General features: G+C 65.5%; 110 protein-coding genes, 1 tRNA gene and 2 pseudogenes (2 of these 113 only partly in view). 63 read left to right on the top strand and 50 right to left on the bottom strand.

Going from position 1 to position 113,067, the window contains the following annotated elements:
* On the top strand, positions 1-989 hold the 3' portion of the coding sequence (gene glyA / locus PHA81_RS03885; protein WP_005044487.1) for a serine hydroxymethyltransferase. It extends 259 nt beyond the left edge of the window; 989 of the gene's 1,248 nt are visible here — the last part of the coding sequence; its start codon lies beyond the left edge, outside the window; it ends in the stop codon at positions 987-989.
* Complete coding sequence (locus PHA81_RS03890; RefSeq protein WP_273835354.1) at positions 986-1,528, top strand: NUDIX hydrolase; 543 nt, start codon at positions 986-988, stop codon at positions 1,526-1,528. Before glyA ends, PHA81_RS03890 begins: the two co-directional genes overlap by 4 nt.
* A 45-nt stretch (positions 1,529-1,573) precedes the next feature.
* On the opposite strand, the gene PHA81_RS03895 is transcribed toward PHA81_RS03890, so the two are convergent.
* Positions 1,574-2,308 (bottom strand): TFIIB-type zinc ribbon-containing protein, encoded by a 735-nt coding sequence (locus tag PHA81_RS03895; RefSeq protein ID WP_273835356.1) that lies wholly within the window; start codon positions 2,306-2,308, stop codon positions 1,574-1,576.
* Between the two features lie 108 nt (positions 2,309-2,416).
* Here PHA81_RS03895 and PHA81_RS03900 point away from each other — a divergent pair, with 108 nt between their 5' ends.
* Entirely contained in the window at positions 2,417-2,908 is a 492-nt protein-coding gene (locus PHA81_RS03900) for a hypothetical protein (protein WP_337958925.1), read from the top strand.
* Between the two features lie 15 nt (positions 2,909-2,923).
* Here PHA81_RS03900 and PHA81_RS03905 read toward each other — a convergent pair whose 3' ends face one another.
* Positions 2,924-4,324: a hypothetical protein gene (locus tag PHA81_RS03905; RefSeq protein WP_273835360.1), complete on the bottom strand. Its 1,401-nt coding sequence runs from the start codon at positions 4,322-4,324 to the stop codon at positions 2,924-2,926.
* A gap of 352 nt (positions 4,325-4,676) precedes the next feature.
* On the opposite strand from PHA81_RS03905, the gene PHA81_RS03910 reads away from it, so the two are divergent.
* The 4 genes from PHA81_RS03910 (at position 4,677) to PHA81_RS03925 (ending at position 8,149) form a co-directional block, all read left to right on the top strand.
* The gene (locus tag PHA81_RS03910) at positions 4,677-5,606 is read left to right on the top strand and encodes a DUF1028 domain-containing protein (protein ID WP_273835361.1); all 930 of its coding nucleotides are present in this window, start codon (positions 4,677-4,679) and stop codon (positions 5,604-5,606) included.
* A gap of 365 nt (positions 5,607-5,971) precedes the next feature.
* Positions 5,972-6,118, top strand: a complete 147-nt coding sequence (locus PHA81_RS03915; RefSeq protein WP_005044493.1) for a hypothetical protein — start codon at positions 5,972-5,974, stop codon at positions 6,116-6,118.
* A gap of 367 nt (positions 6,119-6,485) precedes the next feature.
* Positions 6,486-6,761 (top strand): PadR family transcriptional regulator, encoded by a 276-nt coding sequence (locus PHA81_RS03920; RefSeq protein ID WP_005044495.1) that lies wholly within the window; start codon positions 6,486-6,488, stop codon positions 6,759-6,761.
* A 59-nt stretch (positions 6,762-6,820) separates the two neighbouring features.
* Positions 6,821-8,149 (top strand): aminotransferase class III-fold pyridoxal phosphate-dependent enzyme, encoded by a 1,329-nt coding sequence (locus tag PHA81_RS03925; protein WP_273835363.1) that lies wholly within the window; start codon positions 6,821-6,823, stop codon positions 8,147-8,149.
* 1 nt (position 8,150) lies between these two features.
* On the opposite strand, the gene PHA81_RS03930 is transcribed toward PHA81_RS03925, so the two are convergent.
* Genes PHA81_RS03930 through PHA81_RS03940 form a run of 3 tightly spaced genes read right to left on the bottom strand, consistent with a single transcriptional unit; the run spans position 8,151 to position 10,675 of the window.
* Entirely contained in the window at positions 8,151-8,558 is a 408-nt protein-coding gene (locus tag PHA81_RS03930) for a hypothetical protein (RefSeq protein ID WP_273835364.1), read from the bottom strand.
* A gap of 51 nt (positions 8,559-8,609) precedes the next feature.
* Positions 8,610-10,124, bottom strand: a complete 1,515-nt coding sequence (gene cysS, locus PHA81_RS03935; protein WP_273835365.1) for a cysteine--tRNA ligase — start codon at positions 10,122-10,124, stop codon at positions 8,610-8,612.
* Between the two features lie 26 nt (positions 10,125-10,150).
* Complete coding sequence (locus tag PHA81_RS03940) at positions 10,151-10,675, bottom strand: hypothetical protein (protein ID WP_273835366.1); 525 nt, start codon at positions 10,673-10,675, stop codon at positions 10,151-10,153.
* A gap of 407 nt (positions 10,676-11,082) precedes the next feature.
* Here PHA81_RS03940 and PHA81_RS03945 point away from each other — a divergent pair, with 407 nt between their 5' ends.
* Both PHA81_RS03945 and PHA81_RS03950 read left to right on the top strand, forming a co-directional pair.
* Positions 11,083-11,958: a CbiX/SirB N-terminal domain-containing protein gene (locus tag PHA81_RS03945; protein WP_273835367.1), complete on the top strand. Its 876-nt coding sequence runs from the start codon at positions 11,083-11,085 to the stop codon at positions 11,956-11,958.
* Entirely contained in the window at positions 11,959-13,020 is a 1,062-nt protein-coding gene (locus PHA81_RS03950; protein ID WP_273835368.1) for a DR2241 family protein, read from the top strand.
* On the opposite strand, the gene PHA81_RS03955 is transcribed toward PHA81_RS03950, so the two are convergent.
* From PHA81_RS03955 to PHA81_RS03980, 6 genes are all read right to left on the bottom strand, one after another.
* Positions 13,014-13,694 carry a hypothetical protein gene (locus PHA81_RS03955; RefSeq protein WP_005044503.1) on the bottom strand — a complete coding sequence of 227 codons (681 nt, stop codon included), beginning with the start codon at positions 13,692-13,694 and terminating at the stop codon, positions 13,014-13,016. The genes PHA81_RS03950 and PHA81_RS03955 overlap by 7 nt on opposite strands.
* A gap of 18 nt (positions 13,695-13,712) precedes the next feature.
* Positions 13,713-13,907 (bottom strand): methytransferase partner Trm112, encoded by a 195-nt coding sequence (locus PHA81_RS03960; RefSeq protein WP_193790519.1) that lies wholly within the window; start codon positions 13,905-13,907, stop codon positions 13,713-13,715.
* A 564-nt stretch (positions 13,908-14,471) separates the two neighbouring features.
* On the bottom strand, positions 14,472-15,623 hold the full coding sequence (gene citZ / locus PHA81_RS03965; RefSeq protein ID WP_273835369.1) for a citrate synthase: 1,152 nt from the start codon (positions 15,621-15,623) through the stop codon (positions 14,472-14,474).
* A gap of 65 nt (positions 15,624-15,688) precedes the next feature.
* Positions 15,689-16,090: a PIN domain-containing protein gene (locus tag PHA81_RS03970; protein WP_273835370.1), complete on the bottom strand. Its 402-nt coding sequence runs from the start codon at positions 16,088-16,090 to the stop codon at positions 15,689-15,691.
* Positions 16,087-16,317: an antitoxin VapB family protein gene (locus PHA81_RS03975; RefSeq protein WP_005044508.1), complete on the bottom strand. Its 231-nt coding sequence runs from the start codon at positions 16,315-16,317 to the stop codon at positions 16,087-16,089. Before PHA81_RS03975 ends, PHA81_RS03970 begins: the two co-directional genes overlap by 4 nt.
* Positions 16,318-16,628: 311 nt before the next feature.
* A tRNA-Ala gene (locus tag PHA81_RS03980) sits at positions 16,629-16,700 on the bottom strand.
* 186 nt (positions 16,701-16,886) lie between these two features.
* On the opposite strand from PHA81_RS03980, the gene PHA81_RS03985 reads away from it, so the two are divergent.
* The 4 genes from PHA81_RS03985 to PHA81_RS04000 are packed head-to-tail and all read left to right on the top strand — an operon-like array spanning position 16,887 to position 19,485.
* The gene (locus tag PHA81_RS03985) at positions 16,887-17,348 is read left to right on the top strand and encodes a 30S ribosomal protein S15 (RefSeq protein ID WP_005044509.1); all 462 of its coding nucleotides are present in this window, start codon (positions 16,887-16,889) and stop codon (positions 17,346-17,348) included.
* Positions 17,349-18,515, top strand: coding sequence for an exonuclease RecJ (locus tag PHA81_RS03990; RefSeq protein WP_273835376.1), 1,167 nt, complete (start codon positions 17,349-17,351; stop codon positions 18,513-18,515).
* Positions 18,512-18,853: a KEOPS complex subunit Pcc1 gene (locus PHA81_RS20920; RefSeq protein ID WP_337958926.1), complete on the top strand. Its 342-nt coding sequence runs from the start codon at positions 18,512-18,514 to the stop codon at positions 18,851-18,853. The genes PHA81_RS03990 and PHA81_RS20920 overlap by 4 nt, the downstream gene beginning before the upstream one ends.
* Complete coding sequence (locus PHA81_RS04000; protein ID WP_005044512.1) at positions 18,850-19,485, top strand: 30S ribosomal protein S3ae; 636 nt, start codon at positions 18,850-18,852, stop codon at positions 19,483-19,485. The genes PHA81_RS20920 and PHA81_RS04000 overlap by 4 nt, the downstream gene beginning before the upstream one ends.
* A 17-nt stretch (positions 19,486-19,502) precedes the next feature.
* Here the strand turns inward: PHA81_RS04000 and PHA81_RS04005 are convergent, their stop codons facing one another.
* Positions 19,503-19,919 carry a plastocyanin/azurin family copper-binding protein gene (locus PHA81_RS04005; protein WP_005044513.1) on the bottom strand — a complete coding sequence of 139 codons (417 nt, stop codon included), beginning with the start codon at positions 19,917-19,919 and terminating at the stop codon, positions 19,503-19,505.
* A 117-nt stretch (positions 19,920-20,036) separates the two neighbouring features.
* Here PHA81_RS04005 and PHA81_RS04010 point away from each other — a divergent pair, with 117 nt between their 5' ends.
* From PHA81_RS04010 to PHA81_RS04020, 3 genes are all read left to right on the top strand, one after another.
* Complete coding sequence (locus PHA81_RS04010; RefSeq protein ID WP_005044514.1) at positions 20,037-20,744, top strand: protein sorting system archaetidylserine synthase; 708 nt, start codon at positions 20,037-20,039, stop codon at positions 20,742-20,744.
* 23 nt (positions 20,745-20,767) lie between these two features.
* On the top strand, positions 20,768-22,234 hold the full coding sequence (locus PHA81_RS04015) for a HEAT repeat domain-containing protein (RefSeq protein WP_273835382.1): 1,467 nt from the start codon (positions 20,768-20,770) through the stop codon (positions 22,232-22,234).
* Between the two features lie 71 nt (positions 22,235-22,305).
* Entirely contained in the window at positions 22,306-23,952 is a 1,647-nt protein-coding gene (locus tag PHA81_RS04020) for a phospholipase D-like domain-containing protein (protein ID WP_005044516.1), read from the top strand.
* A gap of 28 nt (positions 23,953-23,980) precedes the next feature.
* Here PHA81_RS04020 and PHA81_RS04025 read toward each other — a convergent pair whose 3' ends face one another.
* Complete coding sequence (locus PHA81_RS04025) at positions 23,981-25,894, bottom strand: OB-fold nucleic acid binding domain-containing protein (RefSeq protein WP_005044517.1); 1,914 nt, start codon at positions 25,892-25,894, stop codon at positions 23,981-23,983.
* A gap of 93 nt (positions 25,895-25,987) precedes the next feature.
* Here PHA81_RS04025 and PHA81_RS04030 point away from each other — a divergent pair, with 93 nt between their 5' ends.
* The 3 genes from PHA81_RS04030 to PHA81_RS04040 all read left to right on the top strand — a co-directional run bounded on the left by PHA81_RS04030 (position 25,988) and on the right by PHA81_RS04040 (position 28,666).
* The gene (locus PHA81_RS04030; protein WP_049910249.1) at positions 25,988-26,470 is read left to right on the top strand and encodes a Mov34/MPN/PAD-1 family protein; all 483 of its coding nucleotides are present in this window, start codon (positions 25,988-25,990) and stop codon (positions 26,468-26,470) included.
* Entirely contained in the window at positions 26,467-27,021 is a 555-nt protein-coding gene (locus PHA81_RS04035) for an adenylyltransferase/cytidyltransferase family protein (RefSeq protein WP_005044519.1), read from the top strand. The genes PHA81_RS04030 and PHA81_RS04035 overlap by 4 nt, the downstream gene beginning before the upstream one ends.
* Positions 27,022-27,115: 94 nt before the next feature.
* A complete protein-coding gene (locus PHA81_RS04040) occupies positions 27,116-28,666 on the top strand; it encodes a formate/nitrite transporter family protein (protein ID WP_005044522.1) in 1,551 nt (516 codons plus the stop codon).
* Positions 28,667-28,735: 69 nt separating this feature from the next.
* On the opposite strand, the gene PHA81_RS04045 is transcribed toward PHA81_RS04040, so the two are convergent.
* Both PHA81_RS04045 and ribH read right to left on the bottom strand, forming a co-directional pair.
* On the bottom strand, positions 28,736-29,881 hold the full coding sequence (locus PHA81_RS04045) for a pyridoxal phosphate-dependent aminotransferase (RefSeq protein ID WP_005044523.1): 1,146 nt from the start codon (positions 29,879-29,881) through the stop codon (positions 28,736-28,738).
* Positions 29,878-30,282, bottom strand: coding sequence for a 6,7-dimethyl-8-ribityllumazine synthase (gene ribH, locus PHA81_RS04050; protein WP_005044524.1), 405 nt, complete (start codon positions 30,280-30,282; stop codon positions 29,878-29,880). Before ribH ends, PHA81_RS04045 begins: the two co-directional genes overlap by 4 nt.
* 104 nt (positions 30,283-30,386) lie before the next feature.
* On the opposite strand from ribH, the gene PHA81_RS04055 reads away from it, so the two are divergent.
* The 16 genes and pseudogenes from PHA81_RS04055 to PHA81_RS04130 all read left to right on the top strand — a co-directional run bounded on the left by PHA81_RS04055 (position 30,387) and on the right by PHA81_RS04130 (position 46,588).
* On the top strand, positions 30,387-32,108 hold the full coding sequence (locus PHA81_RS04055) for a flippase activity-associated protein Agl23 (RefSeq protein WP_049910255.1): 1,722 nt from the start codon (positions 30,387-30,389) through the stop codon (positions 32,106-32,108).
* Positions 32,109-32,134: 26 nt separating this feature from the next.
* Positions 32,135-33,289 (top strand): 5-(carboxyamino)imidazole ribonucleotide synthase, encoded by a 1,155-nt coding sequence (locus tag PHA81_RS04060; RefSeq protein ID WP_005044526.1) that lies wholly within the window; start codon positions 32,135-32,137, stop codon positions 33,287-33,289.
* Positions 33,286-33,939, top strand: coding sequence for a 5-(carboxyamino)imidazole ribonucleotide mutase (gene purE / locus PHA81_RS04065; protein ID WP_005044527.1), 654 nt, complete (start codon positions 33,286-33,288; stop codon positions 33,937-33,939). Before PHA81_RS04060 ends, purE begins: the two co-directional genes overlap by 4 nt.
* 115 nt (positions 33,940-34,054) lie before the next feature.
* Positions 34,055-34,462 carry an NADH-quinone oxidoreductase subunit A gene (locus PHA81_RS04070; RefSeq protein WP_005044528.1) on the top strand — a complete coding sequence of 136 codons (408 nt, stop codon included), beginning with the start codon at positions 34,055-34,057 and terminating at the stop codon, positions 34,460-34,462.
* Positions 34,462-35,157 carry an NADH-quinone oxidoreductase subunit B gene (locus PHA81_RS04075; RefSeq protein ID WP_005044529.1) on the top strand — a complete coding sequence of 232 codons (696 nt, stop codon included), beginning with the start codon at positions 34,462-34,464 and terminating at the stop codon, positions 35,155-35,157. Before PHA81_RS04070 ends, PHA81_RS04075 begins: the two co-directional genes overlap by 1 nt.
* Positions 35,154-36,830 (top strand): NADH-quinone oxidoreductase subunit D, encoded by a 1,677-nt coding sequence (locus PHA81_RS04080; protein WP_273835398.1) that lies wholly within the window; start codon positions 35,154-35,156, stop codon positions 36,828-36,830. Before PHA81_RS04075 ends, PHA81_RS04080 begins: the two co-directional genes overlap by 4 nt.
* Complete coding sequence (locus PHA81_RS04085) at positions 36,827-38,020, top strand: complex I subunit 1 family protein (RefSeq protein WP_005044530.1); 1,194 nt, start codon at positions 36,827-36,829, stop codon at positions 38,018-38,020. The genes PHA81_RS04080 and PHA81_RS04085 overlap by 4 nt, the downstream gene beginning before the upstream one ends.
* 37 nt (positions 38,021-38,057) lie before the next feature.
* The gene (locus PHA81_RS04090; RefSeq protein ID WP_005044531.1) at positions 38,058-38,519 is read left to right on the top strand and encodes an NADH-quinone oxidoreductase subunit I; all 462 of its coding nucleotides are present in this window, start codon (positions 38,058-38,060) and stop codon (positions 38,517-38,519) included.
* Positions 38,520-38,656: 137 nt separating this feature from the next.
* Positions 38,657-38,740 (top strand): annotated as a pseudogene (locus PHA81_RS04095) (NADH-quinone oxidoreductase subunit I); the annotation flags it as partial.
* Between the two features lie 207 nt (positions 38,741-38,947).
* Positions 38,948-40,456 carry a DUF302 domain-containing protein gene (locus tag PHA81_RS04100; protein WP_273835401.1) on the top strand — a complete coding sequence of 503 codons (1,509 nt, stop codon included), beginning with the start codon at positions 38,948-38,950 and terminating at the stop codon, positions 40,454-40,456.
* A 145-nt stretch (positions 40,457-40,601) separates the two neighbouring features.
* Positions 40,602-40,874, top strand: coding sequence for an NADH-quinone oxidoreductase subunit J (locus tag PHA81_RS04105; RefSeq protein ID WP_006077166.1), 273 nt, complete (start codon positions 40,602-40,604; stop codon positions 40,872-40,874).
* Positions 40,871-41,275, top strand: a complete 405-nt coding sequence (locus PHA81_RS04110) for an NADH-quinone oxidoreductase subunit J (protein ID WP_005044535.1) — start codon at positions 40,871-40,873, stop codon at positions 41,273-41,275. The genes PHA81_RS04105 and PHA81_RS04110 overlap by 4 nt, the downstream gene beginning before the upstream one ends.
* Positions 41,275-41,577 (top strand): NADH-quinone oxidoreductase subunit NuoK, encoded by a 303-nt coding sequence (gene nuoK, locus PHA81_RS04115; protein WP_005044536.1) that lies wholly within the window; start codon positions 41,275-41,277, stop codon positions 41,575-41,577. The genes PHA81_RS04110 and nuoK overlap by 1 nt, the downstream gene beginning before the upstream one ends.
* A 1-nt stretch (position 41,578) precedes the next feature.
* Positions 41,579-43,591, top strand: coding sequence for an NADH-quinone oxidoreductase subunit L (gene nuoL, locus PHA81_RS04120; RefSeq protein ID WP_005044537.1), 2,013 nt, complete (start codon positions 41,579-41,581; stop codon positions 43,589-43,591).
* On the top strand, positions 43,592-45,115 hold the full coding sequence (locus PHA81_RS04125; RefSeq protein WP_005044538.1) for a NuoM family protein: 1,524 nt from the start codon (positions 43,592-43,594) through the stop codon (positions 45,113-45,115).
* The gene (locus tag PHA81_RS04130) at positions 45,116-46,588 is read left to right on the top strand and encodes an NADH-quinone oxidoreductase subunit N (RefSeq protein WP_005044539.1); all 1,473 of its coding nucleotides are present in this window, start codon (positions 45,116-45,118) and stop codon (positions 46,586-46,588) included.
* Positions 46,589-47,214: 626 nt separating this feature from the next.
* Here PHA81_RS04130 and PHA81_RS04135 read toward each other — a convergent pair.
* A complete protein-coding gene (locus PHA81_RS04135; RefSeq protein WP_005044541.1) occupies positions 47,215-48,471 on the bottom strand; it encodes a Glu/Leu/Phe/Val dehydrogenase in 1,257 nt (418 codons plus the stop codon).
* A 77-nt stretch (positions 48,472-48,548) separates the two neighbouring features.
* The gene (locus PHA81_RS04140; RefSeq protein WP_049910229.1) at positions 48,549-49,397 is read right to left on the bottom strand and encodes a CoA ester lyase; all 849 of its coding nucleotides are present in this window, start codon (positions 49,395-49,397) and stop codon (positions 48,549-48,551) included.
* Positions 49,398-49,514: 117 nt separating this feature from the next.
* On the opposite strand from PHA81_RS04140, the gene PHA81_RS04145 reads away from it, so the two are divergent.
* From PHA81_RS04145 to PHA81_RS04155, 3 genes are all read left to right on the top strand, one after another.
* Entirely contained in the window at positions 49,515-49,970 is a 456-nt protein-coding gene (locus PHA81_RS04145; protein ID WP_005044544.1) for a MaoC family dehydratase, read from the top strand.
* Between the two features lie 223 nt (positions 49,971-50,193).
* A complete protein-coding gene (locus PHA81_RS04150) occupies positions 50,194-51,630 on the top strand; it encodes a PGF-CTERM sorting domain-containing protein (RefSeq protein ID WP_273835416.1) in 1,437 nt (478 codons plus the stop codon).
* Between the two features lie 280 nt (positions 51,631-51,910).
* Complete coding sequence (locus PHA81_RS04155; RefSeq protein ID WP_273835418.1) at positions 51,911-52,810, top strand: PGF-CTERM sorting domain-containing protein; 900 nt, start codon at positions 51,911-51,913, stop codon at positions 52,808-52,810.
* A 190-nt stretch (positions 52,811-53,000) separates the two neighbouring features.
* On the opposite strand, the gene PHA81_RS04160 is transcribed toward PHA81_RS04155, so the two are convergent.
* From PHA81_RS04160 to PHA81_RS04170, 3 genes are all read right to left on the bottom strand, one after another.
* Complete coding sequence (locus tag PHA81_RS04160) at positions 53,001-53,750, bottom strand: ribonuclease H-like domain-containing protein (RefSeq protein WP_005044547.1); 750 nt, start codon at positions 53,748-53,750, stop codon at positions 53,001-53,003.
* Between the two features lie 80 nt (positions 53,751-53,830).
* Entirely contained in the window at positions 53,831-55,606 is a 1,776-nt protein-coding gene (locus tag PHA81_RS04165; protein ID WP_005044548.1) for an acyl-CoA carboxylase subunit beta, read from the bottom strand.
* 86 nt (positions 55,607-55,692) lie between these two features.
* The gene (locus PHA81_RS04170; RefSeq protein WP_005044550.1) at positions 55,693-56,910 is read right to left on the bottom strand and encodes a hypothetical protein; all 1,218 of its coding nucleotides are present in this window, start codon (positions 56,908-56,910) and stop codon (positions 55,693-55,695) included.
* 135 nt (positions 56,911-57,045) lie between these two features.
* Between PHA81_RS04170 and PHA81_RS04175 the strand changes: the two are divergent.
* Positions 57,046-57,765 (top strand): annotated as a pseudogene (locus PHA81_RS04175) (ABC transporter ATP-binding protein); the annotation flags it as partial.
* 149 nt (positions 57,766-57,914) lie between these two features.
* Complete coding sequence (locus PHA81_RS04180) at positions 57,915-59,171, top strand: ABC transporter permease (protein WP_049910231.1); 1,257 nt, start codon at positions 57,915-57,917, stop codon at positions 59,169-59,171.
* A 62-nt stretch (positions 59,172-59,233) separates the two neighbouring features.
* On the opposite strand, the gene PHA81_RS04185 is transcribed toward PHA81_RS04180, so the two are convergent.
* The 6 genes from PHA81_RS04185 to PHA81_RS04210 all read right to left on the bottom strand — a co-directional run bounded on the left by PHA81_RS04185 (position 59,234) and on the right by PHA81_RS04210 (position 63,392).
* Complete coding sequence (locus PHA81_RS04185) at positions 59,234-59,710, bottom strand: hypothetical protein (protein WP_152424509.1); 477 nt, start codon at positions 59,708-59,710, stop codon at positions 59,234-59,236.
* The gene (locus PHA81_RS04190; protein ID WP_005044553.1) at positions 59,707-60,120 is read right to left on the bottom strand and encodes a hypothetical protein; all 414 of its coding nucleotides are present in this window, start codon (positions 60,118-60,120) and stop codon (positions 59,707-59,709) included. The genes PHA81_RS04185 and PHA81_RS04190 overlap by 4 nt, the downstream gene beginning before the upstream one ends.
* Positions 60,121-60,237: 117 nt before the next feature.
* A complete protein-coding gene (locus PHA81_RS04195; protein WP_005044554.1) occupies positions 60,238-60,411 on the bottom strand; it encodes a hypothetical protein in 174 nt (57 codons plus the stop codon).
* A 1-nt stretch (position 60,412) separates the two neighbouring features.
* Entirely contained in the window at positions 60,413-61,306 is an 894-nt protein-coding gene (locus tag PHA81_RS04200; protein WP_005044555.1) for a fructose-bisphosphatase class I, read from the bottom strand.
* Between the two features lie 4 nt (positions 61,307-61,310).
* Positions 61,311-62,105, bottom strand: a complete 795-nt coding sequence (locus PHA81_RS04205) for a class I fructose-bisphosphate aldolase (RefSeq protein WP_005044557.1) — start codon at positions 62,103-62,105, stop codon at positions 61,311-61,313.
* 648 nt (positions 62,106-62,753) lie between these two features.
* Positions 62,754-63,392, bottom strand: coding sequence for a helix-turn-helix domain-containing protein (locus PHA81_RS04210; protein ID WP_005044558.1), 639 nt, complete (start codon positions 63,390-63,392; stop codon positions 62,754-62,756).
* An 88-nt stretch (positions 63,393-63,480) separates the two neighbouring features.
* Here PHA81_RS04210 and paaA point away from each other — a divergent pair, with 88 nt between their 5' ends.
* The 5 genes from paaA to paaE are packed head-to-tail and all read left to right on the top strand — an operon-like array spanning position 63,481 to position 66,193.
* The gene (paaA, locus tag PHA81_RS04215) at positions 63,481-64,425 is read left to right on the top strand and encodes a 1,2-phenylacetyl-CoA epoxidase subunit PaaA (protein WP_005044559.1); all 945 of its coding nucleotides are present in this window, start codon (positions 63,481-63,483) and stop codon (positions 64,423-64,425) included.
* 2 nt (positions 64,426-64,427) lie between these two features.
* Positions 64,428-64,742, top strand: a complete 315-nt coding sequence (gene paaB / locus PHA81_RS04220) for a 1,2-phenylacetyl-CoA epoxidase subunit PaaB (protein WP_005044560.1) — start codon at positions 64,428-64,430, stop codon at positions 64,740-64,742.
* Entirely contained in the window at positions 64,742-65,602 is an 861-nt protein-coding gene (gene paaC / locus PHA81_RS04225; RefSeq protein ID WP_005044561.1) for a 1,2-phenylacetyl-CoA epoxidase subunit PaaC, read from the top strand. Before paaB ends, paaC begins: the two co-directional genes overlap by 1 nt.
* Positions 65,595-66,017 (top strand): 1,2-phenylacetyl-CoA epoxidase subunit PaaD, encoded by a 423-nt coding sequence (gene paaD, locus PHA81_RS04230; protein ID WP_005044562.1) that lies wholly within the window; start codon positions 65,595-65,597, stop codon positions 66,015-66,017. The genes paaC and paaD overlap by 8 nt, the downstream gene beginning before the upstream one ends.
* A gap of 2 nt (positions 66,018-66,019) precedes the next feature.
* Positions 66,020-66,193 (top strand): 1,2-phenylacetyl-CoA epoxidase subunit PaaE, encoded by a 174-nt coding sequence (gene paaE / locus PHA81_RS04235; protein WP_005044563.1) that lies wholly within the window; start codon positions 66,020-66,022, stop codon positions 66,191-66,193.
* 1,014 nt (positions 66,194-67,207) lie between these two features.
* Here the strand turns inward: paaE and PHA81_RS04240 are convergent.
* The 3 genes from PHA81_RS04240 to pdhA all read right to left on the bottom strand — a co-directional run bounded on the left by PHA81_RS04240 (position 67,208) and on the right by pdhA (position 69,726).
* Complete coding sequence (locus PHA81_RS04240; protein WP_005044564.1) at positions 67,208-67,444, bottom strand: hypothetical protein; 237 nt, start codon at positions 67,442-67,444, stop codon at positions 67,208-67,210.
* Between the two features lie 120 nt (positions 67,445-67,564).
* Positions 67,565-68,581, bottom strand: coding sequence for an alpha-ketoacid dehydrogenase subunit beta (locus tag PHA81_RS04245; protein WP_005044565.1), 1,017 nt, complete (start codon positions 68,579-68,581; stop codon positions 67,565-67,567).
* The gene (gene pdhA / locus PHA81_RS04250) at positions 68,578-69,726 is read right to left on the bottom strand and encodes a pyruvate dehydrogenase (acetyl-transferring) E1 component subunit alpha (protein ID WP_005044566.1); all 1,149 of its coding nucleotides are present in this window, start codon (positions 69,724-69,726) and stop codon (positions 68,578-68,580) included. The genes PHA81_RS04245 and pdhA overlap by 4 nt, the downstream gene beginning before the upstream one ends.
* Positions 69,727-70,295: 569 nt before the next feature.
* Here pdhA and PHA81_RS04255 point away from each other — a divergent pair.
* A complete protein-coding gene (locus PHA81_RS04255; protein ID WP_005044567.1) occupies positions 70,296-71,138 on the top strand; it encodes an MBL fold metallo-hydrolase in 843 nt (280 codons plus the stop codon).
* Positions 71,139-71,199: 61 nt separating this feature from the next.
* On the opposite strand, the gene PHA81_RS04260 is transcribed toward PHA81_RS04255, so the two are convergent.
* Entirely contained in the window at positions 71,200-72,564 is a 1,365-nt protein-coding gene (locus tag PHA81_RS04260; RefSeq protein ID WP_005044569.1) for an Nramp family divalent metal transporter, read from the bottom strand.
* A 258-nt stretch (positions 72,565-72,822) separates the two neighbouring features.
* Between PHA81_RS04260 and PHA81_RS04265 the strand changes: the two genes are divergently transcribed.
* Both PHA81_RS04265 and PHA81_RS04270 read left to right on the top strand, forming a co-directional pair.
* A complete protein-coding gene (locus tag PHA81_RS04265; RefSeq protein ID WP_005044570.1) occupies positions 72,823-74,523 on the top strand; it encodes a thiamine pyrophosphate-binding protein in 1,701 nt (566 codons plus the stop codon).
* Positions 74,524-74,591: 68 nt separating this feature from the next.
* Complete coding sequence (locus tag PHA81_RS04270) at positions 74,592-75,566, top strand: NAD(P)-dependent oxidoreductase (RefSeq protein WP_005044572.1); 975 nt, start codon at positions 74,592-74,594, stop codon at positions 75,564-75,566.
* A gap of 38 nt (positions 75,567-75,604) precedes the next feature.
* Here PHA81_RS04270 and PHA81_RS04275 read toward each other — a convergent pair whose 3' ends face one another.
* Complete coding sequence (locus PHA81_RS04275) at positions 75,605-76,204, bottom strand: HD domain-containing protein (RefSeq protein ID WP_005044573.1); 600 nt, start codon at positions 76,202-76,204, stop codon at positions 75,605-75,607.
* Position 76,205: 1 nt separating this feature from the next.
* A complete protein-coding gene (locus tag PHA81_RS04280) occupies positions 76,206-76,940 on the bottom strand; it encodes an EthD domain-containing protein (RefSeq protein WP_005044574.1) in 735 nt (244 codons plus the stop codon).
* A 151-nt stretch (positions 76,941-77,091) separates the two neighbouring features.
* Between PHA81_RS04280 and PHA81_RS04285 the strand changes: the two genes are divergently transcribed.
* On the top strand, positions 77,092-78,360 hold the full coding sequence (locus PHA81_RS04285; RefSeq protein WP_005044575.1) for a M24 family metallopeptidase: 1,269 nt from the start codon (positions 77,092-77,094) through the stop codon (positions 78,358-78,360).
* A 336-nt stretch (positions 78,361-78,696) separates the two neighbouring features.
* Positions 78,697-79,701: an LLM class flavin-dependent oxidoreductase gene (locus PHA81_RS04290; protein ID WP_005044576.1), complete on the top strand. Its 1,005-nt coding sequence runs from the start codon at positions 78,697-78,699 to the stop codon at positions 79,699-79,701.
* A 27-nt stretch (positions 79,702-79,728) separates the two neighbouring features.
* Here PHA81_RS04290 and PHA81_RS04295 read toward each other — a convergent pair whose 3' ends face one another.
* From PHA81_RS04295 to PHA81_RS04335, 9 genes are all read right to left on the bottom strand, one after another.
* The gene (locus tag PHA81_RS04295; protein WP_005044577.1) at positions 79,729-80,526 is read right to left on the bottom strand and encodes an IclR family transcriptional regulator; all 798 of its coding nucleotides are present in this window, start codon (positions 80,524-80,526) and stop codon (positions 79,729-79,731) included.
* A gap of 98 nt (positions 80,527-80,624) precedes the next feature.
* Complete coding sequence (locus PHA81_RS04300; protein ID WP_005044578.1) at positions 80,625-82,052, bottom strand: sodium-dependent transporter; 1,428 nt, start codon at positions 82,050-82,052, stop codon at positions 80,625-80,627.
* A 165-nt stretch (positions 82,053-82,217) separates the two neighbouring features.
* A complete protein-coding gene (locus PHA81_RS04305) occupies positions 82,218-82,715 on the bottom strand; it encodes a VOC family protein (RefSeq protein ID WP_005044579.1) in 498 nt (165 codons plus the stop codon).
* Between the two features lie 144 nt (positions 82,716-82,859).
* Entirely contained in the window at positions 82,860-83,582 is a 723-nt protein-coding gene (locus PHA81_RS04310) for an ABC transporter ATP-binding protein (protein ID WP_005044581.1), read from the bottom strand.
* Complete coding sequence (locus PHA81_RS04315; RefSeq protein ID WP_005044582.1) at positions 83,579-84,343, bottom strand: ABC transporter ATP-binding protein; 765 nt, start codon at positions 84,341-84,343, stop codon at positions 83,579-83,581. The genes PHA81_RS04310 and PHA81_RS04315 overlap by 4 nt, the downstream gene beginning before the upstream one ends.
* Positions 84,336-86,321, bottom strand: a complete 1,986-nt coding sequence (locus PHA81_RS04320; protein ID WP_005044583.1) for an ABC transporter permease — start codon at positions 86,319-86,321, stop codon at positions 84,336-84,338. Before PHA81_RS04320 ends, PHA81_RS04315 begins: the two co-directional genes overlap by 8 nt.
* 6 nt (positions 86,322-86,327) lie before the next feature.
* Positions 86,328-87,758: an ABC transporter substrate-binding protein gene (locus tag PHA81_RS04325; protein ID WP_273835555.1), complete on the bottom strand. Its 1,431-nt coding sequence runs from the start codon at positions 87,756-87,758 to the stop codon at positions 86,328-86,330.
* Between the two features lie 208 nt (positions 87,759-87,966).
* The gene (locus tag PHA81_RS04330; protein WP_005044585.1) at positions 87,967-88,350 is read right to left on the bottom strand and encodes a PaaI family thioesterase; all 384 of its coding nucleotides are present in this window, start codon (positions 88,348-88,350) and stop codon (positions 87,967-87,969) included.
* Between the two features lie 572 nt (positions 88,351-88,922).
* Positions 88,923-90,176, bottom strand: coding sequence for an NUDIX domain-containing protein (locus PHA81_RS04335; protein ID WP_005044587.1), 1,254 nt, complete (start codon positions 90,174-90,176; stop codon positions 88,923-88,925).
* A gap of 72 nt (positions 90,177-90,248) precedes the next feature.
* On the opposite strand from PHA81_RS04335, the gene PHA81_RS04340 reads away from it, so the two are divergent.
* The 3 genes from PHA81_RS04340 (at position 90,249) to PHA81_RS04350 (ending at position 92,534) form a co-directional block, all read left to right on the top strand.
* Positions 90,249-90,746, top strand: coding sequence for a metallophosphoesterase family protein (locus tag PHA81_RS04340; protein ID WP_005044588.1), 498 nt, complete (start codon positions 90,249-90,251; stop codon positions 90,744-90,746).
* 65 nt (positions 90,747-90,811) lie between these two features.
* Positions 90,812-91,567: a coenzyme F420-0:L-glutamate ligase gene (locus PHA81_RS04345; protein WP_005044589.1), complete on the top strand. Its 756-nt coding sequence runs from the start codon at positions 90,812-90,814 to the stop codon at positions 91,565-91,567.
* Entirely contained in the window at positions 91,554-92,534 is a 981-nt protein-coding gene (locus tag PHA81_RS04350) for a 5,10-methylenetetrahydromethanopterin reductase (RefSeq protein WP_005044590.1), read from the top strand. The genes PHA81_RS04345 and PHA81_RS04350 overlap by 14 nt, the downstream gene beginning before the upstream one ends.
* On the opposite strand, the gene PHA81_RS04355 is transcribed toward PHA81_RS04350, so the two are convergent.
* Positions 92,488-92,709, bottom strand: a complete 222-nt coding sequence (locus tag PHA81_RS04355) for a hypothetical protein (protein ID WP_005044591.1) — start codon at positions 92,707-92,709, stop codon at positions 92,488-92,490. The two genes, PHA81_RS04350 and PHA81_RS04355, sit on opposite strands and share 47 nt — an antisense overlap.
* Before the next feature lie 75 nt (positions 92,710-92,784).
* On the opposite strand from PHA81_RS04355, the gene PHA81_RS04360 reads away from it, so the two are divergent.
* Entirely contained in the window at positions 92,785-92,967 is a 183-nt protein-coding gene (locus PHA81_RS04360) for a hypothetical protein (protein WP_005044592.1), read from the top strand.
* Between the two features lie 176 nt (positions 92,968-93,143).
* Here PHA81_RS04360 and PHA81_RS04365 read toward each other — a convergent pair whose 3' ends face one another.
* Entirely contained in the window at positions 93,144-93,542 is a 399-nt protein-coding gene (locus PHA81_RS04365; protein ID WP_005044593.1) for a MaoC/PaaZ C-terminal domain-containing protein, read from the bottom strand.
* A gap of 132 nt (positions 93,543-93,674) precedes the next feature.
* On the opposite strand from PHA81_RS04365, the gene PHA81_RS04370 reads away from it, so the two are divergent.
* The 4 genes from PHA81_RS04370 to PHA81_RS04385 all read left to right on the top strand — a co-directional run bounded on the left by PHA81_RS04370 (position 93,675) and on the right by PHA81_RS04385 (position 97,062).
* Positions 93,675-94,091, top strand: a complete 417-nt coding sequence (locus PHA81_RS04370) for a hypothetical protein (protein WP_005044594.1) — start codon at positions 93,675-93,677, stop codon at positions 94,089-94,091.
* Positions 94,088-94,297, top strand: coding sequence for a helix-turn-helix transcriptional regulator (locus tag PHA81_RS04375; RefSeq protein WP_005044595.1), 210 nt, complete (start codon positions 94,088-94,090; stop codon positions 94,295-94,297). The genes PHA81_RS04370 and PHA81_RS04375 overlap by 4 nt, the downstream gene beginning before the upstream one ends.
* 229 nt (positions 94,298-94,526) lie before the next feature.
* Complete coding sequence (locus PHA81_RS04380; RefSeq protein ID WP_049910258.1) at positions 94,527-95,321, top strand: ABC transporter ATP-binding protein; 795 nt, start codon at positions 94,527-94,529, stop codon at positions 95,319-95,321.
* Positions 95,314-97,062, top strand: a complete 1,749-nt coding sequence (locus tag PHA81_RS04385; RefSeq protein WP_005044597.1) for a hypothetical protein — start codon at positions 95,314-95,316, stop codon at positions 97,060-97,062. The genes PHA81_RS04380 and PHA81_RS04385 overlap by 8 nt, the downstream gene beginning before the upstream one ends.
* A gap of 165 nt (positions 97,063-97,227) precedes the next feature.
* Here the strand turns inward: PHA81_RS04385 and PHA81_RS04390 are convergent, their stop codons facing one another.
* Positions 97,228-98,280, bottom strand: coding sequence for a hypothetical protein (locus PHA81_RS04390; protein ID WP_005044598.1), 1,053 nt, complete (start codon positions 98,278-98,280; stop codon positions 97,228-97,230).
* Between the two features lie 165 nt (positions 98,281-98,445).
* On the opposite strand from PHA81_RS04390, the gene PHA81_RS04395 reads away from it, so the two are divergent.
* Positions 98,446-99,519, top strand: coding sequence for a ferritin-like domain-containing protein (locus PHA81_RS04395; RefSeq protein ID WP_273835443.1), 1,074 nt, complete (start codon positions 98,446-98,448; stop codon positions 99,517-99,519).
* Positions 99,520-99,609: 90 nt separating this feature from the next.
* The gene (locus PHA81_RS04400; RefSeq protein ID WP_005044603.1) at positions 99,610-100,458 is read left to right on the top strand and encodes a hypothetical protein; all 849 of its coding nucleotides are present in this window, start codon (positions 99,610-99,612) and stop codon (positions 100,456-100,458) included.
* A gap of 48 nt (positions 100,459-100,506) precedes the next feature.
* Here the strand turns inward: PHA81_RS04400 and PHA81_RS04405 are convergent, their stop codons facing one another.
* The gene (locus PHA81_RS04405; protein ID WP_005044604.1) at positions 100,507-101,754 is read right to left on the bottom strand and encodes a glycosyltransferase family 4 protein; all 1,248 of its coding nucleotides are present in this window, start codon (positions 101,752-101,754) and stop codon (positions 100,507-100,509) included.
* Between the two features lie 186 nt (positions 101,755-101,940).
* On the opposite strand from PHA81_RS04405, the gene PHA81_RS04410 reads away from it, so the two are divergent.
* Positions 101,941-102,870: a glycosyltransferase family 2 protein gene (locus tag PHA81_RS04410; protein WP_005044605.1), complete on the top strand. Its 930-nt coding sequence runs from the start codon at positions 101,941-101,943 to the stop codon at positions 102,868-102,870.
* A gap of 27 nt (positions 102,871-102,897) precedes the next feature.
* Here PHA81_RS04410 and PHA81_RS04415 read toward each other — a convergent pair whose 3' ends face one another.
* Positions 102,898-103,830, bottom strand: coding sequence for a glycosyltransferase family 2 protein (locus tag PHA81_RS04415; RefSeq protein WP_005044606.1), 933 nt, complete (start codon positions 103,828-103,830; stop codon positions 102,898-102,900).
* Between the two features lie 55 nt (positions 103,831-103,885).
* On the opposite strand from PHA81_RS04415, the gene PHA81_RS04420 reads away from it, so the two are divergent.
* Positions 103,886-105,652, top strand: a complete 1,767-nt coding sequence (locus tag PHA81_RS04420; protein WP_005044607.1) for a class I SAM-dependent methyltransferase — start codon at positions 103,886-103,888, stop codon at positions 105,650-105,652.
* On the opposite strand, the gene PHA81_RS04425 is transcribed toward PHA81_RS04420, so the two are convergent.
* The 4 genes from PHA81_RS04425 to PHA81_RS04440 all read right to left on the bottom strand — a co-directional run bounded on the left by PHA81_RS04425 (position 105,615) and on the right by PHA81_RS04440 (position 111,724).
* A complete protein-coding gene (locus tag PHA81_RS04425; RefSeq protein ID WP_005044608.1) occupies positions 105,615-106,919 on the bottom strand; it encodes a glycosyltransferase family 4 protein in 1,305 nt (434 codons plus the stop codon). The genes PHA81_RS04420 and PHA81_RS04425 overlap by 38 nt on opposite strands.
* Before the next feature lie 157 nt (positions 106,920-107,076).
* On the bottom strand, positions 107,077-108,150 hold the full coding sequence (locus PHA81_RS04430; RefSeq protein WP_273835449.1) for a glycosyltransferase family 4 protein: 1,074 nt from the start codon (positions 108,148-108,150) through the stop codon (positions 107,077-107,079).
* 3 nt (positions 108,151-108,153) lie between these two features.
* Entirely contained in the window at positions 108,154-109,746 is a 1,593-nt protein-coding gene (locus tag PHA81_RS04435; protein ID WP_005044610.1) for an alkaline phosphatase family protein, read from the bottom strand.
* Between the two features lie 118 nt (positions 109,747-109,864).
* Entirely contained in the window at positions 109,865-111,724 is a 1,860-nt protein-coding gene (locus PHA81_RS04440) for a hypothetical protein (RefSeq protein ID WP_273835453.1), read from the bottom strand.
* Positions 111,725-111,956: 232 nt separating this feature from the next.
* Between PHA81_RS04440 and PHA81_RS04445 the strand changes: the two genes are divergently transcribed.
* Positions 111,957-113,067, top strand: the 5' portion of a protein-coding gene (locus PHA81_RS04445; RefSeq protein ID WP_005044613.1) for a sulfatase-like hydrolase/transferase. 299 nt of this gene lie beyond the right edge of the window; the window shows 1,111 of its 1,410 coding nt (coding positions 1-1,111); it begins with the start codon at positions 111,957-111,959; the stop codon falls past the right edge of the window.

The following is a 113,067-nucleotide window of genomic DNA, read 5'->3' on the forward strand; positions in this document are numbered from 1 at the left end:
AGTACGTCAACGTACAGCCCCACAGCGGTTCGCAGGCCAACATGGGGGTGTACCTCGCCACCCTCGATCCCGGCGACAAGATCCTCTCGCTCGATCTGACTCACGGCGGCCACCTCTCCCACGGGCATCCGAAGAACTTCGCGGGCCAGATCTACGAGGTCGAGAACTACGAGGCCGATCCCGAGACGGGCTACATCGACTACGAGGCGCTCGCCGACCACGCCGAGGAATTCGAGCCCGACATGATCGTCTCGGGCTACTCGGCGTACCCCCGCGAAGTCGAGTGGGAGCGGATCCAAGACACCGCCGAGTCGGTCGGCGCGTACCACCTCGCGGACATCGCCCACATCACGGGCCTCGTGGCTGCGGGCGTCCATCCCTCCCCCGTTGGGATCACGGACTTCGTCACCGGCTCGACGCACAAGACCATTCGCGCGGGGCGGGGCGGGATCATCATGTCGAGCGACGAGCACGCCGATGCGATCGACTCCGCGATCATCCCGGGGATGCAGGGTGGGCCGCTGATGCACAACATCGCCGGGAAGGCTGTCGGGTTCGGTGAGGCACTCGACCCCGAGTTCGACGCGTACGCCGAGCAGGTCGTCGACAACGCCGCGGCGCTCGGCGACCGCCTCGCCGAACACGGCCTCTCGATGGTCTCGGGTGGGACCGACACCCACCTCGTGCTCGTCGATCTCCGCGATTCACACCCCGATACCACGGGCAAGGCAGTCGAGGAGGCCCTGGAGGAGGCTGGTATCGTGCTGAACGCGAACACTGTGCCAGGCGAGACGCGCTCGCCCTTTGTCGCCAGCGGCATCCGCGCCGGCACGCCCGGCCTCACCACCCGCGGGTTCGACGAAGAAGCCTGTCGGGAGGTCGCCGACTGCATCGCACGCGTCGTCGACGCTCCCGACGACGAAAGCGTTCGCGAGGAGGTCGCCGCCGATGTCGACGCGCTCACCGACCGACACCCGCTGTACGAGTGAGTCAGCATTCGGAGGACGATCCGGTAACGCGGTCGAAGCCCGATCCGGCCCCCGACGCCCTCGCTGCCGATCACGGAGACGTTCTTCGGAGCCAGAACACATTCGAGATCGACACTGAAGGACTGGAATCAGCGCGCGCTCGCGCCGAGCGGGGCTGGGGCGTCGGCGCACTCGCGGTCCACGACGGTCAGATTCTGCTCGTCCATCACGACGACCAGTGGCTCCTCCCCGGTGGGATGCTCGAAGCGGGCGAGACGCCGGACGAAGGCGCGGCCCGCGAAACGCGCGAGGAAACCGGGATCGACGTACGGATCGACGGGCTCGCGGCGATCGCCGAGCAGACGTTCACCGACGGCGACGACGCGTTCGTCTTCCACTTCGCAGTGTTCGACGCGACGCCCGGGGGTACGGTCCTGACGGACGATCCCGGGCTCGTTGACGAGGCGATCGACGACGTTGCATGGCACGACTCGCTTCCCGAGAACACGTTCGACCACGGCCTCTACGCTCGCCTGCTCGACGACGAACGAAACGGCTGACAGCGATCAAACGATCGCTATTGCCGACGGTTGTCGGCCCGGCAGCTACACCTCGTCACGGAGACGATCGAGTCGATCGCGTGTGGTCGCAAGCGCGGTCTCGTCGCCGTCGCGGAGATACCGGCCGAGGTCCTGTGCGGTCCGAACGAGTCGTTCGGCGGTCTCGGGAGCCACGTCGCCGTCGAGCGCCGCGACGCGCTTTCGGTGCTCGGTGAGCGACCCGAAGGCCGCACTCGCAGCCTCGTCGGGATGGTCGTCGAGATACGTCCCCGCCTCCCGGCGGTACGTCGCGACGGCCTCGGCGGCCGCCAGTCCGCGGGCCACGCGGAGCGATTCTGGGACCTCGTCGGGTGGTGGGCGTTCGCCCTGACCGGCCCCGCTCAGCAGCGAGAGGAAGTACCGCTCTGCCGGATCGTCCGTCCGCATCGTGCGCGCGAGCTCCTCGGCGACGTGGCGGAGCTCGAGCGCCGCGAGATACGTCGCGTCGAGCGGCTCGAACTCGCCGGCAGCGATGAACCCGTGCTGGCGGACGAACGCTCGGCACGTCTCGGCTGCACGCTCGGCCGCCGCACGGATGTCGGCATCGTCGCTGCTGCCAGCGTCGAGGCGATCACGCGCGCCCGAGAGGTCGAGCGTCGCCGCACTCGCGGTGTGACGGGTACGCTCGCCGACGCCGACGCTCCGGCGACTCCCACAATCGGGACAGCTCACGCTCCCGGTCTCGTAGTACGACCACCGCGTCCCGCAGTCCTTGCACTCGCGTTCCCCGCGGATGCGCATATCGTTTCCTTGGTCGCCAGGGTGAAAAACGGGACTATCGCGGTGTGGTGCCTGACGGACGGCCCGCCGAACGGTGATCCGACGTCTGCACGACCACGAGGGTTTATGATGATCGGCGGGGAATTCGGAGTCGTATGTCACGGAGTACTCACGCTCCTGATCGAGAAATTCTCCGGCGATGAGGTATCGGTTCGATCGGACGGCGATCGCGTCGTCGTTTCGCTTCCCGGACGGACACACACCGTCAGCAGAGATGCGGCCGCTGCGCTCCGTGCGGAGCTTGGCGAGGCGCTGACCGAGCGCTGCGAGTACGTCCACACGGTCGGCACCCACCGCGCCGACGGAAGCTACGTCGTCTCGCGCCGTGGTGCGGACTCGTCGGGTCATCGAAAGGTGTTCGACGGGTTTGCAGCGCTACGAGAACAGTACGCGACGCTACCGGCGACGTTCACCGCGGCGGACGTCGACATGCCCGGCGTGACCGGTGGCCGACGCCACCTGCTCGTGCGCCACGTCGTCGAACATCCTGTCTTCGACTGTACCCTCACCGCTCGCCAGCCGCTCACGGCCGAAAAGCGACCGTCCGAGGGAGGAGGGTGAAACGATCAAGGAGGCTCACCAGAGGTAGCCGCCGACGAGCTGCATCAGGAGTGACTGCCCGAACACCGCCGCGGCGAGCAGCCACCGCTCGCGCTCGTCAGGGTCGATCCGCTTCACCGCGGCCGCAACCGGCAGCAGCAAGAACGGGTAGAGATACATCGCGCCGCGAGCGGTCTCGCCGGTGTGATAGACCCCCGCCGCGAGCAGCGCGGCGAACGACCCGACGGCGACCCCGACGATCAGCATGGGTTCGCGCTCGGGTGCGTTCGCGGGGAGCCACCCGGCGCGACCGAGTACGTCACGCCGGAGCGCCCGCGCGCCACGGATCGCGAGCAGGCAAAGAAAGGGTGTGAAAAAGAGCGCGATCTCGGCGACGTCCTCCAGACGGGTGTAGACGTACCACGCCGGTTTGGCCGTGAGCAGGAATCCCCCGGGGTTTTGCTGGTTCGAGGCGAGCAGAAACGAGTCGAGGTAGTTGTAGCCGAGCGCGATGTCGACGAACAGGTAGAATCCGACGAGGCCGATCAGGATCGCCACGAACGGGACGCGCTTCTCGCGGCGGTGGATGGCGATGGCGGCCAACACGGGCACGAGAAAGACGGACAGGAACATCTGGAACGACACCACGAGCAAACACGCGAACGTTCCGAGGGTCGCGAGCCACGACTCGCGGGTGAAGAAGTACACGGCACCCAGCATGAGCGTGGCGATGATCGCGTCGAGCGAGGCGAGATAGTAGATCTGGACCGCGGGCAGGAGGACGAACAGGACGGTGACGTACCGCGCGACGTCGCGCTCGTAGTACGTCCCGACGAGACGGTAGAGGAGGACGGCGGAGGTCGGCAGCGAGACGAGCGCGATGGCGGCCGAAATGAGCGCGCGCGAGCCGAAAACCCGGTCGAGCAGCGTGAACGTGAGCACCGATCCCGGTGGGTGCGTGCGCGCGTGGACGACGTACGAAAGCTGGTTCGCCTCGTACATCTGGATGAACGCGAGCGGGTCGGTGATCCCAGGTGCCATCTGATAGTACCCCTCGCGGGTGGCGAGCGGCGCGACGAACCCGTGGTCGAACCCGTGGATGAGGTTCGAGAGGCCGAGCAGGACGACGCCGGCCACGACGATCGGTGCGATTCCGGTGTCTCGTCGGCGGCAGTACGCACCGGCCAGTACGAACACCACGACCGCGGCAGCCGTCGCCCCGATCGCCCAGCCTGGCTGGAGGCGACCCAGACGGACGGTGAAGATACTGATCGGCCAGTAGGTGGGCGTTGCGCCCCGAATCTTCTCGATGAGTCCGCCGTTCGTCCACCGAACGATGACGTTCAGCGCGACGACCGACGTGAGTCCGATCCACCCGATCGCGAGGATCTCGCGCCCCGAGAACAGTGATTCCGACTCATCGACACTCCCGACCATCGACCGGCGGTGCGCGCGGGGGCGGTTAATCGCTTTCGTCCCACGATTCGCGCCTACGCGTGGATTCGCTTCCGGAATCGCTCGATGGGACTGCAATTCGATACGGATGTGAGGTGCTTCGTACTCGCACGGGACAACTGAGAACCGCAGGCCACACCCTCCCCAACCGACTCCTTCGCTCGGCGGCACTCGCTACGCCCGTGCCGCTCTCGCTCAATCATCCCTCGCACGAGCGGGCGCGTCTCTGCACCGCGACGCGCCCGCCGCGCGCCGACCGCTTCCGCCAGCTGTGGTGGGTCGAGGAGTCCACGGGCAAATCAACGCTTTTGCCGGTGGCCCGCCTCGCGGTGGTATGCCGACTCCCCGACCGAGCACGTTCTCGATCGTCGCGCGCGATCCCGACCAGGATGCGGTGGGCGTCGCGGTCCAGTCGAAGTTCGTCAGCGTGGGCTCGGTGGTCCCGTTCGCGAGCGCCGACGCGGGCGCGATCGCGACCCAGAGCTTCGCGAACGTCGCCTACGGCCCCGACGGCCTCGACCTGCTGCGTGAGGGCCACACCGCGAGCGAGGTCGTCGAACGACTGACCGAAGCCGACGACGACGCACCCGATCGCCAGGTGGGCGTCGTGGGCCAGGACGGCTCGATCGCGGCGTTCACCGGCGACGACTGCTTCGCGTACGCGGGCGACATCCAGGGCGAGGACTACACCGTCCAGGGCAACATCCTCGAAAACCCCGACACCCTCGAAGCGATGGCCGAGACCTACGAAACCACCGAGGGCGGGCTGCCCGAGAAACTCATCGCCGCGTTGCAGGCGGGCAACGAGGCCGGTGGCGACAAGCGCGGCGAGCAGAGTGCGGCGCTTTACGTCGTGAAACCCGAGGGCGGCTACGACGGCGGCAACGACCGCTGGATCGATGTCCGGGTCGACGACCACGAACACCCGATCGACGAACTCGAACGCGTCTTCCGGCTCTACGACGTCACGCTTCTCGAACGCGAACCGCCAGCCGAAACGCGGAATTTGGAGGGCGAAACCGCAGAGGCGGTCGCAACAGCGCTCAACGAAGCGGGGTTCGATGGTGCGACAGCCGAGGAATCGTTCGGCGAGGCCGACCGCGAGGCGCTCGAAGCGTTCCGAGGGGCGAACAACTTCGAGAACCACTCGCTCGACCTCATCGAGGACGCGCTCGTACGCGGCTGGGACGACGCAGAGGGAGCGGGCGAGACGAGGCTCGTGAACGCAGTCTGGCACGGAATCTCGCGATTGGAGCGGGCGTGATACCGGCCTGTGACAGCCAAACGATTGTCGTAGTATCCAGCGCGCAACCGACTCAGCCGCACCGATCACGACTCAAGTGAGAGCCCGCAGGCCACTCCCTCCCCAACCGATTCGCTCCGCTCGGTCTTCGACCTCGCGTCACTCATCCCTCGCGCGAGTCGCACGCCAAAGGCGTGCTCACGGGTCGTGCCTCCCCGTTCGCATCCGCGGCCTTCCCTTCGATCGCGCCGCGCTTCGCTCCCGCGCGCCACCGCCCCCGACAAAAAACGGATCGCTGATCAACGGAGAGGGAATCCTCGCGGCGCGGGGCGGTTGACTGCGACCGACGGGTCAAGGTTCTTGACGTGCTCGCCCGTAGCCGGGGTATGCGCTCCGAAGAGGAAATTCGCGACCAGTACGAGTTTCTCATGGAGGAGTTGGACGACGAGGAGATGAACCACGAGGGCGTCAGGCAGATGTTTACCTACTACCGCCGCGCCCTCGGGTGGGCGCTCGAAGAGGAGCACATGTGAGAACCGGCCGATAGCGTTAAGTGTGACTGACCGTTGGATATGAGTGACGCTTCGCTTGGAGGGCCGAAGCGTCAGCGGGGACCAATTCAGGGCGGCAAGCCGCCGACGCGGGCTTTTCTCCCGCGCCGGCTGCTTTCCCATGATCCACGAAACAAAGTGACGACGCTCGGAATCGATCGTCACTGACATGAGCTCTCATCTCTCGTGGCGTTGATGCTGGTGAGCGGTTGATACGATCGAACCCAGTGACGGATGAAACCGCAGTAAATCGGACGTGGATCACCCATTGCTTGCGCCACCGTCGTTCCCGACGATGGACAGTTCCGATATACTTATGATAATCAAACACATACTGGCGAAACATCTCATGCACGATCTCACCGGCTTTCAGCGCGACCTGTTGTACACCATCGCGGGCCAGGACGAACCACACGGACTCGCGGTCAAGGAGGAGCTCGAAGAGTACTACGAGTCCGAGATCCACCACGGGCGGCTGTATCCGAACCTCGATACGCTGGTCGAGAAGGGACTGGTCGAGAAGGGACAGCTCGACCGGCGGACCAACTACTACGATCTCACCCGCCGCGGCCGTCGCGAGATCGACGCTCGCCGCGAGTGGGAGTCACAGTACGTCGACGCCTGACGCAAGTATTGACCGAACCACAACGAATTAGTTAAGACCCCGGCCCGTCCGACGGCTACATGGACCGTGATACTGCGGAGCCACGCGTCCGGGGGTTCCCGGGCGAGCGGGCCAAAGAGTGGGTCGATCGCCAGCACCGCGTCGCCGCGCCGAGCACTCACGTCTACGAGTTCGTCTGGGACCCGACCGCCCCCGCGGACGGCCCCTTTTGTACCGATGTCGACGGCAACGTCCTGATGGATTTCACCTGCCACGTCGGGGCCGCGCCGCTCGGGTACAACAACCCGAAGATCATGGAGCCGATGGCGGAGTTCGATCTCGTGGACCCGCTGAAGATCGCGGGCCACGACTTTTATGTGGGGTCGGGGCCGGCCGACGATCCCGACTTCCCGGGGCCGGCAGGGCTGATGGAACGGCTGACCGAGATCACCGGCGAGTACGACATGGATCAGGTGTTTCTCTCGAACTCCGGCGCGGAGGCGGTCGAGAACGCGATCAAGATCTGCTACGACGGCAGCGGGAGCTACGGCATCACCTTCGAGGGGGCGTTCCACGGCCGGACGCTCGGCGCGCTCTCGCTCAACCGCTCGAAGCAGGTGTACCGCCGCGACTTCCCCGAGATTTCAGGGGTCCACGACGTGCCGTTCTGCCGCGATCGGACGTGTGACGCCGACACCTGCTCGTGTGGCTTCTTCGCTGGCGATACCTCACAGCTCCGCCGAATGCTGAGCGAGGCCGCCGGCTCGGTCGCGGCAGAGGAGGTCGCCTACCTCATCATGGAGCCGATCCAGGGCGAAGGCGGGTATCACCCGCCGAGCGAGGCGTTCATGACCGAGGTCGCCGCGGTCTGTGAGGAGTACGACATCGCGCTCGTGGCCGACGAGATCCAGTCGGGGATGGGGCGCACAGGTGAATGGTGGGGCGCGGATCACTACCCCATCGAGCCCGACGTCATCACCGCAGCGAAAGGACTCCGGGTTGGGGCGACGATCTCGCGGTCGGACGTGTTCCCCGAGGAGGAAGGCCGGCTCTCCTCGACGTGGGGTGCTGGCGACATCCTCTCGTCGATGCAGGGCGCGCTCACGATCGACGCCATCCGGGAGCACGATCTCCTCGCGAACGCCACCGAACGCGGCCGCCAGTTCACCGAGCGCGTCGTCGACGCCGACCCCGAGCCGGTGATCGACGTGCGCGGGAAGGGCCTGATGCTGGCGCTCGAATTCGATACCCCGGAAGCCCGCGATGCCGCACTCGAACGCGCGTTCGAGCAGGGGTTGCTCACGCTGGCCTGTGGTCACAAGACGCTCCGGGTCCTCCCGCCGCTCGACGTCACCGAGCGCGAGATCGATCTCGGTGCGGACCTGCTGCTCGACGCGATCGAGGCGTAGCTCAGACGATATCGTTGTCCCGGAGCAGGTCCGCGAGGACGTGGACGTAGAGTACTGCGCCGGTCAGGATGCCGAGCCGCCGATCGATCAATCCTGTGAGCACGGTGAGGGGGCCAGCGATGAGGACGTGGCTCAGCAATCGGAGGTTCGCCATCCCGCCAGTTCCTTCGAACAGGTTCTTCTGATCGAAGAACACGCGTTTCGGGTTCCGGAGACAGTTCCGGGCGTGTCGCCAGTCGCCGACGCGGAGCCGTGCGAGCAGGAAGTGATCGAGGTCGATCAGCACGCCGAGACCCAGGCCGTAGCCCGCGAGTGCTGCCCGCTGGCGCGAGGAGTATCGATCACCGAGCGCTGCGAGCATCCACCCGACGACGGGAACGCTCAACAGGAAGTGTTCACCTGATTTCATTCGTTCGCCCAGTCACGCCGGAATACTACGGGTGTTTCGGTGTTTACTCGATCACTCGACGTCTCCGACATCGAATCGGGGACCGTCGTCGGTGTCCTCGATCGTGACGCCGAGCGCTTCGAGCTCGGCCCGGAGATCGTCGGCTCGGTCGTAGTTGCCTGCCGCGCGCTCGGATTCACGGACGTCGAGCACGAGTTCGACAAGTTCGTCGGCGAGGCGGACCTCGCCGTCTCCACCACCTGCACCGTCCGCACCGCTGCCGCCGAACACGAGGCCGAGCACCTCGCCGCCGAGTTCCTCGAACGCCTCGATGGCTGCTTTGAGTCCGCGATAGTCGTACACCCCGTTCGCGTCGAGGTGGGTGTTGAGAGCGGTCGCGATTTCGGCGAGCGCCGACAGCGCCTCGCGGGTGTTGAAATCGTCGTCCATCGCGGTTTCGAACCTTTCTTTGGCGTCTACGACCGTCTCCCGTAGCTCTCCATCCTCGACTTTCGCCCGTGCGTCGGGGCCGTCGATGGCTGCGACGGCGCGCTCGTGGGCGCGTTCGAGGCGCTCCCACCGGTCTACGGCCTCCTCGATGGTGGCGTCGCTGTAGGTCTGTCGTTGGCTGTACGACGCTGAGAGCAGGAAGGTCCGCACGACGTTCGCGCCGAGCTTCGCGACCGCTTCCTCGACGGTGGCGTAGTTCCCCAGGCTCGAACTCATCTTCTCGTCGTCGGTTTCGAGCAGCCGGACGTGGAGCCAGTAGCGCGCGAACCGTTCCCCAGTGGCGGCCTCGCTCTGTGCGATCTCGTTTTCGTTGTGCGGGAACGCGATGTCCTGGCCGGCGACGTGGATATCGAGGGTTTCGCCGAGGGTGGCCCTGCTCATTGCCGAGCATTCGATGTGCCACCCGGGACGACCCTCGCTCCACGGCGATTCCCACGTCTCGCCGCTCGCCTCGTCGAGCGACTTGGCCTCCGCTGGCCGGTGATCGGCGAGATCTTCGGGCGGCACGGCCCCGGCCTTCCAGAGTGCGAAGTCCGCAGGGTGGCGCTTCTCGCTGCGCTCGTCGGGATCGCCCTGCTCTTCGAGCTCGTCGAGGTTCTGATTCGAGAGTTTGCCGTACTCCTCGAATTCGGTGACGTCGAAGTACACTGAACCACCCGATTCGTAGGCGTACCCCTTCTCGATCAGGGTCTCGACGAGATCGATGATCTCGGGGACGTGCTCGGAGACACGTGGGTAGACCTCCGCGCGCTTGAGGTTGAGCGAGCGCATGTCACGGACGGTTTCGCGGATGAACGTTCGGGCGACTTCGTCCTCCGAGTCACCGCGCTCGTCGGCTCCGATCTGCGCGACGATCTTCTCGTTGACGTCGGTGAAGTTCTCGACGTGGCGGACGTCGTAGCCACGGGCGGAGAGCCAGCGGTCCATCACGTCGGCGTGGACCCACAGGCGCGCGTGACCGAGGTGTGCCGGGGCGGACACCGTGAGCCCACAGACGTAGAGCAACACCGACTCGGGATCGGCTGGCTCGAACGGCTCTTTCTCCCCGGACAGCGTGTTCGTCACGCGCAGCGTCATCACTCTTTCCTACGTGGGCCGGCGTTTCAATCCGTCGGAGTCCATACTTCTGGAACCGCAGACAGCGCGTCCTCGACGATCCGCACCGCATCGGGGCCGTCACGGCGCTCGACCGCCACGATCAGCGCGTCACCAGCGACGCCAGCCGCAATGACGCCGATTTCCTCGACGGCGAGCCGATCGAGTACGGTCGCAAGCGCCCGGGCGTCGACCGTGCCGGTCGCGAGAACGCCTGTCAGCGAGCCGCCGTCGACGAGCTCGGTTCCACCGACCGCGAGCAGTGGGTCCTGCTCGTCGGCAGCACCGTTCCCGGCTTCGTCCTCACTCTCGACGCCGAGACCGCTCCGCATCGTCACTCGTGCTTCGCGGGGCGCGGTCTCGTACTCGAGGAGGTCCTCGGCGTACCGCCGGAGAGCGGCCGTGACCGCGTCGGTCTCGCCCACGTCGAGAAAGTGGGCGGCAGCGGTGTAGTTCAGGATGCCAGCACGGAGTGCGTGATGGACGAACGGAGCCCGCCGGACGGCCGCGCGGGTGTCGGCTGCGAGCGACATGTCTCAACCGAGAACGGGGGTCACGAAAAATTCGACGAACCGCGAGTCACGACTGTACTCACGAGGGATGTCGATAGCTCGCAAAAAATCGTCGAAGTACACGACTCGCCGAACCGCGAATCGCGGTGCAAATGAGAGACCGCAGGCCACACCCTCCCCAGCCGACTCCTTCGCTCGGTCTTCGACCTCGCGTCACTCATCCCTCGCGCGAGTCGCGCCTCTGGCGTCTGCTCGCGGGCGATTCGCGCCCGCTCGCACGGCCTGCGGGACCGAAGGTCCCGCACTGCTCCCGCGCGCCGACCGCAACCATTCAACCCCGACAGCCGTCTCCAGACTCGTCGTTTCGACTCGCTGCTTTCCGGGAGACGAAGCCACTAAGCCCACCGCGTCCTTCGACTCAGGTAACTATGCCGGCGCTCGTCATCGCCGCCCACGGCTCGCACCTGAACCCTGGCTCGCACGACCCGGCGTTCGCCCACGCCGACACGATCCGCGCGGCCGGCGCGTTCGACGAGGTCCGCGAGGCGTTCTGGAAGGAAGAACCGTCCTTTCGCGAGGTGCTTCGCACCATCGAGAGCGAGGAGGTGTACGTCGTCCCGCTGTTCGTCTCGGAGGGGTACTTCACCGAGCAGGTCATCCCGCGCGAACTCCGCCTGGAGGGATGGGACGTCGCGGAGTGGGATTCGGACGGCACCGACGCCGACCACGTCACGCTCACCGCAGACGACGTCGAGAAAACCGTCCACTACTGCGGCCCCGTGGGAACCCACGAATCGATGACCGACGTGATTATCCAGCGCGCCGAGACCGTCACCGGCGATCCCGACGTGGGCGAGGGATTTGGGATCGCCGTCGTTGGCCACGGCACGGACCGCAACGAGAACTCCGCGAAGGCGATCGAGTACCACGCCGAGCGGGTCCGCGAGACCGAGCGGTTCGACGAGGTCCAGGCGCTGTTCATGGACGAGGAGCCCGAAGTCGACGACGTGGCCGAGTACTTCGAGGCCGAGGACGTGGTAGTAGTCCCCCTCTTCGTCGCCGATGGCTATCACACCCAAGAGGACATCCCCGAGGACATGGGGCTGACCGACGACTACCGAGAGGGGTACGACGTCCCGACCACGGTCGACGACACCCGCATCTGGTATGCCGGCGCGGTCGGGACCGAGGCGCTGTTGGCCGACGTCCTCCTCGAACGCGCGGCCGACGCGGGCGCGGACGTCGGGAACGCGCTCGATCTCGTCCGCCAGCGAACCGGTGGCACCGCCGCGGCGGGCGATTAAATGAACGACACACAGTTGAGCGCGCTCCGCGAAGCCGCCGCCGACGGCGTGTCGTGTGACGGACTTCGCGTCGAACGGATTGGCGAGGAGTACACCTTCGCGACCCCCGAGGCGACCCACGAGGGCCTCGACGAGGAGTCGTTCGACGCGCTCGCCCAGGAAAACCCGTGGCTGGTCTCGAACTGGCATTTCTGGGCGGGTGCGAGCGAGACTCGCCGGGCGTACTGCCGGTGGGTCGAGCGAGCCGACGAGTTGGGCGTGCGAGAGCGTTACGAGGCACTCGTCGAGGGGCTCTCTCGCGAGTGGGGGGAACTCCTCGTCACGGCCGGACTCGGCGAGGACGGCGAGCGCGTCTACGAGCTCCGTCACGTCGACGACGCCGACACGGAGCCCGACGCACTCGCACTCCACGACGACCCGCTCGACGCGCGTGAGATCGCCACCGCCGACGAGAACGGCCGGTATCGACCGCTGAAGACTGCTCCGACGCTCCGGCGAGGCTGGCGGTTCGCGGGCCTCGACGCTCGCGATCTCGTTCGAACTGTGGAGTTCTTCTACCCGGCGACGGTGACGAACTGGTTCCGTGAGCGCGAGGGCGATCTCGACGTGACTCACTTCCGCGAGACCGCAGACCGTCAGACCGGGATCTATCAGGTAGTCGACGAACTCGACGAAGACGGTGTCGAAAACCTCGCCGCCGCGTGCTGTGTCGACTCGCAGTGTTGCAAGCGCCGCGAGTGGGACGAGGACGAGGAAACAAAGCTCGACGTCTCACGTGGCGACGGCGCGTTCCCGTGTCGGGAGCCGTGTTCGCTCGTGATCGCCGCCGCCCGGCAGTGGGCGATCCTCGAAAACGAGGAGTCACGCACCTACGAGTTCGAGCTAACACCGAGCGAGAAGAACCAGATCGAGGATATCCTGGGTGCGGTCGCCGACGGCCGGACCGACGAGATCCGCGAGGCAGACGTCGGAGATGGCGCGAACCGCTATCGAGCACGGTATCTCCGAGCGAAGCGGACCGACGAGGACGGGAACTTCGAGAACGTGGTCGAGCGTCAGTAGAGCAGTAGATAGCCCGCGACGACGAGCCCGCCGAGTACGGCGAGCGCGCCGACGAACATCGCGATCCCTTCGAGAAACAGGAGTCCGATCCCGATCAGAATCACGAGCGACGTCCCGCCGAGCAACGCCGGCGTGTCAAGACCCGGCGATCCTCCCACGGACGACCGCGAGGACGATCGCCGTGACGAGGACTGACGGGAGGATGATCGTCGGGAAGAGGACGATCCACGCGATCCCGATCGGCCCGACGACGATCCCGTGCTCGTCGTACTCGTCGTGCTGGACGAGCGTGTCGTGGTACTGCCGCGATTCGAGCCCTGGATCAGCGACTCGTCGATCTCGACGGTCTGTTTGCCGGCGGTGGGTTCGACCGCAACCGCGATATCGTGGGTTTCGCTGCCGTAGGCGGTGGCGACGGTGAGCGTCCCTCGGACGGGGCCGGTGTCGTGGACGCTGACCGGCACTCGGGCCGTCGCGCCGGTGCGGATGTAGTGGTTGCCCGAGGGGAGCGACGCGATCTCCGCGAACCCGTTGCCGAGCCGGAGGTGGGCGTGGGCGGCCTCGCCGTGGTTCTCGATCTCGACCACGAACGAGTCGGCGGTCTCGAAGCTATCGGGAGCTTCGATCGCGTGGAGGCGGTCGCGGTTCAGGTGGACGGCGAGCGTCTCAGGCACGGTCTACTCCCCGCATGCTCAGGCCGGCGCGTCGTCGCGCATATCTGGCGGGAGGAGGTTCGGAATCCCCTCTTCGATGGGGTACTCCTCGCCACACTCGGTGCAGACGAGCCGCCCCTCGAGCACCTCGTCGTCGTCTCGCTGGATGGGTTCGAGCTCGAGCTCCTGCTTGTCCATCGGACACCGGATGATGTCCATCAGTGACTCCTTCACCGGCGCTCACCCCTACTCATACGCGAGGCGACGATCGGCGGTGATAAAAACGTGGCGCTCGCCCGCGGTGGCGCGGTGCGGCCGCGGTGGCGGCGGGTCGTGGCAGCGGCCGCGGGAGCAGTTGCAGGGCGGCAGCGGTGCGGACCTGGCGGATGAAGGGCGAGACGCGCGAGCTCCCGTTCGCTTCGCTCACGGGAACGGAGTGAGCGCGCGGCGAGGGCTTCGGCGGTGCTGTACGGTTGCGGAAAGTGCCAGCGGTTCTACCGCGAGCGACCAGGGGAGCGAGCGGGTGTTTTTCACTCATCGGAAGACTCGCTTCGCTCACGGCTCGTTCCTCGCGCCACTCGTCTTCCGAGCCTTCGTCCGCCTTCGTCTTCGCGCAGCTCCGCTGCCCGAACGGTCCGCGGGACCTCCGATCCCGCGCTACTCACGAAACCGGGTTTTGCAAGCCGAGGGGGACTGTTCCATCGTCCTGCTGGCCGTGCGAGCGGGCGCTTCGCGCCCGCGAACAGGCGGGGGTGGGCGAGCGTAGCGACGCACCCCGCAACAAAATAGTGGGGGCGTCTAGCGCTGATCGACCGGCACGAACGACTCGTCCTCCGAGCCGGTGTAGCGGGCGCGCGGACGGATCAGCCGGTTGTTCTCCTGATATTCGAGGACGTGGCCGAGCCAGCCACCGACCCGGCTCATCGCGAAGATCGGGGTGTACATGTCCATCGGGATCCCGAGCTGGTGGTAGACCGAGCCCGAGTAGAAGTCGACGTTGGGGGCGATCCCTTTCTCGATCAGCCCCTCCTCGCGGAGGTGGTTCTCGATCGCGGTGGTGGCGTCGTACCACTTGGTCTCACCGGCGGACTCGCCGAGTTCCTCCAGTCGGCTCTGGAGGATGTCCGCGCGCGGGTCCTTGACGTTGTACACGCGGTGGCCCCAGCCGGGCACCCGCCAGTCCTCGCGATTCTCGCGTGCGTCGGCGACGAACTCGACCGGGTCAGCGTCCGTCTCGTCGATCTCGTAGAGCATCTCCATCACGTCCTGGTTCGCGCCGCCGTGGAGCGGCCCCGAGAGCGCGCCCACACCACCGGTCAGCGCGCTGTAGGCGTCGGCGTACGTGCTCGCGATCACCATCGTGGTGAACGTCGAGGCGTTCAGGCCGTGGTCGGCGTGGAGCACGAGCGCCTGATCGAAGGTTTCGGCCGCGACGTCGTCGGGCTCCTCGCCGGTGAGCATGTAGAGGAAGTTCGCGGCGTAGCCCAGATCGGGATGGGGATCGACGGGCTCCTCGCCGTTGCGCAGGCGGTCGAACGCCGCGAGCACCGTGGGGACCTTCGCGGCGACGCGTCGCCCCTTCCGGAGGGTGGCCTCGCGGTCGCGTGGGTTCGCCGCCGAGTCGGGATCGCCGGCCGAGAACATCGAGACCGCCGTCCGGAGCGCGGCCATCGGCCGCTCGTCGCCCGCGAGATCGGCGAGCGTCGCGAGGATCCGGTCGTCGACCGCTCGCTCGTTCGCGAGGGCGTCCGCGAACGCGTCGAGCTCGTCGCGATCGGGGAGGTGGCCGTGCCAGAGCAGGTAGCACGCCTCCTCGTAACTCGCCTCGCGAGCGAGGTCCTCGATGGCGTAGCCCCGGTACACCAGCCGCCCCGCATCGCCGTCGATGTTGCTGAGCGAGGATTCGGCCACCAGCACACCTTCGAGACCACGTTTGAGCTCATCGGACATCGCTCCAGCATACCCAACCTGCCAGTAAAAGCATTATCGTTGCGTCCCTGTTGCACGATCCGCGCTCACCGGTACGTTTCGAGCGTGACACCGGGAATCGTCTCGAAATGTGAATCGCCGGCGAGGACGGGTTCGTCGCGTTCGATGGCGGTTGCGGCGATTGCGGCATCGGCCTTCCCGATACCGGGACCGTCGCCATCGTCGGTCATGCGCTCACCGAGGAGTCGCCCGGCACGCCGAGCAATGCGCGGGGTCGTATCCACCAACGGATACGAGTCCAACACCGTCTCGACGGCCCGACGTTCCTCAGAGGAGTTCGCTACCTTCCCGACACCGATATAGAGTTCCAGCACGGTCATCGCGGGCATGACGAGCGGGACACCCTCGGCTTCGAGTTCGCGCTCCATCGAGACCGCGGCCTCCAGGTCGTCGATGACGTCCAGCACGAAGCTCGTATCGACGATCATTCGAAGCGGTCGGCGACCTCGCGGACCGCCTCACGGTCTCGGTCGTCGGCGTCATCGATGGCCTCGCGCATTGCGGCCACCTCGCTCCCCTCGAACACGTCACGGAGGTCGCGCAACGAACGGCCACCGACGAGCCGCTCGACGGCCTCGCTGAACGATTCGTCGTCGCGCTTGCTCGACCGAATGCGTTCGTACACGTGATCTTGGAGTCGAATCTGTCGTGACATCCTTGTTGACAGCGTTGACGTTCGACGGTAATCAGCGTTCGGACGAGCGTCCGGGTTTTTCCTCGTAGCCATCTCCACCTGCAGGAGCGGTGAACGAAGTGAACAGAGTTGGACTCGTCGGGACCGAGCAAACGCGCAGCGTTTGCGAGGGTCGACGAGTTCACGACTGAACGAGCGAAGCGAGTGAAGAAGTGGACTCGTCGGGATTTGAACCCGGAGGAAGACGATCGCTTCGCTCGGCGCTGCGACTTCCAGGGGTTCAAATCCGGGCTCGACCATTCTCGCTCGCTCGTAAAACTCGCTCGCTCCGATGGACTCGCCGGGATTTGAACCCGGGGCCTTCCCCGTGCCAGGGGGATGATCTACCACTGATCTACGAGCCCGTACTCAGTACCATCGCCGTCGTTTTCATAAACCCATCGAACCCGACGCGCCGAGTCGAAACGGTTTAATCCGGCCCACGGGTGGGTGGGGATGGGAACAGCACGGCCGCAAATCTGACACGCCCTCGCGGGCTCTGAGATTGCGGTAGTGTTCGGTAGCGTTTCGTGCGATTCCTATCCTCACATATGGCACGAATGCATACACGACGCCGCGGGTCGTCCAGTTCGGACACGCCCGTGGCGGACGATCCGCCGGAGTGGAGCGACGTCGACACCGACGCCATCGAAGCGCGCGTCGTCGAACTGGCAGAAGAGGGCTACGGCCCGAGCCAGATCGGTCTCAAACTGCGCGACGAGGGCGTCCAGGGCACGCCGATCCCGGACGTCCAGCTCGCCACCGACAAGAAAGTGACCGAGATCTTGGACGACCACGACGCCAGTGGCGACCTTCCGGAAGATCTTCGGAACCTGCTCGAACGCGCGGTTCGGCTCCGCGAGCACATGGCCGACAACCCGGGCGACGCCCAGAACAAGCGCGCGCTCCAGAACGCCGAGGCGAAGGTCCGCCGGCTCGCCGACTACTACCGCGGCGACGAGCTCGACGAGGACTTCAAGTACACCTACGAGCACGCACGGGAACTCCTGTAGATGGCCGTCGCCGGTCGTTCCGAGGACGGATCGACTGCCGACAGCGCCGCCGCTGCGCTCCGTGAGGCCGGGTTCGTCCGGTTTCACGTCGCGCCCGACGGCGACGCGCTGGCGACTGCCGGGCTCCTCGCCCGGGCGCTCGCCGAGCGGGACACCCCGTTCCAGGCGAGCGTCGTCCGCAGCGGACGACCGGGAACGACCGACACTGCAGGCACCGACGACACGACCACCGTGTGTATCGGCGGCACGGAGCCCGCCGACGTCACGCTCGACCCGCCCGGATCGGCGAGCGAGGCAGCGTTCGAGGCTGCACGCGAACTCGGGAGCGATCCCGACCCGATCCTCGCGCTCGCCGGCGCGTTCACCCCTCCCGACGCCGCGCTCGAAGGGAGCGCCGCGTTCGAGGCCGCACGCGACCACGACCTCATCGAACAGCGGCCTGGAGTCGCGATCCCGGTCACGGACCTCGCCGATGGGCTCGCACACACGACGCTCGCCCACGCCGGGTTTTCGGGCGATTCCGATGCGGTGCGCGAGACGCTCGACGGCCGCGAGACCGCTGACACCGACGAGGAACGACGCGAGGTCGCCTCGATCGTCGCGCTCACGGCCGCCGGCGCGGAGGACGCGACATCGCGCGCCGCCGAGACGGTCGAGCACGTGCTCCGGCCGTACACGATCGCTGAACGCTCCAACGACGAGTCGGCCACAGCTCCCGAGTTCGCGACCGTCGGCGGGTACGCGGACGTGCTGCGTGCGTGTGCCCACGAACGACCAGGCACCGGGCTCGCGCTGGCGATCGGCCACGATGTCCGCAACGCGGCGCTATCGGCGTGGCGCGCACACGCGGAGCGGGCCCACGCCGCGGTCAGAACGGCGACGACGGCACGACACCGGAATCTCGTTGTCGCCCGCGTCGACACGGACGCGCCGCTTGCGACGACCGCGCGGCTCTTCTGTGACTTTCGATCGCCGGAACCGGTCGTGGTGGCGGTCGGCGAAACCGAGGCCGCGGCCGCCGCGACCGACGATCGAAATCTCGGTACGCGGATGCGCCAGGCCGCAGCGGCTGCCGACGGCAACGGAGCGGGCAGCGAACGCCGCGGCCGCGCGACGTTCACCGACGACGAGGCGTTCGTCGCGGCGTTCCGGGAGGCGATGGCGTGAGCCGACGCGCCCGACTCCGGACCGAGTCGACTCACGCCGGCGTCGTCGCTGCGGCGCTCGTTCCGGACAACACGCCGGAGATGGAGACGGTCGTGGCGGACGACGCCATCGAGACCACGATCGCGCGCGAGACGACCGGTGGACTCCGGACCACGGTCGACGACTACGTGGTCAATCTCTCGGTGGCCGAACGCGTCGCGCAGGCAGCCGAGCAGCGCGCAGCCGATCGAGGAATCGACCACGAGGCGGATCGAGCGACGGAGCATCGAGCGACTGACCAACCGCGATCCACGGACGACGTGGACGACACCCAGACCACGAACGACACGAACCCATGAGCGAACGATCAGTTTCACGACAGCAACAGGAGAAACGGTGGTACACCGTGTTCGCGCCCGAGGAGTTCGATCGGGCCGAACTCGGCGAGACCCCCGCGAACGAACCGAACCAGGTGCTCGATCGCACCATCGAGACCACGCTCGGCGATCTGACCGACGACGCCGGCGCGAACAACGTCAAGCTCACGTTCCGAGTCCGGGACGTGGGCAGCGACGCGGCCTACACCGAGTTCATCAAACACGAGCTCACTCGGGACTACCTCGACAGTCTCGTGCGCCGCGGGGCCTCGAAGGTCGAGGCCTACCTCACGGTGATGACCAGCGACGAGTATCGTGTTCGGATCCAGCCGGTCGCGTTCACGACCCAGAAGGCCGACGACAGCCAGGAGCGCGCGATCCGTCGGCGGATGACCGAACTCGTCGAGGAAGCCGCCAGCGAGCGGACCTTCGAGGAGCTCGTCGACAGCGTGACCCAGGGTCGGCTGTCGAGTGCGATCTACGGCGAGGCGCGCACCATCTACCCGCTCCGGCGGGTCGAGGTCGGCAAGCTCGCGCTCGACGCCCATCCCGACGAAGTCGCCGAAGAGGAAGAGACCGCGGTCGACGTCGACGAAGAAGACGTCGAGGTCTGAATCGCGGATCTTCGTCGCTACTCGACGACGGTGAACTGCGCGACCATCCCACCGCGTTCGTGTGGAATGCAGAAATAGTTATACGTCCCGGGAACCTCGAACGTCACTTCGAACGTCTCGCCGCTGGCGATCCCGCCACCACCCCGCTGGAGCCACGCGTCACGGGCCGCCTTGGTGCTCTCGAACCCGCCGGAGGCGAAAAACGTCGCTCCGTCCGGAATTCCCGATTCGTACGCGGTCACGGTGTGAGTTCGCGAGCCGGTGTTGCGCCAGACGACCGCCTCGCCGACGCGTGGCTCGAAGTTCTCTGGCTGGAGGAACGCGCTCGAACTCATTCCGATCTCGTCGTCGCCCTCCTGACGCGACTGTCCAGTACAGCCCGCGAAAACGGCGGTGACGCCCGCAGCAGCCCCGAGAAACGCGCGTCGGTTCATACCTAATCATCACACGCCGCGCGATTTAGACCCCTCGGTAGCCGCTGGACGAGGTCGCGGGGCCAGTCGGCGCGCCGAAGATAAACCCCTAAACCGCGGGTCGGCGAGTCCGGTGGTATGCAGCCCCGTTTCGTCGCACGGCTCGGGCTCGCCGACGCCGTCACGGCGACAAACGCCGGTCTCGGCTTCCTCGCAGCGGCCGCTGCGATGGTCGATCCCGGACTCGCCGCCCGGCTGATCCTGCTGGCGGCGATCGCCGACGGCCTCGACGGCGCGATCGCCCAGCACGTCGGGAGCACGCCGGTCGGGGAGTTCCTCGACTCGCTCGCGGATGTCGCCTCGTTCGGCGTCGCGCCCGCACTGTTCGTCTTCGCCACCGCGCGCACCGCGTGGGACCTCTCGCTCGCCGAACCCTCTCCGTCGGTGACACTCACACTGCTCGTGACCGGGCTGTTCGTCGTGACGGCGGTCGTCAGGCTCGGGCTCTACACCGCCTACGATATCGGACGCGAGGCGACCGAGGGCGCACAGACCACGCTGGCGGCGACGGTGCTCGCGGTCGCCTATCTCGCCGGGGTGCGGTCGCCGGCGGTGCTCCTCGGCGCGACCCTCGCCTTCGTTGGGCTGATGGTCGCACCGTTTCGGTACCCCGACCTCCGGATTCGGGACGCGCTGGCGATGGGTGTCGTTCAGGCGCTGTCGATCCTCGCTCCGGGAGCGTTCGGTCGGCTGTTTCCCCGATTGTTGCTCGCCGCCGCACTCGCGTACCTCGCGCTCGCGCCACGGCTGTATCGCCGTGGGACTCCCGAAGGGAAACGCACTTAGTAGCTTGTGCCACAGTTTTCTCCATGAGCAACGGGGACGACGAGCCCGACGCCGACACCGGCGAGGGGTCAGCGGGGGCCACGGACCAGCCTGCGGATGGGGACGACGGGGAAGCCGAAACCGACGCCATCGAAACGAAGCACACCCCCGAGTCCCTCGACGAACGACTCGACGAGATCGAGACCGCGGTCGACGAGGCCGACACCGAGTCCGATCTCGACGCTGTCGAATCCGATCTCGACGATGTGGAGACGGACATCGAGGCGGCCGATCTCCCCGAATCCGATGAGGACGAGGCGGATGACGGGGACGACGACGAGGAGAGCGAACGCACCCGCGAGGAACTCGAATCACGCGTCACGGAGCTCCGCGAGGCGATCGAGTCCCAGCGCGGTCCGTACGCCGAAGACGTCGTCGAGACGGTCGAAGGCGCAAAAACGACGATCACCGAGACGCGCTGGACCGACGAGGGCGAGCGCGAGGTGGCCGAAGCGGTCGAGCGCTTCCTCGACGGCGCTGGCGACGCGCTCGACGAAACGTTCGCCGTGGAGAGCGACGGAGCTGACTCCGAGACGGAGAACGAGACCGCAACTGACGCCGGCGACGGCGAGGAAGACGCCGACGACGGGGAAGACGCCGACGAACACGCCGAACTCGTCGCAGCGCTCGACGACGTGATCGAGTCGATCGAAACGCACGACCTCGATCCCGACGAGGACGAGGAGACCGTCGCCGACCTGCTTGACGACGCCGAGGGGCTCGCCGACGACCTCGACGACGCCGAGGAGTGGGACGATCTCACGGTCCGCGAGAAACTCACCGTCGAGGGCTTCTACGACGTGCTCGAATCGGAGAACCGCAAGGACTTCCCACCGGAGTGGAACGCGATCAAGATCTACGAGAAACGTGGCGAACCCGAGCCGATCCTCCGGGGATTGGAGATGTTCGGCTCGGAGTTCATGGAGGAGCACTGCATCGAGTCGCTGAAACGTCTGGGTGCGCCGGCGGCGTTCGACGCGATGGAGCAGCGCGCCCAGAAACGCGACAAGGCCCCGATCGCGGCGCTCGGAAAGATCGGCGACGATCGCGCGCTCGACACGCTCCACGAGTACATCGAGGGCGATAGCGATCCCGGTCTCCAGAAGGTCACGCTCAAGGCGCTCGGCGAGATTGGGAGCGAGGATTCGACACAGCCGGTCGCCGATCGCCTCGTCGCCGACAACGAAACCGTGCGCTCGAACGCGGCGCGTGCCCTCGGGCTGATCGGCGACGCGCGCGCGATCGACCCGCTCGCGGACGTGATCGACGAGGACGACTCGAATTCCGTTCGCGCGAGCGCGGCGTGGGCGCTCAATCAGATCGGGACCGAAAGCGCGCTCGACGCCGCCCGCGACCACGCCGACGACCGATCGTATCTCGTCCAAAGCGAGGCCGAGAAGGCCGAACACGCGATGGCCGACGACGGCGACGCGACCGAAACCCCGGCCTGAGACGAACTCTCCTTCGACTCCGATCGGCTTGACACGAACTCTTAAATCGGAGAACGTGACCACCGGCGGGTGTGTCTCTCCGGGTGGTCGTGCTGGCGTTCGTGGCCGTCGCACTCGTCGCGTCGCCGGTCGGGTTCGCGGTAGCGACGCCTGGCGTGACTGCCGACGGAGCCCAGCCCGACGGCCCGCACGTCGCGGCAGTGTACCCGAACCCGCTCGCCGCGGAGGACGCGGGCGAGTACGTCGTGCTCACGTTCCCTGAGGCGACGAATCTCTCCGGCTGGACGCTGAGTGACGGCGAGACGAACGTCTCGCTGCCGAACGCCACGATGGAGGGCCGGATCGCGGTCACCGCCACACCGAACGCAACCACGAACCTCACGACGGCGTCGATCGTGAGCGTGAACGAGTCGGTGAGTCTCGCCAACGGTGGCGACGAGATCACGCTCCACGACGGCGAGCGTGTCGTCGACGAGATGGCGTACGAGGACGCGCCCGAGGCCGAACGCTACAACCGGACTGCCGATGGATGGGCGTGGGAGCATCTCGGTGCGACGAACTTCTCGGCGGTGCGGACGGGTCCCGCAACGACCCGGGCGTTCGTCCTGCCCGATGCGCCAGCGGTGCCGATCGACGTCCTCGAATCGGCCGAGCGCCGAATATTGCTCGCTGGGTACACCTTCAGCTCCGAGCGTGCCACAGCGGCGCTCGAACGCGCGGCCGAACGCGGCGTCGAGGTCCGCGTGCTCGTCGACGACGCGCCCGTGGGCGGGATGACGACGCGTCAGGCGAAACTCCTCGATCGTCTCACGAGCGCGGGCGTCGCGGTCGAGGTCATCGGCGGCGAGCGCGCACGGTATGACTACCATCACCCCAAATACGCCGTGATCGACGATCGCGCGCTCGTGATGACCGAGAACTGGAAACCGTCGGGAACCGGTGGTCGGTCGAGCCGCGGGTGGGGAGCGGTGGTCCGGAGCAGCGAAACTGCCGCGGAACTCGCCGAAATCTTCCGGGCGGATATCGGCTGGCGCGACACCGTTTCGTGGGGCGAATTCCGCGCGAACGAGACGTTCGAGACCGAGGCGGCGGCGAACGGGAGCTATCCGACGAGCTTCGAGCCGAAAGAAATCGAGACCCAGGGCGTGCAGCTTCTCACCGCACCCGACAACGCCGAGCGGGTGCTCGTCGATCGGATCGACCGGGCCGACGAATCGGTCGAAATCGTCCAGGCGTCGATCGGGAGCCGTCGCCAGCCGCTGCTCGAAGCAGCGATCCGTGCGGCCGAGCGCGGTGTCGACGTCCGCATCCTGCTGAGTAGCCAGTGGTACTCCGAGGAGGAGAACTCGGAACTCGCCGACTGGCTGAACCGGAAAGCAGAGGACGAGAACCTCTCACTCGACGCCAAAGTGGCCGACCCTGGCGATCGTTTCGAGAAGATCCACGCCAAGGGCGTCGTCATCGACCGCGAGGCTGCCGTCGTTGGGAGTCTCAACTGGAACAACAACTCCGCCGACGAGAACCGCGAGATCGCGGTCGTGCTCGAAGGGACGGAAGCCGGAGAGTACTACGGGAAGGTCTTCGACGCCGACTGGGAGGGTGGCGACGGCGGGTCCGGGATCGGCGACGATTCACCGCTGCCCGTCGGGATCGTCGCCGCGGTTGCGGGGATTGTGGTGCTCGCGGTCGTCGTCGCCCGCCGGATCGAGTTCGAATAGCCTCAGTAACGGCGGACGTTCGGTGGTTTCAGTCCTCGAAGCCAGCGACCGACGCGCTGCCGAGCTCCTCGTCGATCTCGGCGTCGCCCATCTTGGCTTCGAGCGCGTCGAGCACTTCTTCGCGCATTCCTTTCACGAACTTGATCGAGCCGACGACGAGGTGGCCGCCGCCGCTCACGCCGCCGCCCGTGACCTCCTCTTCGAGCTCCTCGACCATCTGTGGGATATCGAGGCGCACGCCGTCGCTCCGGAGGACGGCGAAGTCGGGGCCGTAGCCCACCGTGATGACGGGGCTGTCGGTTTCGGCGACCTTCCGATCGTGGATCGCACCCGTCGTCTTGCCCGGTGCGGGGTAGGTGAAGCGCCTGGCGTAGCGCTCGACGTCGAGCCGGTTCAACTGTGCGCCGTTGTCGAGCGATTCGGTCTCGACGTGGGGCATCGCGGCGTCGAGCTGGCGGTCGGTGTCGCGGTCGGCGCGCTCGGAGAGATGGTCGACGAGATCGCGATGGCGCTCTTCGTCGGCGGCGTCGACACCGAGCACGTCGGTCATCAGCGCGTCGCCCGAACTGTAGCGCAGCCAGTGAGCGGCGTAATCGAGTGCGTCACCGGTCGCCTGGAGGTCCGACTCGTCGTAGCCTTCCTCCTCGGCGAGCGCGAGGTAGTCGGCCATCGCGTCGGCCTCCGAGCGGTCGGTGAGGCCCGCGACCGCCGGCACGTGGCGGAGCTCGTCGGTGATCTCGGGGTGGATCATCCGCGCGACCTCGACACACAACATTCCGGTCGTCACGCCGTAGTCCTCACCACGGAGGTAGGGGTTGACGTGCTCGTCGAGCAGCCCCTCGACGGCGTCGGGATCGGGATGGTGATGATCGACGGCCACGATCGGGATGTCGTACTGGGCGAGTGCCTCGTAGGCCGGCACGTCCTCCTCGGTGCTGCCGTTGTCGAGCATCGCCACGAGCGGGAGGCGCTGGCCGTGACGGTCGCGGTCGCCGAGCGCGAAGTTGAGATCGCGCGCGACGTCCTCCATCTCGTAGAAGGGAGCCTTGCTCGGCGATCGCTTCACGAGGTGGCGCGGGGCCGAAGCGTCGCCGTGGACGTCCTCGATGAACCGCGAGAGCGCGAGCTGGACGGGGATCGACGCACACATCCCGTCGCCGTCGGCGTGATGGCGGATCCGGATCGGTCGGTTTTCGAGGACTGCGCGACGCAGCCGCGTCGCGACGCCCTCTAGGTCGTTCCATAACTTTTCGAGCGCGTCCCACTCGATCAGCGGCGTGACGTCGCGGGCTGCCGCGCGCTCGTCGAGTGCGCTGTCGAGTCGTTCACGGAGCTCGACGGCATCATCGAGACGGGCGAGTCCGTCGACCTCGACCTGGATCGCGCCCTCGCGGCGCTCCGGTGCTCCCTCGATTCGCACGAGGTCGCCGACTTCGATGTCGGGGTACGCCCGGACCCCGGCGGCCTCGAACGCCGCACAGTCGACGACGCCCGACGCGTCGCGGAGCGCGAACACCGTCGGCCCTCCCGTTTGCTCGATTCCGACGATCTCGCCGTCGAGTGTCACGCTTTCGCCGATCGTCGCTTCGAGATCGTCGGCGGCCGTGATATCGGGTTCGTACTCGACGGCGACCGTCTCGTAATCGTCGATCGTGGCTTCGTCGAAACCGAGATCGCCGTTCGGTCTGATCTCGTCGAGGCGGACGATCAGATCGTCGCCGACCGCGTACTCGCTGTCGAGGTTCGATTCGTGGACCAGCCCCGAGATGTCGTCGGCGATGTCGACGAAGACGCCGTACTCCACGACGCCGTTGACGGTCGCGTGGTAGCGTTCGCCGGCCTCGACGGCCTCGGTCGTGTGTTCGGGCGCGAGATCGTAGACGGTCGGGAGCTCGCTCGCCCCGTCGTCCGTTCGATCGTCGGATTCGGCGGGTGTAGACATTCTTGACCGGCGTTTGCCGCGGCCGGGTTTAAGAATTGGCAAATCACACTCCCCAGCCGGAACGCTTAGATGGTCGCCGGCCGGTGTTCGGACATGGGCTTTTTCGGGTCGAGCGAGGTCGTCGGGATCGCCGCCGACACCCTCGCGTTCGCCCGCTCGGCCGCCGAAGAGAGCCACCCGAACGAGTATATGGGACTGCTCCGCAGTGAGGACGCGACCGATCTCGGGCTCGACAGATCGGGGACCGTCGTGACCGACGTGCTCGTGGTACCCGCGACCGAGTCGAACCCGGTGAGCGCCACAGTGAAAACGAGCCTCGTCCCGAACGACATGCGCGCCGCGGGGTCGATCCACTCCCATCCAAACGGTGTACTCCGCCCGAGCGACGCCGATCTGGCGACGTTCGGGAAAGGAGATGTCCACATCATCCTCGGCGCGCCCTACCGCGACCACGACTGGCAGGCGTTCGACCGCGAAGGGAAACGGCGCGACCTCCCGGTGCTCGACGTCGATCTCCCCGACGACGAGGACTTTTTCGACTTCACTCAGGCCGACATCGACGAGGAGTTACGATGACCGAGGAGCGTCGTGGGGTGGAGCGAAGTGGCTCGGAGGGGAGCGAGGGAGAGCGAAGCGACGACGAGCCGAGCGACGACCGAACCCGATCGGGAGCCGACTTGCCCGAAACGAGCGACGATCCGACGACGGTCGTCGCCCAGGGAACGTTCGACATCCTCCATCCCGGTCATCTGGAGTACCTCCGCGAGGCGGCGGCGATGGGCGACGAACTCGCCGTGATCCTCGCCCGCCGGGAGAACGTCACCCACAAGGCTAAACCGGTTCTGGCGGATCGCCAGCGCCGGGAGATGGTCGCTGCGCTCGATCCGGTCGACGACGCGGTGCTCGGCGACCGCGAGGACATCTTCGTCCCGATCGAGGCGCTCGATCCCGACGTGATCGTGCTCGGTCACGACCAGCACCACGACGAGGCCGCGATCGCGGCGGCGCTCGGCGACCGCGGGATCGACTGCGACGTGAAGCGCGCAGCGGGACGCGAGCCGAACTACGAGGGAGAGCTCCTCTCGACCGGGCAGATCATCGATCGGATCCGCGAAGAGCGGGGCTGACCGAAATTCACATACCGATCCGGAAATGGAAAGTCAGGAAAGTGATTTATAGTGTCTACTCCATCGCTCCGGCCGCTATCGACGATTACGGCCGATGAGCCGACGAGGCACGAACGGGTCCGCTTCGGGGCGGGAACTCGCCGAGCCGGTGTCCGAAGACGACCACACGCGGGGACCGGACGACGCCAGCGTCACGCTCGTCCAGTACGGCGACTTCGAGTGCCCGAACTGTGGCACCGTCCATTCGATCATCGAGCGACTGCTTGATCACCTCGACGACGAGCTCCGGTACGTCTATCGCCACTTCCCGTTGACCGAGGTGCGACCCAACGCGAAACAGGCCGCCGAGGCCGCGGAGGCAGCCGGTGCGCAGGGTGCGTTCTGGCCGATGTACGACCGGCTCTACGAACACCAGGACGCACTCGCCGCCGAGGACCTCGAAGCACACGCCGACGCGCTCGACCTCGACACTGAGCGGTTCGCCCAGGAACTCGACGACAACGATCACGAGGACCGGGTTCGTGAGGACTTCGAGAGCGGGATCGAGAGCGACGTCAACAGCGCCCCGACCTTCTTCATCGACGGCGAGCGCTACGAGGGGCGCTACAGCTTCGACGCGCTGCTCGATGCGATCGTCGACGCTGGCGATCTCACCGATGTCTCGCGCGCGACGCCCGACGGCGGCGAGGCCTCCCGGGGCGACCTGCGCGAGACGCTCGACGAGTCCGAACACGGTGCGCCGGCGGCCGGCTCCGCGGTCCGAGATCGGTTCTCGGCCGACGAGATCTTCCAGCGGGTGGTGGCGACCGCCGACGAGGAGTTCGACCGGAGCTTTCGACTGCTCTTTCTGAGCGGGCTCGCGGCTGGGTTCGCGATGAGCCTCTCCTTTGTGGGGGTCGCCGCGCTGACCGCGCTGCTCGGCGGTGACGGCTCGGCGTCGGCGGCGGGCTATCTCCTCTATCCGCTGGGCTTCCTGTTCGTCGTCCTCGGGAGCTACCAGCTGTTCACCGAGAACACGCTCACGCCCGTCACGCTGGTCCTGACGCGGATCGCCTCGATCCCCGCACTCCTCCGAGTCTGGGGCGTGGTACTCGCGGCAAATGTCTTGGGAGTGGCGGCGAGCGCGTACGTCCTCGCCAACACAGGCGTGCTCTCGCCCGAAGCGGCAGCGGCCGCGAGCGAGATCGGCCACCACTTCTTCGAGCTGTCGTGGGCCGACATCTTCTGGAAGGGCGTGTTCGCGGGCGTGCTGATCGCCGGGATGGTGTGGCTGATCCACGCCGCTCGCGACACCGCGGCCCGGGTACTGATCGTCTTCGCGCTCGCCTACGCCGTGGGGGCCGCTGAGCTCGCCCACTGCATCGTGGGGTCGGCCGAAACCCTGTACGTCGTGTTCAACGGCGAGGAGTCGCTGTGGTCGTTCTTCAGTCACTTCCTCGTGCCTGCAACTCTCGGCAACACCGTCGGCGGCGTCGTGTTCGTCGCGCTCCTGAACTACAGCCAGACCCGCGACCGCCGGATTCAGAACCGGGACTGTCGCGTGCTCGAACTCGGCTGGTCGGAATGGCTCTTTGAGAATCACATCGGTCGCCCGATCACACCCTCGTTCCCGGAGAGCGAGGACGACGGTGCCGAAGCCGACTGATCGGCTTCCGCTTCCCAAGCCGTGAATCGGTTCGCGAGAGACTCGGTTCTCTTGTGGCTCCGCGTCGGTTCAGAGCAGCTCTTCGGCAGCCAGCCGGTCGACCGCCTCACGCAGCCGTTCCTGGCTGTTGGCGTACGAGAAGCGGGCGTAGCCTGGCGCGCCGAACGCGCTTCCCGGGACGGTGGCGACGTGGGCGTTCTGGATCGCGTCCTCGCACCACTGCTGATCGTCCTCGTCGACGGGCACCATCAGATAGAACGCGCCGTCGGGCACGGACACGTCAACGCCGTGCTCGGCGAGCAGATCGACCACGAGGTCGCGACGCTCCTCGAACGCTTCGGTCATCTGGGCGACCGCCTGATCGGTGTTTTCGAGCGCCTCGACGCCCGCGTGCTGGACGAAGTTGGTCGCACACGAGACCGAGTGCGAGTGGAGTTTGGCGGCCTGATCGATGAACGCTTCGGGCGCAGCGAGATAGCCGAGCCGCCAGCCCGTCATCGAGTAGGCCTTCGAGAAGCCGTTGATCGTGACCGTCCGATCGGCCATCCCCTCCAGAGTACCGAGGCTCGTCGGTTCGACGCCGTAGGTGATCTCCTTGTAGATCTCGTCGGAGATCACGGTGATATCATGCTCGACCGCAAGGTCGCGGACGCCGCGGAGTGCCGCGTCGGTGAACACGGAGCCAGTGGGGTTCGACGGCGAGTTCACCACGAGAAGCTCGGTGTCGTCCGAGACCGCCGCACCGAGGTCGTCGAGCGCGGGTTCGAGCTGGAGATCGTACGGCGTGAGGTCGACCCGCGAGAGCGAGCCGCCGGCGAGTTTCACCATCGCCTCGTAGGAGACCCACGCCGGGTCGAGCAGACAGACCTCGCTCCCCTCGTCGATCAGGGTCTGGAACGTCTCGTAGAGCGCCTGCTTGCCGCCCGGCGTGACGATGATCTCGTCGGTGGTGTAATCGAGCCCATCATCCTGGAGCTTGTCGGCGATCGCCTCCTTGAGATCGGGGATGCCGTTCGAGGACGTGTAGCCGGTGTGGCCGGCGTCCATCGCGTCCTTTCCCGCCTCCACGATGTTCTCCGGGGTCGGGAAGTCGGGCTCGCCCACGCTGAGGTCGACGACGTCGACGCCGTCGGCTTCGAGTTCGCCGGCAAGGTTGCTGATCGCGAGCGTCGCGCTCGGCTCGACGCGCTCGACGCGGGCGGCGAACTCGCTCATGCGAGCGCCTCCACCATGTCGACGGCGGTTGTAACGGCCTCTGCACCTTTGTCGGCGCGCTCGCGTGCCTCCGCACCGCTCATTCCGGGACCGACCACGCCGAAGGTCACGGGTTTGTCCCGATCGAGGCTCACGTCGGTCAGACCCTTTGCCGCCGACCGAGCGATGACCTGGTCGTGGTCGGTGTCGCCCGAGACGATCGCGCCGAGCACCGCGACCGCCGCGATCTCGTCTCGCCGTGCGAGCCGGTCGGCCGCGAGCGGCGCGTCGTACGCACCGGGGACTGGGATCGTGTCGGTGATCTCGGCCCCGCACTCCGCCGCGGCCTCGTGTGCGTGCTCTTCCATCTCCGTCGTGAGGTCGTCGTAGAACTGGGCGACGACCAGTCCGAGACTGTGCATGTGCGGCGGGTGGCGAGCGCCCCTCAAAGACCTACCGTTCGGTGCCAGCCCTGCCGAACGGCCAACCGAAACGCTCCTATGGGATGCCCGAGCGTGAATGGGACATGAGAGCGCCAGACGGCGTCGCGGCCCACCGGAGCCGTCGAGTCACGCTCGCCGTCGTCGCTATCGCCGTGCTGGGGCTGCTCGCCCGGCTCGCCTTCCTCGGCGACCGGATCGCCCACTGGGACGAGGCCCGTGTCGGGTACTGGATCCTGAACTACGCCGAGACGGGCAGCTTCATGTATCGACCGATGATCCACGGGCCCTTCCTCCATCAGGTGAACGCCCCTCTCTTCTCCCTGCTCGGCCCGAACGATTTCACGATGCGGCTCGTGGTTGCTGTCCTCGGGGCTGCGCTCCCGCTCGCCGCGCTGCTCTTCCGTGATCGCCTTCGATCGACCGAAACGATCGCGCTCGCCGTTTTCCTCGCCGCCGATCCGGTTCTGCTCTACTACTCGCGGTTCATGCGGAGCGACCTCCCGCTCGCGGTCTTCTCGCTGTTCGCGGTCGGCTTCTTCGTCCGGGCGATCGACACCCGTCGTGCGCGCTGGTTCCACGCGAGCGTGCTCTCGCTTGCGCTCGCGTTCACGACGAAGGAGAACGTCCTCATCACGCTCGTGACGTGGCTCGGCGCGCTCGTCCTGCTCGCCGACCACCGACTGTTCCTCGATCGCGGTTTCGATCGGGGCTGGCGGACGGCGCTCCGGCGGCGTGCCACGTGGATTCGTCGCACCGTCCGGCGATGGACGCCACACCTCCTCGTTGGCGCGTTCGAATTCCTCGCGATCGTCGTGTACTTTTACGCGCCACGTCGGACCGACGCGCCGGGGTTCGACGACCTCCTCACCGATCCCACGACGCTCCCGGCGGTGGTGGGCGAGGCGACGCTCGGCTCGTGGAACGCCTTCTACTCGCTATGGGTCAAGGGGGGCCACCAAGACCACTCCTATCTGCCCTACCTCGCGGACTACCTCGAAACCCTTTCCACGGGGTCAGGGGCGCTGATCGTGCTTGCGGTGGTCGGCTTCCTCGCGGATCGGTACGCCGGCGACCGGCCGCGTGATCTCGTCGCGTTCTGTTTCTACTGGGGCGCGGTCAGCGTTCTCGGTTACCCCATCGTGACCGACATCATGGCTCCGTGGGCGACGATCCACGCGATCGTTCCGCTTGCGGTGCCGGCGGCAGTCGGCGTCGGTGTCCTCTTCGCGCGCGGTCGCGCGGCGCTCGCCGATGACAACCGGGCCGCTGTCGCTGCGGTGGCGATCGCCCTCCTCCTCGTCGTCGCACAGATCGGGATCGTTGCGACCAACGACGTCTACCTCGATTCGCAGTCCGACGGGAACGAACTCGTCCAGTACGCCCAGCCCGCTGACGACTTCCACCCCGCGATCGACGACATGGCTGCCGTGAGCGCGACCAACGAGGGGACCGACGTGTTGGTGTACGGTGAGTTCCTCGTCGCCGAGCGATCGGGCGCGAGGGAGCCGGGCTGCACCAAGTGGTTCAACCTCCTCCCGATCCCGTGGTACACCGAGAGCACCGACGCGACCGTCTCGTGTGCGCGAAACGTCTCGGCGTTCGAACGGCAGACGGCGGGGAACCCACCACCGATCGTGATCGGGCTGACCACCGATCGAGCGTTCCTCGCGGACCGCCTCGACGGGTACGACGCCCGGAGCTACGTGCTGCGGACGCGGGATACCGGGAAAACCAACACGACCTTCTTCGTGGACACGAGCCGGCTGCCGGCGAACGCGACTGGCGGAACCGAAGGGAATCCTTAACCCCACGAGTCGAAAACCGAGCCACCATGCAACCGACTGCACCAGGCCCGACGCTGGGGGTGGTCGGCGGCGGCCAGCTCGGCCGGATGCTCGGTGAGGCCGCCGCGCCGCTCGGGGTCGACGTCGTCGTGAGCGATCCGACGCCCGACCCGCCGGCCGCACCCGTCGTCCGCGACACACTCCACGGCGATTTCGACGATCCGGATGCCGTTGCCGCACTCGCAGAGCGCGCCGACGTCCTGACCTACGAGATCGAACTCGCCGATCCTGACCTGCTCGAACGAGTGAGCGAGGAGTTCGGCACACCTGTGCATCCCGCTCCCGACACGCTCCGGACGATCCAAGACAAACTCGTCCAGAAGCGTCGATTGGAAGATGCCGGCGTTCCCGTCCCGCCGTTCCGGGCGGTCGAGAACGTTGCCGAGCTTCACGACGCGCTCGACGACCTCGGCTATCCCGCGATGTTGAAGGCACGCCGCGGCGGCTACGACGGCCGCGGGAACGTCCCGATCGAATCGCCGGGCGGCGTCGAAACCGCGTTCGAGGCGATCGACGGCGACGCGATGGTCGAGGCCTTCGTTCCCTTCGATCGGGAGCTTTCGGTCATCGGCGTTCGCGGTGCGGACGACCGACGGGCGTTCACGCCCGGCGAGAACGTCCACGAAGAGGAGATCTTGCGCGAGACGATCGTCCCGGCGCGCGTTTCCGACGACGTCCGCGAGCGCGCGAAAGCGATCGCGCGGGACGTGCTCGACCTGATGGATGGCCGGGGCGTGTTCGGGATCGAATTATTTGAATCGAATGGCGAGATCTCGGTCAACGAGATCGCCCCACGGCCGCACAACTCCGGCCACTGGACCATCGAGGGTGCGCTGACCTCCCAGTTCGAACAGCACGTCCGCGCGGTGCTCGGCTGGCCGCTCGGCGCGACCGATCGCCGTGGCCGGACAGTGATGACCAATCTCCTCGGTGATGTCGAGGAACCGGAGCCTGCCGAACTCGTGGGTATCGACGACGTGCTCGCCGAACCGGGCGCGAACCTTCACTGGTACGGCAAACACGAGGCGCGGCCGCTCCGGAAGCTCGGCCACGTCACGCTCTCTGGTGGAGAGGAGACCGACACGAACGACCTGCTCGCACGCGCCCGCGAACTCCGCGACGGCTGTACCTTCGATCCATGACTGAGACACCGGAGACGACCGCAACCGAGACGACTGCCGCCACCGAACTCGACGATCTCGTCGCTTCGCTTGAACGCGAGGCCGACCGTGACCGTCCCGCCGAGACCACCCCGGACGTAGGGATCGTGATGGGGTCGGACTCGGATCTCGACACGATGTACGGCGCGTACGAGGCGCTCTTCGAGCTCGGCTTCGCCGAAGTCACGGATGTCGACGACCCGCCCGAAAACCGATTCACGTTCGAGAGCTACGTGGTCTCGGCCCACCGGACACCCGGACTGATGTACACCTACGCCGAGACCGCCCGCGACCGGGGGCTTGACGTCATCATCGCGGGCGCAGGCGGGAAGTCGGCCGATCTCCCGAACATGGTCGCCTCGATCGCGTACCCGATTCCGGTGATCGGTGTCCCGGTCCAAGAGAAGTCGGTCGACTCGGTCATCGGGATGCCGACCGGCGCGCCGATCGTCGCGGTCGACGCGGGCAAGTCGTTCAACGCCGGACTGTCGGCGGTCCAGACCCTCGCGCGCGAGCACGACGAACTGGAAGACCGACTGATCGACTACCACGAGGACCTCACGGCCGACGTCGCGCGCGTCTCGCGTGATCTCCACGATCGAGGTGTCGAGGCGTTTCGGGAGGACGAATGAGCCGAGTCGATGGGTTGGGCCGTGGAGCGCCAGCGTCCGGTACCGGACTACCGGGTGGGAAGAATCAACCCTTATGTGAGTGCGCTCCAAAGCCCGAACACGAGCCAGAAATCACATGAATCCGTGGATAGCTATCGGCGCGCTGGCGGTCGTCGGGGTCGCCGTCCCGCTGACGATGATCGTCGTATCGAGCCTGCTGCGACCCAGCGTGCCCGAGCAGGGGAAATCCGCCGTGTACGAGAGCGGCGAGGTTCCGACGGGCAACACCCGCATCCGGTTCAACATCCAGTACTACATGGTCGCGCTGCTGTTCGTGATCTTCGACATCGAGACCGTCCTGATCTTCCCGTGGACGGTCATCTACCGCGACGCCGTCGCGAACCCGGAGATCGGGTTGGTGCCGGCGCTCGTCCCCATGCTGGTGTTCATCGGTATCCTCGTCGTCGGCCTCGCGTGGGCGTGGCGTAACGGCGCGGTACAGTGGATTCGGAACGAACAGTCGAGCGGCACCCGAGCACGATAATGAGCAGCGACACACTCACGAACGCGGAGGCGGACGCACAGACCACCCAGGAGTCCCGGATGGGTGAGGGCGCTGACAACCGATTCAACTCCAAACTCCGGGAGGCGTTCGGCTCCTCGCCGTTCGTCCTCACGAAGTTCGATTCGTTCATGAACTGGGTCCGGAGCTCCTCGATGTTCATGCTCCAGTTCGGGATCGCGTGCTGTAGCATCGAGATGATGCACACCTACGCGGTGAAACACGACCTCGACCGCTTCGGTGCGGGCGTGCCGCGCGCCTCGCCCCGGCAGGCCGACGTGATCATCGTTCCCGGAACGATCGTCTCGAAGTTCGGCCCGCGGATGAAGCGGGTGTACGACCAGATGCCCGAGCCGAAGTTCGTGGTCTCGATGGGGTCGTGTACCATCTCTGGAGGTCCGTTCCAGCAGGGATACAACGTCGTGAAGGGCGCAGAAGAGATCATCCCGGTCGACATCCACGTTCCGGGGTGTCCACCCCGGCCCGAGGCGCTGGTCTACGGCGTCGCCAAGCTCCAGGAGCGTATCGGCGAGGGCGAGACTGCCCCCGTGACCGTGAAACCCTACGAGCTCGAAGAGTTCGGCGACCTCGAACGCGACGAGCTGGTCACCAAGCTCGCCGACGACATCGACGAGGACACGCTCGTGATGCGGTACAACTGGAACGATTCGCCATGAGCCTTGAACGACCACGCGACAGGACCCAAGCGGTTGGCGTCACCGACGACGGCCTCGACTACGACGCGCTTGCCGACCTGCTCGGTGACACCGTCATCGACCGAGAGACCCACCGCAACGCCGAGGCGTTCGTGGTGCGCCCGGACGAGGTTCAGGACGCGCTGTTCGCGCTGCGCGACGAGGCGGGGTTCGACCACTGTTCGAACGTCACCGCCCAGGAGTACGAGGACCGCTTCGAGTCGATCTACCACCTGAAGAAGTACGAAGACCCCACTCAGGAGGTCTCGGTCGTCGTGCCGACCTCCCGGGAGAACCCCGTGAGCCAGAGCGCGGAACCGGTCTACCGGACGGCGGACTGGCACGAGCGCGAGGCGTACGACCTCGTGGGAATCGAGTACGACGACCACCCTGACCTCCGGCGGATCTTGCTGCCCGAGACGTGGCAGGGCCACCCGATGGGGCTCGACTACAATCAGGAAAAGCCCCAGGTCGTCACCCTCGAATCACACGCCAACCCGATCGCCGACGACCACAGGGAGGACGGTTCGGACACGATGTTCCTCAACATCGGGCCCCACCACCCTGCGACCCACGGCGTGCTCCACGTCGAGACGGTGCTCTCCGGCGAGCAGGTCGTCCACGTCGATCCCGACATCGGCTACCTCCACCGGTGTGAGGAGCAGATGGCCCAGAACGGGAAATACCGCCACGAAATCATGCCCTACCCCGATCGGTGGGACTACGTCTCGGCGGGTATCCTGAACGAGTGGGCGTACGCCCGGACTGCCGAGGACCTCGCGGGCCTCGACGTCCCTGAATACGCTCAGGTCATCCGGACGATGTCGGCGGAGTTCTGCCGGATCGCGGCTCATATGCTCGCGCTCGGTACGTTCGCGCTCGATGTCTACGGCGAGTTCACCGCGACGTTCATGTACACGTTCCGGGACCGCGAGGTCGTCGAGGACATTCTCGAAGACCTCACGGGCCAGCGCCTGATGTTCAACTACATGCGGCTCGGTGGGGTGGCGTGGGATCTGCCCGAACCGCGCGAGGACTTCTTCGAGAAGATCCGGGACTTCCTCGACGGCCTCCCCGAGAAGCTCGACGAGTACCACGACCTGATCACCTCGAACGAGATCTTCCAGCTCCGGTGTGTCGACACGGGCGTGCTCGACGCCGAAACCGCCAAACAGTACGGAACGACGGGACCGGTCGCCCGCGCCTCGGGCGTCGACTACGACCTCCGACGCGACGATCCCTACGGCTACTACGACGAGCTCGACTGGGACGTCGTGACTGCCGAGGAGGGCGACAACTACGCTCGCGTGCTCTGTCGGATGCAGGAGGTCGAGCAGTCCGCACGGATCATCGAGCAGTGTGTCGACCTGCTCGAAGACTGGCCCGAGGACGATCGCGAGATCCAGTCGAACGTTCCCCGGACCCTTCGGCCGGACGAGGATGCCGAAATCTACCGGGCGGTCGAGGGCGCGAAGGGCGAGCTCGGGATCTACATCCGGAGCGATGGCACCGACAAGCCCGCGCGGTTCAAGATCCGAAGCCCGTGTTTCTCGAATCTTCAGGTCCTCCCCGAGATGGCCGAGGGCGAGTACATCCCCGACCTGATCGCCTCCCTCGCGAGTCTCGACATCGTGCTCGGTGAGGTCGATAGATGAGCCCGAGTGAGGTCCTGTTTCAGGCGGCGAACGCCTCGAACGCCACCAACGCAACGAACGGCACCGCTGGGGCGAACGCGACGAACGCGACCGGCGCAGCCAACGCCACGAACGCCTCTGCGGGCGGCGCGGTCGGGGGTGGATCGACGTTTCCGGAGACGCTGAGCCAGCTCCTCGGATTCGGTGCGAACCCCGATCCGGGGCTCCAGTTCGTCTTCGGGTTGATCGGCGCGTCGTTGATCGCGGTGATCTTCCTCACGTTCGCGGCGGTCGGAGGGATCTGGGGCAAGCGAAAGATCACGGCGGCCTTTACCGACCGGATCGCGGTCAACCGGGTCGGCCCGTTCGGCCTGCTGATCATCGTGGCCGACGCCGTCCGGCTCCTCTCGAAGGAGGTCATCATCCCCGACAGCGCCGATCGGCCAGCGTTCGACATCGCACCGTTCCTCGTGCCGTTCTCGGCGCTGCTTGGCTTCGCGGTGATCCCGCTGGGAACCGGCCTCCAGCTCGCCGACCCCGAGACCGGGTTCGTGTTCGTGTTCGCCGCGTCGTCGATCGCGTCGCTCGGCCTGTTGATGTCGGGCTACGCATCGAACAACAAGTACTCGTTCCTCGGCGGGCTGCGCGCGCTCGCCCAGAACATCGCCTACGAGATCCCGCTCATCGTGACTGCGGCCTCGGTCGTCGTCTTTGCCGGAACGCTCCGAATGAGTGAGATCGTCGCGATGCAGAGCGAGGCGCTCATCACGATCGCTGGCGTCTCGATCCCATCGTGGTTCGCGTTCGTCAACCCGTTCGCGTTCGTGCTGTTCCTGATCGCGAACCTCGCGGAGGTCGGACGGAACCCGTTCGACACGCCCGAAGCGCCCGGCGAACTCGTCGCAGGGTACATGACCGAGTACTCCGGTGCGTACTTCGTGCTGCTCTACCTCGGTGAGTTCCTCCACATCTTCCTTGGCGGCGCGATCATCGCGACGCTCTTCTTGGGCGGTCCGGCCGGGCCGGTGCTCCCGGGAATCGTCTGGATGCTGCTCAAGATCCTCGCGGTCTACCTGTTCACCCAGTGGGCGCGGTCGGCGATCCCACGGGTCCGGATCGATCAGCTCATCGAGATCGGCTGGAAGGGGCTGCTCGTGATGAGTTTCGCCAACCTCGTGCTCACGGCGATCATCGTGGGCTTCATCGCCTGATCGCTCTCACAACCATCCACCACACACCCACCAACCCATGATCGGAATCCTCAAATCGATGGCAACGACGATGAAACACGCGCTCGACGGCTCGACCTTTACTGTCGAGTACCCCGATGTCGCACCCGAGGTCAGCCCCCGTTTCCGGGGCGTCCACAAGTTCAGCCAGGAGCGCTGCATCTGGTGTCGCCAGTGTGAGAACGTCTGTCCGAACGACACGATCCAGATCGTGATGGACGAACAACGGAATGGCGAGCAGTACAACCTCCACATCGGCCAGTGCATCTACTGCCGGCTGTGTGAGGAGGTTTGCCCTGTGGACGCCATCCTCCTGACCCAGAACTTCGAGTTCACTGGCGACACCAAGGACGACCTCGCGTACAACAAAGAACAGCTGAAGAACGTCCCGTGGTACAAGGACATCGACCCGCTTGAGTCCAGAGAGCCCGATCGCGGTGCGTGGATCGGGGAGGGCGAAGGCGAAGTCGACTATCAGTAAACGTACGGCGAGCGTAGCGAGCCGTTTCACCGCCCGAGCGTAGCGAGGGCGCTTTTTCATCCACGTTTTTGTCGTGAGTGGTTTCGAAGCGAGCGAATGCGAGCGAGAAATCCCGAACGAGAAAAAGGTGGGGTCGCGAGGACATCGACCCGCTTGAGTCCAGAGAGCCCGATCGCGGTGCGTGGATCGGGGAAGGCGAAGGCGAAGTCGACTATCAGTAACTTCTCGGATTTTCACTCGCTAGTCGACGGGTAACGACCCGAGAACCCTCGTCTCGGTCTTTCGGTCTTCTGGTCGATCGACCGAGCACCGCTGGCGAGTCTTCGACAGCCAGGGCGGCGATTCAGTCGAACGATCGATTCGGTCAGTCGACGAAACCGACCGCAATTCTGGCATAGTTTTTTGGTGCAAATGGACGATCGACCTGTATGGATCACAGAGCAGATGGACGGGCGAACACCAGCGGCGGACGCTCACGGCGAGGGTTCATGAGCGATGCGGCGCTCGCGGGTGCTGGAGCACTCGCGCTTTCGGCCACCAGCGGCGTGGCAGCGGGCAATGACGGCAGCAGCGACGCCGATTCGTCGCCGAGCGACGTGGAGGTGTTGAACTACGCGCTGGCGCTGGAACACCTCGAAGCGGCGTACTACAACGACTTCCTCGCGGAGTACACCGAAAGCGAGGTCGAGCGCTCGGCGGTGGCGGAGTACTTCGCGCGGCCGACGCTTCAATACTCGACGTACCAGCAGATTCAGGACGTGCGGGACCACGAGGAGGCTCACGTCGAGGCGCTGACTGGGACGATCGAGGACCTTGGAGGAACGCCGGTCGAACCTGCCGACTACGAGTTCTCGTACGATTCCATCGCGGAGTTCGTGGCGATCGCCGATCGGCTCGAAGCCGTCGGGGTGTCGGCGTACGCGGGCGCAGCACCGCTGATCGACAGCGAGGAGGTGCTGAAGGCTGCCCTCAGCATCCACTCGGTGGAGGCCGAACACCAGACGTACTTCCAGCTGCTCCACCTCCAGCGCCCCTCGCCCGACGCGTTCAACGAGGCGCGCTCGATGGAGCAGGTGCTCCCGATCGCGAAGCAGTTCGTCGCCGGCGCTGACGGTGGAGATGCTGTCGGCAACGGGCTCGTGACCGCCGAAAGCGACGAGAGCGTTCCGGCGACCGTCGAGCGGATCAAAGGGCGAATCAGGGAGAACGGGCTGACCCTCGTGACGACCCTCGACCACGCCGTGAACGCCGCTTCGGTCGGGATGGAGCTTCGACCGACGACGCTGCTGGTCTTCGGCAACCCGAACGCCGGCACGCCGCTGATGCAGGCGAGTCAAACCACCGCTATCGATCTGCCTCAGAAGATGCTGGTCTACGAGGACGAAGACCGTAGGACGAACGTGGTCTACAACAGTCCGGCGTATCTCGCGGCACGACACGACATCACCGGCCAGGACGAACGCCTCGACACGATCGACAGCGTGCTCGAAGCGCTCGCCGGTGGTGACGTGAACCGATCGAAGGCGGACCCGAGCGCACTCCTCGACGGCGGCAACGGGGTCGTGACCGCTGCGGGCGGCGAGAGCGTGGATGCGACCGCCGATCGCATCCAGAGCACACTCCAATCGGCCGACGGAATCTCGATCGTGGCGACCGTCGACCACGCCGCGAACGCTGACTCGGTCGGGATGGAGCTCCGGCCGACCACGGCCGTCCTGTTCGGCAATCCGAAACTCGGCACGCCGCTGATGCAGGCGAGCCAAACGGCGGGGATCGACCTGCCACAGAAGCTGCTCGTCTACGAGGACGACAGCGGGGCGGTCAGGGTGGGATACAACGATCCGCAGTACGTCGCCGAGCGTCATGGAATCACCGGCCAGAACGAGCGCCTGGCGACGATCGAGAACGCGCTCCGATCGATCGCTATTGGACAGTAGCGCCAGCGGCTCCGTCGATCGAAGGGCGAGCGAAACGATCGCGGATGGCGGAACCGGTGTCGGCGCGACGCCGCCGCTGCCAACGCGGGCGAGCGCTCGCGCGGGTCTCGAAACCTTCAAACACCATCCCACACGAGTGAAGCCAATGGCAGCCTTACCGTACGAGGCGATTGCGTTCGCGCTGTTCGCACTCGTCACCGTGGCGAGCAGTCTCGGGGTGGTCCTCGTGGAGGACGTGTGGCACTCCGCGCTGCTGCTCGGGGTGTCGCTGTTGAGCGTCGCCGTCCACTACGTGATGCTCAACGCGGAGTTCCTCGCGGCGATGCAGATCCTCGTCTACGTCGGCGGGGTGCTCATCCTGATCACCTTCGCCGTGATGCTCACCCGAACCGATGATCCGAAGGAGGCGGTCTCGTGACGACTCGCCCCGAACTGAAGACCGATGGGAACTTTCTGCCCGGGCTGATCGCGGTCGCGCTGTTCGGCGTGCTCGCGGCTGTCTTTCTGACGGCCTCGTTCCCGGACCCGGCCGGCTTCGCCGGCGACGGGTCGATCACCGCCTCGATCGGCTACGCGATGTTCAACCTCCCCGGCGGCGTCCACCCGAGCGAGGGCTTTCTCGTCGCGTTCATCGTCATCGCGGTCGTCCTCGACGCCGCACTCGATGCGTCGGTGATGCTCGCGAAGACCGAGGAAGACGGCCGGATCGGCGGCGCGCTCCGATTCGGATCGAACGGCACCGACGACGCCCGAGCTGACGACAGTTCCGCCCGCACCGACGGCGGTCGTGATCGGACCCGCAGCGAGGAGGGACGCTGATGGTCCCCGCTCAGTACTATCTCGTGCTCTCGGCCGCGATGTTCTGCATCGGGCTGTTCGGCATCTTGACGCGGCGGAACGCGTTGGTGTTCCTGATGAGCGTCGAGATCATGCTCACCGCCGGCAACATCAACTTCGTCGCGTTCTCGCTTCAGTACGGGAACCTCACCGGACAGGTGTTCAGCCTGTTCACGATCGCGCTCGCCGCGGCGGAAGTCGCGGTCGGTATCGGTATCATCCTCGTCCTCTACCGCAACTTCCGCGGCGTGGACGTAACGAAAGCGACGACTATGAGGTGGTAAGATGGTGGCATTCGACTACGCACCCGCGATTGCACTCCTGCCCTTTGCATCGTTCGTGATTGCACTCTTTGGCGGCCGATTCCTGCCGAAGAAGGGCGCGTTCGCGGGTATTCTCGCGACGGCCGGCTCGCTCGTGCTCTCGATCTGGATGGCGCTCACTGTCGCCGGCGGCAACACGTACAACCAGGAACTATACACGTTCGTCGCCGCCGGGGAGATCGAACTCCATCTCGGGGTGCTGATCGATCCGCTCGCGGCGCTCATGCTGATCATCGTCTCGCTGGTCGCCCTCCTCGTTCACGTGTTCAGTCTCGGCTACATGAACGACGAGGGCGAGCCGGGACTGCCCCGGTACTACGCCGGGCTCGGCCTCTTCACGGCGAGCATGCTCGGGTTCGTGATCGCCGACAACCTGTTCATGGCGTTCATGTTCTTCGAGATGGTCGGTCTGTGCTCGTGGCTGCTGATCGGTCACTGGTACCGCGACGACGCCCCGCCGAGCGCGGCGAAGAAGGCGTTTCTGGTGACTCGCTTCGGGGACTACTTCTTCCTCGTCGGCGTCGTCGGGATCCTCGCGACGTTCAGTACCGCGAACTTCGCCGGTGAGGAGAGCTTCCCTGGGCTGGCCGAGGCGGTACTCGGCGGGGGGAGTGCGGGCGCGGTCTCGACCTTCGGGTTCGCCCCCGAAACGTGGTTCACGATCCTTGGTCTCCTCGTCCTCGGTGGCGTGATCGGGAAGTCGGCGCAGTTCCCGCTCCACACCTGGCTCCCCGACGCGATGGAGGGCCCGACGCCTGTTTCGGCACTGATCCACGCCGCGACGATGGTCGCCGCCGGTGTGTATCTCGTCGCCCGGATGTACGGCTTCTACGCCCTGCTGCCCACCGTGCTCGCGATCATCGCGTTCATCGGCGGGTTCACCGCCCTCTTTGCGGCGACGATGGCGGTCGTCAAGCGTGAGATCAAGCAGGTGCTCGCGTACTCGACCATCTCACAGTACGGGTACATGATGCTCGCACTCGGTGCCGGTGGGTACGTCGCCGCGACCTTCCACCTGATGACCCACGCCTTCTTCAAGGCGCTGCTGTTCCTCGGTGCCGGCTCGGTCATCATCGCGATGCACCACAACGAGAACATGTGGAAGATGGGTGGGCTGAAGGATCGGATGCCCGTGACGTACTACACCTTCCTCGCGGGCTCGCTCGCGCTCGCCGGAATCTTCCCGTTCGCGGGCTTCTGGTCGAAAGACGAGGTGCTCTACGAGGCGCTGATCCACGGGCTCGGATCGAGCCCGCTCTTGCTCGGTGCGTACGCCATGGGGCTGCTCGCGGTGCCGATCACCGCCTTCTACACCTTCCGGATGGTGCTGCTCACCTTCCACGGCGAACCACGCAGTGAGACGGCTAGAAATCCACACGGAGTCGGCTGGAACGTCAAAGCTCCCCTCGTCGTGCTCGGGGTGCTGGCGGTCGTCGCCGGCTTCATCAACATGCTGCCAGTACAGAAAGTTCTCGGGATCGAGGGGATCGACTTCCTCCACCAGTGGCTCGACGGCGGGTTCGAGGGGCTGACTGCCCACCACTACGGTGACCTCACTGGCTACACGAGCGGCTACATCGGCAGCGAGTCCATAACTGTGCTGCTCGGCGTGGTCGTCTCGCTCGGGCTGGCGCTCGCCGGCGCGGGTCTGGCCTACACCCTCTACCGCGGCCCCGATCCCGACCACCACACCGATCGACTCGGTAACGCGAAGACGGTTCTCATGAGCAACTACTACCAAGACGAGTATCAGGTCTGGCTGGCCGACGCGACCGCGCGGGTCGCCCGCGCGGCCGACACGTTCGACCAGGGTATCATCGACGGCACCGTCAACGGCGTGTCGAGCGTGAGCCTGTTTTCGGGCAGCCGGATCAAACGGATTCAAACTGGGATCGTGACGAACTACGCTGCGCTTCTCTCGCTCGGGCTGGTCGCGCTGCTGGTGATCTTCGGCCTGATCGGGGGGTGGTTCTGAATGCTGATCGAGATCCTGCTCGCGCTCTGTCTGCTCGGCGCGCTGGTCGTGTTCGTCCTCCCGGACGACTACGCACCTGTCGGCGCGCTGGTCGCGAGCCTCTTCCCACTGGTGACGAGTTTCCTGATGTGGTTCGGGTTCGACGGCTCGGGCAACGCCTTCCTCGAAGGTGGCACGCTGGCGTACGAGACGATGGCCCAGTGGATTTCGGTGGGTCCGTACGCGATCAACTGGCACGTCGGTGTCGACGGGATCAGCATGCCGCTCGTCGTCATGACGACCGTGCTGACGACGCTCGCGATCCTGACGGCGTGGACGCCGATCGACGAGCGCCGTTCGCAGTTCTACGGCCTCGTTCTGTTCCTCGAAACCGGCCTGCTCGGCGTGTTCGTCGCGCTCGACTTCTTTGCGTGGCTCGTCTTCTGGGAGATCGTGCTGATCCCGATGTACATGCTGATCGGGGTCTGGGGCGGCCCTCGCCGGAAGTACGCCGCGATCAAGTTCTTCGTCTACACCAACGTCGCGACGCTCGTGATGTTCCTCGGCTTCGCCGCGCTGGTGTTCGGGCTCGGCGATGCGGTCACGAGCCTCGACATGCCCGCGATCGCCCAGGCGCTCCGGGCTGGCGAGCTCGGCTCGCTCGGCGGCGTCGGACCGGACACGCTCAAACTGATCGCGTTCGTCGCGATGTTCGCCGGCTTCGCGGTCAAAGTGCCGATCGTGCCGGTCCACACGTGGCTGCCCGACGCTCACGTCGAGGCCCCGACGCCTGCATCGGTGTTGCTGGCGGGCGTCCTCCTGAAGATGGGGACCTATGCGCTGCTCCGATTCAACTTCACGATGCTGCCCGATACGGCCTCACAGCTCGCGCCCTACATCGCGATCCTCGCGGTGGTGAGCGTGATCTACGGCGCGATGCTCGCACTCGCCCAGCAGGACCTCAAACGGATCGTGGCGTACTCGTCGATCTCGTCGATGGGGTTCGTCATTCTAGGTCTCGTGGCGTACACCGAGTTCGGTCTGGGCGGGGCGACCTTCCAGATGCTCTCGCACGGCCTGATCTCCGGGCTGCTGTTCGCGTGTGTCGGCGTGATCTACAACACGACCCACAGCCGGATGGTGGGCGACATGGCGGGGCTCGCCGACCGGATGCCGGTCACCACCGCCATGTTCGTCGCGGGCTGTTTCGCCTACATGGGGCTGCCGTTCATGGCGGGCTTCATGGGCGAGTACTTCATCTTCCAGGGCTCGTTCGCCGCCGACTTCGCGGGCTCGATGGTGTTCACCGCGATCGCGATGTTCGGCATCGTGATCGTGGCGGGCTACCTGCTGTACGCGATGCAGCGCACGCTGTTCGGTGAGTTCCGACTCGACACCGACTACACGATCGGCCGGGCTGCCTTCCACGACGTGGTGCCCCTCGCGGTGCTCGTGATCTGTATCATCGGACTCGGCACCGCGCCCGACGTGTTCTTCGGGATGATCCAGGACGCGGTCGGTCCACTGCTGGGGGGTGGTGCCTGAATGGCACCCCTGACCGCGCTCGCGCCGACGCTGCTGCTCGCTCTGACCGCGCTCGCGCTGTTCGTCATCGACAGTATCGCCCCGCACTCGAAGAACCGTACGCTGTTCTCGGGAACCGCGACGGTCGGCTCGCTGGCCGCGCTCGTCGCCGCCGGCGCGCTGCTGGTCACCGGGACGGGAACCAACGGTGGCGTCCAGTTCTACGGCGGTCAACTCGTCGTCGACGGGATGAGTCTCTTCTTCACGATCATCTTCACGAGCGTCGCGACGCTCGTGACGGTCGCGAGCTACGACTATCTCGCGGGCGAGACCGAGCAGGCTGATTACTACACGCTCGTGATGCTCGCCGCGACCGGGATGACGCTGCTCGCCTCCGCGGGGAGCCTCGCGGTCGCGTTCGTGAGCCTCGAACTCGTCTCGCTGCCGACGTACGCTCTCGTTGCCTTCCTGAAGGACAACCGTGGCAGCGTCGAAGCAGGACTGAAGTACTTCCTGATCGGCGCGCTCTCGTCGGCGATCTTCGCCTACGGGATCAGCCTCGTCTACGCCGCCACGGGAAGTCTGCTGTTCAGCGACGTCGCCGAGGCTGCTGCTGAAACCGATCTCACGGGCGTGCTCGGGATCGGCGTGCTGATGGTGCTCGGCGGGTTCGCGTTCAAGACCGCGAGCGTCCCGTTCCACTTCTGGGCACCGGAAGCGTACGAGGGTGCGCCGGCTCCGGTTTCGGCGTTCCTCTCCTCGGCCTCGAAGGCCGCCGGGTTCGTGGTGGCGTTCCGGGTCTTCACGGTGGCGTTCGGGCTCGACATCACCTCCAGTGTGGACTGGGTGCTCGCCTTCCAGATCCTCGCCGTCGTGACGATGACGCTCGGCAACTTCGCGGCCGCGACCCAGGACAACGTGAAGCGGATGTTGGCGTACTCGTCGATCGGTCAGGCGGGCTACGTCCTGATCGGGCTGGCGGCGCTCGGCGGCGGGAACAACCCGTCGGTGCTCGGGATGAGCATGGTCCACCTGTTCGTCTACGGGTTCATGAACACCGGTGCCTTCCTGTTCGTCGCGCTGGTCGAACACTGGGGCTCCGTGGGCAGGACGTTCGAGGACTACAACGGCCTCGGGCGTGAAGCACCGATCGCGTGCGTCGCGATGACGGTGTTCATGTTCAGCCTCGCGGGAATCCCGCTCGGCGGTGGGTTCCTCTCGAAGTACCTGCTGTTCTACGAAGCGGTCGGTGCGGGATTCTGGTGGCTCGCCGCCGTCGGCGTCGTCAACAGCGTGCTGTCGCTGTACTACTACAGCCGGGTCGTGAAGGCGATGTGGCTCAACGATCCGTCCAGCGATCTTTCCCTCGGTAGCTATCCGATCGGGCTGTACACCGCGGTGGTCGCCGCCGGTCTGGTGACGGTGCTCCTGATCCCTGCGTTCGGGCTCGTCACCGATCCGGCCATCGACGCTGCCGCCGCGCTGTTCTCCTGACGTTCTGTCATCGAGTTTTTCAGCGACGGACGAAACGTCATTTTCGCGATTCACTGATTGAGAGTCGTCAGTTCGATAGCGACTGCTATCGATGCTCGTCCGCAGAGCGTGCAGTCGATCCGTATTGGCGATGAGCGCTCGAACAGCCATCCTGAGTGGCGGTGCTGTGCGGTAGCGGTGGCTGTGCGGAAGCTGTGTGGTGGCGATGCAGAAGCTGTGTGGTGGCGGTGCGGAGGCGGAAGGAAGCCACGCGGCCGCGTTTATCGCGGCCGCACGGGGAGGGAGGGGGCTTGAGCGCGTGCCGAGCGTCCGCGAGCGATAGCGAGCGGACGAAACGGGCGAACGGCGCAGCCATGAGCCAGGCTACGCGCCCGGCGCGCGCAATCGCGGTGCTGTGCTGCCTGGTGGTGCTGAAAAATCTCCGATTTTCGCATGCCAAAAACGCCGCTCTGCGGCGTTTTTGAGCAACATGAAAAGGGCGAGGCGCGCCGCCAAGGCGCGCCGTCGTTCCGCTTCGTCTGCTCGCGGGCCGAAGGCCCGCTCGCATGGTCCGAGGGACCGGAGGTCCCTCGCTACTCCACGACGAGCCTCACGCTCGCTTTGCTCGCGTGAGACGCCGAGGGCTTTCAGGGGAACGTACCGCCCTCTTCGTGGGCGTCGAGGATGCGTCGGATGGCGACGACGTAGGCTGCCATCCGGAACGTCGGCAGATCGCGGTTCTCGAACGTTGCGACGAGCCCGTCGAAGGCGTTCACGATCACCGTTTCGAGCTCGTCGTTGACGCGTTCCTCGGACCAGTAGAACCGCCGGCGGTTCTGGACCCACTCGAAATAGGAGACCGTGACACCGCCGGCGTTGGCGAGCACGTCGGGGAGGACGTAGACGTCACGGTCGGCCAGGACCTCGTCGGCCTCGGGGGTCAGCGGCCCGTTCGCAGCCTCGACGATCACGTCGGCGGCGACGTCTGCCGCAATGTCGGCATCGATGGCGTTTTCGAGCGCTGCGGGAATCAGGAGATCGACGTCGAGGGTGAGAAGCTCTCGGTTCGAGAGTTCCTCGTCGGCGTCGGCGTACTCGGCGACGCTACCGGTCTCGTTTTTGTGGTCCTTGACCGCTGCGGCGTCGAGCCCCTCGTCGTTGTACACTGCACCGCTCGAATCCGAGACCGCGACGACGGTCGCACCGCGCTCGTCGAGGAGGCGGGCGGCGATCGCGCCGGCGTTGCCGTAGCCCTGCACGGCGACCGTCGCGTCCGCGACATCGGTGCCCAGATAGTCGAACGCCTCGCGCGCGGTGAGCATCACCGATCGACCTGTGGCCTCGACGCGGCCCTCGCTGCCGCCCGACGCGATCGCCTTGCCGGTGACGGTGCCCGGTGCAGTCGTGTTTTCGAGGGTCTCGTAGGTGTCCTTGATCCAGTTCATCTCGCGCTGGCCGGTGTTGACGTCGGGTGCGGGGATGTCCCGATCCGGTCCGATCAGCGGTCGGAGCTCGGTCGCGAACGAACGGGTGATGCGTTCGAGCTCCGCTGTGGAGTACTCTTTCGGATCGATAATGATACCGCCCTTCCCACCGCCGTAGGGAATGTCGACCACCGCGCACTTGTACGCCATCCAGCCCGAGAGTGCCTTGACCTCGTCGCGGGAGACGTTCGGGTGATAGCGGATGCCCCCCTTGTAGGGACCGCGGTCGCCGTTGAACTGCGACCGGAAGGCTTTGAACGTCGCCAGCGATCCGTCGTCGTCCTCGATCGAGAGGGTGGTTTCGAGCACGCGCTCGGGGTGTTTGAGCCGTTCGAGCTGATCGTCGGACACGTCGAGGTGGGCTGCGGCGTCGTCGACCTGTTCTTGGAGACTCTCGAACGGGTTCACCTGCTCGGACATGGTCCCATGTCGCCGAGCCGCCTGTTAAGCGTGTCGAGATACATATCGAACGTGCAATATTGATATGTGTAAGGTTGTCAACGATCGGTGGCGTCCGCCCGTTCGATCACCCGTTCGGCCTGGGTGATCAACGGTGCGTCGATCATCTCACCGTCGACCCGGAAGACGCCTCGACCGTCGGCGTCGGCTTCGGCTCGCGCGTCGAGCACGTGCTCGGCCCACTCGACACGCTCCGGATTCGGGGTGTAGGCGTCGTTGATCGGCCCCACCTGCGCTGGATGGATCGCCATCTTGCCGTCGTAGCCGAGGTCGACGGCGAACTCGGTTGCGGTCCGGAGTCCTTCCTCGTTTTCGATATCGGTGAACACCGTATCGATGGCGTCGACGCCGGCCGCGCTCGACGCGAGGACGGCGTGTTCGCGGGCGTAGAGCACTTCCGTCCCTTCGCCAGTTCGGCTCGCGCCGATGTCGGCCGCGAGATCCTCCGCGCCGAAACACACCGCGGTGGTGGGCTCGGCGTCGGCAATCGCCTCGGCGTGGAGGATTCCACGGGCGGTCTCGACTAATGCGAACACGGGGAGATCTCGACCGCGCTCGGTGGCCTCCTCGGCGAGCGCGCGAACGTCCTCGCGCGTTTCGGCTTTCGGTAGCATGAGTGCATCGAGACGGTGCTCGTCGGGTGTGTCGTCGAGGAGGACGTCGAGATCGGCGGTCGGATCGGTGGCACTGACCCGAACACAGACCTCACAGTCGGGATCGAACCCGGACGCCAGCACGTCGGCGACCGCCGCGCGGGCCTCGGATTTCCGGGCGGGTGCGACCGCGTCTTCGAGGTCGAACACCACGACGTCCGCGCCGGTTTCGGGAGCCTTTCGGCACATCTCGGGTCGATCGCCGGGCGAGAACAGCACGCTTCTGCGAGCCATACGGAGGCTGGGGCGGCAGGGGGTTTCAACGATGTGTCCGACGCACCGTCGACGGCGGCGGCGCTGTGGCGGCGGCCCACCGGTGGCTTTTCGGGCCGAGCGTGCGAGCGGATCCGTATGGTCGGACGCTACTACGAGGACTACGACGAAGGCGAAACCATCGAGCACGACAAACGCCGGACGGTGAGCGAGGCCGATAACCAACAGTTCTGTGATATGACGATGAACCAGCAGCCGCTCCACCTCGACACCGAGTTCGCCGGGGAGAGCCAGTTCGGCGAGCGCCTCGTCAACGGGCTCTACACGATGAGTCTCGCGGTCGGCCTCACGATCCCCGACACGAGCGACGGCACCATCGTCGCCAACCTCTCGTACGACGACGTCGAACACCCGGCCCCGGTTTTCCACGGCGACACCATCCGTGCGCATTCGACCGTCGTCGAGAAACGCGAGACCAGCGACGGCGAGCGCGGCGTCGTCACGATGCATGTCGAGGCGTTCAACCAGGACGACGACCTCGTCTGCGAGTTCGATCGAACCACGCTCTCGCTGAAACGCGAACACGTCGAGTGATCGGCCGATTCGACCCGTCGATCGATCTCCCCGGACTCCACTGGACTCCCGGAAACGAGCCACGGGCCAGCAGCGCGGATGGGTGTCACCAAAAGGGATTTATTACGATAGCGTGTGGAAGACAGCAACCTCCAACAGCAGGATGGCAGCGTGATGGAATCTCGACTGCTGGGGATCCGGACACGTCGATCGTCCATCGTCGCTGGGAGGAAAAAATCGAACAATGACACGAACGAACGAACGACACCGAAGTTTGCTTCTCGCCGGCCTGATCGTCGTGGCGGCCGCCGTCGGTACCGTCGGCGCGGTCGGGACGGTCGGCGCACAGGACGCCGGCAACGAGACCGACGAGAACGCGAGCGAGGAGGACTTCTACAGCCCCTCGGCTGACGATCCGCTGAACGCCCGATTCAGGGACTGTTGTGCGAACACCGTCGACTCGACCGACGGCGACGTGCTCAACCTCAACATCGTCTACGGGCCGGCACAGGAGTCCTACGACGTCGAAGTCTCCGCCTCGAACCTCAGCGACGAGCAGGTCGACGCGATCACGTACGGCAACGACACGGACCTCTCGCCCGCTGACCTCGAACGGACCGACATCATCGGCATGGACTTCACTGACGTCCCGGCCGGCGAGTACGAGTTCACCGTGACCGTCGTCGGTGAGGACGCCGAGACCACCGTCCCACTCGAAGTCACCGGCGAGTCGGCGACCGAAGATACGTCGAACCAATCGGCACCCGACGAAACGACGACTGCCGAGGAAACCACGGCAGCGAACGACACGTCGGCCAACGAAACCGAGGCGAGCAACGCGACGACGATGGCCAACGAAACGACGACTGACACCCCGACCAACGGGACGACGACCGACGCGACGACCAACGAGACTGGAAACGAGACCGAGATGGGTGTCGAGAACGGAACGATGACGAACGGGACGAGCGCGAACGTGTCGGTGATGGCGGAGTCAGACTCGGCGAACGCGAGCGCGAACCACACGGTGTCGGCGGTCGTGACGGGCGAGAACGCGACCGGGAACCTGACGGAGGTCACGGTGAACTACGGCGAGGCGAACGTGAGCTTCGGGCTGGTGTTGAACTCGCTGTACTCGGTGAACGTGAGCGGTGAGGACATCACGGCGAACGCGACCGCAGCGACCTATGGGCCGGACGGCCAGAACCTGACGATCGGGTTCGACGAGACGATGGAGGTCAGCGAGGGCGACGAGCTCACGATGACCTACGGCGGCGTGACGAACCCCACCGAGATGGGTAACTACACGGTCGGTGTCGCGGTCAACAACGGCTCGTTCGCGAACACCACCCTCGACGTCGGCGAGGCCAACGAGTCGATGATGACCACCACCGGTGGCACCGAAACCACCGAGAACGGTACCGAGACGAACGAAACGACCGGAACGATGGGGACGACTGAGGCCGAGATGGGGGCCACTGTGAACGAGACACAAGCGACCCAGGGTGAAGCAACGACTGCCGACAACGACGACACCGCTGCTGACGATGAGACCGCTGCGAACGGAACGAACGGCAGCGGTGGCGCGGAGACGACGGCAGCAGGTGGGCCCGGCTTCACGCTGGTCGCCGGTGTGGTGGCGCTGCTCGCGGCCGCACTCGTGGCTGCACGCCGCGACTGATCGTCGACCGATTCGCGATGGGTTTTCCTTGACTTTCCGTTTCTCGTGGCTGTACCGTCGGACGAACGTCCGGCTATCCGATGAATGAACGGCCACCGATACCGGTTGCCGATCGTTCGTCTCGTGGGCTGGTACATAATACCAAAAGGATTTTACGAGGTCGGTGTATCTCAGTCATCGAAGTCACTCATGGGTGGTGGCGGCCTCTATCGCCGGCGATCGTTTCGGGCGATCCGGCTCGGAACGTCCATCGCTTCCATGACACGACAATATACGAAACATGACACGAACGCATGATACACGTCGGAGCCTGTTCCTCGCCGGGCTGGTAGTGCTGGCAGCCGCAGTCGGCACTGTCGCCGCGGTCGGAACGGTCGGCGCACAAGACGCTGGCAACGAGACTGGAAACGAGACGACGATGGCGAACGAGACCATGGCCAACGAAACCATGGCCAACGAAACCATGGCGAACGAGACGATGACGAACGGAACGAGCGAGAACGTCTCGATCATGGCGGAGCCGAACTCGGCGAACGCGAGCGCGAACCACACGGTGTCGGCGGTCGTGACGGGCGAGAACGCGACCGGGAACCTGACGGAGGTCACGGTGAACTACGGCGAGGCGAACGTGAGCTTCGGGCTGGTGTTGAACTCGCTGTACTCGGTGAACGCGAGCGGTGAGGACATCACGGCGAACGCGACCGCAGCGACGTACGGCCCGGACGGCCAGAACCTGACGATCGGGTTCGACGAGACGATGGAGGTCAGCGAGGGCGACGAGCTCACGATGACCTACGGTGGCGTGACGAACCCCACCGAGATGGGTAACTACACGGTCGGTGTCGCGGTCAACAACGGCACGTTCGCGAACACCACCCTCGACGTCGGCGAGGCCAACGAGTCGATGATGACCACCACCGGTGGCACCGAAACCACCGAGAACGGTACCGAGATGACTGAATCCACCGAGGATGGTACCGAAATGACTGAAGCCACTGAGGGTGGAGCTGAAACCACTGAGAGTGGGGCCGAAACCACTGAAAGTGGCGGTGAGAACGAGACCGACGCAAACGCCAGCGGTGGCGAAGAGACGACTAGCGGCAACGGTCCGGGCTTCACACTGGTCGCCGGTGTGGTGGCGCTGCTCGCGGCCGCACTCGTGGCCGCACGCCGCGACTGAACCCGCTCGACGCATCGTTCAACGACTTTTTTGCGGCTTTTCGGGATGGCGTTCGGATGGACTGAGTGCCACGGCGACGGATCTCACCCCACGCCGTAACGAACACGAGCGTAGCGCCGGCTACTGGATCACTGGCATATTGCTGTCTCGGAGTACTGCAGTGTGGTTGGTGTCGAGCCGGTCGGTCTGCTTACACGCCGTCGTGTGCGGTGAAGATCTCGTCGTGGAGCCGATCGGCGACGATATCCAGCAGCGATTCGAGGTTTGCCGTATCGGCACGGTTGTACGACACCAGCGTCGAGAGCGCCTGCTCGTCGCCACGTTCGTACTGGTGCCACAGTCGGACCGCGTCCCGACCCGAGAGCTCCGGCTGATCGCGATCGATCCCGACCGTGCGCTCGATGTTCTTTAGGCCGCCTGTGAGGTCAAGCTGCCGACATGGGTACATGAGATCGATATGTGGACGATCGATGTCGAGATCGAACGACTGTTCCAGGAACGGGACGTCGAAGCGCTTGCCGTTGAACGTCACGAGGAGGCTGGCGTCGGCGAGCTGTTCTTCGACCGCTGTCCGGGTGAGATCCTCTCCGCGAACCAGCGTCGTCGTCTCGCCGGCACGGTGAAAGCTCACGGTCGTCACGTCGCTGTGACGTGCGTCGAGTCCCGTGGTCTCGATGTCGAAAAAACAGGTCGCGTCGCGGAAGTTCTCGTAGAGCCGCCACCGGCTGGCCGAGGGAAACGCTTCGTCGAAGAAGGCCGCGTCGCCCGCGTCGAGGCGGTCACGTGCGGTCGCGATGAACTCGTGGATGCGGCGCTCGGTCGTCGTGCCGACGGTCGAGCCGTCGAACGCGTCCCAGTGGGTGACGCCGTCGTTCCAGAGCCGGCGTTCGGTCGCCTCGCCCACGCCATGGACGGGAATGAAGCTGTTCTCGATGCGCACACTCTTCGATGGAACGGTGTCGACCTAAACGCTTCTCTCGACGCTCGCGAGAAGCCACTTCCCGTCTTCGATGGGTGCGGTTAGAGGACGGTGCCGTGTTTCTTGTCGGGCAGCGATTTCTCGACGTCCTCGTAGAACGCGAAGCGTGCGGCGAGCTCCTCGCGGAGGTCGCTCGGCGGCACGATCTCGTCGATCACCACCTCGTTCGCCATCCGGTGGATGTCGATGTCCTCGCGGTACTCCTCGCGGAGTTCGGCCTCGCGCTCGGCGCGCTCGTCGTCGTCCTCGATGTCGTCGAGCCGGTTGCGGTAGACCGCGTTGATCGCTGCCTCGGGACCCATGATGGCGATCTCGCCCGACGGAAGGCCGAGCGTCGCCTCGGGATCGTAGGCCGGCCCACTCATCGCGTAGATCCCCGCGCCGTAGGCCTTCCGGAGGACGACACACTGCTTCGGGACCGTCGCCGACGACGTGGCGTAGATCATCTTCTTGCCCTGTTCGAGGATGCCGTCCTTCTCGACCTGCGAGCCCGCCATGAACCCCGGCGTGTCACAGAGATACAGTAGCGGAACGTTGTAGGCGTCACAGGTCCAGACGAACTCCGCGGCCTTCTCGGCCGCGTCGGGGAAGATCGCGCCCGCGCGGTGGGCGGGCTGGTTCGCGACCACGCCGACGGGCCGGCCGTCGATCCGACAGAACGCGGTGACGATCTCCGGGCCGTACTGCTCACGGAGTTCGAGCACCGAGCCCTGATCGGCGACGCGATCGATCACGTCGTGGACGTCGTACCCCTTGTTCGGTCGTTCGGGAATCACCGAATCGATCCCGTCGGGCGATCGTGCGGGCGGAGCACTGTCGGAGTGGGGTGGTTTTTCGTCCGAGTTGTCCGGCAGGTAGGTGATGAGTTGGGCGACGAGCTCGCGGGCGTGCTCTTCGTCCTCGGCGACGAGGTCGGCGCTGCCCGACTCTGCGGCGTGGACCTGCGCGCCGCCGAGATCCTCCATGCTGATCTCCTCGCCGGTCACCATCTCGACCATTCGGGGGGAGGCGATCGCCATCGCGGACATCCCCTCGACCATCACCGTGAAATCCGCAAAGACGGGCGTGTAGGCTGCACCGGCGATACAGGGGCCGTAGAGCACACAGATCTGTGGGACGCGCCCCGAGAGCATCGAGTGGTTGTAGTAGTATTTCCCGATCCCCTCGCGGTTGGCGAAGAACCCGGTCTGCTGGTCGATCCGCCCTCCGGAGGAGTCCATCAGATAGAGGACTGGCTTGCCGGTCTTGAGCGCGCGCTGTTGCATCCGGAGGAACTTCTCGACGCCCTTTCCGGCCATCGAGCCCGCCTTGACGGTGAAGTCGTTCGCCATCGCGTGGATGTCCCGGCCCTCGAACTCTGCCGCGCCGGTCAGGAGGCCGTCCCCCGGTAGCCTCGTGTTCGGGTCCGATTCCTCGACTTCGGGACTGTCGGGATGCCAGTCGTCGAAACCCGCGAACCGGCCGTCCTCGAAGCTGAATCCGCCGTCGCCGAACCAGAGGTCGAGCCGGTCGCGGACGAACAGTTTGCCCTGGTCGTCGAGACGCTCCTTGTACTTCTCGGGACCGCCGAGTTCGATGTCCGCGATCTCCTCGCGCAGGCGTTCCTCGCGTTCGGTCGGGCCGTGATCCGACGCCCCACCCGACCCACCAGAGTCGCGTGGTTCGGATGACTCGGACTCGGGTGGCTCAACGTTCGCCGTGGATTCTTCGGCGTCACCGACGTAGACCGTGACGCTCTCGCCGACGTGTTCTGCCAGCGCACTGCCGACGACACGTGCCTCCTCGTCGCTCGCGTCCCCACCGATGCGGATGTCCATGTTCTTCGATGCGCAAGAATTGCGGAAAGGGTTTTCCATGCTGGCCCGCGCCAGGCGGATGCGAAACCGTTGCTACCCGAAACGCCTCACCCCGAGACCGCTTCCGCGAGCGCGACCGTCTCGTCGGTCGTCTCCTCGCTCACGACTGCGTGGGTGATGTCACCTTCCGTCCAGACGACGACTGTCCGTCCTTCGAGCGTGGCCGCGGTGGCGTCGTCGCCGTTCACCGAGACGGCAGTCCCGTTCAGTTCGTCGTAGGGGAGGCTCTCGGCGTCGGTCGTGAGGAGCGTGGCGTTCGACGCCCCGTCGACGTACTGCTGGGCGACGGTCGTCCCGCCGCCGGCGTTGGTGACGGCGGCCCCCTCGAACGCGAACGCGTCGGCATTGAGCGTCGGCAGGTCGCGGTCGGTCGCGTCCTGTGCCGCCTCGAATTCATCATAGGTCGTCGATCCGACCGCGCTATCGCGGGCCGCGGGCGGCGCGAACGTGCTCTCGTCGATACTGACGTTGAACCGCTGGTCGTCGTAGCGCACGACGGTCGCGTTCGTGCCGTCGCTCACGCGCTGTTTGAGTACCCGGTCATCCTCGGTCGCGACCCAGACCGTCCCGGTGGCGTCGACACTCTCGTTTTCGTGCTCGATTTCGACGACGTAGGCCTCGGTCCCGTCGACTGTCTCGGTCCCAGTCTGGGTCGCAGTGAAGTTCGTTTCGGACCAGTTCGCGGGCATCGATCGCTTCGCGTCCGTCCACTCCGTCGTCAGCGACTCGCAGTCGACCGCGGAGACGTTCTCACGGATCGCCGAGACGTTCGCCTGCACCGCCGAGGCGTTCACGTCGTCCGGAAGAGCGGACCGATTCGGCGGCTCTGCCTCGCCCGCCTTGCTCTGGACGGCTTCACAGACCTCGCTTGCGTCCCACGACGACGCGTTCTCGACGTTCCACGCGCGCTGGACGCCGACCGCGGGAGCGGAGACCCACGCGACGCTGTCGTTCGTTCCGGCGGTCATCGTTGTGCCGTTGTACGTCGCGCTCATGCGTGCGCCCTCCTCGGCGAGCGCGTACTCGACGGTTGCCGAGCGTTCGTCGGTCGCGTTCGAGACGGTGACATCGGCGCTGCCGGTCAGGGTTTCCGCGCTCCGATACTGGTCGTGGGCGTTCTCCAGAACCGTCTCCCCGGACGGTCCGTCGGTGGTCGACTGGGCGAACGCCACGCCGCCGACGGCCCCCACCACGAGCACCAGCGCGAGGGCGATGGCGGGCGAGACGCGCCCGCGGTTCCCGCGACTGTCCTCTTGGTCAGCCATTGAAACACGTTGGAACTTGGCGGGTAAATACTCACCGTCGGTTGTCCCGATGGATCGTCGTGAAAGAATCCCGCACCGCCGCGGCGGCGCGAACCCCGACAATCTTCATGGTTCTGAGTCCCGTAGCGACTCCCAGTGAGCCAGCCTGCCTCCACGACGACATCGGCCGAGGACACAGCCGTGGTTCGCCTCGCGGACGTCCGGAAGACCTACGATCTCGGCGGCACCGTCGAGGCGCTCGCCGGCGTCTCGCTGACGCTCGACGAGGGATCGTACACCGCCGTGATGGGACCGAGCGGGTCGGGCAAGAGCACCCTTTTGAATCTCGTGGGTGCGCTCGACACGCCCGACGAGGGCAGTGTCGAGGTCGCGGGCCACGACATCGATACCGATTCCGAGGACGACCGTGCCGCGATCCGTGGGACCGAGATCGGGTTCGTCTTTCAAACCTTTAACCTGATGCCACGATCGAACGCCGTCGAGAACGTCACGCTTCCGCTCGTGTTCGACGACTGGTCGCGCGATCGGCGGCGCGAGCGCGCACAGGAAGTACTGAAACGGGTCGGGCTCGGCGACCGACTCGACCACCGTCCGACCGAGCTTTCGGGGGGACAGCGCCAGCGGGTCGCGATCGCGCGCGCACTCGCGCCCGATCCTTCGGTCGTGCTCGCCGACGAACCCACGGGCAACATCGACACCGAGACCGGCAGCGAGATCATGGCGCTGCTCGGCGAGGTACACGCCCGCGGGAACACCGTCCTGCTCGTGACCCACGAGCGCCGGATCGCCGAGCACGCCGATCGGATCGTCCATATCCGCGACGGCGTGATCGAATCCATCGAGTCACTCGATGGCACCGATGAACGCGATCCCACCGATCGACACGGCAGCGACGGCGTCGATGGTTTCGAGGCCGAGTCCAGCGGGCGCGGCGACGAGTCGGCGCGCGATCGATCCGAGGAACGCGAGTCGGCAGACGGTTCGGCTGGGCGGGGCGAGTGACGATGGATTTCAGGGAAACCCTGCGGATCGCGAGCCGATCCATCCGGTCGCACAAGCTCCGCTCGGTGCTGACCGTGATCGGTGTCGTGATCGGGATCGCGTCGGTGGTCACGTTCGCCACGTTCGGGGCGAGCGTTGAGGCCGACATCGTCGGCGACATCGGGAGCACGTCCGCGAGCAACGTCTACGTTCTGCCGACGCCGGGCGGCGAGGACGATGGCGGCGGTGGCCCCGGCCCGGGGATCGGGGGACTCGCCCAGCCGGTGTTTACGGACAATGACGTCACGCAGTTGCGCGAGATCGACGGCGTCCGCCAGACGCTGCCACGGGGCAACGTCCGGGTGAACTCGCTCAGCTACGCGAACGACACCGTCTCGCGGAATCAGATCACCGCGACCACGCCCGCTTCCTTCCCGGCGGACGCCATCGTCGAGGGCCGGGCGTTCGAATCGGGCGAGCAGGAGGTGGTCGTGAGTGAGGCCGCCACCCAGGCCTTCGAGACGAACCTCTCGGTCGGTGACAGTCTCTCGATCACCCGCGCGAACGGCGAGCAGGCCAGTGTCGCGGTCGTCGGGATCGCAAACCGGACGGCCGGCCAGTTCTCCTTTGCCTCCTTCGGTGGCCAGCCCCGATTTTACGTCCCGATCGAGCCGTTCTACCAGCGGACGGTCGAGAGCCCCTCACTCGGGGTGAACCAGCGCGCTTACCCACAGGTGACGGTCGTCGCGGAGCCGGCACGGATCAACACGGTCAAGAACGACGTTCAAGCATTCCTCGGGGACTCGGACGCCGCGGAGCTGAAGCCCGAGTCGGTCGAGCTGTCGGCTCAGACCAGCGGTGACTTCGTCGAGGACATCCAGGAGATCATCAATCAGGTCACGCGCTTCGTCACGGGGATCGCGGTGATCGCGCTCATCGTGGGGGCGATCGGGATCGCGAACATCATGCTGGTGAGCGTCACCGAACGCACCCGCGAGATCGGGATCATGAAGGCCGTCGGCGCGCGCAACCGCGACGTGATGGGGCTGTTCCTCGCCGAGGCCACAGTTTTGGGCGGGGCCGGAGCGATCGTCGGTCTTCCATTGGGTCTCGCGGTGGCCTACGGCGCGACGGCGTACGCCGAGGTGGCGTTCACACCGGCGTACGTCTGGTTCGCCATCGCGGTCGGCGTCGGCGTGCTGGTCGGCGTCGTCGCCGGCCTCTACCCGGCGTGGCGCGCGGCCCGCGTCGATCCCATCGACGCACTCCGGTATGAATAGAAGCAGATCAATTCACAGTTCCTGTTCCTCGAATTGGGTTCGAATATGATGGTTGGATCACCTCATTTTATGCTGATTTCTGGAGCGGAATACAGCTTTGATTCGATCAGTTCACAGTCTAAATCGTAGCGACGAAGTACCCTTTCTACGAGGTCGGAAAACCAATCTGGCGCAATAGGAGAGATAACAACTCTTTCAATCAACGTGTCCTTGTCGACATCTACATAAAATCCAGATCCTAAGTCTTCATCATCGTCTTCTTCAGAAAAGTACGAAGCTCTGAATTCATTTTCGTGTTCAAAGCTTTCACGTTTGTGATATATTGCTGGCAAATTACCTTGAGGTATCATATCTTCATCGTAGTCAATGTAATCTACTCTGCCAAGCACGAACTCTCGCTGGGATGGTTCCAAGGCTTGGTGTAATCTATCTACGGTCGTTCGAACTGCAACTCCTTCCCGTGCGTCCACATATTGTTCCCAGAGAGCTGCAGACTGGTGTTCGTTGACATTCCAACAATTCACGTAAGCACCTGTCACCGAAATGTTTCGCCAACCACGCGCGTTTTCGAAAATTTCAGAGCGGTTTCGCGCGATACCTCAAAATTATCGACTAAATCCTCTATTTCGGACTCTAAGTTAGCTTCTGGAGTCGTACCTTCGTACGGATCATTGAATTTATTGACGTTATTGAACCATATTTTATCACGCTCTAGAATGGACAGTAACTGTGTAAAATTCAGGTAGCGCCAGATAAACGCATCAGATGATGGCTTTGGTGGGGACCAAACATCATTTTCAGTCTCTCCAATATTCAACACGTACTCAATTATGCCTTTTAATTCCTCATCTTCTAAATCTGTATCAACTATTGGAAAAACCAGACCGTCCGTTGCATCGTAGGCAAATTGTCGTTCCCCTTCCTCTTCATGAATCTCTATCTTTGACATTGCTTGTGGTTATCGTTTGCAACATTGTATATGTGCGGCTTTTCATTGAATCAAGAGACTGCCGAATTATTGAAGTGTCGGTATAGCAGTATTTCCCTCAATATAGTCTCGTGGCGATCAATCCACCTCAGTGACTATTTCTCTTTCGTCCTGCTGGAGTCGCTTTCGAACCGCACGGACGCCGGTCACGAGAACGGCGACGGCACCGATGACTGCAGTACCGATCGCCAGCACCCACGGCCCTCGTGGTTCCCACGCATCATCGTCATCGGCATCCGAACGATCGGCCATCTCACTCGTCGCCGCCGATCGCCGCCTCCAGGCGATCGATCAGGTCAGCGTCGCCGAGGTGGACCGGGACCCGATCGTGGAGGTCGTCGGGCTCGACGTCGAGTAGCGAGCGCTCGCCGTCCGAGGACTTCCCGTCAGCCGACTCCACAATGTACGCCATCGGGTTGCCCTCGAACTGGAGCCGGAGTTTTCCTTCGGGCGCGGAGTCGAGCGCCGGATAGGCGAACACGCCGCCGTAGGTCATCACCTGGTTCACATCGCCGATCATCGCACCGCCGTAGCGGAGCTTCAGCGAGGCGTCCGACTCGACCTCGCGCGCGTACTCGGTGAACTCCCCGGTCCAGTCGGGCACTCGCCCGCCGAACCCGTACACCGTCGGATCGTCCGGCAGGACGACGTCCTCGCGAGCGGTGTGTCGTTCGCCGTCGTCTACCACGTACTCCGTCACACTTCCGTCGACGGCAGCCACCATCGTCGTGATCGGGCCGAGGAGGACGTAGGCGGCGGCGACGAGGTCGCGACCGCTTGCGGGGAGCGGAGCGTCGTACACCGCGACGATCGTTCCCATTGCGTTGTTCGGTTTGAGATTCGAGGAACCGTCGAGTGGATCGACCGCGACCGACAGTTCACCGCCACCGCTACTGCCGTCCGCCGCTTCGTCGTCGCTCTCGACGACCGCCTCGCGTTCCTCGCTCGCGTAGCTGTCGACGCCGTCGATCGCGAGCAGTCGTTCTTCGAGGAGCTGGTCGGCGTGAACGTCCGCCGCGAGCTGGTCTTCGCCGCTGGGGTTCTCGCCCTCGACGTACTCGCGCCGGCCGACGAGCCCCTCGCGGATCTCGGGGGCCGTCCCGGCGACGGTGTCGAGGATCGCCCCGATCGTCGATGCGTGACTCATTGGCTCAGTCGAGCGCGGCGTCGACTGACGCCTCCTCGAAGATGACTGCTTCGAGTGCGTCGAGGAGCTCGGTCGGGTTCTCGCGCTGCCAGATGTTCCGGCCGACTGCGAGCCCCGCACCACCGGCGTCGATCACGGCCTTCACGTTCTTGAGGAACGCCTCGTCGGAGACTTTCGACCCGCCGGACATGATGACGCTGGTGCCGTTGGGTCCGCCCGCGGCCCGAACGGCGTGTTCCATCGCGTCGCGGCTGCCGGGGTATTTGACCTTCGCGACGTCGGCCCCGAGTTCGAGCGCCTGGCGCGCGGCGTAGGCGATGGTCCCTGGATCGGTGTCGTCCTTGAGTCCCTGGCCGCGGGGGTACGACCACATCACGGAGGGGAGATCGTACTCGCGGGCGGCCTCGTGGGCGTCGCGGAACTCCTCGGCCATCTCGATCTCGTGGTTCGATCCCCCGTAGAGGGTGAATCCGATCGCGTCCGCGCCCAGCTCGGCGGCGTACTCGACCGAGCAGTTGACCGCCGAATCGGGCTCGCCCATCCAGAGGTTCGAAGTGCCGTTCAGCTTCGCCAGCAGGGCGACGTCATCCTCGTAGGAGGGGTAGTACCCCTCCGCGATCCCCTTCTGGACCGCGATCGAGGTGACCGCGTCGTGGGTCGCGACGTCGAAGACGGTCTGGGGGTCCATCCGCTCTTCGAGCCCTTCGAAGTCGGTCGGGCCGTGTTCGAGACCGTGATCGTAGGCGAGGATCAGGATCTTGCCGTCGCGCGCGATCGCCGAGTCGTCGAGTGCGAGCATACGTGAACCACCCGCGATGGCGACTAATAGTTTGTGTGAAAGACCGGGACACCCGTCGATGTGTCTCGTGGGTTGCGGTCGGGCAGTGGCGCGCGGGAGCACGCCGTTTATTGGCGCGCAATTCTCGTGCGGAGGTCTGCGCGAGCGGTGGGCGGCGCGAGTCGAGCGAGACGGCGAGCCGTCTCGCTGACCGTGCGAACGGGCCATGCGCGGCGCTACGCGCCGCGATTCGAGGCGGCTCCGTCGCCTCGCGCCGCCCGCGAGCAGAGCACGACCCGTGAGCGAAACGAGTGCAGGCTCGTCAGAGCGAAGCTCTGACGGTGGATGACTGAGTGAACGACCAGCGGGAGTGTGCGAAGGAGTCGGCTGGGGAGGAGTGTGGCTGCGGTCTCTCATTTGCATCGTGGTCGTCGTCGTCGAAACGATACCGTCACCAAATCTACGACGGATTTGCACATTCTCCCAACAAACAGTATCATCCTCATCCAGTAGTGGGAACGAGATGGTGGTTCGGCGAAAGTCCCTCGTCACACGGGGCTCGGTGGGGGTAACTGCTCGTCATCACCACCAACCGACCGTAACACAGCGGGGAACAAAAACTCCCTGTCGTGCGGCTCGGCTCGGGTCGGGTGGTTCGAACGAGTGCTGCTACGCGAACACCTGGCCGAACAACGCGCTCTGGCCACGGTGGAGCCGTTCTAAGAACGCTGACTTGCTGATGTCGAGTTCCGCCGCTACCTCCGCGGCGGTCGCCCCGCGCGGCACGGCGAAGTAGTCCATCCCGACGGCGGTTCGAAGTGCCTCCTCCTGGCGCGGCGTGAGGTCCCACTGCTGGACCACCGTGCTCTCCTCATCCGCACCCAGCGGGTAGGTGCGTTCGAGCGTGACGCCGACGGTCTCGCCGGCCGTGTCGAGCACCCCGCGGAGCACCTCTTGCCCCACCACCGCACCGGTGAGCGTCGCGCTGCCGTCGCGATACCGGAGTGATTCGACCATGAACCCCGCGCTCACGAGGTCGTGGACCACGCAGAGGTGTTTCGAGAGACACCGTCCGTTCCGCCGGCCGTCGACCGACGAGACGTGGAGATATCGGATCCGGTCGTCGGCGTCGAGTGTCGTCACGAACTCCGTGGAGTCGGGTGCGGTGAACCGGAGAAGTGCGTAGCCGTCGGCCCGGAGCTGGGGCGGCCGCGCGTCGACGGTCACGCCCGCTGTGCGCGTCGCATCGGCCAGCGGACAGTCGTCGTCCTTGACCTGGAATTCGACCACGAGGCACTCGTCGATCATGGGGACGGTACCGTGCAGACCAATATAAACCCCGTTCATGAACGGGTCAAGGTCTATCCGGTCCCGCCTACAAGATGGTGACAGAACGATGGATCTCGACACCGTAAAGGAACGCGCTGGACCGCGGGAGTTCAGCCCGAAAGACGACATGCCCGAGGAGTACCGCAAGGCCGCGACCCGGATGATCCAGTTCCACGCGAACTCCGAGATCATGGGGGCGTACCTCGAACGGCCGTTCATCCGGGAGGCTCCGAGTCTGGAGCGCAAACTCGCGTACTCGGCGAAGGTCCAGGACGAGCTCGGCCACGGCCAGCTCCTCTATCGGGCCGCCGAATCGCTCGGGATCAAAAGTAGGGATCAGATGCTCGACGAGCTCGCCAACGGCGAGGGGAAGTTCCTGAACTGCTTCCACTATCCGATGGACTCGTGGGTCGAAGTGCCGATGATCGCCTTCTTCGTCGACGGAGCCGCGATGCGCCGCCAGGCCACCCTCCGGCGGTCGAGCTGGGAGCCCTATGCCCACGCGATGGACAAGGTCTGCTTCGAGGAGGGGTTCCACATCAAACACGGCGAGAGCATCCTCGCCGAACTCGCGAGCGGCTCACAAAAAGAGCAGGAGATGGTCCAAGACGCCTTCGAGACGTGGTGGCCCCGTATCATCCAGTTCTTCGGGCCGACCGACGACAAATCGACCCACCACGACTTCGCCGCCGAGGTCGGGCTGAAGCAGATGACGAACGACGGGCTCCGCCAGGCGTTCCTGAACTCCTACGTCCCGAAGGCGAAGGAGTACGGCCTCGAGATCCCCGACACGCCCACGATCGAGCACGACGAGGACTCGAACACCTACGAGATCGCCGAGGACGAACTCGACTGGGACGAGTTCTTCACGGTCTCGAAAAACGAGTACGAGGGTGGCAAGCAGCAGATCAACGCCCGCAAAGAGGCCCAGGACGCCGTGGCGTGGGTCCGTGAGAGCCTCGACGAGTACGAGACCGCCACCGGCGGCCACGCGCCGCAGGCGGCCGACTGATCATGATCTGGGAAGTCTTTCGCCAGGAGAAGCAGGGCGAGTACCACACCCACTGCGGGAACGTCCACGCGCCCGATCGCGACATGGCGTTGATGTTCGCCCAGATCCAGCACGCCAGACGCAAGCCGACCCATAGCCTCTGGGTCGCCCCCTCTGATGAAATCAGCGAGGTCGACGAGAGCGAGGCGGCGTTCGGTGGGGCGACCAACAAAGCCTACCGGTGGGCGACGAGCTACAACATCGAGCCGGTCGCCGAGGAGGTCGCCGACTCCGAGAGCGAACAGGCCGAAGCCGAGCGTGTCCGAGGTGAGAACTGATGGCCGCTACCGCCGATCTCTCGGCCCCCGGAGAGCTCTCGGACCGTGAGCGCGAGGCGATCGAGGCGCTGCTCTACCGGCTCGCCGACGACGAGTTCGTGATCGCGGACCGGTACACCGACTGGCAGGTCCACGCACCCACGATCGAGTCCGACATCGCGATCGCGAACATCGCCCAGGACGAGCTGGGTCACGCGCGGCTCTGGTACGACCTGCTGGAGGATTTCGGCTATACGGAGCCCGACCTGATCTGGGAGCGCGATCCCGACACCTTCCGGCACAGCACGCTCTGTGAGCTCCCGTTCGCCGAGGGTGACTGGGCCGACGCGATCGTTCGGTCATACCTCTACGACGAGGCCGAGCACCTTCGATTGGAAGCGCTCGAAGACTCGTCCTCGCCCCGCATCCGCGATCGCATTGGAAAAGTCACGAGCGAGGAGGACTACCACCGCGAGCACGCCGAAAACTGGCTCCGCCGGCTCGCGGGCGGCGACGAGGGTCGCGAGCGTGTTCAGGATGCCGTCGATCGGCTGTTTCCGCACGCGCTGTCGCTTTTCGAACCCGTCGGTGAAATCGAGGACGACATCGACGATCTCGGGCTCCGGACTCGAACCCTCGAAGACATGCGGGCGGAGTGGATCGAGACCGTCACCGACACGCTGACCGGGATCGGGATCGATGTCGAGCGCCCCCGCGTCAAGGACGGCCGCGTCGCCGAGGAGGACCTGCCTGAGCACGTTGGCCGCGACGGCGACCACACCGAGCACTGGCGCACGCACTTCGACGAGATCACCAACACGTACCGCGAACTCGATCGCCACGACGCCACCCGGTTGATGGAGGACCCCGACGATGAGTAGCGAGATCGACGCCGTCCCCGATCCGGACGCCGAGTACTGTGCGTACACCGACTACACCGACGGCGAGGAGATCGAAGGACTACCCGCAACCGGTGAAGGCACGGAGGGCACCGAGCGCGACGTGTGGGATGCGCTCTACGACGTCCAAGACCCCGAGATGCCGATCAGTATCGTCGATCTCGGGCTGATCTACGGCGTCGCCGTCGACGAAGGCCGTGCCGCGATCGACATGACGCTGACCTACACCGGGTGTCCCGCCCGCGACATGCTCCGCGACGAGATTCGTGAGGCCGTCGCCAGCGTGTCGGGGATCGAATCGGTGGACCTCCGGCTGGTCTGGAGTCCCGAATGGTCGATCGAGATGGTGACCGACCAGGGCGAGGAGGACCTTCGCGAGTTCGGACTGAGTATCTGACCATGCCATCCAGAAACCTCGATCCGAGCGTCGATACGACCGGCAAGCACGATCACGCCGAGTGCCCGTACTGCGGATCGACCGAGACGGAGCGCGAGCACCCGAAAGGGCCGTCGCTCTGTCGCTCGATGCACTACTGTCACGACTGCGAGCAGCCGTTCGAGAAGTTCGAATAACCGCCACCCGTCGCGGCTCGACGGCGACACGCTGCATTCGTCCGTTCCATACCCGTCGATACGCCTCTGGGTGTCGATCCTCCAAGATTTCTTCCGATTCGACCACCGGTCGTCTCAGCTCACCGTCAGTATCGCCACAGACCAGATGTACTGAATAATGTTATAATACTCTACCCACCTATGCTGAGCACTTCCGACACTATATGAGATCAATTTTCGTCACCAATACTCGATCGATTCGATGCTAATCGGACTGTAGCGGCCACTTGAACGAAATATAGGAGAATAAGCGACGATTACCGACCCATACCTGGTGTAGAAAACAGAGAAGCAGGTATTACAGTATTTGGGGGAATTTACAGATAAGTTCGCATAGAACGAGGAGTATGGTCAGGTATAGAATAAAAGTAGCGAAATATACTATGTTATTCGATATATGACTCGATACAGAAACGAAAATTAGTGTGCAATCTATTCTGATCTATTACTTCTCAAAGCGCGACCCGTTCGAGCTTGTAACAACCGTAGTGCTGTTCTAGAAACGCCATCGTCGGGATCGGTTGATCCGAGCTATTCGGATAACGCGGATCTACGGGAGCACCCTGAGCATCGGAAACGCCGATCCAGCGTTCGCCTCCACGACTGCGCCGTGAGCTTGGTCGGACATGATGTCGATCGTCCTCTCTTGTCACCTCCTGAAACATCTCGCACGTTGTTCGAAAACGTACACAGTTTAGATCGCCATAAAATTCGAAAACGCCTAATCTCGGCGCGATAAGGATAAAGATCGCAATTGCGATCCAACGACGGCCCACGAACACTGTCCAAGCTATTCGAACGTTCTGATCCACGATCCATTGGTTGGCGGAACGCCTCTGTTGGGATCGTCGCTGCTGGCAGTACGATTACCGGCCGATTTCGACCTCGCTATTCGAGAGAAGTTCGGACGAACCCCGTCGTTCGGCGTCCTTCACCTCGGATGGCCGTTGTGGCGGCGCTACCCGCTCTGGACGTTCACCGGGTAGCCACGAACGATTCGAGACAGGCTGTGTCACACGTGGCGAACTCCTCGAAGGTCGATGTCGTGCTGGCGTCGGTCCGGAACAGTAGCCGCTTGTGGCGGCTCCCGGTCTCGATCTCGTCGCCGCAGCTCGCACATGTGGCCGGACACCCCACGAAGACCACCCGTGTCGAGACCTGCTCGACGCGTGGATGACTCGTGGAGAGTCGGCTTTCTGGCGCTGCTGCCATCGATACCAACTTCGTTCTCCGGTCGCTTAAAACGTGCTGTTCGTGCCGTTCGCTATCGGATCGTGGAGAATCTCGAAAATTGCCTTCACCGCGTGTTCGGCACGCTGCGCCGCGATCGCCTCAGAACTCGACGGTTTCGAGGATGCCGTCCTGAATCCGCACCGCTTGAGGCAGATAGTAGTCTTCGAGCGCGTGGAGTGGCATCGGCGCGTCGAGGCCTGCAATCCGCTTTATCGGGGCCTTTTGGTACATGAGCGCCTCTTCCTGAATCGTCGTAGCGATCTCCGCACCGACGCCCGCAGTTTTCGGTGCCTCGTGGACCACCGCCGCACGACCGGTCTTCTCGAACGACGCCACGACGGTCCCGACGTCGAGCGGCGACAGCGTCCGAAGATCGACCACCTCGCAGTCCACGCCGTGCTCGTCGGCGAGGTTGTCGGCGGCGATCAGCGTCGGGCGGGTCATCGCGCCCCACGTGTACACCGAGATATCGGATCCCTCGCGGCGGACCGAAGCCTCGCCCAGCGACACCTCGTAGGAGTTCTGGGGAACGTCCTCGCGGAACGCGCGGTAGATGAGCTTGGGTTCGAGGAACACGACGGGATCGGGGTCCCGGATCGCCGCGGTCAGCAGTCCCTTGGCGTCGGCGGGCGTGCTCGGAATCACTACTTTGAGGCCCGGTTCGTGAACGAAGAAGGCCTCCTTCGACTCGGAGTGGTGTTCGGGCGCGCGGATCCCGCCGCCGTAGGGCGCGCGGACCACCATCGGGCAGGTGTACTGGCCGTGGCTCCGGCTCCGAAGTCGCGCTGCGTGACTCACGAGCTGGTCGAATGCGGGGTACATGAATCCCATGAACTGCATCTCCGCGACCGGCCGCAGCCCCGAGAGCGCGAGCCCGATCGCCGAGCCCACGATCCCCGATTCGGCGAGCGGCGTGTCGACCACGCGCCCGCCGCCGAACTCCTCCATGAGCCCCTCGGTCGCGCGGAACACCCCTCCATTTTTGCCGACGTCCTCGCCGAGCACCATCACTCGGTCGTCGCGCTCCATCTCGGTGTGGAGCCCCTCTCGAACCCCCTCAACGAGTGTCAGGCGCTCGGTCGGCGATCCCGCCTCCGTGGCCGCCGCCGAACTCATCCCAACACCTCCGCGAACGCGTCGTCGCCGTACTTCTCACGGAGCGCGTTCAGCTCGTCGAGCTGTTCTTGGAGCCGATCGGGCGTCTCCTCGTAGACGTGCTCGACCATCCGCTCGGGGGACGTCTCGGCTCTCTCGGCAGTCTCGATCGCCGCGCTGACCTCGTCCTCGACCCGGGCCTCGATCACGGCCTCGCGCTCCGCGTCGAGGACGTCGGTCTGATAGAGGTAGGTTTCGAGGCGATCGAGCGGGTCGCGGTCGCGCCACGTCTCGCTCTCGGTCTCGTCGCGGTAGACCGAGGGATCGTCGGAGGTGGTATGGGCACCGTAGCGGTACTGGACCGACTCGATGAGCGTCGGTCGGCGCTCGTCGTCGGTGGGGGCCTTCGCCTTCTTGATCGCCGCGCGGGTGACCGCGTACACCGCGAGCGGGTCCATCCCGTCGACCCGGACGCCCTCGACGCCGTACGCGTGGGCCTTCTCCGCGATGGTCCCGCTCGCGGTCTGGCGCTCGCGGGGCATGGAGATCGCCCACTGGTTGTTGTTGCAGACGAACACCGCGGGCACGTCGAACACGCCCGCGAAGTTGAGCCCCTCGTGGAAGTCACCCTCGCTGGTCGCGCCGTCGCCGAGGTGACACAGGACGGCCGTGTCGTCGTTGCCCTGAAGGAGCTGTCCCCACGCCATCCCCATCGCCTGGGGGACCTGAGTCGCGATCGGGATGTACTCCGGCATGAGGTTGACGTCCTCCGGCACGGAGTACCCCTCACGGTAGCCTCGGAGCGTTTTCAGTAGCGTCGCGAGATCGGCTCCGTGGACGTACTTCGCGGCGTGGTCCCGATACGTGGGGAACAGCCAGTCCTCGTCGTCGAGCGCGTGACTGGTGGCGACCTGGGATCCCTCCTGACCGGTCATCGGTGCGTAGGTCGCGATCCGCCCCTGGCGCTGGAAGCTCACCGCCCGCTGATCGAAGTGGCGCGCGAGCTTGATGTCCGCGTACATCTCGAGGAGTTCCGCCTCGGACAGCGCCGGCGGCTCGGCGCTCGACAGGAGGTGGCCGTCGTCGTCGAGGACGCGAATGGGCTCGTCGCCTGACTGGGCGGCTCCGATGCTGTGCTGGTAGTCGGCGTCGTCTTGGGTGCTCATTGGTGGTCTGGTTCGGTCGGCTGGCTGTTGGCTGCTCGTTCGGTGCGACATCGGTGAGGACGGTCGAGTGGGCCAGACGTCGTCATCGACGCTCGCTCGAACGGTGGACCGTCACGGTGAGCCCGATCCATCCGGCTGCGACCGGCGAACGAACGCCGCGTCGCGGTCACGATGTACCGGGATGGCGCGTGTTCGGAGATCCGCCAGCATAACTGTAAATTTCCCAATCGCGCTAAGGGCGGCGCTAGAGCGCCACGATGGCTGGATAGCAGCGCGAATCGATGGTTCGCTGGCGGAAACCATACACTCCAATCGTGGGGGATAGAACATAATAGTTTCGTGACTCCAGTTCACACGGAGATACCACCCGGAAATCGCGGAGTTTCTCCGCCGATACCGTCCCACTCTGGCGATAATTTCGAATAGCACGACACGCGAACGACGACTGCTGTTGTGGTGGCGGTGGTAGTGTCACTGGCTATCGACTGTTACGTGTGCCGGAAAACAGCGCTCCTGCTCGTCCGTTTTCCGGCGCAAGATTTTATTCCGTTCCTGCCAGTAAGATCATCATGGAAATAACAGTTCTCGGCACGGGGAGTCCGGTCCCGACACTCGAACGCGCAGGAACGAGCATCGCGATCGAGATCGACGACGAGACGCTGTTGGTCGACTGCGGGCCCGGCACCACCCACCGGTGTATCGAGCACGGCGTCCATCCGGCCGCAATCGAGACGCTGTTTTTCACTCATCAGCACATGGACCACAACGCCGACTTCTTCCACTTCGTCATCGCGAGCTGGTCGCTCGGCCGCGAGTCGCTCACCGTATACGGCCCACCGGGAACCGATCGGCTGCTCGCGGCGCTCACCGACGTCTATCGGGAGGACATCGCCTATCGGAAGCGGTTCTACGACAACACCGGTATCGAGGACATCGAGTGGATCGAGACCGACGACGATCTCGTCGTCGAGGGCGAGGACTGGCGCGCGAGCGCGCTCCGGGTGGACCACTCGATCGAGACCTACGCGTACCGGTTCGACACCGACGCGGGATCGTTCGTGTTCTCGGCCGACACGACGCCCATCTCGTCGCTTTCGGAGTTCGCAGCTGGTGCGGACGTCCTCTTACAAGATGCCTGTGTCGCCCGCGAGACGACGCCACCACGAGATCAGCAGGGCCTCGTCTGGGAGCGGCTTACCGAGCCGATGTCGGATGCGCAGGCCGACCGTCTCTCGCGGACCCACTGCTCGCCCGCCGAGGCCGGCGAAATCGCGGCCGAAGCCGGCGTCGAAACGCTCGTCCTGACCCATCTGCTCCCCTACCGGGACACGGACGCGATGGTCGAGGAGGCGGCATCGGCCTTCGGGGGCGAGATCGTCGTCGCCGAGGACGGAATGACGCTCTCAGTGTAGGTTCACGCCGATCGGGACGGTCACGTGCGGATCGACAGTGAGTCGACGAAAGCCAGTTTTCTCAGCCCACGAGCCCGAGCTGGGCACTCGCGCCGAGCAGCCCGAAGACGATCACGAGCAGTGTGGCGACGGCGTAGTACGCTTTCGCCCCAGAGCCGGGCTGGAACTGGGCGGGGAGGTGCTCACGAACGATGTAGTAGTTGGCGATGTAGTAGAAAAACTGGAAGACCGAGACCATGATCGCCGCCCCCACGACGAGCGTGACCGGTAGCGAGCCGATGACGAGCAGGGGAACGAAGCTGATCACGGCCATCAGAACGACGAGCGTCTTGCGGACCCGCTCGGTGTCCATCTCGCGTTCGAGCACTAGGGGCAGGATGTCGCTCGCGACTCGGGGTGCGCCATCGAGAAGGGTGATGACCGTCGAGTAGAGCGCGGCGAACGCGCCGATGATCATCGCCCAGTAGGCCCACGGCCCGAACGATGCCTCCAGAATGGAGCCGAGCGCGATGGCGAGGTTCTGGTCGGTCGGCGGGTTCGGGTAGAGCACGTTCGCCCCGAGCAGGATCATCGCGACGATGAGGACGAACGTGAACGCGTACGCGAGGTTGAAATCGCGGCGACCAGTCTTGATCCACGCCGCGATGTAGTCGTGGAAGCGCTCGTCGTGGGGATCGAGGTCCCGCTCGCGGAGTGCGCGTGCGCCCTGCTCTTTCGCCATCGACCAGCTCGCGAGGTTGATCGTGGTGCCGAGGCCGGTCGGCGCGAACCCCGCCATCGAGGCGAACAGCCCGAGGAACACCGCCGACCGGAGCTCGGGCACGGCGAATGCGGTCTCGGCGATCACCTCGGCCGAGGGCGGCGCGACGAAGATGCCGAGCACTAACAGGACGCCGAGCAACACGACGAACAGTTTGAGAACCGTTTCGAGCAGGCTGTACCGCGAGGAGACGACGAGGACGGTCGCGACAACGAGGAGGAGAGCGTACGCCGGAAGCCGCCCGAGGCCGGGGACGACCGCCGAGAGGAAACTGGCCGCCGCGACCCCGACCGAGCCGGCAATGATCGTCTGGGGAACGACGACGATGAGCAGCGTCACCCACTGCGCCCAGTGATTTGGTCCCGGTAAGTCGCCGTACCCCTCGACGGGGTTGCGTCCGACGCCGTAGTTGTACCTGACGCCGAGCTCCCAGCCGCCGTATTTCACGAGGAACACCGCCGCCGCGATCCAGATGGCGAAAACGCCGTAGAGCCCGCTGAGCGTCGGTGCGAGCACGATATGGCTCGATCCGATCGCGGTCAGCGCCCACAGCAACGAGGGCCCGAAGTGGTTCCGGAAGAACCCGCCCCAGCTCTCGGCGGGGTAGTTCAGCTCCTCGCCGACTCGTTCCTCCTCCGTCGTCGCGTCATCGATGCTTGTTGCCATACGCCAGCCGACCGAGCGCCACCACAAGTATCTACTGATCACGACGGCGAAACCACGCTGTGAGGACCGTCCATTCTGCGAGAACGTTCGGGTCGGCCGCCGCGTTCCCGAAGCGACCGACAGAACGAAGTTCCCCGGATCGAAACGCAGGTGTATTGCCACACACGAACCCGATTTCGGTCTTGACACCGAGAACACGATCCGCCACCGGCCCTCTCTCCGCCCGTCGTGTGCGGCCAACCAGTTCACCACACAACCATGACGAAAGTTAGCACGGAGATCGTTCGAACTCTGGAACGTCTCGACGTTGAGTACCTGTTCGGCTATCCCGGTGGGCGGGCCATCGAACTCCTCGAAGCACTCGCCGGATCGGACATCGAGGTCGTCAGGCCTCGCGACGAGCGCGAGGCGAGCGTGATGGCCGAGATGTACGGCCGATTCCATCGGAAACCTGGTGTTCTCACCGGCCAGGGGCCGTGGATCGGCTCCATCGGTGCGATCGGCCAGATGGAAGCCAGGCTCGGCTCGTCGCCGATGGTGGCCATTACCGAGGCCTCAGAGCGCGGCGACTACTCGACGCTCGCGCCCTACCAGCAGGCCCGCGGCGACTATGGAGGGTTCGCGCTCCCGAAGATCCTCGACGGCATCACCAAGGAGTGGTGGTTCCCGCGGACGGCGAACGAGACCCTCCGATCCACGCAGCTCGCGTTCAAACACGCCACCGCCGGCCGGCCGGGCCCGACAGCGGTGATTCTCGACGGCGACGCCGTCACCGCCGAAGTCTCCGAGAACGATGACCCGCCCACGCTCTGGTCGCCCGAAGAACAGACGAAAAACTGGGAATCGAGCCCCACAGCGACCGACGTCGAACGCGCGGCCGACCATCTCGCGAACGCCGACCGCCCAGTCATCATCGCGGGCAACGGCGTTCACGCCGCGGGGGCCTACGACGAACTCGAAGCGGTCGCCGAGACCTACGACGCCGTGGTGACGACCTCGTATCTCGGCAAATCGACCATCGCCGAAACCCACGACCTCGCGGCGGGCGTCATCGGCTCCTTTGGCCACGAGGGCGCGAATCAGGCGGTGAGCGAGGCCGACACGCTGCTCGTGGCCGGCTGCCGGCTGAACCCGATGGACACCAATTGGCAGGCAGCATCGTTCATCCGTCCCGACGAGCAGACCATCCTCCACGCCGATATCGACACCCGGAACGCGGGCTGGGTCTACCCTGCCGACGTCGGGCTGATCGGCGACGCGAAGCACAGTCTGAACGCGCTCGGAGAGGCCGCCGCGGCGTTCGCGCCAGGCAACGACTGGGCGCGCGACCGGGCCAGCGACGCCCGCGAGTCGTTCCGGGTCCCCGAATGCGAATCGGACGACGAGCCGATCCTGCCCCAGCGCGCGGTCGCGGCGATCGACGGGATCGTGGACGAGGATACCCTCGTGACCGCGGACTCGGGCAACAACCGGTTTTGGTTGCTCAACTACCTCCAAACGCCCGCCCGGCGGACCTACTTCGGCAGCGGCGGCGTCGGCGGAATGGGGTGGGCCGGCCCCGCAGCGGTCTCGGCGGCGATCACCACCGACAGGGACGTGGTCTCGGTCGCGGGCGACGGCGGCTTCACGATGACGATGACCTGCGTCGAGACCGCGGTCGAGTACGGCGTCGCGCCGACGTTCGTGGTGCTCAACGACACCAGTTTGGGGATGGTGCGCCAGATGGACGACGAGATTCCTGGCGTCGACTTCCACGACACCGACTTCGTTCAGGTCGCCGAGGGGTTCGGGGCCGAGGGACTCCGCGTCCGCTCGCCCGATGACCTCGCGGATCGGCTCAAGGAGGCAAAGGCGGCCGACGTGCCCACCGTGGTCGATGTCCGGATCGACCGCGACGAGGAGATGGTCGACGCGCTCCAGTCGTCCTTTTACGAAGAGGTCGGCGGGCTCCACGAGTAGCCGAGGGCCTCACCCGCTTCACCGGAACAGCACAACCTTTTTGCCGATTTCCGCCGATTCCCGAATCGATGGCAACCAACGAAACCGTCCTCGTGACTGGTGGCACCGGGTTCATCGGCTCCTACGTCGCGAAGGACCTCATCGACGCCGGCCACGACGTGGTCGCGTACGACCTCTCGACCGACGATCGAATTCTCTCGAAGCTCGGCGTTGCGGACGACGTCACGATCCGGCGCGGTGACGTGAGCGAGGCGACGGACGTCGTGAACGCGGTCGCCGAGACCGGTGCGACCCACATCGTCCATCTCGCGGCGCTGTTGACGAACACCGCCGAGTCGAACCCCCGCGCCGCCCTCGACGTCAACGTCCAGGGGACGAGCAACGTCTTCGAGGCGGCGCGCACTCTCGACGATCAGATCGAGCGCGTCGCGTGGGCGTCTTCGGCGGCGATCTACGCCCCGCCGCACAACTACGACGACGGCGGCGACTGGTGGGTCACCGAGGACGATCTCGTCTATCCCGATACGCTCTACGGCGCGACGAAGGGGTACAACGAACACCAGGCGCGCGTCTACAACGAGGAGTACGGCGTCGACCACGTCGCCATCCGGCCGACCGTCGCATACGGTCCCTACCGCGAGACCGGCGGGTCGGCCTTTCTCGCGAACATCATCGAGAAACCCGCGCTCGGTGACTCCTTCTCCGTGGAGTACGGCGACCAGGAGATCGACTGGCAGCACGTCGAGGACATCGCCCAGGCGTTCCGCCTCGCGGCGTTCACTTCCGAAGACGACCTCTCCCAGCGGATCTACAACGTCCGCGGCGAACTCGCATCCATCCAGGAAGCCGCCGACACCGTTCGGGGGATCGTCCCCGACGCCGACCTCGAAGTGAGCGGCGAGGGCGAGCTGCCGTGGACCCAACGCCTCGACATGACCGCGTTCCAGGAGGACACGGGCTACGAGGTACAGTACGACCTCGAAGCCGGCTTCCGGAAGTACATCGACGTGCTCCGCGAGGAGAACGGACTCGACCCGCTCTGATCGCGTTCGGTTCGTTTCACAGCAAACAGACTAAAACCTCAGTCGGTCGTCTGGCTGTACTCGTCGACCCACTCGTTCAGGGTGATCCCCATCGCGGACTGGGTGATGGCGTTCGACGACGCCGAGTTGGCGCTTTTGAGGAGTTCGGCCTCCAGCGTGCGTTTCGGTACTTCCCCAAGGAAGTGGGGGATCGCGCGCTGCACAGTAAGGGGAACGCCGACCTCGTGGGCGAGCGCGTAGCCCGAGAGCGAGTGTGGGATCTCCTCGGAGGCGTAGCGTTCACGGTCGGTCCCCGAGAGGCGTTCGGCGTCGACGTGATCGACGTACTCGTAGCACTTCCCGACGTCGTGGAGCAGGCAGGCCGCGACGAGGACGTCGACATCGGGATCGGCGTCGTGGAACTCGCGCTGGACCCGTGCCGATTCGAGCGCGATCTTCGTCACACCGCGGACGTGCTCGACGTTCGTGATCTCGTGGATGTTCCACGCGTACGGGATGTCTTCGATGTCCTGCCAGCCGCCACGGTCGAGCCCGAGCGTCCACGCCTCGACGACCGCTTCCCTGAGGTCGGCGCTCTCGATCCGATCGAGTTCGGGGTAGGCCTCCCGGACCTGGTTCTCGTAGTCCGGTGTCCCCATCTCAGTACCCCTCGACGTCCTCGGTCTCGTTCTTCCAGACTTTCTCCTCGCCGATGAAGCGGGGGCGGCGTTCGACGTCGAGGAAGTTGTTGACGTCCTCACGGGCCTCCGCAGCCACCTCTCGAGTCGGATCGTAATCCCGGCTGCCCTCGCTGCCGAGGGCCTCGTGGAGATCGTCGAGCGTCTCGAAGTACAGCTCCGCGACCCCGTCGAACTCGGCGTTTTCGGGGTCGGTGGGGTACACAGTTTGATAGCGGACGACACCCTCGATGTCCTTCGCGAGCGGGGAGTGATTGCCCTCCCAGTACTCGCGGAACTCCTCGTGACTCATTCCTTCCTGTCGAACGAGAAACGCCGAGTGCTTGTAGAGCCCGTCGGTCTCGCCGTCCACTTCGTCCTTCCAGACCTTCTCTTCGCCGATGAATCGGGGGCGGCGTTCGACGTCGAGGAAGTTGTTGACGTCCTCACGGGCCTCCGCAGCCACCTCCCGAGTCGGATCGTAATCCCGACTGCCTTCGCTGCCGAGCGCCTCGTGGAGATCGTCGAGTGTCTCGAAGTACAGCTCCGCGAGTCCATCGAATTCGGCGTTTTCGGGGTCGTTTGGATAGACGGTCTGATAACGGACGACACCCTCGATGTCCTTCGCGAGCGGAGAATGGTTTCCCTCCCAGTACTCGCGAAACTCCTCGTGACTCATCCCCTCCTGCCGGACCAGCAACGCGACGTGCTTGAACATCTCATCCGGGCGTTCGGCGGCTCGTGTGATAAAATCACCGGGGTCGGTCGAATCCTGGAGCGGCCGACCGTTCAGTCGTCCGGCTCGATCCGCTCGGCTTTGCCGAGGTGGTGGGATTTATGTACGATCTGGCGAACCATCCAGACGAACGATGTACGAACGAAGCTTCATGGAGGGAACGCGGGGAACTCAAGCTGTGGACTGGGAGGAGCGCATCGACGTCAAGCGCATGCGCGAGGAGCGCTACGAGAAGGCCCTGGAACGACTCCAGGACTCGGAGCTCGGCTCGATGCTCCTGGTCTCGGACCCCAACATCCGGTACGTCACCGGACTCGCGATGACTGGCGGAAGCGGGGCGGACCACTACACGCTGCTCACCGAGAACGGTGACGTGGTCCACTGGGACACCGCGGATCACGCCTCGAACCAGCGATTCAACTGCCCGTGGCTCGACGACATCCGGTACGCTGCCCCTGGTCTCGGGAACGTCCCGCGCGCGTCGGGCCGCGACTCCGCGCGCGGCTTCCTGACCCAGAAGATGGCGAGTCTCGTCGAGGAGGCGATGGCGGAGTACGGCGTCGCCAAGGAACCGATGGGGCTCGACGTCGGGAGCACAGGACTAGTCGACGCCTTCGAGTCGGACGGCGTCGACGTTCGGACGAAGGAGTGCGTCGACCTGATGCACGACGCACGAAAGATCAAGACCAAAGACGAGATCGAGTGTCTCCGAATGGTCGCGGCGATCTGCGAGGCGGGGTTCCAGAAGATCACCGAATCCGCCCGGCCAGGCAAGCGCGAATCCGAGGTCTGGGGCGACGCGGTGGGCGAACTCTGGCGACACGGCGCGATGGCCCAGGGCGGGTACGTCACCAGCGGGCCGAACACGTGGCCGAAACACCAAGCGAACACCACCGACCGGATGATGCGACCGGGCGACATCGTCTACGCCGACTTCTACAACATCGGCTATCTGGGGTATCGGTCCTGCTACTACCGCACGTTCTCGATGGGTGAACCCACGCAGGCCCAGCAAGACGCCTACGAGACCGCCCGCGACAACCTCTACGACGTCCTCGAACGCATCGAGCCAGGCGCGACCACCGACGAGATCGCGCAGGGGTTCCCGGACATGGAAGGCGAGCACGCCGACTGGTACGACGCCGACGAGCACTGGCAGATGACGACGAATCACTGGGCGCACGGCCTCGGCCTTCAGCTCTACGAGGTCCCGCTGATCTGGCGGGGGCTCTCGCCGGAGCACCCGATCGAGATCGAGGAGGGGATGACGATGGCGGTCGAGACGATGGAGCCGGCCGATCGTCAGGGCGTCCGGGTCGAGGAGATGGTCGTCGTCCGCGAGAACGGCGTCGAAATCTTGAGTCAATGGCCAGTCGAGGAGATCACCCGAATCGACTACTGAGAAGAAACACGGAATCCACTTCGAGTGATCCGCTGCAGAATCCGCAGTCGAGAACTGGTGCGTCTGGACGATCCCGATGCAAATGAGAGACCGCAGGCCACACCCTCCCCAACCGACTGCGCTCCTCGCTCGCTTCGCTCGCTGTGGTGCTCATCCCTCGTGCGAGTCGCGCGTCTTCGACGCGCTCACGGGTCGCTTTCGCTCCCCGTTCACGTCCGCGGCCCTCTCTTCGGTCGCGCCGCGCTCCGCTCCCACGCGCCACCGCGCCTCAATGTGAGGAAAGCTCCACCGACAGCATAGAAACGTTTAGCAGGCTGCGCCCGCCATTGACGACAAATGCAACTCGGTACCGGACTGTTCACCGGCCAGCGCCGCCCCGACGACGACCGATCGATGAGCGAGCTCTACGACGAGATGCTCACGCTCGGGCGCGCGATCGACGACGCCGGACTCGACAGCGCGTGGGTCTCCGAGCACCACTTCGCCGAGGACGGCTATCTCTCGGGGACGATGCCCGTTCTCGGGGCGCTCGCGGCCGCCACCTCCGACATCGAGATCGGGACGTGCATCGCGCTCGCGCCGCTCTATGATGGCGTCCGTCTCGCCGAGGACGCCGCGACGGTCGACCTCCTTTCCGATGAGCGGCTCACACTCGGTCTCGCGATCGGGTCGAACCCCGACGAGTTCGAGCAGTTCGGCGTTCCGATCGAGGAGCGCGCCGAGCGGCTTGCGGACCAAGTGAACCTTCTCCGGGCGGCGTGGTCCGACGGTCCACTCGATTACGACGCCGAGTTCCACGACGTCGCGCCCGACGTCACCGTGACCCCGAAACCCGATCGTGAGGTTCCGCTGATGCTCGGCGGCGCGGCGAAGCCGGCTGTCAGGCGGGCCGCCCGGACCGCCGACGCGTGGTGTGCGCCCTCGAAGCTCTCGCTCACCGGGCTGGAAAAGCGCGTCGAGGACATTCGTGATGTTCGCGCCGAGGAGGACATCGACGGCGAGTTCACAGTCTATGCGCTCCAGCACGGCTGGGTCGGCGACTCGCGCGAAGAGGCGTGGGAGACGATGAAACCAGGCTACTTCTACATACAGCGCCGCTACGCCGAGATCTTCTCGGGCGAGCCGGTCGATGAGCTCCCCGACGAACGCAAACAGGAATTGAAAGACCAGGCGATCTTCGGCACGCCCGACCAGGTCGCCGACGAGCTCGACCGCTACCGCGAGGCCGCTGGCGACGACGTTCACTGCGTGTTCCGTACGTACCACCCGGGTGTCGGCACCGACGCGATGGCCGAGTGTATCGAGCGACTCGGCACCGAAGTCGCACCGAAACTCCGCTGAGACAAGGTCGTCGGCGGTCGTGCGGCGTTACTCGGGTCGGCCGCCCTCCTCGTTCGAGGCGTACCGGAGGTGGATGTGGATCTCGTCGATCGCGGCGAGCAGTTTGTCGGGCAGCTCCTCTCGGAGGAGGTCGCCTTTCACCCGATTCGCGGGACCGGAGATGCTGATCGCGCCCACCGGATAGCCGTCGGCGTCGCGGATCGGCGCGCCGACCGCGTTCAGCCCCGTGATCGACTCCCCACGATTGAACGCGTAGCCGCGCTCGTCGATCCCGTCGAGTTCGCCGAGCAGCTCGTCGCGCTCGGTGATCGTGTGCTCGGTCTGTTCGGGGAGGCCACAGTGATCGAGAACGTCCCGAACTTCTTCATCGGGGAGCTGTGAGAGGATCGCCTTCCCGGCGGCGAGCTGGTGGAGATATCGTCGCTGGCCGACCCGTGCGGAGGTTTCGAGCGGGTTGTCGCCGTAGGACTTGTAGAGGTGGACGCTGAAACGGCCGTCCTTCGCGACCAGCCAGACCTTCTCGTCGGTCTCGGACGCCAACCGATCGACGAGCGGGCGGGCGGCGTGATAGAAGTCGATCCGGTCGCGCGCGCGCATCCCGAAATCGAGCAACCGGAGTCCGAGGTGGTACTCGCCGTCCGTCCGACGGACGAGGTCGTTGTCTTCGAGGGTCAGGAGGTGGCGATGGATGGTGCTTCGGGCCATCTCGAACTCGTCGGCGAGTCCCGCGAGACTCAGCCGTCCGTTGGCCTTCAGGAGTTCGAGGATCCGGATGGAGGTTTCGGTGGTGGTTACCGGACGATTCGACCGTTCGTTGCCGGACATGCCGAGGGGTATGTAGCTGCCCGTATTGGGCTTTGTGGACCACGACGATGCGAGACACCCCAACCGAACCGCAGCCGCGAAACGGGGGCGCGATGGCGTCAGTCGGCCGCTTCAGCCGTCCCGGTCCGACCGCTTCCCTCGACCCAGCGAACGAGGCCGACGAACGGGATCCCGGTGAGGAGCGCGAGTCCCGCGATCGCCATCGTCGAAAGCGAGAGCCCGGCGAAGTCGACGATCGACGAGTAAAACGAGAACAGGAGGAAGAGCGGGAACACCGTGCCGATCGCGTACCGCCACGGGGTGGCGAGCGCTCGTGCGATCGATCCCGCACCCTTCGTGAACTCCGCAACAGCCTCGTCGCCGAGCACCCACGCGGCGTAGATCATGAATCCGATCAGTCCGAGGGTCATGAGCTGACTCACGAGCGGGCCGGCGACGAACGCGAAAATCCCTCCGTTGAACGCGTTGATCGCGCCGGTTCCGAGGACGAGCACGAACAGACCGAGGGTGACCGGCGTGCGGTCGTACCCGAACTCGTCGACGACGTACGACACCGGGATCTCGAGCATGCTGATCGAACTCGACAGCGCCGCGAACAACACCACGAGGAAGAACGTCGCGCCGATGAACCGTCCCGCGGGAAGCTCGGCGAACGCCCCGGCGATACTCACGAACAGCGCGCCCGTCCCGCCGCCGGTCGGCCCGCCGACGACCGAGAACAGCAGCGGGAACACCACGAGACCGGCGAGCACGCCGATCCCGAGGTTCAAGACTGCGATGATCGAGCCGTCGGCCGGGAGCGAGCGATCCTCGCCGAGATACGACGCGTAGGTCAGCATCGTTCCACCGCCGATCGAGAGCGTGAACAGCGCCTGACCGGCCGCCGCGCCGAGCACCGCCACGAAGTTGTCGGCGAGATACCCGCCGTCAAAGGAGAGGAAGAAGTCGTAGCCCGCGGCTGCGTTCGGCTGCTGGAACGCCCACACCGCGAGGGCGGCCAGCAACACCACGACCGCGGGCATCATGACCTTCGTGGTGGCCTCGATCCCCTTGCGGATGCCGGCGATGACGACCAGTGCGGTCAAGACGAGAAAGACCACCTGAAAGCCGAACGCCTGGAGACCGAAGTCGATACTGCTGAAGTGGGCTTCGGGCTGGGCGAAGTACGCGCCGGTGAAACTCTCGAGGAAGTACCGGAGCACCCAGCCGCCGACGACGCTGTAAAACGAAACCAGCACGAGCGAGGTCACGATACAGAGCCCGCCGAGCGCGGTCCAGCCACGGCCACCGCGGAGCGACTCGAACGCACCGACCGGGTTGCGGTTCGCACGCCGGCCGATCACGAACGCCGCGAGGAGGCCGGGAACGCCGACGCCGAGCACGATGAACAGATACGTAACCAGAAACGCGCTCCCGCCGTTTTCGGCCGTCATCCACGGAAATCGCCAGATGTTACCGAGTCCCACGGCACTGCCGACTGCCGCGAGAATGAAGCCGACCCGCGTTGCCCAGGTGTCGCGTGTCATGTTACCCCAAGCGAGAGGTACTGCCATCAAAAGCCTTCCCGTTTCCCGGTACAGCCGAGACCGTGTTTTCCGTCAGCAACGTGTTGGCGGCTCGATGTACGGTCGTGGATCGATCACTCGTCTGCGGGTATGGATAAAGACGGCTGAAGCTGGCAGCCCGTCCGTTCACTTCTCGGCCGATTCGAACGTCGGCCACGCCGCCTCGACCCGGCGGCCGCCGACGAACGACTGATCTGGGTCGTAGCGTTCCTCGTAGGTGTCGTGGTACTCCATCAGCTGAAACAGGGTCCCGGTAGGGTTGCGCGGCGAGACGAACAGTTCGGTGTAAACCTCGTGTTCCGCCCGATCGACCACGGTGACGCCGGCGTCGGTCAGCGCCGCGGCCACGGCGTCGATGTCGGCGACTTCGCACGTGACGTGATGCAGGCCGGGCCCGTTCGCATCGAGGAACTCCTCCAGAAAGCTTCCCTCGGCGAGCGGCGTGATGAGTTCGAGTCGCGAGGCGTCGCCGAGGATGTAGCCGACCCACCGGAACTCCTCGCCCGGACCGGTGTCGTCGACGTACTTCTCCGCGCCGAGCGCGTGGAGGACGGCCTCGGCCGCTTCGAACTCCTCGACCGCGATCCCAATGTGATCGATCCGGATCGGGGTCTCGTGGGTCATCGATTCACCCGCCTCTCCCCGTTCGCGTGCTCAGTAGTGCGGTTCGCGGCTCGGGATCGCCCGGCTGGATCGTGCGACAGTTCGTCCGTCTGGGGTCGTGGTTCGGTCGTCATTGGTGTCGAATTGGATCTGGCAGTCGATGTGCTATTCGATCGCTCCCACGCCGAGGTGGCGATCGAGGAGCTCGTCGTCGTCTCGCACCGCCGCAGCGGGACCGCTGTGGACGATCTCGCCGTGGGCGAGGATATGCGCGTGGTCCGCGACGTCGAGCGCAACCGGGATGTTCTGCTCGACCAGCAGGACGGTGATCCCGTCGTCGTTCAACTCCCGGATGATGGCCTCGATCTCCCGGACGATGAAGGGTGCGAGCCCCTCGGTGGGTTCGTCGAGCAACAGGAGATCGGGATCGGCGACGAGTGCCCGTGCGATCGCGAGCATCTGCTGCTCACCGCCCGAGAGCACCGAGCCGTAACTCCCCTCACGCTCTCGGAGGTTCTCGAATCGGTCGAGTACCGCGTCGACTGAGGGACCACCCTCGGTCGGCACGCCGTGCTGCCCCATCTCGATGTTCTCCCGTACGGTGAGTCCGGGGAAAACCCGCCGATCTTCCGGGACGAACGTGATTCCTTTCCGAACTGTGTTCTCGGTCGCGAGCCCCGTGATCTCCTCGCCGTCGAAGGTGATCCGGCCGCTCGTGGGACTGAGGTTGCCGACGATCGACCGGAGCGTCGTGGTCTTGCCGACCCCGTTGCGACCCACCAGCGCGACCACCGACCCGCGGTCGACGTCGAAGCTCACGCCCTGGAGCACCTCGGTCAGCCCGTAGCCCGCGTGGACGTCCTCGACCGCAAGCAGCGGGTCGCTCACTGACGGACACCCCCGAGATACGCGTCGCGCACGTCGTCGTCCCCGGCGATCGATTCCGGCGATCCCTCCGCGAGCACCTCGCCGCGGGTGAGGACCGTGATCCGATCCGAGACTCGCATCACGAGGTCGATGTCGTGCTCGATCAGGAGCAAACTTCGATCGGCGAGCACGTCCTCGATCAGGTCCATCGTCGCCCGGGTCTCCTCGCTGCTCATCCCGGCGGTGGGTTCGTCCAGCAGCACGAGGTCGGGATCGGTCGCGAGCACGATCCCGATCTCCAGCCGGCGCTGGTCGCCGTACGCGAGCGTCTCGGCGCGCTCGTCGGCGTGGCTCGCGAGGCCGATCCGGTCGAGCACCTCGTCGGTGTGTGCGGCAACGTCCCCGAACGAGTTCTTGTCACGGAACATCGCGTCGCGGCCGGAGATATCGTCGTCGAAAATCGACTGAGCCGCGAGTCGGACGTTCTCTCGGACCGCGAGGCCGCCGAAGACGTTCGTGATCTGGAACGATCGGCCGAGCCCGCGCCGCACCCGATCGTGGGAAGGAAGGTTTGTGATGTCTTCGCCGCGGAACCACACCGTGCCCTCGGTGGGCGAAAGCGCGCCGGTGATGCAGTTGAACAGCGTGGTCTTGCCCGCACCGTTCGGCCCGATGACGCTCCGGAACTCGCCGGCCTCCACTGTCAAATCGACGCGATCAACCGCGGTCAGTTCGCCGAAGCGCTTCGTGATCCCCTCGGTTTCGAGCACGGCATCAGTCATCCGGGCTCACCTCCGTATCGTCGAGCCCGGCGGGTGGGTCACCCTCCTGGCTATCCCGCCACCGCGCCACGAGCGACGGGATCGAGACCAGGCCACGGGGGACGAACAGCACGAACAGCACGAACACCGCCCCGATCACCATGCGCCACTGCTCGGTGTAGGTCGCGAGAACGTCTTCGGCACCGATGAACACCCCGGCACCGATCATCGGTCCGAACAGGGTTCCCATCCCCCCGAGCAGCGTCATCACGATAACCTCGCCGGAGTTGATCCAGTAGAGTGTCTGATCCGGCGAGATCACGAACGTGTCGGGGTTCACCGCGAGCAGCCCGCCGGCGAGCCCCGCGAGCGCGCCGCTGATGACGAACGCGCGGCGCTTGTATTTCGTGACGTCGTACCCGATGAACTCCGTTCGCTCCTCGCTCTCGCTGATCGACTGGAGCACGCTGCCGAAGGGTGCGTTCATGAACCGCCGTGCGAACAGCAGCGCGGCGACCGCGAGGACGAGCGCGAGGTAGTAGAACACCGCCGCCGGTGTGATCGTCAACCCCGCGAGCGTGAACTCGACTTCGGAGATCGGGGCTCCGACACCACCGATCCCGAGGAACGCGTCGAACCCGAGCAGCCCGTCGCTCCCGCCGGTCCAGTCGAGCTTGAACACCGCGTTGTAGAACAACTGAGCGAACGCGAGCGTGATCATCGCGAAGTACACCCCCGACACCCGGATCGAGAGGTTACCGACGACCCACGCCACGACCGCACAGATCGCCATCGCACCGACGAGCGCGATCAGGAAGGAGGGTGCGAGGTGGAGCAGGACGAGCGCCGCAACGTACGCACCGATGCCGTAGAACATGGTGTGGCCGAGCGAGACGAGTCCGGCATAGCCCATCACGAAGTCGAGACTGAGCGCGAAGATCGCCCAGATGAAGATCTCGTTCAGCAGCGTCACGTAGTAGTCGTTGCCGGTCGCCAGCAGCACGATCGGAATCACCGCGAGTAGCGCCACCACCGCGATTCCGAGCCGTTCGCGGGTCTCCCGCGCGAACACCCCGCCGTGCGCTCCGATCAGGAGCTCGCCTTCGTCCGACTCGGTGGTCTGCCACTCGGGGTTGCCGAACAGTCCCTGGGGCTTCAGGAGGAGCACACCGATCATCAACAGGAAGATCGTCAGTCCTTCGAGCACGGGAACGTACGTCCGGGTCATCGTCTGGATGACGCCGACGAGGAGCCCGCCGAAGACCGCCCCGCGGAAGCTCCCGAGGCCGCCCAGTACGACGATGATGAACGCGGGAATGATGACGCCGTTGCCCATCCCTGGGTTGACGTTCTGATATCCCCCAAGAACGATCCCGCCGACCGCGGCGAGCGCGGCCCCGAAGCCGAAGACGAGGGTGTAGTACCGATCGATGTCGATACCGAGGTTTCGCACCATCTCGCGGTCCTGCGAGCCCGCCCGCACGATCGTCCCGTACGTGGTTCGATTCAGGACGAGCCACGTCCCGATCGCGAGCACGGCTCCCACGAGGATCATGAAGTAGTTGTACACCGAGAGCCGAACGCCGAAGACGGCGATCGACTGGTTGAGGACGTCGGGGACGGTGAGCTGGTGCTGGGAGGTGCCCCAGACGAGTTGAATGAGGTCACTGATGATGAGCACCAGCCCGAACGTGAGGAGGATGTGATAGAGGGGGTCCCGGCCGTACAGCGGTCGGACGGTGAACCGTTCGATGGCCGCACCGATCACGCCCACGAGTAGTGGCGCGACCACGAGCGCGACCCAGAAGCCGGTCGCGCCGAGCGGGGTGACGATGCTGAGTGCGAAGTACGCCCCCAGCGCGAACAGCTCGCCGTGCGAGAAGTTGATGACGTCCATCACGCCGAAGATGATCGACAGCCCCGCCGCCAGCAGGACGTACACCATCCCGAGGGTGACGCCGTTCACGAGCTGTTCGACGAAGGCGGATACGGATACCATGAGGGTTCAGTTCAGGCTACAGCCGAGCTCCGAGGCCGGCGGCAGCGCTGCCTCGCCCTCGGTCTTGTCGATGAGCTCCACGTCGGCCATGTCGCCGTCGCCTTCGACCAGCTCGCCCATCCACGTCGGGTTGGTGGCCTGGTGGTCGGACTCTCTGAGCGTGACGTCGCCAAGGACGGTCGTGAAGGTCCCACCCGAGAGGGCGTCTCTGACGTCGGCCGGATCCGTGCTGCCGGCTTGCTGAATCCCACGGGCGATGAGCCGGACGGAGTCGTAGCCGACCCGGGCGAAGTTGCCCGGTGGTCCGTCGTTCGCGCTCTGAAATGCCTCGACGAACTGCTGGTTGTCACCGAGATCGACCGACGGGTCGTACCGTACGCCACCGTACGTCCCGACGGCGTTGCTGCCGGTCGCGGCGCGCACGCTCTGGAAGCTCATCGTCGGCCCGACGAGGTTCACCTGGTCGGTGAGCCCCTGATCGGCGGCCTGGTTCACGAAGTTGACGAGATCGCCGCCGGTCATGCCGAGCACCGCGACCTCGGCGTTCGAGTTGGAGATCTGGCTGATGAAGGAGCCGTAGTTCGACGAGCCGAGCTGTGATTTCGTGAGCCCTGCCTCCTGATAGCTGTCGTTCGCCGACTCCATCCGAGAGCTGACGCGGTTGTACACCGACTGGCCGTAGGCGTAGTCCGCGATGTGAAACCAGACGTTCGTGCCGAGGTTGTTGACCGAGTATCCCGAGATCGCCTCCGCGATCTGGGCGGTGTTGGTCTCACACCGGAACACCCACTCGTTGCAGTTCTCGCCGGTGATCGGAACGGCGGCCCCGCCAGGGAAGTAGACGAACTCCTCGCTCGCGGCGAACTCGTTGAGCGAGAGCGCGACCGAACTGCTGATCGCGCCGAAGAGGTACTCGGCACCCTCCTCCTGAACGAGCCGCTGGGCGTTCCCCTGGGCGGCGCTCGTGGCGGTCTCGGTGTCCGCGTACACCGGCTCGATCTCGACGCCGAACTCGTCGCTCCCGTTGATCTGCTCGACCGCCAGCTCCGCGCCGCTGCGCTGGCCTGGTCCGAGTGAGCTGTACGCCCCCGAAATCGGGTTCAGGATGCCGACGGTCACGCTCCCGAGATCCGCCGACCCGCCGCCACCCGAGCCGCTCCCGTTGCCACCGGTTTCGTTCTCGCCGCTGGCGTCGCTGCTAGTGTTGCCACCGCTGGAGCCTTCGCTGCCGTTCCCGCCTGCCGAGCCACCACTTCCATTGGCGCTCCCCGCGTCGCCGCCAGAGTCGCCGCTATCGTTCGAGTCGTTCCCGCCACCGCCCCCGCTACAGCCGGCAAGCCCCGTGAATCCTGCCGCACCGGCGAGCGCAAGGAAACGGCGGCGTGAGCTAGCGCTCCTCATAGCCGGTGATTTCGACTCCTTGTCCTTGTCTTGCATAGTCACACCGCGGACTGACCCGCACTCCGTAATAAAACCTTCGACTACTATGATCAAATACTGATAGTAAGGACTCGCTGCGTCGGCGCGATCGAGAGGCCGCTACCGTTGTCTGATTGGGGTATGGGTTTGATACAGACGATTCCTGTCGAAAACACCACCTTATGTGACGGAAATAAGTGCCGGCCGCGACCGAGGCGGAGATGCGCTATCCGGTTTTATATACGCCGCGAACGTCGGCCACCGACGTTCCGTCTTCCGCCGTCACGGCCACGTCTACCACGCCGACGTCGCCGCCCTCGCGAACGACGTCCGCCTCGGCGTAGAGATCGCCGGTGCCCGCTTCGAGATAGTCGATCCGCATGTCGATCGTCGGGACGGGTTGGTCGACGAGCGAGACCAGCGCCGCGCCGCCGACGGTGTCGGCGAGCGTGAACGTAACGCCGCCGTGTGCCATCATGCGATCCTGGTTCCACGACAGTTCCTCGCGCATCGCGATGTGGCCTTCAGCGTGGCCGTCCGCCGCCTCGGTCACTTCGACGCCGAGCAGATCGGCGAACGGCATGCCCTCGAAGAATGCCTCGATATCCATCTCGAATCGCCGGTTGGGTGGTCGGCTATTAAAGAATACCGGAGATCCATCCGTCTGCTTAGACACACCGAGCGTGCGCAGTATTTTTGAGAAGACGCCCACTGAGCCGGTCGCATCGAATCTGTACTGACCGAGAATTAAAATTATCTGCATGCCACCCGTCTCTAATCGATATCGCTTCCAGGCTCCCACAGCTAGTACTATGCGTGGGTCGTGGCGAATCTGAGATGGCGATCTATCCACGGTAGCTGCTTTGGATTGGCAAATTTCTGAATCAGTTGAACGGGTGACTACGACTCCGACCGGCACGAGGTCGTTCCTGTTGTGAGCCACGATAACTGAACCGATATAACCGACGGACCGACCGTTAAAACGACTAGATGTGTCGATATCGTGGGAGAAAACAGATATAGTCGCTAATCACTCGATCGAATGACAAGCAATCGTCGTCCCCACATTCGTGGGCATATTTCGAGTGATCTTTTTGTTTTCTCTGGCAATATCACACCAGGTACCTTCGATCCTGTATCGTCGTGGCTCCTGTGATGCTCCCGTTTTTCTGCCGGCCGGGCTCACGTCCACGCCGCGAGTTCGCGCAGCTCTACTGCCGTCTCGGCGATGTCGTCCTGTTCGAGTCGGCCCTCCTCGGTGACGACGGTGACGTGTTCGGCCGGCGTCCGATCGAACGTCGGGTTCGTCACGGTGAGATTGGCGTCACCGTCGTAGACCGCACCTCGGTCTCGCTCCTCGAAGTCCGGCTCCGCCTCCGGATCGGGATCGATCTTGTCGCTCGCGGCGACGACGTACACCGAAACTTCCTCGTGGGAAGCGGCCACCGCGACGGCCCGGGTTCCGACCTTGTTGAGGACGCTGCCGTCGGAGAAGACGGTGTCCGCGCCGACGATCACGGCGTCGACTACACGCTCGCAGAGGAGGTGGGCGGCCGCCGCATCGATCGCGAGCGTCACAGGACAGTCGTCCGCGAGTGCCTCCGCGACGCCGACCCCCTCACAGGCGGGTCGCGACTCACAGACGAGCACTTCCTCGACCGACGCTTGGCGGAGCGCGTTGAGCACCGTCCCTGATCGCGAGAGCGTCAGCACCGTGCCATCGAGCCGTGCGGCCGCCTCGCGTGCGGCCGCCTCGTCGGTCTCGAACGCGCGGTCGATCCCCGCAGTTGCGGCGCGCTCGATCGCTTCGGGAGTTCGGTCGTCGCTCGCCGCGGCCATCGCGCGGTTGATTCGGTTCCCAACGACCGTCATGCTCGACCGCGCTGTGCGGAGGTCCTCGGCGAGGGTCGAAAGCTCGCCCCACGCGTCCTCGCTCTCGGTGGTCGTTCCGAGCACGCCAGCGCGGTCACGGAGCACCTCCAGAGCACGCACCGAGAGCCATGCCGAGCCGTGATCGGTGTCCGCTTTGACTACTTCGACCGTCGGCGCGACGCGCTCGTAGGACGTCCAGAGATCGGGCACCGTCTCGCGCCGCCTGATTTCGGACGGGGCGACCCACTCGACATCGGTCGTCTCGTAATTCGGCTCGACCGCGCGTGACTCGCAGTCGAACAAGTACGGATGAACGGTCCACCGTGTATCGAGGTCGCCGTCCGTCACTGCGAACGAGTCGCCCGCACGAACGAACGACACGGCATCGTCGAGACCCGTCTCCTCCGCGATCTCCTCGCGTGCGGCTCCGTCGGGATCGCTCTCGACGTGGCCCGCGACCGCACCCCACCGACCGGAATACGAGCCGACGGCGTCGCTGCGGTGGAGCAAGAGAACCTCGCCGCGGTTCCGGAGAAAACAGGTGACGACGTGGGTTTCATCCATAGGATCGCTACCGCGCGTTCGGTCTTGAACGTGGCGCGGGGAACTTTGAGCCTGAGGCTCGAACGGGCGCGCATGGTACGGATCGCGATCATCGGCGACACCCACATCCCCTCGCGCGCGGATCGAATCCCGGGGTGGGTCAGGGAGGAAGTCGAGGCGGCCGACCACACCATCCACGTCGGCGACTTCGATTCGGCCGACACGCTCGACGAGGTACGCGACCTCGCTGGCGTGGAACTCACGGCTGTGACCGGAAACATGGACCCACAGTTCGATCTGCCGTCGGTGACGACGGTCGAGCGCGGCGGCGTCGAATTCGTCGTCGCGCATGGCACCGGCGACATCGAGGGGTACGAGGAGCGCGTAGCAGGCATCATCCGCGAGGAGGCAGCCGACGGGCTGACGGTCGGCGTGTCGGGTCATACCCATCAGGTGCTCGACACCGAGGGCGACGGCGTCCGTCTGCTGAACCCGGGCAGCGCGACCGGGGCTGAACCGGCCCAGACGGCGACGATGATGATCGCGACGGTCGAGAACGGTGACCTCGACGTAACTGTTCACGAGCGCTGACGGACCAGCAGTTCCGGGTAGTGCCGACCCGAAGTACGGAAGTGTCCCCCCACCGGAGGCCGGTCATGAACGTCACTCCCGTCCCCGATCTCCCCGAGATCCGCGAGGGCGACGACCTCGCCGCGCTGATCGACGAACGCGCGGATCTCGATTCTGCCGACGTGGTCTGTGTGGCGAGTACGGTGGTCTCGAAGGCTGAAGGCCGGGCGCACGACCTCGACGCGTTCCCGGCGGGCCCACGCGCGACCGAGATCGCCGACCGGCTCGCCGAGATCACGGGCGAGGAGAAGGACCCCCGGTTCGCCCAGGCGGTGCTTGAGGAGAGCACCGATCTCCTGATCGAGGCCCCGTTCCTGCTGACCGAGACCCGGTTCGGCCACGTCGGCGTCAACGCTGGAATCGACCGCTCGAACGTGCCGGGCAGCGATATCCTCCTCTTGCCGAAACGCCCGGACGAGAGTGCCCGCCGGCTCCACGACGCGCTCTCCGTGCCCGTGATCGTGACCGACACCTGTGGCCGGCCGTTCCGCCACGGCCAGCGCGGAGTCGCCATCGGAAAAGCGGGCCTGCCGGCGAGCCACGACTGGCGTGGCGAGCACGACCGCGACGGCCGCGAACTCGGCGTCACGGTGGAGTCGATCGTCGACGAGCTCGCGGCGGCGGCGAACCTCGTGCTTGGCGAGGGGTCGGGCGGCGAGCCGGTCGCCGTAGTCCGGGAGTTCGAGCTCGACGGGTTCGCGGGGAGCGACGAGCTGTTCCGGGACGTCGAGACCGATTTCGTCCGCCAGGCGCTCCGGGAGTGGTCGTATGCGCGCGATTGAACTCACACCCGAACATCCCACCGAGCGACTCGTCGATCTCGGTATCGCGGCCGATCGGGCGGGGTTCGACACGGTGTTCGCGAGCCACCACTACAACAACCGCGATCCGTTCGCCGCACTCGCGCTGCTCGCCGAACGAACGGACGAGATCCGGCTCGGACCCGGTGTCACGAATCCCTACGAGACTCACCCGGTGACGCTCGCTTCGCGGGTGGCGACACTCGACGAGCTCGCCGACGGCCGCGCGGTGTTCGGCGTCGGGCCTGGCGATCCCTCGACCCTCAGAAATCTCGGCCTCGAAGACGAACGTGGGCTCCGATCGGTGCTCGAATCGTTCCAGGTCGCCCGCCGACTCTGGAACGGCGAGCGCGTCGATCACGACGGCACGTTCGTCGCGCGGGACGCCGGCCTGAACTACGACGTCGGCGAGATCCCGGTGTACGTCGGCGGCGAAGGACCACACATGTGTCGGATGGCTGCAAAACACGCCGATGGACTCCTCTTCAACGGGTCACATCCCGATGACCTCGCGTGGGCCGCCGACCGCGTCGCCGAGGGGCTCGACGAACGCCCAGCCGAACATGGAGAATTCGACCTCGCGGCGTACGCGAGCGTCAGCATCGCCGAAGACGCTACGGCGGCCCACGAGGCCGCCCGCCCGCCGGTGGCGTTCATCGCTGCTGGCGCGCCACCGCCCGTCGTCGAGCGTCACGGACTCGATTCCGACCGCGCGGACGCGATCGGCGACGCGATCGCGGCGGGCGATTTCGGTACCGCATTCGACCGGGTGAGCGACGCGATGATCGACGCGTTCTGTATCGCCGGCGAGCCCGGCGCGGTCGAGTCGCGGCTCACCGCAGTCTCAGAGCACGCTGACAGCATCGTGATCGGTGCGCCGCTTGGTCCGGATCCCGAGACGGCTATTCGCCTTGCTGGGGCGGCGTGCGACCGAAGTTCTTGGGGATGATCCCCGAGACGAGTGCGCCGGCGGTGAGATAGCCGAACACGCCGACCGCGAACAGCACGAAGATCGCACCGAACAGCAACAGGATCGCCGACAGCGGATCGCCGAGCGCGACCTGTGAAAACTTGTCTACGAGTTCGGGGATGTTGCCGAGCAATCGTGTGACGATGTTCGCCATACGCCCCGTCGGATGGGGAGGTACTTGTGCGTATCCGTCCACCACAGTCAAGCCGTCGGCGCGCTCACTGGGCGTATGGTCGATGACACCGAACCGAGCGACGTCGCGGAAGCCGACCCGCCCGGCGGTGATGGGGAAGCCCTCCAGTCGACGTACGCGTGGTCACCGGACGCGTCCTGCGGCGAGTGTGGTGCGACAATCGCGGCGCGCTGGCGTGACGGTGAGAACCTGGTCTGCGACGCGTGCAAGTCGTGGTGACGACCGATCCGGACGGTTCGGCTTGGATGATGGACGGTTCGACCATTCGCGCCCGACTCGTGTGACAGCCATGTCGAGAGTAGTCGGCGTTCACGAGTACACTCTCGACGACATCGGTCCTGTGGCGTTCAAGCGCGTAGAGCGGTGAGCACGCTCCGAGCAGCGAAACTCGATTGCTACCGCTCGTCCTTCCAGATCAGCCCCTCGAACCCCGATCGCATCACGGTGGTCCCGTCCTCGTCGTGACAATCTACCGAACACGCGAGCTCGTAGCGGTCGTCACGCTCGGTGACTGTTGTGACTGTCACCTCGCAGGTGATCGTCTCGTCGGTGTAGACCGGTTTGCGGAACTCGAACTCCATCGTCCGCGCGAGGACACCGAGATCGCCGCCGATCTTGGTCGGAAGCGTCGCAGTGAGCAGCCCCTGGACGACGAGTCGTCCCTCGTCGTCGGGTTCGGTGTGGATCGCCTGGCGATCGCCGGAGACCTCGCCGAAGCGCTCGACGTCCTCGTGGGTGAACGTCCGCTCGAACGTGTGGACGTCACCTTCCTCGGGTCGCGCTGTCGCTGTCATCGACCGGCATAAATCCCGCGCCGTGATATACTATCGGTCGAGACCGGACTGATTCCCCAGTCGTTCCGGTGTCGAAACGACAGCCAGTGTAAAGCTTCTTTTACAGCAAGGTTCTCCCTCTCTGTATCGATCATGTCACGGTCGAACTCGTCCGGGCGAGACAGACTCTCGAAACGGCGTCGGTACCGACGGCTGAGCTTCGGCTGTGCGATCGCTGGAACGCTGGGGTTCGTCGCCGCAGCCAACGTCGGCTATCCGTTGGTCGGCGTCGGACTGTACTGGCTCGGATTTCTCGCGTTCGTCGGCGTCTGGCGTGGCACCGCCGTGACGCTGTTCGACGAGCGCGATACAGCACACGAGCGGCGGGCGAGCCACATCACGCTCACTGTGATCGCCGTCACGGGGATCGCTGGCTGGCCGGCGTTGCTGGTGCTCGAAGAAACGGGCTACTACACGATCCCGCCGGTGCTCGAAGGAGCGTTGTTCGGCTACTCGGCACTGTTCGGGTTGTTCGGGATCGCCTATCTCTGGGTCCGGTACCGACCATGAAAAACGACATCCGCCAACGGCGCAACGTCGATGATCTGAGCCAGGCCGATCTCGCGGCGGCGGTCGGCGTCAGCCGCCAGACGATCAACGCCATCGAGCGCGAGCGCTACGACCCCTCGATCGAGTTGGCGTTCGAACTCGCTTGTCACTTCGACTGTCGGATCGAGGACCTCTTCGATCCCGAACTCGACGGTAGCGAACAGTAACGTCCCACCCGTCGTCGTGTTCTCTTGACGATGGTTGTCTCCCACCGACAGATTCAAGTGGGTGTGTAAAACATGCTTTACTGTAAAGTATGCTTTACGGAAAGCCCATTTGACACAGAGCCATGCCACGACAGACTCACTTCGACACGACACGCGACGACCGTCCCCGACGCCCACACCGACCATGACGGCCGAGTGTACCACCGAGAGGTCTCGAACGGAGGGGACGATGAGCGATCCCGCCATCGTCGCCAAGGGGCTCACGAAGCGGTACGGCGACGACCCCGCAGTCGAGGAGCTGTCGCTCACGATCCCTTCGGGAACCGTCTACGGCTTTCTCGGCCCGAACGGGGCCGGCAAGACCACTACGATGCGGCTGTTGACGACGCTCACCGAGCCGACCGCGGGGACGGCCACGGTGGCCGGTGTGCCGATCACCGATCGACCAGCGCTCACCGAGCGGATCGGCTATCTCCCGGCGGAGCCGCCGGTGTTCGACGAGCTCACGGGGTGGGAGCAGCTCAGACACGTCGCCAGACTCCACGGAATCCCCGACCAGCAAGCCGACGAACGGATCGAGGAGTTACTGGATCGGTTCGACCTACTCACAGACGCCGACCGGCGGATCGAGGGCTATTCGACGGGGATGACAAAGAAGGTCGGCATCATCGCCACGCTGCTCCACGATCCGGCGGTCGTGTTGCTCGACGAACCCACATCGGGGCTCGATCCGCGGGCCGCCCGCACGGTCAGAGAGACGATCGCCGACCTCGTCACCCGGGAGATGACGGTGTTCCTCTCGACGCACGTCCTGTCGGTGGTCGACGAGCTCGCCGACACGGTCGGCGTGATCGACGACGGCCAGCTCGTCGCCGAGGGACCGCCCGACGAGCTGAAAGCCCGAGCTCAGAAGGGAGCGGCGTCGGATCTCGAAGCCGCGTTCCTCGACATCACCGCTGCGGACGGTGCGGACGCCGACGGCACCGACGAGAGGGCCACCGCGACTGGAACCACGGATGACTGAGGAGTCGTCGCCGGCGCGTGAGCGTCGCCAGGATGTGGAGACGAGCACCGCCGAACCGCCGGCCACCGCCAGCGGTCGGCATGCTGACGGTCTCTCGACCCTGACCGCTGGCGTCGAACTCGCTCGGATCGAGCTGCGGCGCGGCTATCGCTGGCTCCGGGGTCAGGATTTCTGGCTCTTGTACATGGCGGTGTCGGCACTCGGTCTCCTGTTCGGGAGCTGGGTGGCGTTCGACACTACCCGCAGTATCGGGACGGCCCTGGTCGCTGGCGAGTCGCCACCGCTATCGCTGGCGACGGTCGGGATCGCGTGGAGCGTTCTCTGGCTGTTTCTGACCGCCACTCTCGCCGTCGACGCTCTCGGATCGAACGGCGGCCTCGCCAACGACGGTCACTACCTCACGATCAGACCGGCGGTCGATGTCGTCGTCGGGAAGCTCCTCGCCGCAGCGGCCAAGTTCGCGGTACTCGTGTTCGTTCTCCCGCTCGCAGCCACGCTCGGTCTGGCCGTCGGTACCGGCACCCCGCTCCCGCTCGTCGGTGGGTTCGCCGCCACCGCCGTCGCCATTGTGACCGCGACCGCAGCCGGCTATCCGATCGGGCTGGCAGCGAAGGGCGTTGTTCATCGGTCCGAACGGCTCTCTCGGTTCAAACCGATTCTCGGAGCCGGAATCGGCGTTAGCTACCTGATCGTGATGGTCTCCGGCGAGGTCGTGACCGTCATCGAGTGGATCACACCCGTGCTGCGAGCACCACCGCTCGGCTGGCTCGGCGACCTCGCGCTGTCGACGACTGTCGGCGCGGGTGCGTCCGGCGTGGGTGCCGTCGCCGTGATCCTCGTTGGGGGTGTCGCCGCCGTCGCCGGCACGCGCTCGACCGTCGTCGCCGCGCGCTACGCGTGGCGCGCCGATCGCGCACGGCCGACCGAGGACGACGCGGATGCGGCTGCCGTCGCTCCAGAGCACCGCATCGATCGGCTGCTCCGTACCGTCTGCCGGCGACCGGCGACGCTCGGTATCGCCAGCACGGCGCTCGTTCGGGCCTACCGATCGCCGCTCCAGCTGGTCTTCGTCGCGTTCCCGCTGGTGGCCGCGATCCCGCTCGGCGAGTCGCTGCTGGCGACCGGCACGCTTCCGTGGTACGCCCCGTGGGCCGTGATCTGGTACGGCGCGTGGGCCGCCGGCGCTGCCGTCCCGCTGAACCCGCTGGGCAATCAGGGCGCGACGCTGCCGACGCTGTTGAGTGCCCCGGCCGGCGGCCGATCGGTCGTCCACGGTCACGTCGTGGCCGTCCTCCCGATTGCGCCGGTGATCGCCGGACTCGCGGTCGGCGTCGGCGTTCTCGCCGGCGAGTCAGGGGTGGCGCTCGCGGTGCTCGCGGCCAGCAGTGTGGCCGCCGTCGTCGCCGCGGCCGTTCTCGCGGCAGGTATCGGTGCAGTGTTCCCGCGGTTCGCGGCGGTCGACTTCGCCGGCGCGCGGCGAGCGGTCCCACCCAGCAAAGTCGCCTACGGCGTCTTCTCTCAGGCGCTTACTCTCGCAGTGGTTGCAGGGGCCGTCGTGATCGATGACGTCGTTCGCGAACTCGGGACGGTCGTACTGTCGGCGTGGCTCCCCTTCGGACTGACCGTGAGCGTCGACACGCTGACGACGGGAAGCTGGATCGTTCTCGGGTGCGTTGCGGTTGCGGTGCCGATCGCGTACCGTGTCGCGGTCCGGCGCATCGACGGGTACCGGCTGGACTGACCGACGCTCCCGTTTCGAACGACGGTCGCGAGAAGAACTCGGAGCGGCACCTCGCTCGTATCTACACCTTGTCGCCAGAGCCACTTAAACAACGAGCGCACAACGACGACAGAAACGTCTCACAGCCTCGCCGGTGAGGTGTGGACGACTCCCCGTTAGGCCGAATCAGTCCTCGGACTCCGCTTCGGTCACGGATCCCTCGCCGAAAACGTTCGAAATCCGGCCGCGCCACGCGTCGATCTCCTCGATCTCGTCGCGGAGGTCGTCGATCCACGCCTGTGTCTCCTCGATTTCGGCTTGCACATCGGCGATCCCTTTGTCGAGCGCATCGATGTCGGTCGCGTTTTCCTCGGTGCGGTCGGCGAGGTCGTCGACATCGGCTGCCGTTTCGTCCAGCCGGTCGTCGATCCCGTCGATCTCGGCCGCGTTCTCATCAGTATGGTCGACAACACTCTCGATCTCGGTTGCGTTCTCCGCTGTGCGCTCGGTGACCCTCTCGATCTCCGTCGTGTTCTCGTCGGTACGGTCGGCGAGGTCGTCGATCTCGGTCTCGATCGTATCGAGCCGGTCGGAGAGGTCCTCGATCGCCTCGTGGCCCGTCCCGTGATCGTCGATGAACGCTTCGAGCGCGTCGGTGTAAGCCTCCAGATCGCTGATCCGCGACTGGAGATGTGAGAGACGGACCGTTTCGCTGTCCTGTTGGCCGAACTCCTCGGTGAGCAGTTCGCGGTCGGCCGACGAGAGATCGTCGTTGCGGAGTTCTGCCGCGAGCGCCGCGCCGACGCCGTTCGCTCCGGCTGTCGTTGCTGTCGCCGCTTTCTCGGACGGTTCGGTGTCGTCGTGGTCGGCTTCGGGAGTGTCGGCGCTCGTGACGTCGAGCACTGGATCGATCACGAACTGTTCGGGATCGAGGTCGGCATTGCGGACGCCGTAGACTGTTTGATACTCCTCACCCGGGGCGAGTCGTCGTTCGAACACGGCGTAGCCGTCCTCGATCGACCAGTGATCCCCGCCGTAGTCAGGATTAAATCCGATGTCGTCGAGCACGACGTCGTCGGGGGCCGCATCCACCATCCTGACCACCGCCGTGTCGTCGCGTTCGGAAATGAAATCGAACGTGACTGCCGGGACGGGAAACTCGTCGGTTGCCGTGGCTTTCCGGACGGTGATCCCATCCGACGCGACAGCCACTTCGGAGGGCGTGTCTGTATCGCTCATAGCTACGCAATCGGACACTTGCACATAAATCTTCACTGGTGAGAGCACCGTTCGAGACATCGATCGATGTCGACGCCAGCAACCGCACACCATCAACAGTCGATCGGGTCGTTTTGGAAGAGATTTTGGCATAGGTTTTTGGAGGCTACCGTAGAAGTCATTCACATGACCGATCCATCGGCACGAACCGACGGCGGACGCTCACGGCGAGGGTTCATGAGTGATGCGGCGCTTGCGGGTGCCGGAGCACTCGCGCTTTCGGCCACCAGTGGCGTGGCAGCGGGCAATGACGGCAGCAGCGACGTCGATTCGTCGCCGAGCGACGTGGAGGTGTTGAACTACGCGCTGGCGCTGGAACACCTCGAAGCAGCGTACTACAACGACTTCCTCGCGGAATACACCGAAAGCGAGGTCGAGCGCTCGGCGGTGGCGGAGTACTTCGCGCGGCCGACGCTTCAATATTCGACCTACCAGCAGATCCAGGACGTGCGGGACCACGAGGAGGCTCACGTCGACGCCTTGCGCCAGACGATCACCGATCTCGGCGGGACACCGGTCGAACCCGCCGCCTACGAGTTCTCGTACGGTTCCATCGCGGAGTTCGTGGCGATCGCCGATCGGCTCGAAGCCGTCGGGGTGTCGGCGTACGCGGGCGCAGCACCGCTGATCGACAGCGAGGAGGTGCTGAAGGCTGCCCTCAGCATCCACTCGGTGGAGGCCGAACACCAGACGTACTTCCAGCTGCTCCACCTCCAGCGCCCCTCGCCCGACGCGTTCAACGAGGCGCGCTCGATGGAGCAGGTGCTCCCGATCGCGAAGCAGTTCGTCGCCGGCGCTGACGGCGGCAACACCGATGATACTGGCAGTGGTGACGGTGGAGCGGACGACGGCGAAACGGACGGCAGCGGCAACCTCTCGATCGCCGCACTCCAGGCCGACGCGGGCGGCAACGACATCGCGAACCTGACCGACGAGTTCGTGACCTACGGGAACACCGGCGACGCCTCGCTCGACCTCTCGGGCTGGACGGTGACGGACTCCTCGGGAACGACGTACACCTTCTCGGATGGCACGACACTCGCCCCGGGCGAGGAGATCACGCTGTACACCGGCAGCGGCACCGACACCGACACCGAACGCTACTGGGGGCAGGCGAACGAGGTCTGGGAGAACGGCGCGGACACCATGACCGTCAGGGACGCGAGCGACGAGATCGTCCTCCAGCGGTCGTACCCGTAGCGTTTTCTTGTCGGAAACCACGACGAAACGATCGAGACGAAGATGAACAAGATCAATAGCCGGTGCGACTGATGGCACACTCACGACACGATGTCCGATAGCGACGACAGTAGCGAGCGCGATCGTGGTGACTTCGTCTTCGGGAACGACGAGGCCGCCAACAGCAACAGTGGGTTGAGCAGTGGCGATCGATCGGGCAGTAGCGACGGAGTGGGCAGCGACGAGGAGCTGGACACGCGACGGATCGCCGCCGTACTGTTGCTCTCGCTCGCCATCATCGTCCTCGCTGTCGTCGTCGTTCAGCCGCTCGTGACCGGGGTGGCAACGAACCTCTTCGGGGCCGACTCGCCGTCTGAGCCGGGGAACGTGACGAACGCGACGACCGCTGGTGAACCGATCGGTTCGGCCGACACGACCGCTGGAACGACCGGCGATGATCGACCGAGCGCTGCAACGACCGCGGCAGTGACGTCCGGTCAGTCACCGACAGCGGCCTCGTCGGCGACGACAACACCTGGAGAAGCGACCACAGCGTCGGCCACGACGCAAACGGTGGCGCAGGCAGACGAGAACACGACAGCCAGCGAGAACGCGACTGCCACTTCGAGCGATGGATCGCCGGTGATCGAGGGGTTCACCGTCACCGATCGCTCGGCCGACGGGAACGCCAGCTTCGACGTCGCGTGGAACGTCTCCGATCCCAACTCCGACCTCGTGGACCTCGAGGTGACGATCGTCGCCGATCCCGACGGCGAGGCTCGTACGGTCGCCAGCCGTCGGTTCGATGCGGGTGGGGCGAGCACCGCCGGCAGCGAAACGTTTGGGGTGGAGGGAGGCAGCGGTGACGTCTACGAAGTCCGGATGGAGGTCATCGACGGGGCCGGAAACAGCGTCTTCACACTCACGCGAGAGGTCGCCGACGGCGATCCCGACGGCTGAACGCTATCCGAAAGCACGCTCCGATCGACCGCTCGAACGACGCCGCACTCACAGCTCGTCGTAGATCGTCCGGAGGCGCGCGCCATCGTGCGCCCAGTTGTACCGGCGTTCGACCGCCCGCCGACCGTTCTCCCCGCACTCCTCTGCGGTCTCGGGATCCGTGAGATCATCGAGGGCCGCACCCATCGCTTCGCCGTCGCTGGCGGGTGCGACGCGGCCGCTTTCGGTCCGCGTGACGATCCGTGCGAGCGGCGCGACGTCGCTCGTCACCACCGGCACTCCCATCGCCATGTACTGGAAGAGCTTGTGCGGGACGGTGGTCTCGGTGTGTGGCGTCGCAGCGTGCGGGACGGCACAGACGTCGCTCGCGGCGATGTAGTCGGGCACGTCGTCGAAGTCGACCCAGCCCGTGAGCGTCAGTCGATCACCGATGCCGAGCGAGCGTGCGAGCCGTTCGAGGCCCGCGACGTAGTTGTCGTTGCCCTTCCCGACGAACACCAACTGCACGTCCGAGTGGGTTTCGGCGAGATGGGCGACCCCCTCGATCAGGGTGTCGAGGCCGCGGTGTTCGGTGAAGTTCCCGACGTACGAAACCACGAACGATTCCTCGGGATCGAACCCGAGGCCGGTCGGGGGTTCGGTCGCATCGGGATCGAACGCGTCGAGATCGACGGTGTTCGAGACGATCTTCACCCGTTCGGGATCCGCATCGCAGTCCCGGAGGTAGTGCGCGCGCGCCTCCTCACACACCGTGATCGTGCGCTCGGCGTTCCGGACGGCGTGGCGTTCGAGGCGTTTGAGTCGGGTCGGCGAGAGGAAGAGTCGCTGAACCAGGTCCTCGGGATCGCGCGCGATCTCGCGCCAGCCGCGCATCCGGTGTATCTGACGGACTGCCTCGGGGTAGTTCTCGTGGAGATCGGCCACCACGGGAACGTCGTGATCGTCGCCTACCGTGAGCGCGGTCTTTACCAGTGGAAGGTCGTGGACATGGATCGCGTCGATCGACCCGCCAGGGAAGTCGTCGCTCACGAGTTCCTCGATCTCCCGCTGCCAGACGGGATGGACGTTGGTCGCGACGTACCGTGCGCCGTCGACGATCCCGCGGAGGCCGGCGAACAGTTCGTCGACGGGCAGTCGCTGGACGTCGATCCCGTCGATCCGCTCGAAGGTTGGCTCGGCCGGCCCGCCGCGACAGACGAGCGTGATCTCGTGGCCGGCCGCGCGGAGCGTGGCAGCCTCCTTTTCGACCCGGACGTCCGGCGGGAACCGCTCCGGGAGGAGCATACAGATGTGCATGATCAGACGGAAGACGGCGAGGCGGGTGGTCGATGACTCGTCATGCGAGGATTTCCCGACGATCGGTCTTCGCTCTTGTGGTCGGCTGCGATTCTTACTGTGAGGGGACTCCGGCTCTCGCCAGTGCAGCCCTTTGCCGCGTCGCAACGACGCCGCTTATCACGAGCGACGGACTGGGAGGGGACAATGACGCTCGTCAGCGCCGTCCTGCCGACGTACAACCGCGCGGAGTACGTCACCGGAGCCGTCGACACAGTGCTGGAGCAGACCCACGACGAGATCGAGGTCGTCGTGGTGAACGACGGCTCGACGGACGACACGGCGGCGAAGCTCGACACCTACGCCGACGACGACCGAGTGCGCGTCCGCCACAACGACGAGAACCGCGGCATCTCGGTCAGCATGAACCGGGCGGCTGCGGTGGCCGACGGCGAGTTCATCTGCGTACTCAACGACGACGATCGCTGGCACGAGGAGAAAGTCGAGAAGCAGCTGGCCGCCTTCGCGGAGCTCGGCGAGGAGTACGGCGTGGTCTACACCGGCGGGGTCGTCCGCCAGGGCGAGAACATCGTCCGGGTCTATCGACCGGATCGTGAGGGTGACATCTACCCCGACGTGATCGCCCGCTTCGGCCTCCACCCACATTCGAGCCACATGCTCCGCGCGGAGTGTTTCGATCTCGGCGGGTTCGATCTCGACTTTCCTCGCGGCGTGGACTGGGATCACTGCATCCGGCTCGCGAAGGAGTACGAGTTCGCGGCCGTCGACGAACGCCTCGTCGAGCGTATCTTCCACACCGACAACATCTCACAGCAGCTCACCCACGGCATCGAGGTCAACAACCTGATCTGGAAAAAGTACCGCGACGAGATCGAACAGTATCCCGGGATCGAGCGCCGGCTCCGTGAGAAGCAGTGCCGCGCCAGGGCGAGAGTTGCACTCGAACGCGGCCAGCGCCGACGGGCGTTCGGCTACGCGCGCCGTGCGATGGAGTACGAACCCGCCGCCGAGAGCGTGTTCATCATGGCCTTTTCCGTGCTCGGTCAGCGGGCGCTCGCGGGAGCGCGCCGCGCCCGCGACGCCGCGATGAACTGGCGTGCGTCGCTGGCGGAGTAGTCTGAAAACGAGCGATCAGTTGGCTGACTACCGTGTCAACTGGTAGACACGCTGCATCGCGTCCATACCGGGTTGGCCGAACAGCGACGCTCCCAGCGGAACCGCCGTGCGGATCGACGGCGCGTGATAGCATGCCCGAGCGAACGACCGCACGGCCGCACCCGACCACCGACGGTCGCGGAGCTGCATCCGTCCCTCCAGCCGGTAGGTGTTGGCGAGCGCGTCCGCACGCACCCCGGGTGACGCTGCTCGATACAGGTCGTCGTACTCCCGGACGATCTCCAGTCGTCCACGGATCAGCCCCGGTGATTTCCCGCGAGAGTCGTCGATCAGGCCCCGACGAACCAGCGAGTCGTCGACGAATTCGAAGCTCGTCCGGCGCGCGAGATCGATCATCAGCCCGAGATCGTCGCCGCCGGGTCGATCCGGCAGCGGCAACACGCCGTCGAGCATCTCACGATCGATGAGCATCGTCGACGTCACGCAGGGCGACATCGCGAACGCGAGCGCGGATTCGAGTACGTCACCCCGCACAGTCGAGTCCGGCAGCACGGTACGGCCGTCCTCGTAGGTCATCCCACAGTACGCCACACCCGCCTCCGTCCCTTCGAGCAGGTCGACCTGGCGGGCGAGCTTGCCGGGCAGCAGCCGATCGTCGTCGTCGAGAAACTGGACGTACTCCCCGGTGGCGCGCTCCGCGCCCATCGTCCGCGCGGGGTTCGAACCACGGTTCCGATCGAGGTCGAGATACGTGACGTCGAACTCGGCGACGACCGGCTCGGCGTGGCCCTCGCCGGAGTCGTCGACCACGATGATCTCGGTCGGGTGGTCCTGCTCGGCGACGCTCTCGATCGTGCCACCGAGTCGGTCGTTGCGGTAGTACGTCGGGATCACGACCGAAACGAGCGGGACGTCCGGGGCGGCCGTCGCGGGCGCGTCGTCGGGCGAAGGCGGGCACATAGCCTGGACGAACGAAGGAACAGCTAAATGTACACCGGAAGGGAACTCGTCGGCAGTGACCCGCGACGCACATCTGAAACGGTGGGTGAACCAGCCACCGGCCAGCCCGCTCGTCGAAGCCCTTCGAACGGCCGAGCGACGGCGTGCGCTCGATCAGCTCGGCACGAACGATCGCGTGCTCGATCTCGCCTCCGAAGCCGGCGTCACGAGGGAACTCGACGCGGCGGTGACGCGGGTGGATTTCTCGCCCGACGCGAGCGAGTACGCCAGCCAGATCGTCGACGCCACGGAATTTCGGACTGTCGACCCCGAAGCACCCGCCCTCCCGTTCGACGCCGGGCACTTCGACGCTGCGGTGTCGATCGGCCCCTACGACTGGAAGTTCCTCGCGGTCGACGATCTCACCGACGAGATTCACCGGACGCTCGCGCCGGATGGCCGGTTCGTCTTCTCGGTCCCGACGCCGCGCTCGCCGTACGCCGTCGCCGACTGGAACACCAATCGGTACTACACACCCGACGAAGCGCTCTCGGTCATCTCGCCCGACTGGCGGCTCGTCGATCACGATCTCGTCTTCCAGTACCCCTACTACGCTCACATGGGGGTGAGCGCGCTTCCCGAGCGGTTCCAAGACTCTTTCGTCGATCTCGCCGAGCGCGCCAGCGACGAACTCACCGCACGCGATCGGTGGGACGGCGCGTCGTATCTCGTGCTCGCAGCCGAACCCCAGCAGTATCGATCCCGTCTCGACGACGCGCTCGACTGTCTGTTCCGCCCGGTCGCGGAGAACGGGTTCTGGGACGACGAGGACGGCAAAATCCTCCGCGCGCACGATTACGAGATCGTCGACGATGGGGAAGGGGAGCCGACGTTCTCGTGGACCCCGGACGACCGCGAACTGTGGCGCTACGCTCCCTTCGGACTGATGGGAACGATGCAGTGGCGGACATCGCCCCTCGCCACCGAGGCGTACGACGCGAAGATCGAGCGCGCGCTTTCGTACTTCGCCCGAAAAATCGATGACGGCACCTTCGACGAGATGCCGAGCTACGGGATCGGCCCGCTGACGTGTGCGTTCGCGCTCGCCGCCGACGTCTTCGACGACGATTACGAGCGGGTCGCCCGCCGGCTGTTCGAGCACGCGAACGATCGGTTCGACTTCACCCACGCCGAGGACAGCCTGCTGGCGTACGGCTGGTCGTATCTCTACGAACGCGATCCCGACCCCGAAATCCGTGACGCACTTTCCGACGCGCTCTGGACGATGAACGACCGTCTCACCCCCGAGGGACTGTTCGCGTTCGACAACCACACCACCCGCCGTCACCAGAACCAGATGTACGCCTGCTGGGGGTTCGCGCGTGCCGCCGAGGTCACGGGCCAGACGGGGTATCTCGACGGCGTCGAGCGCGTGCTCGATTACACCATCGACGAACGGATGCGCGACGACGGCGCGTTCATCTGGCAGGACGTCTCGCTGCCCCGCCGACTCCGGCGGGAGACCACCAAACGCCTCGGCTTCCGGCCGCCACACTGGGATTTCCTCTACGAGTGCCACCAGACGTTCTTCGTCAACGCGGTTGCCCAGTACTATCGCGCGGGCGGCGAGCGCGACTACGACCACGCGGTGCGGCGCGCGATGTCGTGGATCGACGGCGATAGCTCACGCGGCGATCTCGTCGAACTCGCCGGGATCGGCGTCCCGATGCGCTTTCTCACCGTCGACGACCGGCTCGACGTCGACGACCAGATGTACAAGGGCTCCTACGAGATCGGGTCGTACATCATGGCGCTGTCGAACCTCCTGTCCGGGCCGTTTTGAGCTCGTCGCCCGCCTCGCTGACCGCAGTCCAAGAGAGCGACTCGTAGATCGATGCGAGCCGCGAGGCGCCCCGCTCAGTATCGTACTGGCGCTCGACCGCTCGCCGGCCGTTCGCGCCGTGTGCGGCGGCTGTCGTGGAATCGGCAAGCGCGACGAGCGCCGCAGTCAGCGACTCCCGATCCCCGACGGGGATCACCCGACCGGCGTCCGCCTCGCCGACGACCCGCGATGCGGGCCCGATATCGGTCGTCACGATCGGCACGCCCGTCGCTAGCGCCCGGAACAGCGGCCTCGGAATCGATGTCTCGGCGACTGCCGACGGGTGGGTGGGGAACACACAGACGTCGCTCGCGACGACGTGTGCAGGCAATCGGTCCGGATCGGTCTCGGTGCGAAACGTGACCCGACCGCCCGCAAGCTCCCGTCGAGCCTGGGTTTCGAGAGCGTCCGTGGTTTCTCGATCGTGATCGCCAACGAGCACCAACTGAAGGTTCGCGACGTCGTCAGCCGCCCGCGCGGCCGCCGTGACGACCGCTTCGAGATCGGTGTCGAACGGCCCGTTCGCGAACGCGGTGACGACGAACGCGGCTTCGGGATCGAAGCCGAGACCGCGGTCGACGTGGCCATCGGTTTCGAAGGTATCCAACGCCGAGGTGGTGTCGTGGACGACCGACACGCGCTCGGGATCGATCCCCACCTCGCGGACGTAGCGTGCGCGCGCCTCCTCGCAAGTCGTCACGAGCCGATCGACGCCGCCGAGCGGCCCGGTTTCGAGCCGTCCCAGCCGCCACGGCGAGTGAAACAGCCGGCGAGCGAGTTTTCGGGGATCCTGGAGCCGATCGAGCCAGCCGTCGGTCCGATTGCGACGCTGTTCGAGCGCCGGCGCGTTTCCGGGGAGAGTGGCGACCACCGGCACGTCGTGGACGTCACCGACCCGCAATCCGGTCTTCACGAGCCGGAGATCGGTCACTCCACAGACGTCGATCGCCCGCTCGTCGGCGATCTCTTCGACCGCGCGCAGCCACGCGGGATGAATCACCTGAAGAGCGTACCGCAGGCCGTCGAGTTTCCCCTTTACTCCGGCGTACAGCGTCTCCTCGGGAAGTCGACGCACGTCGATCCCATCGATCGATTCGCGGTCGAGGTCGTGGGCTGCGCCACGACAGACGACGGTGACCGTGTGGCCCGCCTCGTGGAGCGCGACAGCGTGGCTCCGCGCCCGTTCGTTGGTCGAAAAGCGTCCGCCGAACAGTAGACAGACGTGCATCGGCGTCAGTCGCTCCCCTGTTCTGGTCGGGCTGGTGCGTGTGTTGCTCTAACTGGTGGACTGGCCATGCCTCACCCGTGTCGGCGGGTCGGCTTCGCTCTTGTGGTGGTGTGGGTTTCGAACGCCGCCGCGATGGTACGAAAGAGCGCGTGTCGTTCTACGGGCGGGACCGTTCAGCGACATCGAGGTGGCGGTCGTAGGTCGTTAGTAGCTCCTCGGCGATGGTCGACCACGCGAACCGCTCCAGCGCCGCCTCCCGGTTCGCCTCGCCCATCGCGGCCACCCGCTCGGGATCGGCGATGAGTTCGGCGAGCGCGTCCGTGAGGTCATCGGCGTCGCGGGGCGCGACCAGAAGGCCGTTGTCCTCGCCGATGACTTCCGGAATTGCGCCCACGGTAGTCGACACGATGGCGTTGCCCGCGGCCATCGCTTCGAGCATCGCGATCGGGAGTCCCTCGGCGTAGGCCGGCAGCACGAAGATCGAGCCCGATCCGAGGAGCCGCTGTTTGCTCGCTTCCGAAATATAGCCGAGATACTCCACGTTGTCGTGGGTCGCCGCGAGCTCCTCGGCGTGGTTCGAGAGCGGCCCCTTGCCGGCGAGCGTCACCCGAAAGTCGAGTCCCCTGTCGGCGAGCGTCTCGATCGCGGTCGCGAGTTCGACGACGCCCTTCCGCGGGATCTGGTTCGAAACCGCCACCACGTGGGGGATATCTCCATCGAACGCGGGGGTGTAGTCGCCGGCGTCGACCGCATTCGGAATCACGGTGAGCTTCTCGCGGTCGGTATGCTCGCCGAGGGTGTCCTTCCAGTACTCCGAAAGCACCACGATCTCGTCGGCGGCGTCGAACACCAGCGACTGATACCACCGCACGGGCGCGAAGTCGGTCGAAACGAACACGTCGAACGACGAGCCGTGGATGTGGAGTATCACGGGTCGATCCCAGACGTACTTGCTAAACAGCACGTAGTAGCCCGCCCGATAGAACGAAAACCGATGTGAGGAGTGGACGTGGACGATGTCGGGCGGCGACCGCACGGTGTACGTCAGCGCGTTCCAGCAGATGACGAGGACCGAGTGGACGAACGCGAGGACGCCCTCCGTCGAGAACGCGCCGATCTTGTGGGCTCCGACGCGCAGCTTTCCCGCGAGGTGGCGGCGCTGTTCGCTGATGTACTGCCCGATCCCGCCCGGGCCGTGCCGGCCGACGATCAGGAGGTCAGTGTCACGCATCGGTCATTCCATGTAGCCGAGACCGCGGAGTCGGTCCTCGACGTCATCGAAGTCCGCGTCCGCCGCAGCCGTCGCGTCACGCCCAGCGGTGGCGTGTTCGGCCGTCTTCACCTCCCGCTGGGCGGTCGCCGAGTCGGGAGCGAAGATCTCGTCGAGGACGCGGCCGTCGACGTCCGCTGGCACCGCCTCGCCGACGCTGTGGAGCACCGTCGGCGCGACATCGAAGACATCCGCATCGGTCGGCGTGCTCCCCGGTTCGACGTCGGGCCCGGCAGCCAGGAGGATGCCTTCGGGTCGATGTTCGGCCGCGTGGACGCCGGGATCGGTGAACACTGCATCGGCGAGCGTCCCTTTGACGTGGTAGTTCTCGTGGCCCTCGACGACGAGATCCGGGGAATCGTCGTCGGTCGGGAACACGTCGTCGCCGTCGTAGACGTCGAGGACGCGCTCGCCGGTCTCGGGATCGGTGAGGTCCGAGAGGAGCGCTTCGAGCTCCGCTTTGACGGTATCGACTTCGCTCGGGGGGACGATCCCCTCGTCGAAGCGCTCGGTGTCGTTGACGTAGACGTTGCCGTACCCGTGGAAGAACGCCTTCGTCCGGCCGTACTCGACGTCGTAGAGCCCGTGGCCGCCGGGGATCTGTTCGGCGACCGCGTCGATAATGTCGTGGGGCAACCGATCCATGATGGTGCGCTCGTCGATCCCGAGGCGTTCGAGCGCGCCAAGCACCCGGTCTTTGGTCACGCCGAGCTGTGAGAGCGTGCCCCGCGCCGCGGTATCGTCTTTCGGCGCGAGATACCCCTCGCGTGCGAGCAGGCTGTTGACGTTGACGAGCTTCGAGACCGGGCCGAACCCGTGATCCGAGACCACGAACAGCGTCGCGTCGTTGGCGGCGGCGTACTCGCGCGCGTCGCCGATCACCGCATCGATCTGGCGGTAGTGATCGAGGAGGACCTCCTCGTCCCAGAGCAGGTGCTGGAGCCGGTCGGGGGCCGTGTAGGTGAAAAAGAACAGCCGCCAGTCGTCGGTCTCCATCAGCAAATGGAGTAGCTCGGTCCGCGCCGCAACGAGTCCGTCGAGATCGGCAGCGAACTCCGCGTCGGTCCCGTCGTAGTCGCGCCAGCTCAGCCCGATCTCGTAGTCGGGGATCCGCCGTTCGATCTCCGCAGCGAGTTCGGGCGGATGGGTGAACCCCTCCTCGCGTGAGGGCGTCATCATCCCGGTCACCATCTTGCCGTCGATCTCGCTCGCGGGGTAGGTCATTGGGGTGTTCGCGACGACCGCCGGCGAGAGGAGCTCCCACAGTGTCGGGCGATCGCAGTCCGCGCTGGTGTTGACCCGGTGGTGATAGTCCGAGCGGAGCCCGTGAAACGCGTAGATGCCGTGCTTGTCCGGGGCGACGCCGGTGGCGATCGACGGCCACGCGAGCGCGGTGTTCGCGGGTTTCGTGCTCTCGAGTTCGCCCGCAGCACCCTCGTCGATGAGCGCAGCGACGTTCGGGAGTTCGCCCGCGTCGGCCCACGCACGGAGCCGATCCCACGGCACGCCGTCGAGGCCGAGAACGAACGCCCGCTCAGGTGGCGCTGTCCCGGTCATGGCTGATACATACTGGTGGGGACTCCTCGCGTGATGGCCATTACCGTTTTCATTTGCGCACGGTCGCTCTCCGGCCGATAGTCGCGAACAGCAGCGGTGAGCCGCCCGAAAACGACGCTTAACCGCCCGCAGTTCTCGCGACGGTCGCGTTCGTCGTGTTCGATTCACTGCCGGCGATGAAGTAGAGGTCGAACTCGCCGTTCGACTGCACGAGATGAACGCCCGGTTGGGTGTCGAGCGTGCTGAGGTTCGCCTGGCTGTACCGGAGTCCACGATACACCTGACTCTCGCGATCCCGAGTCGCGTCGGTGAGCGCCAGATACCGTCCCTCTTCGGTCTGGCCGGCGATGTCGGAGATGTTGGCTTCGGGAATCCCGCGCCCGTTCTCCTGAATCGGGTTGTTCGTGACGCCCTCGACGCCGTGGCTGAACCGCCACGGCCCCGACCGGAGTCCGTACATCGCGACGCCCTCCGCCTGATGGTCGAAGGCGTACTCGTACCCATCCATCTGACTCTCGGCCACCTGCTGGTTCGGCTGGTAGATGTACGGCGAGGGGAAGACCACGACCGCCGAGAGCGCGACCATCACCACGAGACCGACTGCAACCGCTCCCCGGACCCACCGTTCCGGAGCGAACTCCGAGAGCCCGGAGACGTACCGATAGAGCGCGATCGACCCGAGGATCGTCGAGAACACCATGATGAGCCCGACGTTCCGGAAGAACAGCTTCGAGACGCTCCCGACGAAGAAGACGAACGAGTAGGGGATCAGGACGACGAGACCGACGGTGAAGTACTTCACCAGCGCGGCGGTGTCGGGGGTGTCCCGGAGCCGGCCGGCGAGGCTCGTGAGCATCAGTAGACCGGCGAGCGCCGCGAAGATCGCGCTGACCGAGAACAGTTTCAGGAACACCTCGACGATGCCCGCCCCGATCGCGGTCAGCGAGTTCCCTCGACTGGCGACTGCCGCACCCGCGCTTGCACCGCCGGTCAGGAAGCTCAACAGCTCGCGCAACACCGCGTCGACGGAGTTCTCGTAGCGCCCTCGTCCGACCGACCAGAGCATGAACGACCCGATGACGAACATCGTCGGTCCGTAGAGGGTTTTGTGACCGGCGATCCGACTGTCCGGGCGCATCGATCGGTAGATGAACTGAACGCCGGAGATCGTGATGAACAGGATGATGAGATTCGCGGCCTGCTGTGGGTGATACAGCACCGACGCGCCCAGCACCACCGCGAACAGCGCCGTGAGCGCCGGCACGGGGTATCGGCTCTCGAAGACGTCGGCCGGACTGGTGAGATAGTTGATCAGGAAGTAGATCACGACCGGACTCAACAGCACGGCGTCGGTGATCGGGTGGGGCGTCATGTAGTTCATCCCGAGGTGGTTGATCGGGAGGAGGAGAAAGGCTGCGAGCCCACTGAGCAGCATTGCACCGCGGTGGCTGGTCATCGAGCGCACGCACAGCGGGATGAACACGACGAAAGAGAGGATGTACGCGAGCACCACCAGCAACATCGAGCGTGGGATCGTCGTCCCGACTACGCCCTTCATGAACAACGAGGTGGTGTGGATCCCGGGATAGAACAGTCCGAACGCGCTCAGCACGCCCTCGAAGAGGTCCTTCGTCCAGCCGAGGTGTGTCATCGCGTCGCCGGTGCCGTAGAAGAAGTAGTTCCGGATGATCGGCAGTCCGGCGAGTGCGAGCACTGCACCACCGCCGAGCGCGAGCCCGCCGAGGCTGAGATACCCCTCGGGCGCGTACAGCGTGACGGCGATCGCGATCGTGATCGCGACCGCGAAGCCGAGCCAGAACCCGATCGGGGTGGCGGTGGTGTAGATCGAAATCTCGTACCCCTCGGCCGGCGCGCCGTAGGCGTACAGCACGGCACCGGCGAGCGCGAGATAGCCGACGACGAGGGCGATCTTCTGCCCCCGGTAGGCCGGCGTGTCGGATGTGGTAAGCGTGCTCATCTGTAGGAGGGCCGCTCGATGCGGGCAGTTGGTGCTTTCTCTACCGTCCGCACTCCCTTTATTCCCATCGACTTCAGCCCGCGCGGGGTCGATCGGCTGATTGCATCGGTTCAACGGTCGAATGTGGCGCGTGGCTGGGTCGTGACGAACGGGCGGGCTGTGGCGAGCGGGCGGATGTGGCAAACCGGCGGATCGTGACGACTAAACCGGGTTGGCGGGTAGCATACCCATCATGGACCGGCCGAACATCGTCTGGATCACGCTCGAGAGCACGCGAATGGATCACACCTCGCTCGACGGCTACTCGCGCGACACCACCCCGAACCTCGCGCGAATCGCCGGGATGGGCGACGGTCGTGCGTTCGAGGACTGCCACACCCACGGCGTCTGGACGCTCACATCGAGTGCGTCGATTCTCACTGGCACCGTCCCCACTCACCACGGCGCGGGGATGGAAAACGACGTGATCCCCGAGGAGCTCGACACGATCCCCGAACGCCTCACCGAGCAGGGGTATCACACCTCGTGTCTCTCGCCGAACTCCCACCTGAGCTCGGCGACCGACCTCGACCGCGGGTTCGAGGAGTTCACGTGGCTGAGCGCGGACACGCTGTTAGAGGCTGCCGGCCCTCGTATCCTCGCGAAGTACCTGCTCAACTGCCGGCGACACGGTCCCGGCTTCACGACCGACACGCGGCGTCACGGCACGGGCTTTCTGATGAACGAGATCGCGAAGCGCCGGCTCGACGACTACGCCGGGAACGACGAGCCGTTCTTCCTCTACGCGCACTACGGCGACCCTCATCATCCCTACCACCCACCACAGCGCTATCTCGACCGGTACGCCGAGGATTTCGAGATGGACACCGACCGAGCGCGAAAGCTCGGGCTCTACCACCACGACAACCTCCACCAGCTCATCGCGGACGGCACTCCGTTCTCGCCGGACGAGTGGGACGCGCTCCACGCGCTCTACGACGCCGAGATCGCCCACACCGACGATCTCGTCGGCGATCTGTTCGACTACGCGAACCGCCTCGATCTCGACGATACGGTGTTCGTGATCACCGCCGATCACGGCGAGCTGTTCGGTGAGCACGGGATGCTCGCCCATCTCGTCGTCACCGACGACGCCGTTTCGCACGTGCCATTGGTGGTTCACGGGGCCGACGCGATCGCCGACCACGACGGCGAGACCGTCCAGCACGCGGACGTCATGCGGACGCTACTCGAAAGCGCTGGCGCGCGAACCGAGGGCCTTCATGGGGTCGATCTCGGCGAGGAAACCCGCGAGCACAGCCTGACCCAGCGCGGCGCGAAGCGCGCTTGCAAGAACCTCGATC

It is taken from the genome of Halococcus sp. PRR34 (genome assembly GCF_028617175.1).
Lineage (GTDB): Archaea > Halobacteriota > Halobacteria > Halobacteriales > Halococcaceae > Halococcus > Halococcus salifodinae.

Coding starts and splice junctions, on each gene's coding strand:
- PHA81_RS03895 (WP_273835356.1), bottom strand. CDS start 2,308: ATGCGCATCCGCGGGGAACGCGAGTGCAAGGACTGCGGGACGCGGTGG.
- PHA81_RS03900 (WP_337958925.1), top strand. CDS start 2,417: ATGATCGGCGGGGAATTCGGAGTCGTATGTCACGGAGTACTCACGCTC.
- PHA81_RS03905 (WP_273835360.1), bottom strand. CDS start 4,324: ATGGTCGGGAGTGTCGATGAGTCGGAATCACTGTTCTCGGGGCGCGAG.
- PHA81_RS03910 (WP_273835361.1), top strand. CDS start 4,677: ATGCCGACTCCCCGACCGAGCACGTTCTCGATCGTCGCGCGCGATCCC.
- PHA81_RS03915 (WP_005044493.1), top strand. CDS start 5,972: ATGCGCTCCGAAGAGGAAATTCGCGACCAGTACGAGTTTCTCATGGAG.
- PHA81_RS03920 (WP_005044495.1), top strand. CDS start 6,486: ATGCACGATCTCACCGGCTTTCAGCGCGACCTGTTGTACACCATCGCG.
- PHA81_RS03925 (WP_273835363.1), top strand. CDS start 6,821: ATGGACCGTGATACTGCGGAGCCACGCGTCCGGGGGTTCCCGGGCGAG.
- PHA81_RS03930 (WP_273835364.1), bottom strand. CDS start 8,558: ATGAAATCAGGTGAACACTTCCTGTTGAGCGTTCCCGTCGTCGGGTGG.
- cysS (WP_273835365.1), bottom strand. CDS start 10,124: ATGACGCTGCGCGTGACGAACACGCTGTCCGGGGAGAAAGAGCCGTTC.
- PHA81_RS03940 (WP_273835366.1), bottom strand. CDS start 10,675: ATGTCGCTCGCAGCCGACACCCGCGCGGCCGTCCGGCGGGCTCCGTTC.
- PHA81_RS03945 (WP_273835367.1), top strand. CDS start 11,083: ATGCCGGCGCTCGTCATCGCCGCCCACGGCTCGCACCTGAACCCTGGC.
- PHA81_RS03950 (WP_273835368.1), top strand. CDS start 11,959: ATGAACGACACACAGTTGAGCGCGCTCCGCGAAGCCGCCGCCGACGGC.
- citZ (WP_273835369.1), bottom strand. CDS start 15,623: ATGTCCGATGAGCTCAAACGTGGTCTCGAAGGTGTGCTGGTGGCCGAA.
- PHA81_RS03970 (WP_273835370.1), bottom strand. CDS start 16,090: ATGATCGTCGATACGAGCTTCGTGCTGGACGTCATCGACGACCTGGAG.
- PHA81_RS03975 (WP_005044508.1), bottom strand. CDS start 16,317: ATGTCACGACAGATTCGACTCCAAGATCACGTGTACGAACGCATTCGG.
- PHA81_RS03985 (WP_005044509.1), top strand. CDS start 16,887: ATGGCACGAATGCATACACGACGCCGCGGGTCGTCCAGTTCGGACACG.
- PHA81_RS03990 (WP_273835376.1), top strand. CDS start 17,349: ATGGCCGTCGCCGGTCGTTCCGAGGACGGATCGACTGCCGACAGCGCC.
- PHA81_RS04000 (WP_005044512.1), top strand. CDS start 18,850: ATGAGCGAACGATCAGTTTCACGACAGCAACAGGAGAAACGGTGGTAC.
- PHA81_RS04005 (WP_005044513.1), bottom strand. CDS start 19,919: ATGAACCGACGCGCGTTTCTCGGGGCTGCTGCGGGCGTCACCGCCGTT.
- PHA81_RS04010 (WP_005044514.1), top strand. CDS start 20,037: ATGCAGCCCCGTTTCGTCGCACGGCTCGGGCTCGCCGACGCCGTCACG.
- PHA81_RS04015 (WP_273835382.1), top strand. CDS start 20,768: ATGAGCAACGGGGACGACGAGCCCGACGCCGACACCGGCGAGGGGTCA.
- PHA81_RS04025 (WP_005044517.1), bottom strand. CDS start 25,894: ATGTCTACACCCGCCGAATCCGACGATCGAACGGACGACGGGGCGAGC.
- PHA81_RS04030 (WP_049910249.1), top strand. CDS start 25,988: ATGGGCTTTTTCGGGTCGAGCGAGGTCGTCGGGATCGCCGCCGACACC.
- PHA81_RS04035 (WP_005044519.1), top strand. CDS start 26,467: ATGACCGAGGAGCGTCGTGGGGTGGAGCGAAGTGGCTCGGAGGGGAGC.
- PHA81_RS04040 (WP_005044522.1), top strand. CDS start 27,116: ATGAGCCGACGAGGCACGAACGGGTCCGCTTCGGGGCGGGAACTCGCC.
- PHA81_RS04045 (WP_005044523.1), bottom strand. CDS start 29,881: ATGAGCGAGTTCGCCGCCCGCGTCGAGCGCGTCGAGCCGAGCGCGACG.
- ribH (WP_005044524.1), bottom strand. CDS start 30,282: ATGCACAGTCTCGGACTGGTCGTCGCCCAGTTCTACGACGACCTCACG.
- PHA81_RS04055 (WP_049910255.1), top strand. CDS start 30,387: ATGAGAGCGCCAGACGGCGTCGCGGCCCACCGGAGCCGTCGAGTCACG.
- PHA81_RS04060 (WP_005044526.1), top strand. CDS start 32,135: ATGCAACCGACTGCACCAGGCCCGACGCTGGGGGTGGTCGGCGGCGGC.
- purE (WP_005044527.1), top strand. CDS start 33,286: ATGACTGAGACACCGGAGACGACCGCAACCGAGACGACTGCCGCCACC.
- PHA81_RS04070 (WP_005044528.1), top strand. CDS start 34,055: ATGAATCCGTGGATAGCTATCGGCGCGCTGGCGGTCGTCGGGGTCGCC.
- PHA81_RS04075 (WP_005044529.1), top strand. CDS start 34,462: ATGAGCAGCGACACACTCACGAACGCGGAGGCGGACGCACAGACCACC.
- PHA81_RS04080 (WP_273835398.1), top strand. CDS start 35,154: ATGAGCCTTGAACGACCACGCGACAGGACCCAAGCGGTTGGCGTCACC.
- PHA81_RS04085 (WP_005044530.1), top strand. CDS start 36,827: ATGAGCCCGAGTGAGGTCCTGTTTCAGGCGGCGAACGCCTCGAACGCC.
- PHA81_RS04090 (WP_005044531.1), top strand. CDS start 38,058: ATGATCGGAATCCTCAAATCGATGGCAACGACGATGAAACACGCGCTC.
- PHA81_RS04100 (WP_273835401.1), top strand. CDS start 38,948: ATGGATCACAGAGCAGATGGACGGGCGAACACCAGCGGCGGACGCTCA.
- PHA81_RS04105 (WP_006077166.1), top strand. CDS start 40,602: ATGGCAGCCTTACCGTACGAGGCGATTGCGTTCGCGCTGTTCGCACTC.
- nuoK (WP_005044536.1), top strand. CDS start 41,275: ATGGTCCCCGCTCAGTACTATCTCGTGCTCTCGGCCGCGATGTTCTGC.
- nuoL (WP_005044537.1), top strand. CDS start 41,579: ATGGTGGCATTCGACTACGCACCCGCGATTGCACTCCTGCCCTTTGCA.
- PHA81_RS04125 (WP_005044538.1), top strand. CDS start 43,592: ATGCTGATCGAGATCCTGCTCGCGCTCTGTCTGCTCGGCGCGCTGGTC.
- PHA81_RS04130 (WP_005044539.1), top strand. CDS start 45,116: ATGGCACCCCTGACCGCGCTCGCGCCGACGCTGCTGCTCGCTCTGACC.
- PHA81_RS04135 (WP_005044541.1), bottom strand. CDS start 48,471: ATGTCCGAGCAGGTGAACCCGTTCGAGAGTCTCCAAGAACAGGTCGAC.
- PHA81_RS04140 (WP_049910229.1), bottom strand. CDS start 49,397: ATGGCTCGCAGAAGCGTGCTGTTCTCGCCCGGCGATCGACCCGAGATG.
- PHA81_RS04145 (WP_005044544.1), top strand. CDS start 49,515: ATGGTCGGACGCTACTACGAGGACTACGACGAAGGCGAAACCATCGAG.
- PHA81_RS04150 (WP_273835416.1), top strand. CDS start 50,194: ATGACACGAACGAACGAACGACACCGAAGTTTGCTTCTCGCCGGCCTG.
- PHA81_RS04155 (WP_273835418.1), top strand. CDS start 51,911: ATGACACGAACGCATGATACACGTCGGAGCCTGTTCCTCGCCGGGCTG.
- PHA81_RS04165 (WP_005044548.1), bottom strand. CDS start 55,606: ATGGACATCCGCATCGGTGGGGACGCGAGCGACGAGGAGGCACGTGTC.
- PHA81_RS04170 (WP_005044550.1), bottom strand. CDS start 56,910: ATGGCTGACCAAGAGGACAGTCGCGGGAACCGCGGGCGCGTCTCGCCC.
- PHA81_RS04180 (WP_049910231.1), top strand. CDS start 57,915: ATGGATTTCAGGGAAACCCTGCGGATCGCGAGCCGATCCATCCGGTCG.
- PHA81_RS04190 (WP_005044553.1), bottom strand. CDS start 60,120: ATGTCAAAGATAGAGATTCATGAAGAGGAAGGGGAACGACAATTTGCC.
- PHA81_RS04195 (WP_005044554.1), bottom strand. CDS start 60,411: ATGGCCGATCGTTCGGATGCCGATGACGATGATGCGTGGGAACCACGA.
- PHA81_RS04200 (WP_005044555.1), bottom strand. CDS start 61,306: ATGAGTCACGCATCGACGATCGGGGCGATCCTCGACACCGTCGCCGGG.
- PHA81_RS04205 (WP_005044557.1), bottom strand. CDS start 62,105: ATGCTCGCACTCGACGACTCGGCGATCGCGCGCGACGGCAAGATCCTG.
- PHA81_RS04210 (WP_005044558.1), bottom strand. CDS start 63,392: ATGATCGACGAGTGCCTCGTGGTCGAATTCCAGGTCAAGGACGACGAC.
- paaA (WP_005044559.1), top strand. CDS start 63,481: ATGGATCTCGACACCGTAAAGGAACGCGCTGGACCGCGGGAGTTCAGC.
- paaB (WP_005044560.1), top strand. CDS start 64,428: ATGATCTGGGAAGTCTTTCGCCAGGAGAAGCAGGGCGAGTACCACACC.
- paaC (WP_005044561.1), top strand. CDS start 64,742: ATGGCCGCTACCGCCGATCTCTCGGCCCCCGGAGAGCTCTCGGACCGT.
- paaD (WP_005044562.1), top strand. CDS start 65,595: ATGAGTAGCGAGATCGACGCCGTCCCCGATCCGGACGCCGAGTACTGT.
- paaE (WP_005044563.1), top strand. CDS start 66,020: ATGCCATCCAGAAACCTCGATCCGAGCGTCGATACGACCGGCAAGCAC.
- PHA81_RS04240 (WP_005044564.1), bottom strand. CDS start 67,444: ATGGCAGCAGCGCCAGAAAGCCGACTCTCCACGAGTCATCCACGCGTC.
- PHA81_RS04245 (WP_005044565.1), bottom strand. CDS start 68,581: ATGAGTTCGGCGGCGGCCACGGAGGCGGGATCGCCGACCGAGCGCCTG.
- pdhA (WP_005044566.1), bottom strand. CDS start 69,726: ATGAGCACCCAAGACGACGCCGACTACCAGCACAGCATCGGAGCCGCC.
- PHA81_RS04255 (WP_005044567.1), top strand. CDS start 70,296: ATGGAAATAACAGTTCTCGGCACGGGGAGTCCGGTCCCGACACTCGAA.
- PHA81_RS04260 (WP_005044569.1), bottom strand. CDS start 72,564: ATGGCAACAAGCATCGATGACGCGACGACGGAGGAGGAACGAGTCGGC.
- PHA81_RS04265 (WP_005044570.1), top strand. CDS start 72,823: ATGACGAAAGTTAGCACGGAGATCGTTCGAACTCTGGAACGTCTCGAC.
- PHA81_RS04270 (WP_005044572.1), top strand. CDS start 74,592: ATGGCAACCAACGAAACCGTCCTCGTGACTGGTGGCACCGGGTTCATC.
- PHA81_RS04275 (WP_005044573.1), bottom strand. CDS start 76,204: ATGGGGACACCGGACTACGAGAACCAGGTCCGGGAGGCCTACCCCGAA.
- PHA81_RS04280 (WP_005044574.1), bottom strand. CDS start 76,940: ATGTTCAAGCACGTCGCGTTGCTGGTCCGGCAGGAGGGGATGAGTCAC.
- PHA81_RS04285 (WP_005044575.1), top strand. CDS start 77,092: ATGTACGAACGAAGCTTCATGGAGGGAACGCGGGGAACTCAAGCTGTG.
- PHA81_RS04290 (WP_005044576.1), top strand. CDS start 78,697: ATGCAACTCGGTACCGGACTGTTCACCGGCCAGCGCCGCCCCGACGAC.
- PHA81_RS04295 (WP_005044577.1), bottom strand. CDS start 80,526: ATGTCCGGCAACGAACGGTCGAATCGTCCGGTAACCACCACCGAAACC.
- PHA81_RS04300 (WP_005044578.1), bottom strand. CDS start 82,052: ATGACACGCGACACCTGGGCAACGCGGGTCGGCTTCATTCTCGCGGCA.
- PHA81_RS04305 (WP_005044579.1), bottom strand. CDS start 82,715: ATGACCCACGAGACCCCGATCCGGATCGATCACATTGGGATCGCGGTC.
- PHA81_RS04315 (WP_005044582.1), bottom strand. CDS start 84,343: ATGACTGATGCCGTGCTCGAAACCGAGGGGATCACGAAGCGCTTCGGC.
- PHA81_RS04320 (WP_005044583.1), bottom strand. CDS start 86,321: ATGGTATCCGTATCCGCCTTCGTCGAACAGCTCGTGAACGGCGTCACC.
- PHA81_RS04325 (WP_273835555.1), bottom strand. CDS start 87,758: ATGCAAGACAAGGACAAGGAGTCGAAATCACCGGCTATGAGGAGCGCT.
- PHA81_RS04330 (WP_005044585.1), bottom strand. CDS start 88,350: ATGGATATCGAGGCATTCTTCGAGGGCATGCCGTTCGCCGATCTGCTC.
- PHA81_RS04335 (WP_005044587.1), bottom strand. CDS start 90,176: ATGGATGAAACCCACGTCGTCACCTGTTTTCTCCGGAACCGCGGCGAG.
- PHA81_RS04340 (WP_005044588.1), top strand. CDS start 90,249: ATGGTACGGATCGCGATCATCGGCGACACCCACATCCCCTCGCGCGCG.
- PHA81_RS04345 (WP_005044589.1), top strand. CDS start 90,812: ATGAACGTCACTCCCGTCCCCGATCTCCCCGAGATCCGCGAGGGCGAC.
- PHA81_RS04350 (WP_005044590.1), top strand. CDS start 91,554: ATGCGCGCGATTGAACTCACACCCGAACATCCCACCGAGCGACTCGTC.
- PHA81_RS04355 (WP_005044591.1), bottom strand. CDS start 92,709: ATGGCGAACATCGTCACACGATTGCTCGGCAACATCCCCGAACTCGTA.
- PHA81_RS04360 (WP_005044592.1), top strand. CDS start 92,785: ATGGTCGATGACACCGAACCGAGCGACGTCGCGGAAGCCGACCCGCCC.
- PHA81_RS04365 (WP_005044593.1), bottom strand. CDS start 93,542: ATGACAGCGACAGCGCGACCCGAGGAAGGTGACGTCCACACGTTCGAG.
- PHA81_RS04370 (WP_005044594.1), top strand. CDS start 93,675: ATGTCACGGTCGAACTCGTCCGGGCGAGACAGACTCTCGAAACGGCGT.
- PHA81_RS04375 (WP_005044595.1), top strand. CDS start 94,088: ATGAAAAACGACATCCGCCAACGGCGCAACGTCGATGATCTGAGCCAG.
- PHA81_RS04380 (WP_049910258.1), top strand. CDS start 94,527: ATGAGCGATCCCGCCATCGTCGCCAAGGGGCTCACGAAGCGGTACGGC.
- PHA81_RS04385 (WP_005044597.1), top strand. CDS start 95,314: ATGACTGAGGAGTCGTCGCCGGCGCGTGAGCGTCGCCAGGATGTGGAG.
- PHA81_RS04390 (WP_005044598.1), bottom strand. CDS start 98,280: ATGAGCGATACAGACACGCCCTCCGAAGTGGCTGTCGCGTCGGATGGG.
- PHA81_RS04395 (WP_273835443.1), top strand. CDS start 98,446: ATGACCGATCCATCGGCACGAACCGACGGCGGACGCTCACGGCGAGGG.
- PHA81_RS04400 (WP_005044603.1), top strand. CDS start 99,610: ATGTCCGATAGCGACGACAGTAGCGAGCGCGATCGTGGTGACTTCGTC.
- PHA81_RS04405 (WP_005044604.1), bottom strand. CDS start 101,754: ATGCACATCTGTATGCTCCTCCCGGAGCGGTTCCCGCCGGACGTCCGG.
- PHA81_RS04410 (WP_005044605.1), top strand. CDS start 101,941: ATGACGCTCGTCAGCGCCGTCCTGCCGACGTACAACCGCGCGGAGTAC.
- PHA81_RS04415 (WP_005044606.1), bottom strand. CDS start 103,830: ATGTGCCCGCCTTCGCCCGACGACGCGCCCGCGACGGCCGCCCCGGAC.
- PHA81_RS04425 (WP_005044608.1), bottom strand. CDS start 106,919: ATGCACGTCTGTCTACTGTTCGGCGGACGCTTTTCGACCAACGAACGG.
- PHA81_RS04430 (WP_273835449.1), bottom strand. CDS start 108,150: ATGCGTGACACTGACCTCCTGATCGTCGGCCGGCACGGCCCGGGCGGG.
- PHA81_RS04435 (WP_005044610.1), bottom strand. CDS start 109,746: ATGACCGGGACAGCGCCACCTGAGCGGGCGTTCGTTCTCGGCCTCGAC.
- PHA81_RS04440 (WP_273835453.1), bottom strand. CDS start 111,724: ATGAGCACGCTTACCACATCCGACACGCCGGCCTACCGGGGGCAGAAG.